Origin of the sequence: Streptomyces sp. ADI95-16 (assembly GCF_003721495.1) — a bacterium.
Classification (GTDB): domain Bacteria; phylum Actinomycetota; class Actinomycetes; order Streptomycetales; family Streptomycetaceae; genus Streptomyces; species Streptomyces goshikiensis.
On record NZ_CP033581.1, the window covers coordinates 6,665,217 to 6,780,559 of the forward strand.

90 protein-coding genes (2 of these 90 cut by a window edge) are annotated in these 115,343 nt (G+C 73.0%); 45 read left to right on the top strand and 45 right to left on the bottom strand.

Features of this window, described 5'->3' with window-relative positions:
• Together EES41_RS29780 and EES41_RS29785 are read right to left on the bottom strand one after the other, a co-directional pair.
• Positions 1-779 carry the 5' portion of an alkaline phosphatase gene (locus EES41_RS29780; protein WP_123082775.1) on the bottom strand. Its footprint begins 808 nt before the window's first position, so only the first 779 of its 1,587 coding nucleotides appear in the window; it begins with the start codon at positions 777-779; its stop codon lies off the left edge, out of view.
• 115 nt (positions 780-894) lie between these two features.
• Positions 895-1,746 (bottom strand): alpha/beta fold hydrolase, encoded by an 852-nt coding sequence (locus EES41_RS29785; protein ID WP_123081087.1) that lies wholly within the window; start codon positions 1,744-1,746, stop codon positions 895-897.
• Between the two features lie 286 nt (positions 1,747-2,032).
• Here EES41_RS29785 and EES41_RS29790 point away from each other — a divergent pair, with 286 nt between their 5' ends.
• Positions 2,033-2,827 carry a GntR family transcriptional regulator gene (locus EES41_RS29790; RefSeq protein ID WP_123081088.1) on the top strand — a complete coding sequence of 265 codons (795 nt, stop codon included), beginning with the start codon at positions 2,033-2,035 and terminating at the stop codon, positions 2,825-2,827.
• A 291-nt stretch (positions 2,828-3,118) separates the two neighbouring features.
• Here the strand turns inward: EES41_RS29790 and EES41_RS29795 are convergent, their stop codons facing one another.
• The 3 genes from EES41_RS29795 to EES41_RS29805 all read right to left on the bottom strand — a co-directional run bounded on the left by EES41_RS29795 (position 3,119) and on the right by EES41_RS29805 (position 6,202).
• On the bottom strand, positions 3,119-4,273 hold the full coding sequence (locus EES41_RS29795; protein WP_008741146.1) for an ROK family transcriptional regulator: 1,155 nt from the start codon (positions 4,271-4,273) through the stop codon (positions 3,119-3,121).
• Between the two features lie 98 nt (positions 4,274-4,371).
• On the bottom strand, positions 4,372-5,022 hold the full coding sequence (locus tag EES41_RS29800; RefSeq protein ID WP_008741147.1) for a response regulator transcription factor: 651 nt from the start codon (positions 5,020-5,022) through the stop codon (positions 4,372-4,374).
• A gap of 4 nt (positions 5,023-5,026) precedes the next feature.
• Positions 5,027-6,202 (bottom strand): sensor histidine kinase, encoded by a 1,176-nt coding sequence (locus EES41_RS29805; RefSeq protein ID WP_123081089.1) that lies wholly within the window; start codon positions 6,200-6,202, stop codon positions 5,027-5,029.
• A gap of 107 nt (positions 6,203-6,309) precedes the next feature.
• Here EES41_RS29805 and EES41_RS29810 point away from each other — a divergent pair, with 107 nt between their 5' ends.
• From EES41_RS29810 to EES41_RS29820, 3 genes are read left to right on the top strand one after another with little or no spacing between them, the layout of a single operon-like run.
• On the top strand, positions 6,310-7,221 hold the full coding sequence (locus tag EES41_RS29810) for an ABC transporter ATP-binding protein (protein WP_123081090.1): 912 nt from the start codon (positions 6,310-6,312) through the stop codon (positions 7,219-7,221).
• Between the two features lie 37 nt (positions 7,222-7,258).
• Complete coding sequence (locus EES41_RS29815) at positions 7,259-8,008, top strand: ABC transporter permease subunit (RefSeq protein WP_123081091.1); 750 nt, start codon at positions 7,259-7,261, stop codon at positions 8,006-8,008.
• A gap of 40 nt (positions 8,009-8,048) precedes the next feature.
• A complete protein-coding gene (locus EES41_RS29820) occupies positions 8,049-8,483 on the top strand; it encodes a hypothetical protein (RefSeq protein ID WP_123081092.1) in 435 nt (144 codons plus the stop codon).
• A 25-nt stretch (positions 8,484-8,508) separates the two neighbouring features.
• Here EES41_RS29820 and mug read toward each other — a convergent pair whose 3' ends face one another.
• The 9 genes from mug to bioB all read right to left on the bottom strand — a co-directional run bounded on the left by mug (position 8,509) and on the right by bioB (position 18,090).
• The gene (mug, locus tag EES41_RS29825; protein ID WP_123082776.1) at positions 8,509-9,057 is read right to left on the bottom strand and encodes a G/U mismatch-specific DNA glycosylase; all 549 of its coding nucleotides are present in this window, start codon (positions 9,055-9,057) and stop codon (positions 8,509-8,511) included.
• A complete protein-coding gene (gene purB / locus EES41_RS29830) occupies positions 9,054-10,487 on the bottom strand; it encodes an adenylosuccinate lyase (protein WP_123081093.1) in 1,434 nt (477 codons plus the stop codon). The genes mug and purB overlap by 4 nt, the downstream gene beginning before the upstream one ends.
• Before the next feature lie 71 nt (positions 10,488-10,558).
• Positions 10,559-11,350: an SGNH/GDSL hydrolase family protein gene (locus EES41_RS29835; protein ID WP_123081094.1), complete on the bottom strand. Its 792-nt coding sequence runs from the start codon at positions 11,348-11,350 to the stop codon at positions 10,559-10,561.
• 112 nt (positions 11,351-11,462) lie between these two features.
• Positions 11,463-12,488 (bottom strand): hemolysin family protein, encoded by a 1,026-nt coding sequence (locus EES41_RS29840; RefSeq protein WP_123081095.1) that lies wholly within the window; start codon positions 12,486-12,488, stop codon positions 11,463-11,465.
• Positions 12,485-13,825, bottom strand: a complete 1,341-nt coding sequence (locus EES41_RS29845) for a hemolysin family protein (RefSeq protein ID WP_123081096.1) — start codon at positions 13,823-13,825, stop codon at positions 12,485-12,487. The genes EES41_RS29840 and EES41_RS29845 overlap by 4 nt, the downstream gene beginning before the upstream one ends.
• A 194-nt stretch (positions 13,826-14,019) precedes the next feature.
• Positions 14,020-14,694 (bottom strand): class I SAM-dependent methyltransferase, encoded by a 675-nt coding sequence (locus EES41_RS29850; protein ID WP_123081097.1) that lies wholly within the window; start codon positions 14,692-14,694, stop codon positions 14,020-14,022.
• Positions 14,695-14,830: 136 nt separating this feature from the next.
• The gene (bioD, locus tag EES41_RS29855; protein WP_123081098.1) at positions 14,831-15,550 is read right to left on the bottom strand and encodes a dethiobiotin synthase; all 720 of its coding nucleotides are present in this window, start codon (positions 15,548-15,550) and stop codon (positions 14,831-14,833) included.
• Position 15,551: 1 nt separating this feature from the next.
• Entirely contained in the window at positions 15,552-16,874 is a 1,323-nt protein-coding gene (locus tag EES41_RS29860; RefSeq protein WP_123081099.1) for an adenosylmethionine--8-amino-7-oxononanoate transaminase, read from the bottom strand.
• Positions 16,867-18,090, bottom strand: coding sequence for a biotin synthase BioB (gene bioB, locus EES41_RS29865; RefSeq protein WP_123081100.1), 1,224 nt, complete (start codon positions 18,088-18,090; stop codon positions 16,867-16,869). Before bioB ends, EES41_RS29860 begins: the two co-directional genes overlap by 8 nt.
• A gap of 159 nt (positions 18,091-18,249) precedes the next feature.
• On the opposite strand from bioB, the gene EES41_RS29870 reads away from it, so the two are divergent.
• Positions 18,250-19,446, top strand: a complete 1,197-nt coding sequence (locus tag EES41_RS29870) for an 8-amino-7-oxononanoate synthase (RefSeq protein ID WP_123081101.1) — start codon at positions 18,250-18,252, stop codon at positions 19,444-19,446.
• A gap of 9 nt (positions 19,447-19,455) precedes the next feature.
• Here the strand turns inward: EES41_RS29870 and EES41_RS29875 are convergent, their stop codons facing one another.
• Complete coding sequence (locus EES41_RS29875; RefSeq protein WP_123081102.1) at positions 19,456-19,677, bottom strand: DUF397 domain-containing protein; 222 nt, start codon at positions 19,675-19,677, stop codon at positions 19,456-19,458.
• Between the two features lie 12 nt (positions 19,678-19,689).
• Positions 19,690-20,574 carry a helix-turn-helix transcriptional regulator gene (locus tag EES41_RS29880; protein ID WP_123081103.1) on the bottom strand — a complete coding sequence of 295 codons (885 nt, stop codon included), beginning with the start codon at positions 20,572-20,574 and terminating at the stop codon, positions 19,690-19,692.
• A gap of 197 nt (positions 20,575-20,771) precedes the next feature.
• Between EES41_RS29880 and EES41_RS29885 the strand changes: the two genes are divergently transcribed.
• The 8 genes from EES41_RS29885 (at position 20,772) to EES41_RS29920 (ending at position 27,947) form a co-directional block, all read left to right on the top strand.
• On the top strand, positions 20,772-21,224 hold the full coding sequence (locus tag EES41_RS29885; protein ID WP_123081104.1) for an ATP-binding protein: 453 nt from the start codon (positions 20,772-20,774) through the stop codon (positions 21,222-21,224).
• A gap of 342 nt (positions 21,225-21,566) precedes the next feature.
• Entirely contained in the window at positions 21,567-21,869 is a 303-nt protein-coding gene (locus EES41_RS29890; protein ID WP_073772635.1) for an urease subunit gamma, read from the top strand.
• Between the two features lie 14 nt (positions 21,870-21,883).
• Positions 21,884-22,195 (top strand): urease subunit beta, encoded by a 312-nt coding sequence (locus EES41_RS29895; protein WP_008741166.1) that lies wholly within the window; start codon positions 21,884-21,886, stop codon positions 22,193-22,195.
• Positions 22,188-23,909: an urease subunit alpha gene (locus tag EES41_RS29900; protein ID WP_123081105.1), complete on the top strand. Its 1,722-nt coding sequence runs from the start codon at positions 22,188-22,190 to the stop codon at positions 23,907-23,909. Before EES41_RS29895 ends, EES41_RS29900 begins: the two co-directional genes overlap by 8 nt.
• Positions 23,909-24,589, top strand: a complete 681-nt coding sequence (locus tag EES41_RS29905; protein WP_123081106.1) for an urease accessory protein UreF — start codon at positions 23,909-23,911, stop codon at positions 24,587-24,589. The genes EES41_RS29900 and EES41_RS29905 overlap by 1 nt, the downstream gene beginning before the upstream one ends.
• Positions 24,590-24,611: 22 nt before the next feature.
• A complete protein-coding gene (gene ureG / locus EES41_RS29910; protein ID WP_008741169.1) occupies positions 24,612-25,307 on the top strand; it encodes an urease accessory protein UreG in 696 nt (231 codons plus the stop codon).
• Positions 25,304-26,089, top strand: a complete 786-nt coding sequence (locus EES41_RS29915) for an urease accessory protein UreD (RefSeq protein ID WP_123081107.1) — start codon at positions 25,304-25,306, stop codon at positions 26,087-26,089. Before ureG ends, EES41_RS29915 begins: the two co-directional genes overlap by 4 nt.
• A gap of 193 nt (positions 26,090-26,282) precedes the next feature.
• Positions 26,283-27,947, top strand: coding sequence for an alpha/beta hydrolase (locus EES41_RS29920; RefSeq protein WP_254211606.1), 1,665 nt, complete (start codon positions 26,283-26,285; stop codon positions 27,945-27,947).
• Between the two features lie 33 nt (positions 27,948-27,980).
• On the opposite strand, the gene EES41_RS29925 is transcribed toward EES41_RS29920, so the two are convergent.
• From EES41_RS29925 to EES41_RS29945, 6 genes are all read right to left on the bottom strand, one after another.
• Positions 27,981-28,691, bottom strand: coding sequence for a 1-acyl-sn-glycerol-3-phosphate acyltransferase (locus EES41_RS29925; RefSeq protein WP_123081109.1), 711 nt, complete (start codon positions 28,689-28,691; stop codon positions 27,981-27,983).
• Between the two features lie 169 nt (positions 28,692-28,860).
• Positions 28,861-29,019 carry a hypothetical protein gene (locus EES41_RS41625; RefSeq protein WP_164495970.1) on the bottom strand — a complete coding sequence of 53 codons (159 nt, stop codon included), beginning with the start codon at positions 29,017-29,019 and terminating at the stop codon, positions 28,861-28,863.
• Positions 29,020-29,051: 32 nt separating this feature from the next.
• Entirely contained in the window at positions 29,052-30,008 is a 957-nt protein-coding gene (locus EES41_RS29930) for a cytochrome c oxidase assembly protein (RefSeq protein ID WP_123081110.1), read from the bottom strand.
• 92 nt (positions 30,009-30,100) lie between these two features.
• A complete protein-coding gene (locus tag EES41_RS29935; protein WP_123081111.1) occupies positions 30,101-31,129 on the bottom strand; it encodes a 6-phosphofructokinase in 1,029 nt (342 codons plus the stop codon).
• Between the two features lie 200 nt (positions 31,130-31,329).
• Positions 31,330-32,058, bottom strand: coding sequence for a type 1 glutamine amidotransferase (locus tag EES41_RS29940; RefSeq protein ID WP_123081112.1), 729 nt, complete (start codon positions 32,056-32,058; stop codon positions 31,330-31,332).
• A 19-nt stretch (positions 32,059-32,077) separates the two neighbouring features.
• A complete protein-coding gene (locus EES41_RS29945; protein ID WP_008741177.1) occupies positions 32,078-33,316 on the bottom strand; it encodes a MurT ligase domain-containing protein in 1,239 nt (412 codons plus the stop codon).
• Between the two features lie 123 nt (positions 33,317-33,439).
• Between EES41_RS29945 and def the strand changes: the two genes are divergently transcribed.
• On the top strand, positions 33,440-33,997 hold the full coding sequence (def, locus tag EES41_RS29950; RefSeq protein WP_123081113.1) for a peptide deformylase: 558 nt from the start codon (positions 33,440-33,442) through the stop codon (positions 33,995-33,997).
• 78 nt (positions 33,998-34,075) lie between these two features.
• Here the strand turns inward: def and EES41_RS29955 are convergent, their stop codons facing one another.
• The gene (locus tag EES41_RS29955; protein WP_008741179.1) at positions 34,076-34,720 is read right to left on the bottom strand and encodes a TetR family transcriptional regulator; all 645 of its coding nucleotides are present in this window, start codon (positions 34,718-34,720) and stop codon (positions 34,076-34,078) included.
• Between the two features lie 222 nt (positions 34,721-34,942).
• On the opposite strand from EES41_RS29955, the gene EES41_RS29960 reads away from it, so the two are divergent.
• Entirely contained in the window at positions 34,943-36,172 is a 1,230-nt protein-coding gene (locus tag EES41_RS29960) for an acyl-CoA dehydrogenase family protein (protein ID WP_073772645.1), read from the top strand.
• A 62-nt stretch (positions 36,173-36,234) separates the two neighbouring features.
• Here EES41_RS29960 and EES41_RS29965 read toward each other — a convergent pair whose 3' ends face one another.
• On the bottom strand, positions 36,235-37,044 hold the full coding sequence (locus EES41_RS29965; protein ID WP_254211607.1) for a DUF2076 domain-containing protein: 810 nt from the start codon (positions 37,042-37,044) through the stop codon (positions 36,235-36,237).
• An 89-nt stretch (positions 37,045-37,133) separates the two neighbouring features.
• Entirely contained in the window at positions 37,134-37,583 is a 450-nt protein-coding gene (locus tag EES41_RS29970; protein WP_123081114.1) for an SRPBCC family protein, read from the bottom strand.
• Positions 37,584-37,738: 155 nt separating this feature from the next.
• Between EES41_RS29970 and EES41_RS29975 the strand changes: the two genes are divergently transcribed.
• A complete protein-coding gene (locus EES41_RS29975) occupies positions 37,739-37,924 on the top strand; it encodes a DUF5999 family protein (RefSeq protein WP_008741183.1) in 186 nt (61 codons plus the stop codon).
• 143 nt (positions 37,925-38,067) lie between these two features.
• On the opposite strand, the gene EES41_RS29980 is transcribed toward EES41_RS29975, so the two are convergent.
• Both EES41_RS29980 and EES41_RS29985 read right to left on the bottom strand, forming a co-directional pair.
• A complete protein-coding gene (locus tag EES41_RS29980; RefSeq protein WP_123082778.1) occupies positions 38,068-40,092 on the bottom strand; it encodes an NB-ARC domain-containing protein in 2,025 nt (674 codons plus the stop codon).
• A gap of 161 nt (positions 40,093-40,253) precedes the next feature.
• Positions 40,254-41,282, bottom strand: coding sequence for a fibronectin type III domain-containing protein (locus tag EES41_RS29985; RefSeq protein ID WP_302186173.1), 1,029 nt, complete (start codon positions 41,280-41,282; stop codon positions 40,254-40,256).
• 215 nt (positions 41,283-41,497) lie between these two features.
• Between EES41_RS29985 and EES41_RS29990 the strand changes: the two genes are divergently transcribed.
• Both EES41_RS29990 and EES41_RS29995 read left to right on the top strand, forming a co-directional pair.
• Positions 41,498-41,692 carry a hypothetical protein gene (locus tag EES41_RS29990; RefSeq protein WP_123081116.1) on the top strand — a complete coding sequence of 65 codons (195 nt, stop codon included), beginning with the start codon at positions 41,498-41,500 and terminating at the stop codon, positions 41,690-41,692.
• A gap of 195 nt (positions 41,693-41,887) precedes the next feature.
• A complete protein-coding gene (locus tag EES41_RS29995) occupies positions 41,888-43,399 on the top strand; it encodes a hypothetical protein (protein WP_254211803.1) in 1,512 nt (503 codons plus the stop codon).
• Here the strand turns inward: EES41_RS29995 and EES41_RS30000 are convergent.
• Together EES41_RS30000 and EES41_RS30005 are read right to left on the bottom strand one after the other, a co-directional pair.
• The gene (locus EES41_RS30000) at positions 43,351-45,333 is read right to left on the bottom strand and encodes a trypsin-like peptidase domain-containing protein (RefSeq protein WP_123081117.1); all 1,983 of its coding nucleotides are present in this window, start codon (positions 45,331-45,333) and stop codon (positions 43,351-43,353) included. The genes EES41_RS29995 and EES41_RS30000 overlap by 49 nt on opposite strands.
• A gap of 195 nt (positions 45,334-45,528) precedes the next feature.
• On the bottom strand, positions 45,529-46,695 hold the full coding sequence (locus tag EES41_RS30005; protein WP_123081118.1) for a PP2C family protein-serine/threonine phosphatase: 1,167 nt from the start codon (positions 46,693-46,695) through the stop codon (positions 45,529-45,531).
• Positions 46,696-46,891: 196 nt separating this feature from the next.
• Here EES41_RS30005 and EES41_RS30010 point away from each other — a divergent pair, with 196 nt between their 5' ends.
• Positions 46,892-47,962, top strand: a complete 1,071-nt coding sequence (locus tag EES41_RS30010) for a nitrous oxide reductase family maturation protein NosD (RefSeq protein ID WP_123082780.1) — start codon at positions 46,892-46,894, stop codon at positions 47,960-47,962.
• A 38-nt stretch (positions 47,963-48,000) separates the two neighbouring features.
• On the top strand, positions 48,001-49,104 hold the full coding sequence (locus EES41_RS30015) for a methyltransferase (protein WP_123081119.1): 1,104 nt from the start codon (positions 48,001-48,003) through the stop codon (positions 49,102-49,104).
• Positions 49,105-49,229: 125 nt separating this feature from the next.
• Here the strand turns inward: EES41_RS30015 and EES41_RS30020 are convergent, their stop codons facing one another.
• On the bottom strand, positions 49,230-50,366 hold the full coding sequence (locus EES41_RS30020) for a SchA/CurD-like domain-containing protein (RefSeq protein ID WP_123081120.1): 1,137 nt from the start codon (positions 50,364-50,366) through the stop codon (positions 49,230-49,232).
• 257 nt (positions 50,367-50,623) lie between these two features.
• On the opposite strand from EES41_RS30020, the gene EES41_RS30025 reads away from it, so the two are divergent.
• On the top strand, positions 50,624-52,264 hold the full coding sequence (locus EES41_RS30025; RefSeq protein ID WP_123081121.1) for an FAD-dependent monooxygenase: 1,641 nt from the start codon (positions 50,624-50,626) through the stop codon (positions 52,262-52,264).
• A gap of 77 nt (positions 52,265-52,341) precedes the next feature.
• Here the strand turns inward: EES41_RS30025 and EES41_RS30030 are convergent, their stop codons facing one another.
• Positions 52,342-52,947, bottom strand: coding sequence for a TetR/AcrR family transcriptional regulator (locus tag EES41_RS30030; RefSeq protein WP_123081122.1), 606 nt, complete (start codon positions 52,945-52,947; stop codon positions 52,342-52,344).
• 110 nt (positions 52,948-53,057) lie between these two features.
• Positions 53,058-56,555: a M28 family peptidase gene (locus EES41_RS30035; protein WP_254211804.1), complete on the bottom strand. Its 3,498-nt coding sequence runs from the start codon at positions 56,553-56,555 to the stop codon at positions 53,058-53,060.
• Positions 56,556-56,726: 171 nt separating this feature from the next.
• Here EES41_RS30035 and EES41_RS30040 point away from each other — a divergent pair, with 171 nt between their 5' ends.
• Positions 56,727-57,689, top strand: coding sequence for a LysR family transcriptional regulator (locus EES41_RS30040; protein ID WP_123081123.1), 963 nt, complete (start codon positions 56,727-56,729; stop codon positions 57,687-57,689).
• 44 nt (positions 57,690-57,733) lie between these two features.
• Here the strand turns inward: EES41_RS30040 and EES41_RS30045 are convergent, their stop codons facing one another.
• Entirely contained in the window at positions 57,734-58,351 is a 618-nt protein-coding gene (locus EES41_RS30045; protein ID WP_073772656.1) for a TetR/AcrR family transcriptional regulator, read from the bottom strand.
• 63 nt (positions 58,352-58,414) lie between these two features.
• Positions 58,415-60,475: a discoidin domain-containing protein gene (locus tag EES41_RS30050; RefSeq protein WP_123081124.1), complete on the bottom strand. Its 2,061-nt coding sequence runs from the start codon at positions 60,473-60,475 to the stop codon at positions 58,415-58,417.
• A 154-nt stretch (positions 60,476-60,629) separates the two neighbouring features.
• On the opposite strand from EES41_RS30050, the gene EES41_RS30055 reads away from it, so the two are divergent.
• A complete protein-coding gene (locus EES41_RS30055; RefSeq protein WP_123081125.1) occupies positions 60,630-64,832 on the top strand; it encodes a bifunctional nitrate reductase/sulfite reductase flavoprotein subunit alpha in 4,203 nt (1,400 codons plus the stop codon).
• A gap of 12 nt (positions 64,833-64,844) precedes the next feature.
• Here the strand turns inward: EES41_RS30055 and EES41_RS30060 are convergent, their stop codons facing one another.
• On the bottom strand, positions 64,845-66,035 hold the full coding sequence (locus EES41_RS30060; RefSeq protein ID WP_123081126.1) for an aromatic amino acid transaminase: 1,191 nt from the start codon (positions 66,033-66,035) through the stop codon (positions 64,845-64,847).
• On the bottom strand, positions 66,028-67,014 hold the full coding sequence (locus EES41_RS30065; protein WP_123081127.1) for a DMT family transporter: 987 nt from the start codon (positions 67,012-67,014) through the stop codon (positions 66,028-66,030). Before EES41_RS30065 ends, EES41_RS30060 begins: the two co-directional genes overlap by 8 nt.
• A 128-nt stretch (positions 67,015-67,142) precedes the next feature.
• On the opposite strand from EES41_RS30065, the gene EES41_RS30070 reads away from it, so the two are divergent.
• From EES41_RS30070 to EES41_RS30110, 9 genes are all read left to right on the top strand, one after another.
• Positions 67,143-67,601, top strand: coding sequence for an Lrp/AsnC family transcriptional regulator (locus EES41_RS30070; protein ID WP_123081128.1), 459 nt, complete (start codon positions 67,143-67,145; stop codon positions 67,599-67,601).
• A gap of 82 nt (positions 67,602-67,683) precedes the next feature.
• On the top strand, positions 67,684-68,250 hold the full coding sequence (locus EES41_RS30075; protein WP_008741204.1) for a PadR family transcriptional regulator: 567 nt from the start codon (positions 67,684-67,686) through the stop codon (positions 68,248-68,250).
• A 64-nt stretch (positions 68,251-68,314) separates the two neighbouring features.
• A complete protein-coding gene (locus EES41_RS30080) occupies positions 68,315-70,042 on the top strand; it encodes an acyl-CoA dehydrogenase family protein (protein ID WP_123081129.1) in 1,728 nt (575 codons plus the stop codon).
• Positions 70,043-70,177: 135 nt separating this feature from the next.
• Positions 70,178-72,199, top strand: a complete 2,022-nt coding sequence (gene recQ / locus EES41_RS30085) for a DNA helicase RecQ (protein ID WP_123081130.1) — start codon at positions 70,178-70,180, stop codon at positions 72,197-72,199.
• 297 nt (positions 72,200-72,496) lie between these two features.
• Positions 72,497-74,005 carry an aldehyde dehydrogenase family protein gene (locus EES41_RS30090; protein ID WP_008741207.1) on the top strand — a complete coding sequence of 503 codons (1,509 nt, stop codon included), beginning with the start codon at positions 72,497-72,499 and terminating at the stop codon, positions 74,003-74,005.
• Positions 74,002-75,528 (top strand): GMC family oxidoreductase, encoded by a 1,527-nt coding sequence (locus tag EES41_RS30095; RefSeq protein ID WP_123081131.1) that lies wholly within the window; start codon positions 74,002-74,004, stop codon positions 75,526-75,528. Before EES41_RS30090 ends, EES41_RS30095 begins: the two co-directional genes overlap by 4 nt.
• Positions 75,525-76,613: a glycine betaine/L-proline ABC transporter ATP-binding protein gene (locus EES41_RS30100; protein WP_123081132.1), complete on the top strand. Its 1,089-nt coding sequence runs from the start codon at positions 75,525-75,527 to the stop codon at positions 76,611-76,613. The genes EES41_RS30095 and EES41_RS30100 overlap by 4 nt, the downstream gene beginning before the upstream one ends.
• A gap of 82 nt (positions 76,614-76,695) precedes the next feature.
• Positions 76,696-78,669, top strand: a complete 1,974-nt coding sequence (locus EES41_RS30105) for an ABC transporter permease subunit (RefSeq protein ID WP_123081133.1) — start codon at positions 76,696-76,698, stop codon at positions 78,667-78,669.
• Position 78,670: 1 nt separating this feature from the next.
• On the top strand, positions 78,671-79,636 hold the full coding sequence (locus tag EES41_RS30110; protein WP_123081134.1) for an ABC transporter substrate-binding protein: 966 nt from the start codon (positions 78,671-78,673) through the stop codon (positions 79,634-79,636).
• A gap of 622 nt (positions 79,637-80,258) precedes the next feature.
• Here EES41_RS30110 and lanKC read toward each other — a convergent pair.
• Complete coding sequence (lanKC, locus tag EES41_RS30115; protein ID WP_164495971.1) at positions 80,259-82,856, bottom strand: class III lanthionine synthetase LanKC; 2,598 nt, start codon at positions 82,854-82,856, stop codon at positions 80,259-80,261.
• A gap of 321 nt (positions 82,857-83,177) precedes the next feature.
• Between lanKC and EES41_RS30120 the strand changes: the two genes are divergently transcribed.
• The 4 genes from EES41_RS30120 (at position 83,178) to EES41_RS30135 (ending at position 91,836) form a co-directional block, all read left to right on the top strand.
• Positions 83,178-86,201, top strand: coding sequence for a type 2 lanthipeptide synthetase LanM family protein (locus tag EES41_RS30120; protein WP_254211609.1), 3,024 nt, complete (start codon positions 83,178-83,180; stop codon positions 86,199-86,201).
• Between the two features lie 174 nt (positions 86,202-86,375).
• On the top strand, positions 86,376-86,582 hold the full coding sequence (locus EES41_RS30125) for a hypothetical protein (RefSeq protein ID WP_123081136.1): 207 nt from the start codon (positions 86,376-86,378) through the stop codon (positions 86,580-86,582).
• Between the two features lie 121 nt (positions 86,583-86,703).
• The gene (locus tag EES41_RS30130) at positions 86,704-89,667 is read left to right on the top strand and encodes a helix-turn-helix transcriptional regulator (RefSeq protein ID WP_123081137.1); all 2,964 of its coding nucleotides are present in this window, start codon (positions 86,704-86,706) and stop codon (positions 89,665-89,667) included.
• 366 nt (positions 89,668-90,033) lie between these two features.
• Complete coding sequence (locus tag EES41_RS30135; RefSeq protein ID WP_123081138.1) at positions 90,034-91,836, top strand: BTAD domain-containing putative transcriptional regulator; 1,803 nt, start codon at positions 90,034-90,036, stop codon at positions 91,834-91,836.
• A 119-nt stretch (positions 91,837-91,955) separates the two neighbouring features.
• On the opposite strand, the gene EES41_RS30140 is transcribed toward EES41_RS30135, so the two are convergent.
• From EES41_RS30140 to EES41_RS30165, 6 genes are read right to left on the bottom strand one after another with little or no spacing between them, the layout of a single operon-like run.
• Positions 91,956-94,094 carry a prolyl oligopeptidase family protein gene (locus EES41_RS30140; RefSeq protein WP_254211610.1) on the bottom strand — a complete coding sequence of 713 codons (2,139 nt, stop codon included), beginning with the start codon at positions 94,092-94,094 and terminating at the stop codon, positions 91,956-91,958.
• A gap of 11 nt (positions 94,095-94,105) precedes the next feature.
• The gene (locus EES41_RS30145) at positions 94,106-95,575 is read right to left on the bottom strand and encodes an MFS transporter (protein ID WP_123081140.1); all 1,470 of its coding nucleotides are present in this window, start codon (positions 95,573-95,575) and stop codon (positions 94,106-94,108) included.
• Entirely contained in the window at positions 95,572-96,501 is a 930-nt protein-coding gene (locus EES41_RS30150) for a hypothetical protein (protein ID WP_123081141.1), read from the bottom strand. Before EES41_RS30150 ends, EES41_RS30145 begins: the two co-directional genes overlap by 4 nt.
• Positions 96,502-96,503: 2 nt before the next feature.
• Entirely contained in the window at positions 96,504-97,730 is a 1,227-nt protein-coding gene (locus tag EES41_RS30155) for a radical SAM protein (protein ID WP_123082783.1), read from the bottom strand.
• Between the two features lie 38 nt (positions 97,731-97,768).
• Positions 97,769-98,731, bottom strand: coding sequence for a hypothetical protein (locus EES41_RS30160; RefSeq protein WP_123081142.1), 963 nt, complete (start codon positions 98,729-98,731; stop codon positions 97,769-97,771).
• Positions 98,703-99,986, bottom strand: coding sequence for a glycosyltransferase (locus EES41_RS30165; protein ID WP_254211612.1), 1,284 nt, complete (start codon positions 99,984-99,986; stop codon positions 98,703-98,705). The genes EES41_RS30160 and EES41_RS30165 overlap by 29 nt, the downstream gene beginning before the upstream one ends.
• 528 nt (positions 99,987-100,514) lie before the next feature.
• On the opposite strand from EES41_RS30165, the gene EES41_RS30170 reads away from it, so the two are divergent.
• The 6 genes from EES41_RS30170 to EES41_RS30195 are packed head-to-tail and all read left to right on the top strand — an operon-like array spanning position 100,515 to position 107,129.
• A complete protein-coding gene (locus EES41_RS30170; RefSeq protein ID WP_123081144.1) occupies positions 100,515-101,600 on the top strand; it encodes a radical SAM protein in 1,086 nt (361 codons plus the stop codon).
• Entirely contained in the window at positions 101,597-102,259 is a 663-nt protein-coding gene (locus EES41_RS30175; RefSeq protein ID WP_123081145.1) for an iron-containing redox enzyme family protein, read from the top strand. The genes EES41_RS30170 and EES41_RS30175 overlap by 4 nt, the downstream gene beginning before the upstream one ends.
• The gene (locus EES41_RS30180; RefSeq protein WP_254211613.1) at positions 102,256-102,498 is read left to right on the top strand and encodes an aroma-sacti cluster domain-containing protein; all 243 of its coding nucleotides are present in this window, start codon (positions 102,256-102,258) and stop codon (positions 102,496-102,498) included. Before EES41_RS30175 ends, EES41_RS30180 begins: the two co-directional genes overlap by 4 nt.
• A gap of 41 nt (positions 102,499-102,539) precedes the next feature.
• Positions 102,540-105,683 carry an adenylate/guanylate cyclase domain-containing protein gene (locus EES41_RS30185; RefSeq protein WP_123081146.1) on the top strand — a complete coding sequence of 1,048 codons (3,144 nt, stop codon included), beginning with the start codon at positions 102,540-102,542 and terminating at the stop codon, positions 105,681-105,683.
• On the top strand, positions 105,680-106,513 hold the full coding sequence (locus EES41_RS30190) for a S8 family serine peptidase (RefSeq protein WP_123081147.1): 834 nt from the start codon (positions 105,680-105,682) through the stop codon (positions 106,511-106,513). Before EES41_RS30185 ends, EES41_RS30190 begins: the two co-directional genes overlap by 4 nt.
• A gap of 25 nt (positions 106,514-106,538) precedes the next feature.
• Positions 106,539-107,129 carry a GAF domain-containing protein gene (locus tag EES41_RS30195; RefSeq protein ID WP_123081148.1) on the top strand — a complete coding sequence of 197 codons (591 nt, stop codon included), beginning with the start codon at positions 106,539-106,541 and terminating at the stop codon, positions 107,127-107,129.
• Between the two features lie 126 nt (positions 107,130-107,255).
• Here EES41_RS30195 and EES41_RS30200 read toward each other — a convergent pair whose 3' ends face one another.
• Positions 107,256-107,783 (bottom strand): hypothetical protein, encoded by a 528-nt coding sequence (locus EES41_RS30200; protein WP_123081149.1) that lies wholly within the window; start codon positions 107,781-107,783, stop codon positions 107,256-107,258.
• 77 nt (positions 107,784-107,860) lie between these two features.
• On the bottom strand, positions 107,861-111,220 hold the full coding sequence (locus EES41_RS30205; RefSeq protein ID WP_123081150.1) for an ALF repeat-containing protein: 3,360 nt from the start codon (positions 111,218-111,220) through the stop codon (positions 107,861-107,863).
• A 594-nt stretch (positions 111,221-111,814) separates the two neighbouring features.
• Here EES41_RS30205 and EES41_RS30210 point away from each other — a divergent pair.
• From EES41_RS30210 to EES41_RS30220, 3 genes are all read left to right on the top strand, one after another.
• Positions 111,815-112,330, top strand: coding sequence for a hypothetical protein (locus EES41_RS30210; protein WP_073779365.1), 516 nt, complete (start codon positions 111,815-111,817; stop codon positions 112,328-112,330).
• A gap of 391 nt (positions 112,331-112,721) precedes the next feature.
• Complete coding sequence (locus tag EES41_RS30215) at positions 112,722-114,269, top strand: trypsin-like serine protease (RefSeq protein ID WP_302186174.1); 1,548 nt, start codon at positions 112,722-112,724, stop codon at positions 114,267-114,269.
• Positions 114,270-114,352: 83 nt separating this feature from the next.
• A protein-coding gene (locus EES41_RS30220; protein WP_123081152.1) for a trypsin-like serine protease crosses the window boundary here: on the top strand, positions 114,353-115,343 show its 5' portion. The gene runs 812 nt beyond the window's last position; the window shows 991 of its 1,803 coding nt (coding positions 1-991); it begins with the start codon at positions 114,353-114,355; its stop codon lies off the right edge, out of view.

Sequence of the window (115,343 nt, forward strand, 5' to 3'; positions counted from 1 at the left end):
ACCTCGTGGTCGTCCCACTGGGCGAGGACCGGCACCTGGGCGTTGAAGTCCCGGAGGTTGCGATCGAGCAGGTTGTAGCGGAAGTTCCCGCGGAACTCGGTGAGGGTCTCGGCCACCTTCGCCTTCTCCTCGGTGGTGATGTTGTGCCAGACGGTGCCGTCGCGCAGCGGCACGGCGGCCTGGATCGGCCCGTCGGCGTAGATCGTGTCGCCGCTGAAGAGGAAGAAGTCGGGGTCGCGCAGCCGCATCTCCTCGAAGACGCGGTAGCCGCCGATCTCGGGATTGATGCCCCACCCCTGGCCGGCCAGGTCCCCGGACCACAGGAAGCGCACGTCGTGGCGGCGGGAGACCGGAGTGGTGCGGAAGGTGCCCCGGACCGGCTCGCCGGTGCGGCGCGGGTCGTCCGGGTCGGCGAGGATCACCCGGTAGTGGATCTGGCGGCCGGGCGGCAGGTCGCGCAGGGTGGTGGTGCCCGTGTAGTCGGTGGCGGGGCCGAGGAAGGGGCCGCCGTGCCGCCGCACGCCGTAGCGGAACGACTCGCTCGGGGAGGTGTCCACGTACATCCGCGCGGGCCGGTCGGAGCGGGTCCAGATGGTGGCGGAGTGCGCGGTGATCTCGCCGGACTGGGTCCCCCAGAGCGCGCTCGGGCGGCCGGAGCGGTTGAACGCGGGCGCCGCTCCGGTGGCGGCGGACACGGGCGCGGCGAGCGCGCCGGACAGGGTCAGGCCCACCGGGACGGCGAGGGAGCCGCCGAGCAGGGAGCGTCGGGTGTGCCGCATCGGTGCCATCGGTGCGCCTCCAGGGGCCGGCGGGAACGGGTCGGACCAGTGTGCCGCCGCACACCGGCCCGGCCGCGTCGCCCACGCGAACCCCGGATGAACAGCCGTCAGCTGCTCAGATCACCGGGGGAGTTGCGCTGCGCACCGTGTCCAGGACCACCCGCGAGACCAGCGCCGGGTCGTCGTGCATGGGGACGTGGCCACAGCCCGGCAGCCGGACCAGCCGGGCGCCCGGGACGGTGTGCTTGGCGCGCACCCCCTGGCGGCGCCACAGCAGCCGGTCGTGGACTCCCCAGGCGATCGTGACCGGCAGCCCGGGCACGTCCTCGGTGAACCGCACGGACCCGCCCGCCGCCAGGGTCTGCTCGAAACCGGTCGCGTCGCGCAGGGCCACGGTCTCGGCGACCACGGCCTCGGGCGCACGGCGGCCCGGGGCGGCGTAGATGCTGCTGGTCAGGGCGGCCCGCCCGGCGGCGCTGCGCGAGAGCCGCTCCAGGGCGGGCCGGGGCAGCGCCCGCGCGCCGGCCCGCATCGCCCGGAGGGCGGCGAAGGCGTACCGGCGCTCCCCTTGCGTCCAGAACCCGGCGGGGGACAGGGCCGTCACCGAGCGGGCCAGTCCGGTCCGGCCCATTTCGAGCGCGAGCAGCCCGCCGAGGGAGTTCCCCGCGACGTGCGGGCGGTCGACGCCCAGCGCCGCGCAGAGCGCCCCGAGGGCCGGGGCGACGGTCTCCAGGTCGTACGGGACCCCCTCCGGCAGCGGCGCGGAGGCACCGAAACCGGGCAGGTCGACGGCGATGACGTCGTACTGCCCGGCCAGGATGTCGGTCACGGGGTGCCAGGCCTGGAGGTGGTGGCCGATGCCGTGCAGCAGGAGAAGCGGTTCGCCGGCGCCCTTGCGTTCGTAGGCGACGGTGGCGGTGCGGGGACCCAGCGGCGATTCGATCGTGAAGGAGACCGTGGCGGTCATGCTGCTCCTCGTCGGGTGGACGCGTATGAGACGGACCGTCAGCAACGGTCTACGCCATGATTACCGCCCGGTAGGCCTTGACTACAAGCCTTCAAGGACAGCGAGAACATCCTGTGAACGGCTTGATACGTATGCCCGATCTGCCCGGCAAAGGGATGAGGATTGGTCTTGACCAAGGGATTGTGCCGTCCTATCGTCGCAGGGATAGTGCAGGAACCTTTAATAAACAAGGGCGCGGAACTGCCGCTGGAACACGGCGATTGCAGCGATGGCAGGAGGAGTCAGGGTGGGGACCACGCAGCTCGAATCGGTACCGGAGCCGAAGTACTGGCACCTCAAGACCGTGCTCAGCGAGGCGCTGGACCATGATTTCGCCGTGGGTGAGATCCTGCCGAACGAGCGCGAGCTCGCCGCGCGCTTCGGAGTGGCCCGGGCGACCCTGCGCCAGGCCCTGGAGCAGCTGGAGCTCGAAGGGCGCCTGCAGCGTCGGCGCGGCGTCGGGACCACGGTGGCCCCGCCGCGCGTGGGCGTCGCCGTCGGCAGCGCCCGGCACAGCTGGCCCGGCGAGAGCGCTGACGGCTGGGAGGCCGTGGACACCGCCGAGGCCCTGCCCACCGCCGCCGTCCTGAAGCTCCTCGCGGGCGGCAGCGGGTCCGCCGCCTCTGGCTCCGCCTCCGCCGTCTTCGCCGCCGACCAGCCCGTGCACACCGTGCGCCGGACCCGGGTCACCGAGGGCCAGGTCGTCGCCGCCGAGCTGCTGTACGTGCCGGCCGCCTCCGTGCCCGGCCTCTCCGCCATCGACGCCCCGGCCGGCCCGGCGCGCGCCCGCGCCGTCCTGCGGGAGCTCCAGCGACTCGCCCTCGACGGGCAGGACCGCTCGGTGGAGCTCGGCTCGGCCCGCGCGGACGATGCCAAGGAGCTCGACCGGCTGCCCGGCGCACCGGTGCTGCTCGTCACCACCCGCTACTTCACCGCCGGGGGCACGGCCGCCGTCTCGGTCGCCACGTACCGCGCCGACACCTGCCGGCTCACCTTCGGTGACGAGGGCGTCGAGATCACGGAGACCCGCGTCGCCTCCTGACGCCGTCGCCGCCGTCGCTGACACCGCGCCGCACCGGCCGCCCGCAGACCGCGGGCCCGGTGCGGCGCCGTTCTGCGCCGAGCGAGGACGCGAGCACGCCGCCGACCGGGACGTCGACAACCCCGGCGTCGACAACGGGGACATCGACAACCGGGGCCAGTGAGCCGGGTTCCCGGGAGCGGAGCGGCGGCGGACTCGTACGGGCCGTCAGCGGTGGCCGATGACGCCTACGGGGAGCTGGAAGCCCGGATCGTCCCCCCGAAGCCATGGGCTGGCCGGTCGGCCGGAAGGTCACCGTCGGGCGGTGACCGTCTTCTCCACCGCGAACAGCTCTTCCTCCACGTGGTCCAGCGCCAGCCGCAACGCCCCCGTCGCCACCGCGGCCTCGCCGAGCAGGGACTGTGCCACCCGCGGCGGGCGCAGGCAGTACCGCTCCAGCTCCCGGCGCAGCGGGTCCAGCACTCCGTCCAGCCCGGCCGCCCAGCCTCCGACCACCACCAGCTCAGGGTCCATGGCCAGGACCAGCGCCGCGACGTCGTGCACCAGGCGCTGGATGAACCGCTCAACGGCGGCCACCGCGCGCTCGTCACCGCGCCTGGCCATGGCGAAGACCTCGGCGACGGCCGGCTCGTCCAGCGGGTGCAGCGGTTCGCCGGTCGTGGACAGCAGCCGCTCGGGCGTGACTTCGCGGCCCAGCAGGTGCAGCGCGCCGATCTCGCCGGCCGCCCCGCCGAAGCCCCGGTGCAGCCGGCCGCCGATCAGCGAGCCGGCCCCCGGGCTGAGGCCCGCCATCACGAAGACCATGTCGCCGGTGTCGCGCGCCGCGCCCTTCCAGTGCTCGGCGACGGCCGCGGCGTTCGCGTCGTTCTCCACCTGCACCGGGCAGCGGAACGAACGCCGCAGCCGCTCCCCGAGCGGCAGGCCCGTCCAGCCGGGCAGCGCGGTGCACAGGCGGACGGTGCCGTCCGCCTCCACGATCCCGGGGCTGCCGACCCCCACCGCGCGCAGGGAGTCCCGGGGGATCCCGGCCCGGCGCAGCAGATCGGCCACCGCCGCCCGCACCCGCTCCAGCCGCTCATCGGCCGACGCGTCCTCGGCGACGTCCTTGGTACCGGCGCCGATCACCCGCCCGTCCAGCCCGGACAGCAGCACCGCGATCCGGTGCGAACCGATCTCGATGCCGAGCAGATGGCCCGCCTCCGTCCGGAAGCGGAACCTCCTGGCCGGTCGTCCCTGCCGGCGCGCGCCTTCCTCCGCGTCGGCCGGGGCGACGAGCCCGGTCCCGATCAGCCCCTCCACCACGCCCTCGACGGTCGGCCGGGAGAGCCCGGTCAGCCGGGTCAGGTCGGTGAGGGTCGGCGATCCGGCCGCGCGCAGCGCCCGCAGCACGACGGCGGAATTGATCCGCCGGAGCAGAGAGGGATCCCCGCCGGTCAGCTGCCCCAACGTGTGTCCTCCCAGCTAGCGAGCTTGTCAGCCGGATCGTACTGCGCTCGAGGTGCCGCGGCGAGAAGCGGCCCCCGCATCCGCCCCACCGGCCCCTGTCAGGCGGGAGAGACGAACCCCGACTCGTACGCCATGATGACCGCCTGCGTCCGGTCCCGTGCCCCCAGTTTCGCCAGGATCGCGCTGACATGGGACTTCACCGTCTCCGTGCCGACGATCAGCTCGGAGGCGATCTCCACGTTGGTCAAACCCCGCGCCATCAGCCGCAGCACTGCCTCCTCCCGCTCGGTCAGCGCGGCCCGCTCCAGCACCGCCCGCGCGCCGCGGTTCCCGTACTCCGCGGCCAGGGCCCGCACCGCGGCGGGGAACAGCAGCGTCTCGCCCTCCGCCACCAGCCGTACCGCGTGCACGATCTCCGAGGGCCGCGAGCGCTTCAGCAGGAAGCCGTCCGCCCCCGCCCGCAGTGCCTCGTAGACGTACTCGTCGTTCTCGAAGGTCGTCACGACGAGGATCTTCGGCGGGGAGTCCACGGTCCGCAGTACCGCCCGGGTCGCCTGGATCCCGTCGAGCAGCGGCATCCGCACGTCCATCGCCACCACGTCCGGCCTCAGCTGCCGGACCAGCGGGACCACGGAGGCCCCGTCCGCGGCCTCACCCACCACCTCGATGTCGGGCTGGGCGTCCAGGACGGCGCGCAGACCCGCGCGCACGAGGGGTTCGTCATCGACAAGCAGTACGGTAACCGGCATCCGGTCAGCGTATTCGGTCCAGCGGAAGCCGGACGCGCACCCTCCAACTGCCCTCGAACGGACCGGTCTCGGCCTCCCCGCCCAGCAGCGAGGCCCGCTCCCGCATCCCGCGCAGCCCGCTGCCGCTGCCCGACATCAGCGTGGGCCCCTGCGGCAGCGGATTCGACACCTCCATCTCCAGACGGCGCTTGGTCATCTCGATCCTCACCCGGACGGACACGGAGCCGCAGTGCCGCAGCACATTGGTGAGCGCTTCCTGAAGGATCCGGTACCCCTCCCGGGTGACGGGGCCCGGCAACTTCTCCAGCGGGCCGGTCAGTTGCGCGTCCACCGTCGCCCCGGAGGCCCGGGCCGACTCGAACAGCCGGTCCGCCTCCACCAGCGTCGGCCGCTGCGAAGGCGGCCGCGAGGACTCCCGCAGTACCAGCAGCACCCGCTCCAGATCCTCCAGCGCGGCCCGGCCGGTCTCCTCGATCGCGCTCAGCGCCCGGTCGGTGAACTCCGGGTCGCCGGCGGCGCGGGCGGCGCCCGCCTGCAACACCGCGACCGTCAGCGCGTGCCCGATGGAGTCGTGCAGCTCGCGCGCGATCCTGGTCCGCTCCAGCAGCTGCTCGGTGCGGGCCTCCAGCGCGCTCAGCCGCTCGGCCGCGGAGGGCCCCAGCAGCCGCTGGGCGACCGCGGTGATCAGTTGGCCCAGCAGGGTCACCGAGATGATGAGCAGGATCAGGGGGACCGGGACGAGCAGCGCGGCGGCCCAGCGCGGCGGGGTGAACGGAAGCATGTGGTCCGCCTCGAAGGGGCTCCCGAGCGCGATCGCCACCAGCTCCACGGTCATGAACGGGAGCCACACCGTGGGGAACATGGCGCCTAGGGAGACGACGAGCCGTATCTCCAGCCAGAGCAAGGTCCGCCACCGGTCGCTCCAGCGCGCGGACGCGGCGGTGCTGATGGTGTTCTCGGCGCCGTCCCAGTCGTGCGGGGTGAGCAGGAACCGCGCCTGCAGTCCCTCGGCCAGCCGCACCCACGGCACCAGCCCCAGCGGGATGACGATGAGCAGGGGTACCCACGGCGCCTCGGGCTCTATGAACATCCAGACGGCCAGCATCAGGATCGGCACGCAGAGGTGCAACCAGCGTGAATAGGTCACCGGTTGGAACGGAGCGCGGAGCAGTCGGTACATGCACACATCGTGACAGCACGCAGGTCACGGCCGTCTCCCCCACGTGGGGGATACGGCACCCTCGCATGGGGGAGGAACGGGGGTGGGGCGACGGCGAGTCTTGAGCCATGAACAGCATCGAGATCCGAGAACTGACCAAGGAATACGGCCGTACCCGGGCCGTGGACCACCTCACCTTCGAGGTTCTGCCCGGGCGGGTCACCGGCTTCCTGGGCCCCAACGGCGCCGGCAAGTCCACCACGATGCGCCTGCTGCTGGGCCTGGACCGGGTCACGTCCGGTACGGCCACCATCGGCGGGCAGCGGTTCACCGACTTCCCGGACCCGCTGCACAGGGTCGGCGCGCTCCTGGACGCCCAGGCGGCCCACGGGGGTCGGACCGCCCGGGCCCATCTGGGCTTCCTCGCCGCCGCCAACCGGATCCCCGCGCGCCGGGTGGAGGAGGTGCTGGAGCAGTCCGGGATCGCCTCGGCTGCCAAGCGGCGGATCAAGACCTTCTCACTCGGGATGCGCCAGCGCTTGGGCATAGCGGCCGCCCTCCTGGGCGATCCGGGAGTGCTGCTGCTGGACGAGCCGACGAACGGGCTCGACCCCGAGGGCATCATCTGGGTCCGCGAGCTGATGCGCACGCTGGCCGCCGAGGGGCGCACGATCCTGGTGTCCAGTCATCTGATGTCGGAGACCGCCGCGTTCGCCGACCATCTGGTGGTGCTCGGCCGGGGGAAGCTGCTGGCCGACACCTCGATGGAGGAGTTCATCGACGCCCGCAGTACCCCGAGGGTACGGCTGCGGACCTCCGACCCGGTCCGGCTCCGGGCCGCCCTGGCCCGGGACGGCTTTGAGATGGTCGGCGCCGATGACGGGCGCTGGACCGTCGAGGGCATACAGGCCGAGCGGCTCGGCCCGCTGGCCGCCCGCGAGGGCATTCCGATGCTGGAACTCTCCGACGAGCGGGCCTCACTGGAGCAGGCCTACCTCGACCTCACCGCCGATCACGCCCAGTTCGCCGCCACCCGCTGACCTTCCCCCGTCCCCTCTTCACCCAGGAGGCTTCGCCATGAGCACCGCCCTGCCCACCCGGCCCGTCCTGCTCTCGGAATGGATCAAGATACGGTCCCTGCGCGGCACGTTCGGGTCCCTGATCGCCATCTTGTTCCTCACCACCGGGATCCAGGCGCTCACGGCCGCGGCCATAGGCCAGGCCGAGGAAGGCGCCATGGGGGAGGATCCGCTCCTCGCGGCTTTCTACGGGATCACCTTCGGGCAGATAGCCGCCATGGCCTTCGGCGCGACCGCCCTGTCCTCGGAGTTCCACGACGGAGGCCTGCGCACCTCACTGGTCGCGGTCCCGAACCGGGCGCGCTTCTACCTGTCGAAGATCGCCGTCGTGGCCGGACTCGCCTTCGTGGCGGGCCAGATCACCGGGTTGGCGACGTTCCTGGCCGGCCAGTCGTTCATGGGCGCCCACAGCATCGGGCTGGGGGACCCGGGAACCCTCCGGGCGGTGTTCGGCTGTGGGATGTACCTGACGCTGATGGCCCTGTTCGCGGCGGGCCTGACGGCCGTGCTGCGGAGCGCAACGGCCGTGCTGAGCCTCCTCATACCGTTCGTGCTGATGCTGTCCTTCGTCATCGGCGCGGGTGCCGAGGGCATGGCCGAGTTCCTGCCGGACCGGGCCGGCCAGATGATGATGAGGGCGGAGGCCGGCAGCGTCGTGGGCCACTGGCAGGGCCTCGGTGTGCTGACCCTGTGGGCGGGGGCCGCGGTCATCGGTGGCTGGCTGGCGGTGCGCCGGCGGGACGTGTGACGCCGGGCCAGTTGTCAGTGGTCCCACAGATACTGACGGCATGACCACGGCAGAGCATCTCGACACGATCGACCGGCTCCTGACGCGCGATTTCCCCGAGGTCCAGGGCCGGTCCGAGGTGGGCACCAGCGGCCCCGGCTACCACCTGGCCGAGCTGGGCGCGAGCCGCTGGCACGGGGACGAGGACGCGGCCGACCGGATGGCGGGGGAGGAGCAGGTCTCGGCCGAGTTCGATGCGCTGAGCCTGCGGATGGAGGAGCGCTGGGGGAGGGCCGACCGGTTCAGCCTCAGGAGCCTGAGACTGCGGGCGGAGGGCGAGGAGGCGCCACAGCCCTGGCGGGAGATGGGCGACACCTCCGAGGAACTGCACCTGTGGCGGGCCGGCGACCGCTGGGTCGTGCTCTACGAGGCCCGGTGGGGAGCCGACCACTCGCCCCGGCTGATGGCGGCGGTGACGGTGATCGACCCGCCCTGAACGTCGTCGGTCCGTTGCTCGCCGCTCAGTCCTGCGCGGTCGCTTCGGCGGCCGTGCGGAGGCGGGCGTACTCCTGGGCCATCGACTCCGCGGTCCAGTGGGCGTTGAGGCCGCTGGGGTTGGGGAGGGCCCAGACACGGGTGGAGCCGATCATCCGCTCCTGGGGGCCGATCTGCGCCTTCCTCTCGCCGAAGGCGGTGCGGTAGGCGGTGACGCCGACGACCGCCAGCCACTGGGGGCGCAGGAGCTCCACCTTCGCCGTGAGGATGCGGCCGCCCTCGCGGAACTCCTCGGCGCTCAGTTCGTCGGCCCGGGCGGTGGCGCGGGCCACCACGTTGGTGATGCCGAGCCGGTAGGTCAGCAGCTCTTCCTGCTCGGCGGGGGCCAGCCGGCGCGGGGTGAAGCCGGACAGGTGCAGCACCGGCCAGAAACGGTTGCCGGGGCGGGCGAAGTGGTGGCCCGTCGCGGCGGAGATGAGACCCGGATTGATGCCGCAGAAGAGCACGCGCAGACCGCCCGCGACCACGTCCGGGAGGACGCGGTCGCGGGCGGCGTCGAGCTCGTCGGGGGTCAGAGGATCGACCCCGGCGCGTACCCGGCGGCCTCCGGGTGCTGCTTGGCGATCGCCTCGATACGGGAGATCACCGCCGCGACCTGGTCGCCGGCCGCGCCCGTGAAGGACAGCTTGTCGGCCATCAGCGCGTCGAGCTGAGCCCGGTCCAGCGGCATCCGCTCGTCGGCGGCCAGCTTGTCCAGCAGCTCGTTGCGCTCGGCGCCCTGCTCGCGCATGGCGAGCGCGGAGGCCACCGCGTGCTCCTTGATGACCTCGTGGGCGGCCTCGCGGCCGACACCCGCGCGCACCGCGCCCATCAGCACCTTGGTGGTGGCGAGGAACGGCAGGTAGCGGTCCAGCTCGCGGGCCACGACGGCCGGGAAGGCGCCGAACTCGTCGAGGACCGTCAGGAAGGTCTCCAGCAGGCCGTCGAAGGCGAAGAAGGCGTCCGGCAGGGCCACGCGGCGGACCACGGAGCAGGAGACGTCGCCCTCGTTCCACTGGTCGCCGGCCAGCTCGCCGGTCATCGAGGCGTAGCCGCGCAGGATGACCATCAGGCCGTTCACGCGCTCGCAGGAGCGGGTGTTCATCTTGTGCGGCATCGCCGAGGAGCCGACCTGGCCGGGCTTGAAGCCCTCGGTGACCAGCTCGTGGCCGGCCATCAGGCGGATGGTCTTGGCGATCGAGGACGGCGCGGCGGCCAGCTGCACCAGGGCGGTGACCACGTCGTAGTCGAGCGAGCGGGGGTAGACCTGGCCGACGGAGGTGAAGGCCTCCGCGAAACCGAGGTGGGCGGCGATCCGCTGCTCCAGGTCGGCCAGCTTGGCGGCGTCGCCGCCCAGCAGGTCCAGCATGTCCTGGGCGGTGCCGACCGGGCCCTTGATCCCGCGCAGCGGGTAGCGGCCGAGCAGGTCCTCCAGGCGGGCGTAGGCGACCAGCAGCTCGTCGGCGGCGGTGGCGAAGCGCTTGCCCAGGGTGGTGGCCTGCGCGGCCACGTTGTGGGAGCGGCCGGCCATGACCAGCTCGGCGTGCTCGCCGGCCAGCTTGCCGAGGCGGGCGAGGACGGCGACCGTACGGTCACGGGCCAGTTCCAGGGAGAGCCGGATCTGGAGCTGCTCGACGTTCTCGGTGAGGTCGCGCGAGGTCATGCCCTTGTGGACGTGCTCGTGGCCGGCGAGGGCGTTGAACTCCTCGATCCGGGCCTTCACGTCGTGGCGGGTGACCTTCTCGCGCTCGGCGATGGAGGCGAGGTCGACCGTTTCCAGGACGCGCTCGTAGTCGGCGAGGGCGGCGTCCGGTACCTCGATACCGAGGTCCTTCTGGGCGCGCAGGACGGCGAGCCACAGCCGCCGCTCCAGCGTCACCTTGTACTCGGGGGACCACAGGACGGCGAGCTCCGCGGAGGCGTAGCGGCCGGCCAGGACATTGGGGATGCGGGGCTTGGCTGTCACGTGGAGTGATTCTACTTGGGCCGCCGCTGTGTCTTTACGCAGGTAGGGAGCCCGTCTCGGATTGTGGATTGCTACGAGAGCCGGTCGGCGGCGGAAGCGTCGTGCGGCAGCAGTTCCGGCCGCTTGGGCGGGCGGCCGTCACCGCTGGAGCGGCCGGTGAGCCGGCGGCCTATCCAGGGGAGCAGGTGCCGGCGGGCGAAGCTCAGGTCCTGGGAGCGGCGGACCGCCCAGCCCGGCGCCGCGGTGGGCGCCAGCGCGGTGCGCCAGTCCTCTTCGGGCGGCAGTCCGAGGGTCTGCCAGACGGCCTCGGCCACCCGGCGGTGGCCCTCGGCGGTCAGGTGCAGCCGGTCCACGTCCCACATGCGGGGGTCCGCGAGCGCGGGAGCCCCGTACAGGTCCACGACGAGCGCGCCGTGCCGGTCGGCGAGTTCCTCGATGATGCCGAAGAGCTCCTCCATGCGCGGCCGGAACCGGTCCATCACCGGACCGTTGCGGCCGGGGGAGCGCATCAGGACCAGCTGTCGGCAGGAGGGCGCGAGGAGGGCCACGGACTCCTCCAGGTGCGCGCGCACCCTGCCCATGTCGACCTTGGGGCGCAGGGCGTCGTTGAGCCCGCCGACCAGGGTCACGAGGTCGGCGCCCATGGTCGCCGCCACCGGCGCCTGTTCCCCGGCTATCTGGCCGATCAGCTTCCCGCGGACCGCGAGGTTCGCGTACCGGAAGCCGGGCTCGCGGGCGGCCAGCCGGGCGGCGAGCAGATCGGCCCAGCCCCGGTAGGAGCCGTCGGGCAGGCCGTCCGACATGCCCTCGGTGAAGGAGTCGCCGACCGCGACGAAACTGGTGTAAGACGCATTCATCTCCATGGCGGAAGAGATGTTACCGCGCGGTACCGCCGCCCCGCCCGGGGCGGCGGTACCTGATGTGCCGAGCTGCGCCGATGCGATCAGGCCCGGCCCGGCGAGGCCCGGCCCCGGCTCACGCGGAGGCGGGCCGGTCGAACAGCTCGCGCAGTACGTCCTCCATCGTCACCAGCCCCGTCATGGCGCCGTCCGCACCGAGCACCGCCGCCAGATGCGTACGGCTGCGCCGCATCGCGGTCAGCACGTCGTCCAGCGGGGTCTCCGCCCGTACCTGCGCGATCGGCCGCAGCGCGGGCACCGGGAACGGCTCCTCCCGCTCCGTCGCGTCCGCGTCCAGGGCGTCCTTGACGTGCAGGTAGCCGAGGATCCGCTGCTCCGCGTCGAGCACCGGGAAGCGGGAGTACCCCGACTCGGCGGACAGCCGCTCCAGCCCCGCCGGCGTGATGCCGGCCCGGGCCGAGACCACCCGGCCCGAGGGCAGCACCACGTCGGTGACCGGCCGCCGCCCCAGCTCCAGCGCGTCGTACAGGCGCTCGCTCGCCCGGTCGTCGATCAGCCCCGCCGCGGAGGAGTCCTTCACGATCCGGGCCAGCTCGTCGTCCGAGAAGGTCGCTCCGACCTCGTCCTTCACCTCCACCCGCAACAGCCGCAGCAAGGTGTTGGCGAACGCGTTGATCGCGAAGATCACCGGCCGCAGCGCCCGCGCCAGGGTCACCAGCGGCGGCCCCAGCGCCAGCGCGGTGCGCACCGGCTCCGCCAGCGCCACGTTCTTCGGCACCATCTCGCCGAAGAGCATGTGCAGGTACGTGGCCAGCGCCAGCGCCACCACGAAGGAGATCGCGTGCGTCACGCCGGACGGCACCCCGACCGCGTCGAGCAGCGGGCTCAGCAGGTGCGCGATGGCCGGCTCGGCCACCACACCCAGCACGAGGGTGCACAGCGTGATGCCCAGCTGCGCCGCCGCCATCAGCGCCGACACGTGCTCCAGGCCCCACAGCACGGCGCGGGCCCGCCGGTCGCCCTGTTCGGCGTACGGCTCGATCTGGCTGCGCCGCACCGAGATCAGCGCGAACTCCGCCCCGACGAAGAAGGCGTTGACGGCCAGGGTCGCCAGGCCGATGAGCAGTTGGATCGCGGTCATCGGGTCCCCTCCGCGTCTTCGTCGTCAGCGGACTCGACCGGCACGTGCAGCAGCACCCGCGCGGCCCGGCGCCCGCTCGCGTCCACCACGTCCAGGTGCCAGCCGTCCAGCTCCAGGCTGTCGCCGACGGCCGGGATCCGGCCGAGCTCGGTCGCTATCAGACCGGCCAGCGTCTCGTACGGGCCCTCGGGCACCCGCAGTCCGATCCGCCGCAGCTGGTCGGTGCGCGCGGCGCCGTCGGCGGAGTAGAGCGCGCGCCCCGAGGCGTCCGTACCGGCCGGGGCCAGGTCCGGGGTCTCGTGCGGGTCGTGCTCGTCGCGGACCTCGCCCACGACCTCCTCGACGATGTCCTCCAGCGTGACCACGCCGGCGGTGCCGCCGTACTCGTCGATCACCACGGCCATCGTCTGCCGGCCCGACAGCCGGTCCAGCAGCCGGTCCACGGTCAGCGACTCCGGTACGAGGAGGGGCTCGCGCAGCAGCTGCGAGACGGCGGTGCGGTGCCGCTCCTCGGCGGGCAGGGCCAGGACGTCCTTGATGTGGACGGTGCCCACGACGGAGTCGAGGCCGCCCCGGTAGACCGGGAAGCGCGACAGGCCGGTGGCCAGCGTCGCGTTCGCCACGTCCTCGGCGGTGGCCTGAAGGTCGAGGGCGGTGACCTGGACGCGCGGGGTCATCACGTTCTCCGCGGTCAGGTCGGCCAGGTTCAGGGTCCGCACGAACAGCTCGGCGGTGTCCTTCTCCAGCGCGCCCGCCTTGGCGGAGTGCCGCGCCAGCGCGACCAGCTCCTGCGGGCTGCGCGCCGAAGCCAGCTCCTCGGCCGGCTCCAGGCCGAGCCGGCGCACCATGTGGTTCGCGGTGGTGTTCAGGTGCCCGATGAGCGGCCCGAACGCGCGGCTGAAGAGCCGCTGCATGGTGGCCACGCGCTTGGCGACGGCCAGCGGGGAGGAGATCGCCCAGTTCTTCGGCACCAGCTCGCCGACGACCATCAGGACGACGGTCGTCAGCGCGGTGCCGAGGACCAGGGCGGTGGAGGAGGCGGCGCCGGGCGACAGCCCCATCGCCTGGAACGGGCCCTTCAGCAGGGCGGCGATCGAGGGCTTGGAGATCATGCCGATGACCAGGCCGGTCACGGTGATGCCGAGCTGTGCGCCGGAGAGCTGGAACGTCAGGCTGCGGACGGCGACGAGGGCGCTCTCCGCGCCGCGCTCACCGCGCTCGACGGCCTGTTCGAGCTCGCTGCGCTCGACGGTCGTCAGCGAGAACTCCGCCGCGACGAAGACTCCACAGGCGAGGCAGAGCAGCAGCGCCACGATGAGCAGGAGCACTTCGGTCATCGGTCGGTCACCTCCGTCCCATGATCGGTCAGGCGGAGGGGGAGCGCGCGATGTCGGCTGCGGCGGTGTCGGGTACTGGGAGGCTCGCCCATGGGCGGACGCTCACACCTTTCGATCGGAGGACGGTTCGAACAGCTGCACACATGGTAAAGGACGGGCAAAGGAGATGACTCGTCCTTCGTACCGGCCACGGGCTAGTCGGCGCCGTAACCCCGGCGGGCCGTGCCGAGCACGCAGTACGAGGACGGCAGCGCGGGTCCGCCCTCCGGGATCCGGACGCCGCGCACGGCCGTGACCGTGAACCCGGCCGCCTCGATGGCGGCCAGCGGATCGCGCGCGGTGTGACAGCCGCCGCACAGCCGAGGCCACACGGTCCGGTCCAGGACGCGCTGGAAGGCGGCCATGCCCCGGCCGGGGGCGCGGCCGTGCTCGAAGAAGCGCAGCTCCCCGCCCGGGCGCAGGACGCGGTGGAGCTCGGAAAGGGAGCGCGGCAGGTCCCGTACCGAACACAGCACGAGCGAGGCCACCGCCGCGTCGAAGGACTCGCTCTTGACCGGCAGGGCCTCGGCGGCGCCCGGCACCACGTCGACGGGGACCTCGACGCGCAGCCCCGCCTCCACGGCGTGCCGGCGCAGGACCCGCTCCGGCTCGACCGCGACGACCTCGGACACGGCGCGGGGGTAGTGCGCGAAGTTGAGGCCGTTGCCCGCGCCGATCTCGATGACCCGGCCGCTCAGCCCGGCCAGGAGTTCCTCGCGGATCCTCCCGACCCCGGCGCGGGAGTCGGCTTCGACGCTCATCCGGGCGTAGAAGCGGGCGAACAGCGGATGGTGGACCGGATCCTGCGTAGGGCGGCTGCGACGGAGCACGGAACCTCCTCATGCGGACGGGGCGCGTACTGCCATTTTTCCCCGCCGGTGTCGGCTCATCCCGGCAGCGCCGCACGGCCGCGCGGCGCTGCCGCCGGGTCCTGCGGGCCCGGCCGCGCGCGCCGCGAGCGCCGGGTCAGGCCGGCCAGGCGGAGCGGAAGGCCTCCGGGGACCAGGTGCCGTGCAGGCGCGGGGCCAGCCAGCCGGCGGCCGAGGCGCGGAACGCCTCGGGGGACAGCGCGCCCGAGCCCTCGGGGACGGCGCCCAGCAGCGGCAGCCCCGAGGAGCCGGGCAGGTCGGCCAGGTTGCAGCGGCAGGCCAGGTCCGGGGCGGCCGGCCAGCTGCCGATCACCACGCCCAGCCCCGTCAGCTCCCGCGCCCGCAGGGCCTCGGCCGTCAGGGTCGTGGAGTTGAGGGTGCCGAGGGCCGCCGGGGCGACGACCAGCACCGGCGCCGCGAGCAGCCGCGCCGCGTCGGCCAGCGTGTGGCCCGCCTCGTCGAAGCGGACGAGGAGCCCGCCGGCGCCCTCCACCAGGACCAGGTCGTGGTCCAGGGAGAGCCGCCGCGCCGCCTCCGCGATCCGCGCGGGGGAGAGCGTGGGCAGCCCGGCGCGCCGGGCCGCCGTGTCCGGGGCCAACGGTTCCGGGTAGCGGGCCAGTTCCAGCGCCGTCACCGCCGGCCCCGCCAGCCGGACCACTTCCGCCGCGTCCCCGGGTTCCGCCGGCCCCACGCCCGTCTGGGCGGGCTTGAGGACCGCGACCGAACGGCCGGCGGCCACGGCGGACGCCGCGATCGCCGACGTGACGACCGTCTTGCCGATCTCCGTGCCCGTTCCGGATATGAAGACGACCGGCATGTCAGCCCTCCTTCGCCGCGGCGCACACCGCGCGGCAGATGCGGGCCACGTCGGCGTCGCCCGTGACGAACGGCGGCATCGTGTAGATCAGGTCGCGGAACGGGCGCACCCAGACGCCCTCCCGGACCGCCGCCCGGGTGGCGGCCGCCATGTCGACGGCGTGGTCCAGTTGCACCACGCCGATCGCGCCCAGCACCCGGACCTCCCGCACGCCGGGCAGGTCCGCGGCCGGGGCCAGCCCTTCCAGGAGGCCCGCCTCGATGCGCTTGACCTCGCGCTGCCAGTCCTGGCCGAGGAGGAGGTCGATCGAGGCCGAGGCCACCGCCGTGGCCAGCGGGTTGCCCATGAAGGTCGGTCCGTGGGCCAGTACCGGGACCTCGCCCTCGGAGATCCCGTCGGCCACCCGCGGCGTGCACAGGGTCGCCGACAGGGTGAGGTAGCCGCCGGTCAGGGCCTTGCCGAGGCACATCACATCGGGGGTGATCCCCGCGTGGTCGGCCGCGAACAGGGCGCCGGTGCGGCCGAAACCGGTCGCGATCTCGTCCAGGACGAGCAGGATCCCGTACTCGTCGCACAGCTCGCGCAGCACCCGAAGGTAACCGGGGTTGTGGAAGCGCATGCCGCCCGCGCCCTGCACCACCGGCTCCACGATCACGGCCGCCAGCTCGTCCGCGTGCGCGGCGATCAGGGAGCGCAGGTGGTCGGCGTACGCCGGGTCCACCGGGGCGTCGAAGCCGCCGGGCGGGGCGTCCGCGAAGACCTGGCGGGGCAGGGCCCCCGACCAGAGCTCGTGCATGCCGCCCTCGGGGTCGCAGACGGCCATCGGCTGCCAGGTGTCCCCGTGGTAGCCGCCCCGCCAGGTCAGCAGCCGGGTCTTGCCGGGCCGGCCGATGGAGCGCCAGTACTGGAGGCACATCTTGACCGCGACCTCGACCGCGACCGAGCCCGAGTCGGCGAGGAAGACGTGCTCCAGGCCAACCGGGGTGATCTCGACCAGCTTCGCGGCGAGCCGGACGGCGGGCTCATGGGTGAGCCCGCCGAACATCACGTGTGACATCCGGCCGAGTTGAGCGGTCGTCGCCTCGTTCAGCGCCGGGTGGTTGTAGCCGTGGATCGCCGACCACCACGAGGACATGCCGTCGACCAGCTCTTCGTGGCCCTCTACGGGCTCGGCCATCCGCAGCCGGACCCCCGAGGCGGAGGAGACGATCAGCGGCTCCTGCCGCCCGGGCATCGGGCCGTACGGGTGCCAGACGTGCTGCCGGTCCAGCGCGAGCAGTTCGGCGGCCGGCAGCGCCTCGTACGGATGGGACCGCTCAGGCATTCGGGGCGAGATCCGTCCCCGCGCCGCGACGGCGTACCGCCACCAGGTCCGAGCGCACCTCGCCCGCGTCGGCCTGGGCGGGCGCCGCGTCGTGGCCCGAGCAGCCGCCGCACGCCGACCCGCAGCCCGCCGCGGCCGGAACCGCCCCGGAGCCGGAAGCGGAGCCGCATGCCCCGCCCGCGGGCGCCGCCGCCACTGCGGCCGTCGCCTCGGAGCGGTGCGCGGGAAGGGTCGTCGTACCGGCGCCCTCCACCTCGAAACCGGCGTCCGCGATCATGTCGAGGTCGGCCTGACCGGCCTGGCCCTCACTGGTGAGGTAGTCGCCGAGGAAGATCGAGTTGGCCAGGTGGAGCGCCAGCGGCTGCATCGTGCGCAGGTGCACCTCGCGGCCGCCCGCGATCCGGACCTCCACGTCGGGGCAGACGAAGCGGACCATCGCGAGGATGCGCAGCGCGCGCTGCGGGGTGAGGTTCCACTCCTTGGCGAGCGGGGTGCCCTCGAAGGGGATCAGGAAGTTGACCGGCACCGAATCGGCGTCGAGCTCGCGCAGCGCGTAGACGACGTCGATCAGGTCCTCGTCGCTCTCGCCCATGCCCGCGATCAGGCCCGAGCAGGCCGACAGGCCGGCGGCGTGCGCCTTCTGCACGGTGTCGACGCGGTCGGCGTACGTGTGGGTCTTGGTGATCTCCCCGTACGTCGCCTCGGAGGTGTTGAGGTTGTGGTTGTACGCGTCCGCGCCCGCGTCGCGCAGCCGCTCCGCCTGGCCGTCCGAGAGCAGGCCGAGGCACGCGCAGACCTCGACGCCCTCGTTGCCCTCCTTGATGGCCTCGATGGTCTTGCCGACCCGGTCCACGTCCCGGTCCGTCGGACCGCGCCCGCTCGCCACCAGACAGACCCGCTTGGCACCGCCCGCGACCCCGGCCGCGGCGGCCTGGGTGGCCTCCTCCGGCTTCAGCCAGGTGTACTTGAGGATCTCCGCCTTCGATCCCAGACGCTGGGAACAGTAGGAGCAGTCCTCGGGGCAGAGCCCGGATTTCAGGTTGACGAGGTAGTTCAGCTTGACCCGACGTCCGAACCACTGGCGGCGCACCTTGCCGGCCGCGGCCACAACATCGAGCAGTTCGTCGTCCGAGGTCGCCAGCACGGCGAGCGCCTCTTCGCGGGTCGGCAGCTCACGCCGCAGTCCCTTGTCCACCAGGGTGTTCAGCAGGTCCATGGTCCGAATCCTGGACCACACGACCACTCCCGGCCAAGGAGAGATCGGACAACATGGCCTGTTTGGAGTGTGTGTATCACCACACATGACACAGAGGTCACGCCCACTAGGGTCGTTCGCAGGTCTGTGGACAGCCGACAAAACGCGAGGACGCCGCCGATGCCCCAGCACACCCCCGACGCCGCGGCCGCCGAGCCCGGCCCGGCCCCGGACGTCTTCGCCTGGATCGACGACGCCGAGCGGGCGCGCGAGCGGGCGGGGCTGGTCCGCACGCTGCGCCCGCGCCCGGCCTCCTCACCGCTGCTGGACCTCGCGAGCAACGACTACCTCGGTCTGTCCCGGCACCCGGAGACGGTCCGGGGCGCGCGGGAGGCCGCCGAGCGCTGGGGCGCCGGGGCCACCGGATCGCGGCTCGTCACCGGTACGACCGAGCTCCACGCCGAGCTGGAGCGGGAGCTCGCCGACTTCTGCGGCTTCGAGGCCGCGCTGGTGCTGTCCTCCGGTTACGCCGCCAACCTGGCCGCCGTGACCGCGCTCAGCGACCGGGGCACCCTGGTCGTATCCGATGCCGGGAACCACGCCTCGATCGTCGACGGCTGCCGCCTCTCGCGCGCCGAGACCGCCGTCGTCCCGCACGCCGACGTGGCCGGCGCGCGCAAGACGCTGGCCGCGCACACGGGCCGGGCCCTGCTGGTCAGCGACTCCGTGTTCTCCGTCGACGGGGACGCCGCCCCGCTCGCCGGGTACGCGGCCGCCTGCCGGGAGCAGGGCGCGGCCCTGATCGTGGACGACGCGCACGGGCTGGGCGTCCTGGGCGAGGGCGGGCGCGGCGCGCTGCACGCGGCCGGGCTCGCCGGCGCGCCCGGGGTGGTCGCCACGCTGACCCTGTCGAAGTCGCTGGGCAGCCAGGGCGGCGCGGTGCTCGGGCCGGCCAAGGTGATCCGGCACCTGATCAACACCGCCCGTACCTTCATCTTCGACACCGGGCTCGCCCCGGCCGCCGCCGGAGCGGCGCTGGCGAGCCTGCGCCTGCTGCGGCGGGAACCGGAACGGGCCGGCCTGGCCCGCGAGGTGGCCGCCGCGCTGTACGGACGGCTCACCGCGTCCGGCCTGACCGCGGCCCGGCCGGACGCGGCCGTGGTGTCGGTACGGGCCCCGTCGGCTCCGGCGGCACTGCGCTGGGCCGCCGACTGCCGCGAGGCGGGTCTGTCCGTGGGGTGCTTCCGGCCGCCGTCGGTGCCGGACGGGGTGTCCCGGCTGCGGCTGACCGCTCGGGCCGATCTCACGGGGGACGAGATCGACCGGGCCGTCGAGACGATCCTGCGGACCGCTCCGGCCGGAGCCACGGACCGGTAGGCGGGGCTCTTACGCGAGCACGTCCGCCCGGACACAGGCGAGGAAGCCGTCCCAGGCCGGCCCGGTGAAGAGCACGGCCGGGCCGTCCGCTTGTTTGGAGTCGCGGACGGCCAGCAGGCCGCCGCGGAGGGCGGCCGTTTCCACACAGTTGTTCATTCCGGTGCTGCGACTGCTCCGCAGCCACCGCGCACTGCTCAGAAGTCCGCTGGTGGATAACGGGGTTGCGGACACGGGAGTGCCTCCTTACGCGTCGTCAGCGAGTGAGCTGATCAGATCCGACGAGTCACGGGGCGGGAGGGCGTGGGCCTGGATCGCGCGGAACGCGGCGCTGTAGGCCTCGATGTCTTCCTTCCGCTCCAGATAGAGGCTACTCGTCAAATGGTCGAGTACCACCACATCCAGATCGGCGATGTCCGGAAATGAAAAGATGACGAAGGGTCCGGTCAGACCGAGATGGCCCCCCACACTGAACGGCAGCACCTGTAGACATACTTGGGGCAGCTCCGTCACCTCGCTCAGGTGCCGCAGCTGCTCGGCCATCACCCCCGGCCCGCCGATCTGCCGCCGCAGCACCGCCTCGTCCAGCACCGCGCTCAGCTCCAGCGGCGGATCCGCCCGCAGCACCGACTGCCGGGCCAGCCGTACGTCGACCAGCGCGTCCACCTTCGGCTCCGGCAGCCCGCCCAGCGCCGCCCGGGTCACGGCCCTGGCGTAGTCCGGGGTCTGCAACAGACCGGGCACCACGGACAGTTCCACGGTCCGGGCCGAGCGGGCGCCGGCCTCCAGGCTGATGAAGTCCCGGTACTCCTGCGGCAGCAGCCCCCGGTAGTCGTGCCACCACTCGCGGCCCCGCCCGGCGCCCGCCCCCGGCCCGGGCCCGGCCGCCGAGGCCGACAGGGCCTCCAGCAGCGCGCGCTGCTGGGCGCTGACCACGTCCCCGTAGACGTCGAGGAGCGACCGGATGTCCTCCGGTTTGACCCCGCTGCGCCCCGTCTCGATGCGGCTGACTTTCGACTGGTGCCACCCGACCATCCGGGCCGCCTCACCACTGGTGAGTCCGGACCGGTCGCGCAGGGCGCGCAACTCCTCGCCGAGCTTGCGCCGACGCACCGCGGGACCGTGCTGCATACCCGCTCTCCTTCCACCGGCACGGCTCGCACCGGTCTTCCGTCCAAATACGCTCTTCCGTAGCAGAGTTCACCGCATTGAGCGACAGATATATGCAGGTCTTGGGAGAACGGCAACAACAGCGGGACGATGGGTGGCACTCTGGCGCTCAGCACAGATCCGGGACGGCTCCGCCCCGGTGGGAAAGGGACGTCGTCATGGCAGATCAGCAGGAAGCCTCCATCACTCTGCCGAGCGACCCAGCCTCGGTCGCCGCCGCCCGCCGCTACGTCGCGGAGGTGCTGGGCGAGTGGGGACTGCCCGAGGACGCCCAGATCGCCGACTCCGTCCGGCTGATCGTCTCGGAGCTCGCGACCAATTCCGTCCAGCACACCTTCGGGCAGTCGCCCACCTTCACCGTCGAGGTGCGGCTGGAGCGCGGGGAATGGCTCCGCGTCGGGGTGACCGACAGTCATCCGCGCTGGCCGAGGCGCCTCCCGGCCGCAGTGCAGCAGGACAACGGCCGCGGGATGGTCATCATCCGCTGGCTCGCGGCCGAGGCGGGCGGGCGGCTCTCCGTCTGTCCCACCGAGGACGGCGGCAAGACGGTGTGGATCGCGCTCCCCTGGACCGTGGACGCCCCGGCCGAGAGCTCCGTCACCGGCTGCTGAAATGCTGCGGGACCCCGGCGGGACCCCGGCGGGACCCCGGTGGGACCCCGGTGGGACCCCCGGCGGGCGCCGGGCCCGGGCGGGCGTGCGCCGGACTCAGGGAACCTCCCCGAAACCTGGGTTAACCCAGCCGAAAAACGGGCGCCTTAGCGTGGCCGCCACGGCTCTTCACCAATGATCACCCATGAGTGTGCAAAGCGGCGGTGGTGGGGACGGAAAGCCTTTCCCCGCGTTGGGCAAGACACGCTTGGCTCGGATATGCGCAGGTCAACAAAGTGTTGACGGCCCATAGGGTCGGCTCGGCGCGACGTTGATCATGTCCCGGAAGCTTGGTGAATTCGAGTGCAATTGACACCGCACGAGCAGGAGAGACTGCTCATCCACGTGGCCGCCGACGTTGCGGAGAAGCGAAAGGCGCGCGGGGTCCGCCTCAACCATCCCGAGGCGATCGCCCTCATCACCTCCCACATCCTCGAAGGGGCCCGCGACGGCCGCACGGTGGCCGAGCTGATGGCCTCCGGCCGTACGGTGCTCGGCCGCGAGGAGGTCATGGAGGGGATTCCCGAGATGATCCACGACGTCCAGGTCGAGGCGACCTTCCCGGACGGCACCAAGCTCGTCACCGTCCACGACCCGATCGTCTGAAGAGGAGCACCCGCATGATCCCCGGCGAAATCCGCTACGGGGACGGCCCGGTGCGCCTCAACGAAGGCCGCCCCGTCACCCGCGTCACCGTGCTCAACGCCGCCGACCGGCCCGTCCAGGTCGGCTCCCACTACCACTTCGCCGAGGCCAACCCGGGCCTCGACTTCGACCGCCGGGCCGCGCACGGCCTGCGGCTCAACATCGCCGCCGGGACCGCCGTCCGCTTCGAGCCGGGCATCCCGGTCTCCGTGGAACTCGTACCCCTGGGCGGGCTGCGCACCGTCCCGGGGCTGCGCGGCGAGACCGGGGGGCCGCTCGATGGCTGAGCTCTCCCGTCCCGTGTACGCCGACCTCTTCGGGCCGACGGCCGGCGACCGGATCCGGCTCGCCGACACCGACCTCTTCGTCGAGATCGAGCGGGACCTCAGCGGCGGACCCGGACGCTCCGGCGACGAGGCCGTGTTCGGCGGCGGCAAGGTCATCCGCGAGTCCATGGGCCAGGCCCGCACGACCCGCGCCGAGGGCGCCCCCGACACCGTGATCACCGGGGTCGTCGTCCTCGACCACTGGGGCATCGTGAAGGCCGACCTCGGCATCCGCGACGGCCGGATCTGCGGCATCGGCAAGGCCGGCAACCCCGACACCATGGACGGGGTGGACCCGGCCCTGGTGATCGGCCCCGAGACCGAGATCATCGCGGGCAACGGGAAGATCGTCACCGCCGGGGCCATCGACGCCCACGTGCACTTCATCTCCCCGACCGTCATCGAGGAGGCCCTCGCCTCCGGCATCACCACCCTCGTCGGCGGCGGCACCGGCCCCGCCGAGGGCACCAAGGCCACCACCGTCACGCCCGGACCCTGGCACCTGGCCCGGATGTTCGCCGCGCTGGAGGCCTACCCCGTCAACATCGGGCTGCTCGGCAAGGGCAACACCATGTCCCGCGAGGCCATGCACTCCCAGCTGCGCGGCGGCGCCCTCGGATTCAAGATCCACGAGGACTGGGGTGCGACCCCCGCCGTCATCGACGCCTGCCTGAGCGTGTGCGAGGAGACCGGAGCCCAGGTCGCCATCCACACCGACACGCTCAACGAGGCCGGCTTCGTCTCCGACACCGTCGCCGCCATCGCCGGCCGGACCATCCACTCGTACCACACCGAGGGGGCGGGCGGCGGGCACGCGCCCGACATCATCACCGTGGTCTCGGAGCCCAACATACTGCCCAGCTCCACCAACCCGACCCGGCCGCACACCGTCAACACCGTCGAGGAACACCTCGACATGCTGATGGTCTGCCACCACCTCAACCCGGCCGTCCCCGAGGACCTCGCCTTCGCAGAGTCCCGGATCCGGCCCTCGACCATCGCCGCCGAGGACGTCCTGCACGACCTCGGCGCCATCTCCATCATCTCCTCCGACTCCCAGGCCATGGGCCGGGTCGGCGAGGTCGTGCTGCGCACCTGGCAGACCGCCCACGTGATGAAGAAGCGGCGCGGCTTCCTGCCCGGGGACGGACCCGCCGACAACCAGCGGGCCCGCCGCTACGTCGCCAAGTACACGATCAACCCCGCCGTGGCCCAGGGACTCGCCCGCGAGATCGGCTCCGTCGAGACCGGCAAACTCGCCGACCTGGTGCTGTGGAACCCCGCCTTCTTCGGGGTCAAGCCCGAGCTGGTGATCAAGGGCGGCCAGATCGCCTACGCGCAGATGGGCGACGCCAACGCCTCCATCCCGACCCCGCAGCCCGTACTGCCGCGGCCGATGTTCGGCAGTCACGGGCGGGCGCCCGGGCTGAACTCCGTCAACTTCACGGCACAGGCCGCGCTCGACGACGCGCTGCCCGAACGGCTCGGACTGGGCAAGGAGTTCGTGGCCATCGAGAGCACCCGCAAGGTGAGCAAGGCGGACATGCGCAACAACGACGCCATGCCCCGGGTCGAGGTCGACGCCGACACCTTCACCGTCAGCATCGACGGCGAGGTCGTGGAGCCGGCGCCCGCGGCCGAACTGCCCATGGCACAGAGATACTTCCTCTTCTGATGCCCTCCAGCCTCGCCGCCCTGCTCGTCCTCGCGGACGGCCGCTTCCCCGCCGGAGGGCACGCCCACTCCGGCGGGGCGGAGGCCGCCTGCGCGGCGGGCCGCATCCACGACGCCGCCACCCTGGCCGAGTTCTGCCGCGGCCGCCTGCACACCGCGGGCCTGGTCGCCGCCGGGCTCGCCGCGGCCGCCGCCCTCGGACTCGACCCGGCGGAGCTCGACGCCGCCGCCGACGCCCGCACCCCGTCACCCGCCCTGCGCACCGCCGGGCGCCGGCTCGGCCGGCAGCTGATGCGGGCCGCCCGGGCCACCTGGCCCGCGCCCGAACTCGACGCGCTGGCCGCCGCGTTCCCGCGAGGGGCCCACCAGCCCGTGGTGCTCGGCCTCACGGCCCGGGCCGCCGGGCTCGGGCCGCTCGACGCCGCGCACGTGGCCGCGTACGAGAGCGTCGGCGGGCCCGCCACCGCGACCGTACGGCTGCTGGGCCTCGACCCCTTCGAAGCCAGCGGGGTCCTCGCCCGGCTCGCCCCCGAACTCGACGCCGTCGCCGCCGAGGCGGCGGCGGCCGCCCGGCGCGCCCGGACGGAGGGCACGGAGGCGCTGCCCGACGCCTCCTCGCCCCTGCTGGAGATCGCGGCGGAAATCCATGCCGACTGGCCGGTACGCCTGTTCGCGTCCTGAGCCACCCCCCAAGGAGACCCCCATGCACCTCGACCACGGCGTGACCTTCCCGCACCGCCACACCCACAGCGCCGAGCCCCTCCGGGCCGACGGCACCCGCCGCGCCCTGCGCATCGGCCTCGGTGGCCCCGTCGGCTCCGGCAAGACCGCGACCGTCGCCGCGCTCTGCCGGGCCCTGCGCGCCGAACTGTCCATGGCCGTCGTCACCAACGACATCTACACCCGCGAGGACGCCGAGTTCCTGCTCCGCGAGGCCGTCCTGCCGCCCGAGCGGATCACCGCCGTCGAGACCGGGGCCTGCCCGCACACCGCCATCCGCGACGACATCTCCGCCAATCTGGAGGCCGTCGAGGAACTGGAGGAGGCCTTCCGGGAGCACGCACCGCTCGACCTGATCCTCGTCGAATCCGGCGGGGACAACCTCACCGCCACCTTCTCCCGGGGCCTCGTCGACGCCCAGATCTTCGTCATCGACGTGGCCGGCGGCGACGACATCCCGCGCAAGGGCGGCCCCGGCGTCACCACCGCCGACCTGCTCATCGTCAACAAGACCGACCTCGCCCCGCACGTCGGCTCCGACCTCGGCCGGATGGCCCGCGACGCCGCCGAGAAGCGCGGCGAACTGCCCGTCGCCTTCCAGTCCCTGCGCGGCCCCGAGGGCGTTGCCCCGGTGGCCTCGTGGATCCGCGAGCGGTTCGCCGCCTGGGCCGTACGGTGACCAGCGCGCCCCCCGCCACCCCCGTCCCGGCGGGGGTGCGGGCCACCGCCCGGATCCGCGCCACCGCCGACGGCCGGGGCGGCACCGCCCTGCCGCTCCTCACCGGGGAAGGGCCGCTCGCGCTGCGCCGCACCCGGGGGGAGGGCGCCGAGGCCGGGGTCATGCTGGTCGGCGCGATGAGCGCCCCGCTCGGCGGGGACCACCTCGCCGTCGAGGCGGACGTCGGCGCGGGGGCCCGGCTGGCACTGGCGACGGCGGCGGCCACCCTGGCACTGCCCGGCCGTGGCGGTGAGCCCGCGCGGTACGACGTACGTCTGACGCTCGAAGGGGACGCGGCCCTGCGGTGGCTGCCGGAGCCGCTGGTCTCCGTACGCGGCAGCGACCTGCGGGTCCGCACCCGGGCCGAGCTCGCCCCCGGGGCCCGGCTGCTGCTGCGCGAGGAGCAGGTGCTGGGCCGCGCGGGGGAGCCGGGGGGCCTGCTGCGCAGCCGGCTCACCGTCACCCGCGCGGGCCGCCCGCTGCTGGACCAGGAGCTGGCCTGCGGACCCGGCGCGCCCGCCGGCTGGGACGGCCCGGCGGGTCTGGCGGGGCACCGTTCGCTCGGCCAACTCCTCGTCGTGGACCCGGCCTTCGAGAAGGCCCCGGCCGCCGCCGCGGTGCTGGGGGAGTTCGCCGCGGTCACCCCGCTGGCCGGGCCCGCTGTCCTGGTGACCGCGCTGGCCCCGGACGCCCTCCGGTTGCGGGAGCTGCTGGACGCGGCCCGCCGGACGTACGGCTGGTGACGGGCGTCCGATTTCAGGACCCATCGGACACCGCTGAGCGGTACACGTCTTTCCGGTTATCGGTTGGGCAAAGAACCTTGCGCTCCTCTGTTGTCGGGTATCGGTCAGGCGCAAGGATCCCCCTGCACGCCCGACGACCGAACCCACCGAACCCGGCTGCCCACGGCGGCACATGAGCAGGGGGAACAACCACGTGATACGCAACGCGGCGCTGGGGAGCGCCGCCACACTGATCACCGGCACGCTGGCGGCGAGTCTGCTGCTGGCCCCGTCCGCCTCGGCGGCATCGGCCGACCGTGACAACGGAGCGGCGGAGGCGATCGGCGTTCAGATCGCCGCCGCCCGCGCCGCCCGCACGGGGATCGACTGGAAGGACTGTCCTGCCGACTGGGGCTTCGAGAAGCCGATCCAGTGCGGCTGGGTCAAGGTCCCGCTGGACTACCGCAAGCCGTTCGGCAAGACCATCGAGCTCGCGGTCGACCGCGCGGTCAGCACCGGCACCAAGGAGGAGCGCCAGGGCTCCCTCGTCTACAACCCGGGCGGCCCCGGCGGCTCCGGCATGCGCTTCCCGCGCCGGACCACCACCAAGAGCCCGCTGTGGGTCAACACCGCCAAGGCCTACGACTTCGTGGGCTTCGACCCGCGCGGTGTCGGCCACTCGGCGCCGATCTCCTGCATCGACCCGCAGGAGTTCGTCAAGGCCCCCAAGGCCGACCCGGTCCCCTCCAACGAGGCCGACAAGCGCGCCCAGCGCAAGCTCGCCGCCGAGTACGCGGACGGCTGCAAGGAGCGCAGCGGCGAGATGCTGCCGCACATGACCACGCCGAACACCGCGCGCGACCTGGACGTCATCCGCGCCGCGCTCGGTGACCGGAAGCTGAACTACCTCGGCGTCTCCTACGGCACCTACCTCGGCGGGGTCTACGCGACCCTGTTCCCGACCCACGTGCGCCGCATGATCGTCGACAGCGTGGTCAACCCGGACCAGGACAACATCTGGTACGAGGCCAACCTCGGCCAGGACGTCGCCTTCCAGATGCGCTGGAACGACTGGCAGGACTGGGTCGCCAAGAACGACGCGGTCTTCCACATCGGCGACACCCGCGCCAAGGTCGAGGCCAAGTACCAGGAGCTGCGCGCCAAGGCCAAGGCCAATCCGATCGGCGGGGTCGTCGGCCCGGCCGAGCTGATCGGCTTCTTCCAGGGCGCTCCGTACTACGACTCCTCCTGGGTGCCCGTCGCCCAGACCTGGAGCAAGTACCTCGCCGGTGACGAGCAGGCCCTGGTCGGGGCGATCGCCCCGGACATGAGCGACACCGCGGGCAACGCCGCCTCGGAGAACAGCAACGCCGTCTACACCGCGGTCGAGTGCGCCGACGCCAAGTGGCCGACCAGCTGGGCCAAGTGGGACCGGGACAACACCAAGCTGCACCAGAAGTACCCGTTCCTGACCTGGTCCAACGCGTGGATGAACCTGCCCTGCGCGACCTGGAAGTCCAAGCAGAGCACCCCGATCGAGGTCGGCGCCAAGCGCGGTCTGCCGCCGGTGCTGATCGTCCAGTCCGAGCGGGACGCGGCCACGCCGTACGACGGTGCGGTCTCGCTGCACAAGCGCCTCGCCGGCTCGCGCCTGATCACCGAGCTGAACGCCGGCTCGCACGGTGTGACCAGCCTGGTGAACCCCTGCATCAACCCGCGGGTGGAGACCTACCTGCTGACCGGCAAGGTCGACGCCAAGGACGTGAAGTGCGAACCGCACGCCACCCCGGTGGCGCCGGCTCCGGCCGCCGCGAAGTCGCTCGCCACGGCCCAGGGCGCCGAGCTCGCGCCGCGTGAGGAGCTCCCGGCCATCCGCTAGGACGGCCGGTGGTGACACCGCACGGGAGGAGGCTCAGCGCGTTCTGCGCCGGGCCTTCTTCCGTGCTTCCTCTTCCTCGGCCTTGACCTCGGCGGCGTACCGGTCGACGTACTCCTGCCCCGACAGCCCGAGGATCGCGTACATGATCTCGTCGGTGACGGCCCGCAGGACCGCCCGCTCGCCCTCCAGCCCGGCGTACCGGGAGAAGTCCAGCGGCTCGCCGAAGCGGATCGTCACCCGGCGGATCTTCGGGATCCTCTGCCCGGGCGGCTGGATCTCGAACGTACCGACCATCGCGCAGGGGATCACCGGCGCCCCGGCGCCCAGCGCCATCGCGGCCACGCCCACCTTCCCCTTGTACAGCCGCCCGTCGTGCGAGCGGGTGCCCTCCGGGTAGATGCCCAGCAGCTCGTCCTTGGCCAGCACGCCCAGCCCCTCCCGGAGCGCGGCCTGCCCGGCGTCCTTCCCGGAGCGGTCCACCGGGATCTGCCCGGCGCTGCGGAAGAACGCGGCGGTGAGCCGCCCCTTGACCCCGGGGCCGGTGAAGTACTCGGCCTTCGCGAGGAAGGTGATGCGCCGCTTCAGGATCGCGGGCATCAGGAAGTGGTCGGAGAACGAGAGGTGATTGCCCGCGACGATCGCGGCGCCCTCCGCCGGAATGTTCTCCAGGCCCTCGATCCGGGGCCGGAACAGCAACCGCAACAGCGGACCGAGCAGTACGTGCTTGAGCAAGTGGTAGAACACCAGGCCGCTCCCGTCGATGCCCCGTTGTCACCGACATCCTACGGACAGTCAGCCGCGTGTCAGGAGGGGATGGCGATACCGGAGCGACGAGGGGCACGTACCGGCCGCGCGCGGACACGGCCCCGGGCGGCCGGGGCGGGTGCCCGGCCGGGACACGGACCGGCCGGATTCAGACGTTGCCGGACGCGGCCATGCCGATGGTGATCAGCCCCAGGACCACCCAGCCGAACCACAGCCAGCCGTTGCTGCCCAGGGCCACCGAGTACGTGGCCACGGCCACCAGGGCGGCGAAGGTGGTGACGGCCATCGCCTTAACGGATCCGGTCATGCCCCATGGTGCAGCGCGAAGGCGCGAATCCGCTACTGGCCACGCGCTTGGAGGGAGGCCAGATACGCGTTGTACGCCTCCAGCTCCTGGTCACCGTCGCGGTCCGCGGCCCGGTCGGAGCGCTTCGCCGTCCGCTGCTCGGAGTGGTACCACTGGTAGACCAGCGCGATCAGCACCAGCACCGAGGGGATCTCGCTGAAGGCCCAGGCGATCCCGCCGCCCCACTGCTGGTCCAGCAGCGGATCGATGCCGAGCGAGGGCGAGGGGTTCGCGTACGTCTTGATCATCGGTTCGCTCGCCATCATCAGCGCGATGCCGAAGAAGGCGTGGAACGGCATGCCCGCGAACAGCTCCAGCATCCGCATCACGTAGCCGGGGCGCTGCGGGCCCGGGTCCACGCCCATGATCGGCCAGAAGAAGATCACGCCGACGGCGAGGAAGTGCACCATCATCGCGATGTGCCCGGTGCGGCTCTCCATGAGGAAGTCGAAGAGCGGGGTGAAGTACAGCGCGTAGAGGCTCGCGATGAACATCGGGATCGTGAAGGCCGGGTGGGTGATCACCTTCATGTACCGGCTGTGCAGCAGCATCAGGAGCAGCTCGCGCGGACCCTTGTGGCCGCGGGCGGCCGGCGGCAGCGCGCGCAGCGCCAGCGTCATCGGGGCGCCGAGCAGCAGCAGGATCGGGGTGACCATGCTGATCACCATGTGCTGCACCATGTGCACGCTGAACATGACCATGCCGTAGTCGTTCAGCTTGGTGCACATCACCAGGACCACGGTCAGCACGCCGGCGGTGAAGGCGAGGGTCCGGCCCAGCGGCCAGGAGTCCCCGCGCCCGCGCAGCCGCAGCACGCCCCAGCCGTACAGGGCCAGCCCCAGCAGCGAGCCGAACAGGAAGAACGCGTCGAAGGAGAACTCCAGACCCCTCCCGAGAGTGAACGGCGGCAGGTCCATGTTCATGTCCATGCCGTGCCCGCTGTGATCCATCTGTCCACTCCCTTGACCTGTGGTGCCCCACCACAGTAGTGCCGCCCCCGGGCGCTATCGCGGCCGGGGGCGGTGACGGAAGGGGGGAAAGCTCACAGAACGGTCTCGGCCTCGGCGTAGCGCTCCGCCGGGACCGTCTTCAGGGTCTGTACGGCGTCGGCCAGCGGCACCATCACGATGTCGGTGCCGCGCAGCGCGGTCAGCATCCCGAACTCGCCGCGGTGCGCGGCCTCCACCGCGTGCCAGCCGAAGCGGGTGGCGAGCACCCGGTCGTACGCGGTGGGCGTACCGCCGCGCTGGACGTGGCCCAGGATCACGGGGCGGGCCTCCTTGCCGAGCCGGTCCTCCAGCTCGACGGCGAGCCGGGTGCCGATGCCGGCGAACCGCTCGTGGCCGTACATGTCCGTGCCGCCCGCCTCGACCGCCATCGAGCTGCCCAGGGCGGGCTTGGCACCCTCGGCGACCACGACGATCGCGAACCGCTTGCCCGCGGAGAAGCGCTCGCCGACGATCTCCGTGAGCCGCTCGATGTCGAAGGGGCGCTCCGGGACGACGATCGCGTGCGCGCCCGCCGCCATGCCCGAGTGCAGGGCGATCCAGCCGGTGTGGCGGCCCATGACCTCGACGACCATCACGCGCTGGTGGGACTCGGCGGTGGTCTTCAGCCGGTCCAGGGCCTCGGTGGCGACCCCGACGGCCGTGTCGAAGCCGAAGGTGACGTCGGTGGAGGCGATGTCGTTGTCGATGGTCTTCGGGACGCCGACGATCGGCAGACCGCCCTGCGAGAGCAGGTTCGCGGCCTTCAGGGTGCCCTCGCCGCCGATCGGGATGATCGCGTCCAGACCGAGGTCGGCGACGTGCCCGCGGGCCCGCTCCACACCGTCGCGCAGGTGCGCGGGCTGGACGCGGGAGGAGCCCAGGATCGTGCCGCCGCGGGCCAGGATGCCGTTCACGGCGTCCAGGTCGAGCTTGCGGTAGTCGCACTCCAGGAGGCCGCGCCACCCGTCGTGGAAGCCGATGACCTCGTCGCCGTGGTCGACGACGGCACGGTGGACGACGGAACGGATGACGGCATTGAGGCCGGGGCAGTCGCCGCCGGAAGTGAGCACACCAATGCGCATGGCAGGGAAAACCTTTGCAACGTGGGCCGACGACCGGACCACGTCGTCCGGTTGGAACTACCCGTCACCCTACAAGCGGATCCGCACTGGACTGAACCATCCTCCACATGCTGGTCAGATCCGCCGTACGTACGCACGTCGGCCCGGATCCCCCAGGGAATCCGGGCCGAACACCACGTGACGCGGGCGTTACGCGGGCGTTACGCGGGCTGCGTGGCCGTCGCGATGCGCTCGGCGCGCAGCGCCTCGTACCAGCGGTCGTCGACCGGCGGCAGCGCGTTCACGTCGAGGGCCAGCTTCAGCAGCAGGTCCGCGATCAGCGGGTTGCGGGCCATGACCGGGCCGTGCATGTACGTGCCGAACACCGTGTCGTTGTACGCGCCCTCGGTGCCGTCGCCGGTGCCGTTGCCGCGGCCCATCACGGTACGGGCGAACGGCCGCGCCGTCGGACCGAGGTGGGTGATGCCCTGGTGGTTCTCGAAGCCCGTCAGCTGGGGCAGGCCGAGCCGCGGGTCGATGTCGGCGAGCACGTCGCCGACGCACCGCTCGCCGTCGCCGCGCACGGTCTCGACGTCCAGCAGGCCGAGGCCCTCCTGGCGCTGGCCGACGTCGTTGACGAAGGCCTTGCCGAGGATCTGGTACCCGGCGCAGACGGAGAAGACGATCGCCCCGTTCGAGACGGCCCGCTCCAGACCGCCGTCGCGCAGCAGGCGCTCCGCGGCCAGCCGCTGCGGCCGGTCCTCACCGCCGCCGATCAGGTAGATGTCGCCCGAGGTGGGGATGGGCTGGTCGCTGCGCACGTCCACGCGGTGGACGTCCAGGCCGCGCTGGCGCGCCCGGCGCTCCACCACGAGGGCGTTGCCCTGGTCTCCGTACGTGCTCAGCAGGTCCGGGTAGACCCACACCAGACGCAGGCTGTTGTCGCTCATGCTGTTGTCCTTGGGGGTTCTAGTTGCCGACGCGGCGGCGCACGTCCTGGAAGGCGGTGTAGTTGGCGATCAGCTCGATCTGCCCGGGCGGTGCCAGCTGCACGGCCTCGTCGAGGGTCTCGCACACCCGGAAGTCCAGGCCCGCGACCTCCAGGCGGACGGCCAGGTCCAGCTTGCGGTCACCGATCACGAAGATCGGGTGGCCGGCGAGGCGCGGGTAGTCCACGTCCCACAGCCAGGAGGTGTCCGTGCCGTCGGCGCCGCGCGCGTTCACCGAAAGGATCACCGGGGTCGGCGGCGGGTCGATCAGCGAGAACGTCTCAAGCCAGCCCGCCGGGTTCTTCGCGAGCAGCAGCCGCAGGTCACGGCCCTGGAAGTTCACCACGTCGTAGCGTCCGGCGACGGCCTGCACCTGGTACATCCGCTCCAGCGCGACCTGCGGCGGCACCCCGAACACGGCGGCCACGGCGGCCGAGGTCGCGGCGTTCGCCTTGTTGGCGCGGCCGGGCAGCTGGAGGTGGATCGGCCAGGCCGAGCCGTGCGGGTCCAGGACGTGGTCGCCGGAGAGCACCCAGCTGGGGGCGGGGCGGCGGAAACCGCACTCGCCGCAGAACCAGTCGTCGCCCGGACGCTGCATGACGCCACCGCAGGAGGGGCACGACCAGGCGTCGTCCTTCCACTCCTGGCCGGCCGCGACCCACACCACGTTCTGCGAGGAGGAGGCCGACCACACGATCAGCGGGTCGTCGCAGTTCGCGACGATGACCGCCTTGGAGCCCTGGAGCCCCTCGCGCCACTTCTCCGCGAGCATGCGGGTCTCGGCGGCGCGGTCCAGCTGGTCGCGGGAGAGGTTCAGCAGGGCGATCACCTTGGGGGTGACGTCCCGGGCCACGCCCGCCAGGTACTTCTCGTCGACCTCGATGACCCCGTACTTGGCGTCCGAACCGCCCGCCAGCGCCGAGGTGATGCCGGCCGGCATGTTCGCGCCGAGCGCGTTGGACACCACCGGACCGCTGGCCCGCAGGGCCTCCGCGATCAGCCGGGTCGTCGTGGTCTTGCCGTTCGTCGCGGAGACGAGGACGACATCGAGATGCTGCGCCAGCGCTCCGAGAAGATCGGGGTCGAGCCTGAGTGCGACCTTGCCACCGATCACCGATCCGCTTCCGCGTCCCGCGGCCCGCGACACCGCCGCCGCGGCCTTGCCCGCCGTCACGGCCAGCTTGGCCCGCGGCGAAAGCGGCTCTGTGTTGCCTGCCATCGTCCCTTGTCCTCCTTGCGTCGGTCGGCACCAGCCTATCCAGTACCGGCCCGAGCCCTGACCGCGGCGCCCCAGTGCCGCCGCGGATCTCCTCATATATTCGCCCGTCGTAGGCTTACCGCCATGCGACAGCGCCCCATTCCCGGTACCACCGGACTCGTCCGCACCATGAGCCTCTTGGGCGATCCGGTGCTCCACTCGGCCTGCGCGGAGGTCACCGAATTCGGCCCGGTCCTCGACCGGCTCATCGAGGACATGTTCGCCACGATGTACGCCGCCGAGGGCGTCGGCCTCGCCGCGAACCAGATCGGCGTGGGGCAGCGGGTCTTCGTGTACGACTGCCCCGACGACGATGATGTCCGTCATGTCGGGCACATCGTCAACCCCCGTCTGGTGACGGCCGACGGGGACGAGATCCGCGGTCCCGAGGGCTGCCTCTCGCTGCCCGGCCTGGAGGCGGGCACCGACCGCTTCGACCGCGCGGTCGTCGAAGGGGTCACCTCCGAAGGCGTGCCCGTGCGGATCGAGGGCACCGGGTTCTTCGCGCGCTGCCTCCAGCACGAGTGCGACCACCTCGACGGCACGGTGTACGCGGACCGGGTGACGGGGCTGCGGGCACGCCGGCTGCGGCGGGCGATCCGCAAGACGGCGTGGGGCGCGCGGGCCCTCGTACAGCCCTAGTCCGGTGCCCGGCGCGGTGCCCGGTGCGGTGCCCTGTCCTGTGCCCGGCGCGGTGCCCGGTGTGCGGGGCGACTCCCGTCAGAAGCCCGGCCCGTCCACGCGGTTGCCGGCCGTCGCCAGGCGGCCCCAGAGCAGGTCGGTCAGGCCGGTGACCAGCTCCGCGCGCTCGCAGGGGCGCTCGCCGAGCCACCAGTCCCCGGCGGCGTGCATCATCCCGACGATGCCGTGCCCCCAGACGCGGGCGAGGCGTTCGCCGCCGGGACCGAGGTCCACGCGCTCGCCGATGACCTGCGCCAGCTCCTCGCCGAGCCGGCGCAGCAGCGGCGCCGAGTGCAGCCCGACGTCGAACCCGCGCTCGGCGGTCTGCGAGTCCTCCGCCGGGTGCATCAGGAACCGGTAGACCTGCGGCCGGGCCTCGATGGCGGCGAGGTAGGTGTCGAGGGTGGCCTCCACCCGGCGCCGGCGCTCGGCCGGGGCGTCCAGCGCCGCCCGCAGCGAGTCGAGCAGCGCGTCGGTGTGCCGGACGGCGAGCGCCTGGTAGAGGCCCGCCTTGTCGCCGAAGTGGCGGTAGAGGATCGGCTTGGTGATGCCGGCCTCCGCCGCGATGGCGTTCATGGACGCCTTGGGGCCGTCCCTGAGGACGACCCGGTCGGCGGCTTCGAGCAGTTCCCGCCTGCGGCGGTCGGCCGCTCCCGGGTCGCCGGCCTGATGAGTGGTCTCCATGACGTGTTTGTCTCCCCGCCCTTGCGATGTGCGTGACGCCCACGCAACGTAACACCCCGCACACCCTGGCGATTGAACCGGCGTACTCCGCCCCGGGGCTCCGACCACGCTTGACAGGGCTTACTCGCCGGTAACAGACTGTGGCCACCGTTCGGGTTACCGGTAGTAACAACGCCTTGCGACTACGCGCCGACGACCCATTGTGAGACAGCTGGAGGGGACATGGCGGAGTTCACCATGGAGCTGAGTGACGACCAGAAGCAGGTGCGGGACTGGATCCACGGCTTCGCCGCCGAGGTCATCCGGCCCGCGGCCGCGGAATGGGACGAGCGCGAAGAGACTCCGTGGCCCGTCATCCAGGAAGCCGCCAAGGTCGGCATCTACTCGCTCGACTTCTACGCGCAGCAGTTCTTCGACCCGACCGGCCTCGGCATCCCGATGGCGATGGAGGAGCTCTTCTGGGGCGACGCGGGCATCGCCCTGTCGATCGTCGGCACCGGGCTCGCCGCGATCGGCGTCGTCGCCAACGGCACCGAGGAGCAGATCGGCACCTGGATCCCGCAGATGTACGGGGACCAGAACGACGTGAAGGTCGCCGCGTTCTGCTCCTCCGAGCCCGACGCCGGCTCCGACGTCGGCGCCATGCGCACCCGCGCCGTCTACGACGAGGCCAAGGACGAATGGGTGCTGAACGGCACCAAGACCTGGGCGACCAACGGCGGCATCGCCAACGTCCACATCGTCGTCGCCGTGGTGGACCCGGAGCTGGGCACCAAGGGACACGCCTCCTTCATCGTGCCGCCGAACACCCCGGGCCTGTCCCAGGGGCAGAAGTTCAAAAAGCACGGCATCCGCGCCTCGCACACGGCCGAGGTGGTGCTGGAGGACTGCCGGATCCCCGGCTCCTGCCTGCTCGGCGGCAAGGAGAAGCTGGACGAGCGCCTCGCGCGGGCCCGCGAGCGGGCCCGGGCGGGCGGCGGCGAGCGGGTGAAGAACGCCGCCATGGCCACCTTCGAGGCCTCCCGCCCGGCCGTCGGCGCGATGGCCGTCGGCACCGCGCGCGCCGCGTACGAGGTCGCCCTCGACTACGCCAAGACCCGGACCCAGTTCGGCCGTCCGATCATCGACAACCAGGGCGTGGCCTTCCAGCTCGCCGACATGCGCACCCAGATCGACGCGGCCCGGCTGCTGGTGTGGCGGGCTTCCTGGATGGCGGTCGCGGGCAAGCCCTTCACCTCGGCGGAGGGCTCGATGTCGAAGCTGTTCGCGAGCGAGGTCGCCAAGAAGGTCACCGCGCAGGCGGTGCAGATCCTCGGCGGCAACGGCTACACCCGCGAGTACCCGGTGGAGCGGATGCACCGAGACAGCGCGATCTACACGATCTTCGAGGGGACCAGCGAGATCCAGCGGCTGGTGATCGCCCGGACGATCTCCGACATGCCGATCCGCTAGCCGCGGGACGGTTGTCGCGCCCCCGGACACCCACGGTGTCCGGGGGCGCTCCCGTGTGCGTCTCAGCCCTTGCCCAGCGGCGTCAGGCAGTTCTGGGTCCAGCCGTCGGCGCTGTACTTGGTGTCCGCCAGCCGGTCGAGCGGAGCGCAACTCTCGCCCACGCCCAGCTCCTTGGTGACCCGGAACCGGGCCCCCGCCGCGCCGCAGTCCACGATCCGCAGGTCCTGCTGCTGCCAGCTGCCCGCGTTGCGCACGCACTGCCCGACCGACAGCGTCGGCGGCTCGTCCTCCCCGAACAGCAGGCCGATCACGATCAGCGTCGGTATCGAGAGGAAGAGGAGCAGCGCCGGTACGAGGAAGAGCACGGCCGCGGGGCGCCGCCACAGTGGCTTGCCCGGGTCGAGGGCGGGCCGGAAGCCGCCCGTCTGGGGCGCGAGGGCGCGGAAGGTGGCGCGCGGGCCCAGGTTCGTCAGCAGGGTGACGGGCGTGATGAAGAACGACAGCGGCCCCCACCAGCCCTGCCACAGGGTGTCCGAGGACATCCGGCGGTAGGTGGAGAGCCCGCAGTCGCGGCAGAACGGCCCGGGCATGCTCAGGAACCGCATGATCACGAGGAAGCCCTGGTGGCCGCGTACGGTCGCGTGCGCGGCCGGGTACGCCCCGCAGAGCCGGCAGCCGTACATGCCCTGCGGCGGCGGGTAGGCGGGCCAGTACGGGGCCGGGGCCTGCTGGGGGTACGCGGGGCCGTACGGGCCCGCCTGCTGCGGCGGTGCCTGGTACGGACCGGCCTGCTGCGGCGCCTGGTACGGGCCCTGCTGCGGGGCGTACGGGGAAGGGGGGCCGGCGCCGTACTGCGGTGGCGGAGTGGCCACGGACGTCTCCTCGGGGCTCGCGGGACCACCGGACGGGGTGAACCCGCCCGTGATCACGGAAGGTGATCACGGCACCCTAGCCGGAGCCCTCACGGCCGCAGCAGCCGGGCGAGCGCACGCCCGAAGAGGAACCGGCCCGCCGCCGCGACCAGCGGGTCGAAGGGGCGGCCGAGGCCGCGCAGCCGCAGTTCCTCCCGCCAGTGGACCTCCGTGCCGCCCGCCGCGCGGGGGCGGACCTCGATCTCCGCCCAGCCCCGGACCACGCGGCCGCGCTTGACCAGCCGGACCAGCCCCGCCGAGCCGCCCCCGGAAGCCGCCGAGGGGGGTCGCCAGACCACGACTTCCATCGGATCGTCGAACGTGATCCTTCCCACTCCGGTGCGCGCCGTGAACACCGTTCCGACGTGCGTGGGAGGCGCCGTGTCGATGATCGTCCGGGTGAGCGGAACCTGTGCGCCGTGGCGTTCCCAGTCCGTGAGCCTGCGCCACGCCTCCGCCGGGTCGAGCGGTGAACGGTGAACGATCCGAATAGCGGGCATGAGCGCATGGTAAGCGGGCATACACATCCTGAACTGGATCTCGAATATGGGTTCCGTCCGGGGGCGGCGATCGGTAATACTCACCGCCACCGTGGATCGCGGATTCGACCGGGTGACCACCGGCCCTCCCGCCCCACACTGCGAGGAGGTGCACCATGTGCTCCCACCAGCCCCCCTGCCCGGCCGCCGATGACGCCGATCACGACGCCGCCCGCACCGTGGCCTTCCACCCCGAACAGGGCTGGAGCCTGCTCTGCAACGGCCTGGTGATCTTCGACGACACCGGCGAGCTGCTCCCCGACGGCCGTGCGGTGGACCCCCGCCGCCCGGCCCTGGTCTGAACGAGGAGTCGGCATGCGCCAGCAGCTGATCCGCAAGCCCGTTCCCAAGCCCGCCCCCCGAGACCTGGACCTGCGCACACCGTCGGGCAGACCCCTCCCGTACTGACGGGAGCCCAGGAATTACGTCGCCCACCGGCTGGAGTTCAGCCGGTGGAGGCCGCCGCGCCGCCCCGGAAGGCGGTCTCGTACGCCGCGTCGCCGATGGCCGCGCGGGCCTGCCGTTCGCCCTGGTCACGCAGGGCGGTCAGGGAGGGCGAGCCGCCCATGTGCGGGCTTCCGACCGTGCGCCACCAGGCGTGCCCGGTGCCCAACAGGCGTGCGGCCAGTTCACCGTCGCCCAGCCCCGCCACGGCCGCCGCGAGTACGTCCAGGCCGAGCGCGATGCCGAAGCGGTCGCCGAGCAGCCGCTTGCCGGACAGCATCGCCCGCACGTGCCGGGCCGCTTCGTGGTGCTCGCCGAGCCCCAGCGCGGACACCGCCAGGATGTAGTCCGCGTACGCCCGCAGCCAGCGCTCGCCCAGCTCGGCGCACGCCTCGCGCAGGCCCTGCGCCTCCTGCGCGGCCTCCTCGAAGCGCCCGAGGTCGCACAGCGCGTACCCGGTGGCCAGCCGGCAGAGCAGCCAGCCCGGGCCACTGGTCCGGCCGCCGTGGCCGGCCCGCGCCCGGGGGCCCGCGAGCGCGAGCGCCCGGGGGGCGTCGCCCGGCATCATCAGCGCCACCGCGTGCAGATAGGCCGCGCGCAGCTCCCGCTCCGGGTCCGCCAGCCGGTCCGCCTCGTGAGTGCACTCCTCGCCGAGCCGCCGGGCGGCTTCCATGTCTCCCTGGAGCAGCGCGGTCAGGCCGAGCGCCCAGAGCGCCTGGGTGTACGCGGCGCCCGTGCGCGGGGCCGCCACCATCGCGCGTTCCAGGAAGGCCCGGCCCTCGTGGACGTGCCCGCACGAGAACCAGAGGAACCACAGGGCCCCGGCCATCTCCAGCGCCGCCGTCGGATCCGCGCCGAGCAGGTGCTCCAGGGCGGTGCGCAGCTGGGCGTGCTCGGCGGTCATCCTGCGGTACCAGTCCACCTGGGCGGGGCCCAGCCAGCTCCGGTCGGCGGCCTGGGAGAGCGCGGCGTACCAGTGGGCGTGCCGGTCGGCGACGGTCCGTACCTCGCCGAGCTCCGTCAGCCAGTCGTGGCCGAACTCGCGGATGGTGTCGAGCATCGCGTAACGGGCTCCCGCGCCCCGCTCCTCGCTGCGCCGGACCACCGATTTCGCGACGAGGCCCGCCAGCACCCGCTCCACCCGGGACGCGGGCAGCGGCCCGCCGGAGCACACCGCGCGGGCGGCGGCCACGTCGAAGTCCCCGGCGAACACCGACAGCCGGGCCCACAGCAGCCGTTCCAGCGGCTCGCACAGCTCGTGGCTCCAGCCGACGGCCGTCCGCATCGTCTGGTGCCGGGGCAGCAGCGGGGTGCGCAGGTCGGTGAGCACGTCGAAGCGGGCGCCCAGCCGCTGGGCCGTCTGTTCCAGGGTCCACAGCCGCAGCCGGGCCCCCGCCAGCTCCAGGGCGAGCGGGATGCCGTCCAGCCGGCGGCACACGTCGCTGGCGACGGCGGCGCGCCCGGGGTCGCCGAAGACGGCCGCGAGCTGCGGGGTGGCGGCGACGGCCCGCTCGCGGAAGAGGGCGAGGGCATCGCTGTCGGGGCCGTCGCAGGGCAGTGGCCGGACCTCGACCACCTGCTCGCGGGGGGAGTCGAGCGGCTCCCGCGAGGTGATCAGGACGGTCAGCCCGGGCGCGGACTGCAGGAGTTCGCCGACCAGGTGGCGGCAGGCGGAGATCAGGTGCTCACAGGTGTCGAGGACGAGGAGGAGTTCCTTGTCGGCCATCCACGCGCACAGTTCCTCGTCCAGGGACCGCGCGGAGTGGTCCGCGAGACCCACGGCGTGGGCGACGGTCGCCACGAGCAGGCCGGGGTCGCGCAGCGGCGAGAGCTCCACCCACCAGACGCCGTCCCGCCGGACCTGTCGGCCGGAGGTGACGGCGCGCAGGGCGAGCCGTGTCTTGCCGACACCGCCCACCCCGGTCAGGGTGATCAGTCTTCGGTCGCGCAACAGATCGTCAAGGTGGGCGAGTTCGCCTTCCCGGCCCACGAAGCTCGCCGATTCCGGCGGCAGGTTCCCCAGCACGGAGTCAGAGTCTGGCCGAGGATCGCCCGCCGTGGAATCCGACTGATTGTTGTTGACCGAGTACGCACCGAACACGGTTGTATTGTGCGTGATCTTCTTTACCGGCAGGGCCGTTCCGGCCATTACCTCGTCAGGTCTTCCGGACAGCCCGCCCGGCACGGCTACCCGCCGAGGGTGATCCGCCGCTCCGCGGAGAACGCCCCCCAGTTGCCGTCGGGCAGGCGGGCCCGCACTTTCACGGCCCAGACGGTGCCGGCCGGCTCGGTCACCGTGAGCCGGTGTTCCACCCGGCCGCCCGGGGGCGGAACCGAGGCGCCGGCACCGAATTGGATGACGGTGGTGGGCTGTTCGTTGACGTAGAGCTGGTATTCGGCCGTCGGGCGGCCGGTGTCCGGGGCGGTCCAGGACAGGGTGACCTCGCCGGGGGCGGCGGCCGCGGCGAACTCCGCGGGCGCGGTGCCCGGTCCGTCGCCGTCGGCGGGCGGGGTCGTCACGTCCACGGCGGGGCCGTCGGGGGAGGAGTTGTCGGCGCCGTCCCGGGCCCGGACGGTGAAGGTGTACACGGTGTCCGGCCGGAGTCCGGTGACGGTGGTGGCGCTCTCGCCGGGGCCGGCGGTGTGGATCCGGACGCCGCCCTGGTAGACGTCGTAGGCGGTCACGCCCGTGTCATCGGTGGCCGCGCCCCAGGTCAGACGGGCTGTGCGGGGTCCCTCCGGGCGGCCGGTGGTGGCCGGCGGCGCGGTGGGGGCCTGCCGGTCGTCGGCCTTGGCGGCCGGGGTGGTGACCTCGGCCGCCGCGCTGGGCCGGGAGAGGTTTCCGGCGGCGTCCTTGGCCCGGACGGTGAAGGCGTAGGCCGTCCGCGGGGTCAGGTCCGTGACGTCCGTCATCGTCTTCTCCGCCGGGAGTTCGCGCACGAGCCGGTCCGCCTGGAACACCTGGTAGCCGGTCACGCCGTCGGCCGCGGCGGCCGCGCGCCACATGACGTGTACGGAGCCGGCGCTGCCGGCCTGGGCGGTGAGGCCGGAGGGGGGCGGCGGGGCCTGGGTGTCGGCCGGGGTGCAGGCGGCCAGGGAGATCAGGGCGGCCGCGGCCAGGGCGGCGGCGGCCGAGGCCGAGGCGGCCGGGGCGGCGCCGGTCCGGGCGAGGAGCGCCGTCAGGGCCGGGGCGGGCGTGGGGGCGGTGCGTCGCACGGGGAGCCTTCCTCGGCTTCCTGGTAAAGGTCTAGACATTTATGGCACGGGCGGCGGCGGCCGGGCAAGACCCCTGCGGCCGTGCGACCCGCTGGAACGAGATCGTCAAGGACTGAACGACCGTCACGGACGGTCAACACCCGTTCGGCGGACACGACTTTCGCCCGAAAGCGCCCCTTCCTGCGCCACCATGGCGCCGCGTAAGGAGGTTTTCGATGGTGATTTCCCTCTCCGTGATCGTCCTGCTCTTCGTTCTCGCGTGGATCTTCCTGCGCGGCGGCGGCCTGAAGTTCTCGCACGCCCTCGTCTGCGTCCTGCTCGGCTTCTACCTCGCGAACAGCAGCATGGCCGCGAGCATCCACGACGGCGTCGCGGCCACCGCGACCGCGGTCTCCAGCCTCAGGCCCTAGGTGTATTGATCGACTGTTGCGCCTTCGTGAATCATCCGGCTCCTCCATGGACTCCTCGGGCAGTGCGACTTAGCGTCTGGCGGCGGCGCGATGTCAGACCAGATGTCAACAACACCGAAGAGATGGGAGGAAGTCCGGATGTTCCGAAGAACGCTGAACTGCGCTGTGGTCCCGGCCCTCGTCGCCTTCACGGCGATGTACGGGATCAGTCCCGCCCAGGCCGAGGAGATACCCAAGGCCCCCGGGCACCGCCTGGTCAGCCACTACGACGGCAGTCCCGCGACCGCCGTCCCGCTGCCCGGCGAGCAGCCGCCGCAGCACCCGTACCTCGCGCCCAACGGCCGCAGCGGCATGCACTCGGACGCGGCCGGCAGCGCCACGTCCCCCTGGTCCGGACCGCTCGGCCGGAACCCGCAGGTCACCAGCGAGAAGATCGCCGCGCTCGGCGGCGAATGCGCCACCGCCACCTTCGACTCGGGCGGCCGCCTGGTCACGGTGTGCGGCACCTTCTCCGGCTTCAAGGTCAAGCTCCTCGACCCCCGTACGCTCGCCACGCTCGCGGAACACCAGCTCCGGCAGCGCTCTTCGACGGTCGAGGCGATCACCTCGCTCGACTTCGCGAAGATCTTCAAGGACACCTCCGGCGGGGCCTACTTCTACCTGGACAACCAGGACCGCGCCGTACTGGCCGACTCCCGCCAGCACGTCCTGCGCCTCTCCCACTCCCAGAACCCGGACGGGAGCTGGAAGTTCACGGTCGACGACGACTGGGACCTCACCGGCCAGGTCCCGCACGACTGCGTCAGCTGGACCAACCTGTGGCCCAGCGGCACCTGCGACCCCGTCACCTCCGTGATGCCCGACTGGGACGGCCTGATCTGGTGGGTCACCCGCCAGGGCCGCGTCGGCACCGTGGACCCGCGAACCGCCCGGATCCGCTCCGTCCGGCTCGCCGGCGAGGAGATCCAGAACTCCTTCTCGGTCGCCGAGGACGGCGTCTCCATCGTCACCGACCACGCCCTCTACAGCTTCCGCGCCTCCGCCGACGGCACCCCCGAGGCCCAGTGGCGCCAGACGTACGACCGCGGTACGGGAACCAAACCCGGCTCCGTGAACCAGGGTTCGGGCACGACCCCGGACCTCTTCGGCGACGGCTACGTCGCCATCACCGACAACGCCGACGACCGGATGAACGTCCTGGTGTACAAGCGGGGCGTGGACGTCCCCGCCGGCGAGCGGCTCGTCTGCGAGGTCCCGGTCTTCGGATCCGGCGCCTCCACCACCGACAACTCCCTGATCACCTGGGGCAACAGCATCGTCGTCGAGAACAACTACGGCTACGAGAACCCCACCACGCTGGTCCTCGGCAAGTCGGTCGTCGGCGGCGTCAGCCGCATCGACGTCCGCGCCGACGGCAGCGGCTGCGACACGGTGTGGCAGAGCGGGATCCGCTCACCCTCCACCGTTCCGAAGCTCTCCACCGCGAACGGGCTGCTCTACTTCTACGAGAAGGAGCCCAACGCCTGGGGCATCGACGCCTGGTACCTCACCGCGGTGGACTTCCGCACCGGCGAGCGCCGCTGGCGCCGCCTCACCGGGACGGGCCCCCTCTACGACAACAACTGGGCCCCCGTCACCCTGGGCCCCGACGGCACCGCCTACGTCGGCGTCTTCAACGGCATCGTCGCCGTCCGCGACACCGGCTGACCCACAGCGGACCGGCCGGCGCCCCGGAGTTCGCGGGCGGGGTCGGTGGTGGCGAGGTACAGGAGTGAGGAGGCCACGGCGGCGATCACCAGCAGGGCTCCCAGGACGGCGAGGGCGCGCTGGCGCAGCCGGCGCTCCCGCGCCGGGTCATCGCCGCGGCGCGGCGGGCTCGCGCCGGGTGACTCCCGGACGGCGGCCTGCCGGGCGAGCGCGGGCCAGGCGTCGATCAGGGCCTCGTGCGCGAGCTCCACCGTCGGGCCGCGCTGCGGACCGCCGCCGAGGACCAGGATCCGCCGCTCGGCGAGGGCCCGGGCGATCCGCCACCGGGTCTCCCCGGCCTCGGCCCTGGTCAAGGTGGTGCGCAGCGGTGCCTGGCCGCCCGGCGGCAGCCGGAGGAGCCCGGTGAGCAGGCGCAGCGCCTCCTCCCGGTCGGCGGGGCCCGCGCACGCCCGCCACGCCGCCTCCGCGTGGCGGCCGAGCGCGCCGCTGACGCCGCCGAGTTCCTCGTACGAGGTGAACCGGAGCCGCCCGGCGGCCCGTTCGTCCCAGAGCCGCTCCAGTACGAAGCCCAGCCGCGGCAGCGCGCCCGGTTCGGCCCCGGCGTCGTCCAGCACGCGGTGGACGAGACCGGGGTCGTAGGACACGGCCGGGGTGCGGTCGAGCGGGCGGAGGATCACCTCGGACAGCTGCGCGCGGGTCATCGGGAGCAGCGGCCGCACGGTGGCCCGGCCCAGTGCCGGGCCGAGCAGCGGATGGGAGGGCGCCGCCTCCAGGAAGTCGGCGCGGAGCGTGAGCAGTACCCGCAGGGCCTCGGGGTGCGGGTCGGGGAAGAGCAGTCCCGCCGCCTCCGGCACGGCCGGCAGCTGCTCCGCCTGGTCGAGTACGAGGAGGTAGCGTCCGGCCGGGTCGCCGAGTGCGCGGCGGGCGGCGCCGACCAGGCCGTGCCGGTCCAGCTCCTCCTCCAGGCCGCGCAGGGCGGCGCCGCGGTCCGCCCCGTGCGGTCCCGGGCCGGCCAGCCGGAGGAGTTCGGCGGCCAGCGCCGTGCGCGGCGGGGTGTCGCCGTCGGCCCGCAGCACCAGCACCTCGTACCCCTCGGCGCGCAGCCTGGGCGCCACCCCGGCGAGCGCCAGCGAGGACTTGCCGCAGCCCGAGGGGCCGGTCAGCGCGACGCCGGGGAGGTCGCCCCGCCCGAGCAGGCCGGCGATGTCCTCGGCCTCGGCGTCCCGCCCGAAGTACCCGTCGGCGTCCGGTTCCCGGAAGGTGTCCAGGCCGCGGAAGGGGGAGGCGGGGCGGAGCACACCGGCCAGCGCCGGGATCTCCGAGACCAGGCTCTCGGTGGGGATCGCGAAGCTCTGCGGGGCCCCGGAGAACTCGGCGACGACCACCATGCCCACGACCGCGCCGGCCTGCTCGTCCCAGACGGGGCCGCCGCTGAAGCCGTGCTCCAAGGGCCCGCCCCGGCGGTCGGCGGCCGAGAGCCGCACCCGGTTCTCGGCGCTCTCGCCGCGCAGCCGTCCCGCGTGCCAGACGCCGTCCGGGAACGCGCGGGTGAGGCCGAGGACCCGTACGGGGTGGCCCCACAGGCTCCCCGCGTCGGCCATCGCGAGGGGTACGGCGCCGGGGAGGGGCTCCCGGAGCCTGAGGGCGGCGATGTCCCCGGTGCGGTCCGGGCGCGGCGGCGCCCAGTGCGCCACCTCGGCCGCGGCCCGGCCGGGGCCGGCCAGCGGGCGGTCCAGGGTGAGCTCCCCGGCCGGGGCCCCGGTGTGCTCGCGGGGCGGCCCGAGCGCGTCGCGGACGACGTGGGCGCAGGTGATCACCAGGTCGGGGGCGATGAGGAAGCCGACGCCGCCGACCGTGCCGTCCGTACCGGCGACGCGGACGACGGCCGAGGCCAAGGCGGCGTCGGGGGAGCCCTCGTCGGCGGAGGGCGTCATGGCGCCGCCCGCTCGTCGGCGGCCGGGACGGAGTCCCAGGTCGGGGTCACGGCGAAGTCGACGCCGGCTCCGTCGCCGTCCGGCGGTACCCCGACCGTGTGCGCACCGGTGCTCATGGCTGCCCCACCCTCCCCGCCCTCCCCATCCGCCCGTAGGTCAACTGTCCCTTATCCGGGGAGAGTTCGTGGGATGTTACTACTCCCGTGCCGGGCGGGGCGGCGGTGTCGGCGACGATCGGGTACTCCCGCGCACCCGTTCGATCGCCACCATCGCGGCGTCGTCCCCCAGCCGGCCGCCCGGCGAGTGGCCGAGGAGATCCGCGCACAGGTGGCGCAGCAGCGCGTCCGGGCCGTCGCCCGGCCAGTCCCCGGCCCGCTCCGGCAGCGGGTAGAAGGCGCCGTCCTCGTCACGGGCCTCGATGACCCCGTCGGTGTAGAGCAGGACGACGTCCCCCGGCTCGAAGGCGAAGGTCTGCGCGGCGAAGCCGCTCTCCACGAACTGCGTGAGACCGAGCGGCGGCGCCGGGTGGTCCACCTCCAGCGCGATGACCCGCCCGCCCCGCAGCAGCAGCGGCGGCGGGTGCCCGCAGCTGACGACCTGCAAGGTCGACGCGCCGTCGGGGACATCGATGACGGCGGCGGTGGTGAACCCCTCGCCCGGCGGCGCGGAGCCCTCGCCGGCGCCCTCCCCGCCGTCGGTGTCCGCGGCGACGGCCGCCTCCAGGTGGGCGACCAGACCCGGCAGGTCGTCCTCCTGGTGCGCGGCGGCCCGGAAGGCGCCGAGGACGATGGCCGCCTCCCCGACCGCCTCCAGCCCCTTCCCGCGCACGTCCCCGATGATCAGCCGGGTGCCGTGCGGGGTCCGGGCGGCGGCGTAGAGGTCGCCGCCGATCTGCGCCTCGGCCTCGGCCGCCAGGTACACGGCGGCCACCCGGAGCGGTCCCATCCGGTCGGGCAGCGGTCGTAGCACCACCCGCTGAGCGGCCTCGGCCACCGAGCGGAGCTGGGTGAGCTGCTCCTCGTGGACCTCGCGCAGATGCGCGAAGAAGGTCACGAACGCCGAGATCAGCACCAGCGCGATGATCTGGAAGGTGTGGTTGAGGTCGGTGAGGGTGGTCCGCCAGATCGCGACCGTCGACTGCGCCAGTACCGCCACCGCGCCGACGAATCCCGTCATCCTGGGCCCCGCGAACGAGGCCGTGAGGGCCGGGGCGGCGACCAGGAAGGGACCCAGGTGCACATCGGGCGGCGCCAGGATGTCGACCACCGTGACGATCGCGATCAGCGCGAAGGGAACCGCCAGCAGCGCCATACGCGGCTGCGACGGCCGGCGGGATCGGGGGTGCGGCGGCCGGTGGTCCATGACTCCTGCATACACCGGGCGTCCCGCGCGGATGCGTCCGCCGCCCCGGGACGCGCGCGGTCCACGGCGGCGGACGCACCGTCAGGGGCCGCGCGCCTCACCCTCCCGCCACGGAATGACGCCATTTGCGCGCCGGATGTATCCATCCGCTTACCCTGTGTGGCGAACCGCGAAGATCGCCCATAACTTCGGGTTCATGACGAATCGGCAGCTCAAGTGCCTCGCAATCATCTCGGTCGTCATGGCCACCGGTATCGGCGCCGCGGCGCCCTCCTCCGGGGCGGCCATCCACAGGGTGAGCGCGGGCCAATCGATCCAGGCAGCGGTGGACGCCGCCCGCCCGGGAGACACGATCCTCGTACGCCCCGGCACCTATCACGAGAGCGTGCTCATCACGAAGCGGCTGACCCTGCGGGGGGCGGGTCCGCGCCGCACCGTGATCATGCCGCCCACGACGGTCCCCGCCGCCGGCGCCGGCAACGCCTGCCTCCAGGCGGGCAACGGCATCTGCGTCATAGGAGCCGCGGAGAAGAGCGTCGACCGGGTGACCATCAAGGGGCTCGCCGTGTCCGGGTTCGGCAAGTCGGGGATCTGGGCCAGCGGAACCGACCGGCTGCGGGTCGAGCACGTGACCGCCGAGAACAACAAGGTCTGGGGCATCGCCCAGCAGATGTCCACCCGCGGGGTGTTCCGCGACAACACCGCCCGTGACAACGGGGAGTCCGGCTTCTTCATCGCCAACACCGTCGAACACGAGGGCGGGGCCACCGACACCCTCGGCGCCGTGATCCGCGACAACACGGCGAGCGGCAACCGGATCGGCATCACCGTGCGCAGGGTCAGGAACCTCACCGTCAGCGGCAACACCGTGACCGCCAACTGCGGCGGCGTGTTCGTCGTCGGGGACGAGGGCACGCCGCGCGCCGGCGCCATGACCGTCCGCGGCAACCGGGTCACCGCGAACAACAAGCTGTGCCCCGCCACCTCCCGCCTCCCGGCCATCCAGGGCAGCGGCATCGTCCTCACGGGCGCCGAGGCCACCGTCGTGCGCTCGAACACCATCACCGACAACGTCGGCGCCTCGCCGCTGTCGGGCGGAATCGTGCTGTTCCAGAGCTTCGTGGGCGCCGCGAACACCAACAACGTCATCAGGGACAACGCGGTGACGGGCAACAAGCCGGCGGACGTGGCCGACCGGGGCACCGGGACCGGCAACACGTTCACCGACAACAACTGCGCTCTCTCCGAGCCCGCCGGAATGTGCTGACCGGTGTCCCCCGTCACCCTCAGGAGAATCGAGGCCGCATGACCACGGTAAGTTCCAACCCCACCACCCTCGCCACCCCCACCATCGCCCCGACCGTCACCCCCCTCACCACGGACGCCCCCACCTCCCCGCAGCCCGGCATGCGCCTGCGCGAGCTCGTCTTCGGGGCGGCCTGCGCCGCGGCCGTACGGGCGGCCGCCCGCCTCGGCGTCGCCGACGCGCTCGGCCAGTCGCCCGCCACGGCGGCGGAACTGGCCACGGCCCTGAACTGCGAGCCGCAGCCCCTGCGGCGCCTGCTCCGCGCGCTGACCTGCTACGGGATCTTCGCGGAGACGGAGGACGGGAGGTTCGCCCACACCGAGATGTCCCGGCTGCTGCGCGAGGACGACCCGAACAGCCTGCGCTACATCTCCCTGTGGTGCACCGAGCCCTGGACCTGGCAGGCCTGGCCGCGCCTCGACGACGCGGTGCGCTCCGGCGGCAGCGTCTTCCACGAGCTGTTCGGCAAGGGGTTCTTCGACTACCTGCACGAGGACGCGCACGAGTCGGCCCACGTCTTCAACCGGGCCATGACCACCTCCAGCGCCCAGTCCGCCCTCGACGTCGCCGAGCTCCTCGACCTCACCGGGATCTCGGTGGTGGCGGACATCGGCGGCGGCCAGGGCCACGTACTGGCGAGCCTGCTGGAGAAGCACCCCGAGGTGCGGGGAACCCTGCTCGACCTGCCCGGCGTGGTGGAGCGGGCGGATCCGCGGCTCCGCGAGGGCGGCGCCCTGGCCGCGCGCGCCAGCATCGTCGCCGGGGACTGCCGCGAGGGCATCCCGGTCGAGGCCGACCTGTACATCATCAAGAACATCCTGGAGTGGGACGACGACAGCACCCGCAGGACCCTGCGCAACGTCATCGAGGCCGCCCGCCCGGGAGCCCGGGTCGTGATCATCGAGAACCTCGTCGACGACACCCCGTCGATGAAGTTCACCACGGCCATGGACCTGATGCTGCTGCTCAACGTGGGCGGCGCCAAGCACACCAAGGAAAGCCTGGTCAACCGCATGACCGCCGCCGGCCTGGTGCTCGGTGACATCCGGCCGGTCAACCCGTACCTGCACGCGTTCGAATGCACCGTGCCGTTGTCCGGCTGACACCGGCGGGGATCTCCCCGGCACACGACATCGCCCCGAGTCCGGCCTGGCGGCCGGGCTCGGGGCGATCGTCTCGGGGTTGTCCGTCTCAGGACCGGCCGGGGTACACCGGCCGGTCGGTTGGGTCAGGAGGGGTCCGGCGTCCGCCGGTCGGTGATCAGCCGCATGGCGGAGCGGCCGAGGCAGCGCGCGACCTCCTCGTCGGAGGCGAGCACACCGTCCTTGGCCTCGTCCAGCAGCCGGGCCAGCACCGCCGCCTTGTGGCCGCCCTCGATCCCGAGCGCGAGCGCGGGCCGGGCGTCGATCGGGCCGCGCATGTCCAGGAGCCGGACGACGATGTCGTCGCGCTGGAAGATGGTGCTGCCCGCGATGGGGTTCGCGGGGTCGTCGGCGGCCGCCTCGTCCTGGCCCGCGAGGAGCCTGGCGAGCGCGGTCCCGCACCCCTTCTTCGCGGGATAGAACAGCGCGTGCCGTCCCAGCCCCTCCGGCTCGTCGCCGCCCGCCGCCACCCGGTGCACCACCGGCAGGGCCGCCCGGGTGAAGAACACCCGCGCCGAATCGGGGTCGGCGAGGTCCCGGTCCTGCTCCAGGTACGGGTTGATGGCCTCTTCGAGGGCCCTGACCTCCGGCTGCAGCGCCACATGGCGCAGCGCCGCCACCAGGTCGCCCTCCACCTCCATCGCCCGGACCACACGGTTCCCGTGCATGAAGACGGAGCTGCGCCGCAAGAGGGTGTTCTCGTCGACCCGCGCCCGCGGGGAGGTGTACCCGGCCAGCAGCTCCGCGACGGCGGCCTCGCTGCCCGGTTTGACGGTGAAGGTGAGGGCGTGGCGGACCACGCCGTCCCCGCGCCGGGGCGCGGCCCGCAGACCGCCCCCGATCGTGTCCGGAACACCGGTGGCCGGGCTCTTGGAGCCCTGGCCGGCGGTCTCCTGGAGCACGCTGAACCGGAGCGAGCGGGTGTCCCGTACGCAGCCGTGCAGCGGCTGCACCGTCTTCACGTGCTCCTCGCTGCTGACCCAGGCCAGGAAGGGGGACGCGCTCTCCCATTCGCTGGTGATGAGCCACTGGGAGGGGTTCTCGATCGACTGGCACAGCTCGTCGCTGATGTGCCCGGGGACGGACGACACCTGGCTGCGCAGGCGTTCGTAGACCTCCAGGAACTCCTTCTGGGCACCGTCGTACAGGTCAAGCAGCAGCACGACCCGAAGTCTTGAGCCGTCGAAGGCGGACTGGGATATCCGTTCCGACACGGTTGTCATCTTTCACACTCCTTCGAGACCCGGTCACCACGTCCCGTGGCATGTCACCGGTCGCTCGTGGAATCCGCGTGGGTGACCACCTGCGGATGCGGTCTGTCAGCACCCGGTTACGGGTGGCACTGCCGAAACCGATCGTCGTCCGGTACGGCCAGCGGCGCGAGACGGGAGAACCATGCGGGTGAAGGGGCGGGGCGAATGTCCCGGAAAAGGGCATGAAAAGAGCATTCCCCCTCGGGCGGCAGGAGCTGGAGCAACTGATGGAAGAAGACGTCGACCACCGCGTGCCGGTCCTCATCGTGGGCGGCTCGCTCGTGGGCCTGTGCACCTCGCTGTTCCTGGGCCGTCACGGCATCAGGCACATGCTGGTCGAGAAACACTCGGGCACTTCGAAGCACCCGCGCGGACGCGGCATCAACGTACGGACGATGGAGGTGTTCCGGGTCGCCGGCGTGGAGGAGGCGATCCGGCAGGCCGCCTCGGTCCTGGCGGACAACCACGGGATCCTCCAGGGCGGGTCCCTGACCGGCGACGACCAGGAGTGGCTGTTCAAGGAGATCGACGCGGGCGGCGCGATCGCGCGCTTCAGCCCGTCGACGTGGTGCCTGTGCAGCCAGAACGACATCGAGCCGGTCCTGATGGCCGTCACCCCCACCCTCGGCGCCGACCTGCGCTTCTCCACCGAACTCCTGTCGTTCGAGCAGGACGACACCGGAGTGACCGCGCTCGTGAAGAACCGCGAGACCGGCGAGCACAGCAGGGTGCGGGCGGACTACCTCGTCGCGGCCGACGGGCCGCGCAGTCCCGTCCGGGAACAGCTCCGCATCGGTCAGAGCGGACCCGGAGACCTGTTCCACAACGTGAGCATCACCTTCCGCTCGCGCGGGCTCGCGGAGGTCGTGGGCGACCGCCGCTTCATCGTCTGCTACCTGACCAAGCCGGGTGCCGACGGGGCGCTGCTGCCCGTGGACAACGAGGAGAAGTGGGTCTTCCACGCGCCCTGGCACCCCGACCAGGGCGAGACCCTGGAGGAGTTCACCGACCAGCGCTGCGCGGACCACATCCGGCGGGCGATCGGCGCCCCCGACCTGGACGTCGAGATCACCGGGAAGGCCCAGTGGCACGCCGCCGAACGGGTGGCGCGGCACTACGCCGCCGGCCGGGTCTTCCTCGTCGGGGACTCCGCGCACGAGATGTCCCCCACCGGGGCGTTCGGCTCCAACACCGGCATCCAGGACGCGCACAACCTCGCCTGGAAGCTGGCCGCCGTCCTGGAGGGCGCGGCGCACCCGCGGCTGCTCCTGACGTACGAGGCCGAGCGCCTGCCGGTGGCCCGGGCGACGAGCGAGCGCGCCTCGGCCCGCTCGGCGGAGCACAGCCACCCCGGGTACGCCCCGGCCCCCGGCGCGGCCGGCGGCCGGCCGGGCGGGGTCCTCTCCGTGGCCATGGGGTACCGCTACACGGCGGGCGCCGTCGTGGGCGGCGACGCGGAGCAGCCCGTCGTCCCCGAGCAGATGCGGCTGACGGGCGATCCGGGTTCCCGGGCCCCCCACATGTGGCTGCGCCGGGCCGGCGAGCGGATCTCCACCCTGGACCTCTACGAGCGCTCGTTCGTCCTGCTCAGCGCCGAGGGCACCCGGTGGGGCCGCGCCGCGCGGCGGGCCGCCGCGCGCCTGGACATGCGGCTGGAGGCGTACGAGGTCGGCACCGGCCCGGACGCGGGTCTGCTCCCCGAGGAGGACGGGGGCGACTGGGCCGAGGTCCACGGCGTGACCCCGGAGGGCGCGATCCTGGTCCGCCCCGACGGGTTCGTCGCCTGGCGCTCCCCGAAGGGCGAGGCCGATCCGGAGCCGGTCCTGTACGAGGTCCTCAGCGCCCTCCTGGGCCGGACCGGGGAGTAGCCCCGCACGTCTCCCGCACGTCCCCGGGCCGCACGCAGCGGCCCGGGGACGTGCGTGCGTCGGGCCGCGGCGGCCGCCTAGGCGTCCGGGCCGGGCCGCAGGGTGCGCCAGACGGCGTCGGGGAGCAGCCGTTCCGCCTCGTCGAGGTCGAACGCGTAGGTGCTGGAGAGCCAGCGGCGGGCGGCCTCGCTGACCGGGCCCATGACCAGGACCTCGACCAGCGGCCCGGGGAGGGGGACGATCTCCCCCTTCAGCACCTGCCGCCGCGTCCAGGCGCCGATGGCCGCCAGCTTGGCCTCCTTGGCTGCGCTGATCTCCTCGGCGTGCGCCGCCAGGTAGCCGGAGTAGGCGGAGGCGTGGAGGAACAGCGCGGCGTCCCGGTGCTCGCGGGTGAACCCCAGGTAGGACCGTACGAGTGCGTGGACGCCGGTCCGGGCGGTCCGGGTCCGGGTCACGGCGGCGGTCATCGCGTCGAACAGCTCGCCCATGCACCGGGTGTACAGGGCGGCGGCGAGGCCGTCGAAGCTGCCGAAGTGGTGGTACAGACTGCCGAGGCTGACTCCGCTGGCCGCGGTGACGCTGCCCACCGTGAACCCCTGCTGGCCGTGCGCGGCGTACACGCGCAGGGCGGTCGTCAGGAGCAGGTCTACCGTGGCCTCGCCCCGTTGCTGCTTTGGAGACATGCCCGTCAGGGTAGATCAGTCCCGGCCGGGCGGGACCTGCCGCGACGGCCGGGCGGCACGCCCCCGGCCGCGGGGCCGGGGACGTGCCGCTGGGTGCGAAACGGGGGGCGTCAGCTCACCTGGAGGGTGACGTCGTCCACCACGAAGGACGTCTGGAGGGACTGGTCCTCCACGCCCTTGAACTGAAGGGTGACGGTCTGGCCCGCGAAGCGGGAGACGTCGTAGGTCTTCAGCGCGTAGCCGGAGCCCGCGTCCACGTTGGACAGGGTCTCCAGGGTCTGGCCGCCGACGGAGACGGTGAACCGGTCGTAGACCACGTCCTCGTCCTCGTCGGTGTCGATGTGCAGGTAGAAGGCGAGCTGGTACGAGGAGCACCCGGACGGGACCGCCAGCGACTGCGAGGCGCTGTCCGTACGGGAGGAGCCCCAGCCGTTCAGCCACGCCATGTACGAGCCGGCGTGCGGGGCCTCGCCGGACTGGTTGGTGATGACCCCGGAGGTGGCGGTCCAGGGGGCGCTGCCGTTCTCGAAGCTGCCGTTGACGACGAGCTGGCGCGGGGTGCAGGTACCGCCGCCGCCCCCGACGGTCAGCGTGTAGGTGGTGGTGTGGCTCGTGGTGCCGCTGCCGGTGACGGTCAGGGTGTACGTGCCCTGCGCGGCGCCCGCGCCGACCTGGACGGTGAGCGTCGAGGAGCTGCCGGACTGCACGGAGGACGGGCTGAGCGTCGCGGTGACGCCGGCGGGCGCGCCGGAGACCGACAGGGCGACGGTCTGGGCGGCGCCGCTCACGGTGGCGGTGTTCACCGTGGAGGTGACGCTGCCGCCCGGGCCCGCGGAGCCGGCGGCCGGGGAAGCGCTGATCGAGAAGTCCTGCGCCGGGGTGTCGCCGCCGACGGCCTGCTTCCAGATCGCGTAGGCGACGCCGTCGGCGCTGCGGTCGAGGACGGTCGCGCTGATGTTGGCGGTCGTGTCGCAGGAGCTGTGGTAGCAGGCGTCGTACGCCGCGTTCGCGGTGCCGCCCCACTTGGCGGCCTGCGCCGAGGTCTTGCGGGCGCTGGCCCCGGCCGCGTAGCCGGAGGTGGGGATGCCGCCCTGCTGGAAGGAGTAGTCGTCACTGCGGCCCTGGCCCTCGGTGTTCTCCTCGGGGGCGAGGTTCAGCGAGGTCCAGTAGGCCTTCAGCGGCGCGGCGGTGGCGGAGTTGACGTTGTTGATGAAGTAGCCGCCGTTGGTCGAGCCGACCATGTCGAAGTTGTAGTAGCCCTTGATGGTGGCCTTCTCGGCGCTGCTGAGCCGGCCCACGTAGAACTTGGATCCGTTGAGGCCCTGCTCCTCGTCGGTCCACCAGGCGAAGCGCACGTGCTTGGTCATGGTGGGGTTCTTCTGGGCGAGGACGAGCGCGTTCTCCAGCAGGGTCGCGGAGCCCGAGCCGTTGTCGTTGATGCCGGGGCCGGCCGAGACGCTGTCGAGGTGGGCGCCGAACATGACGACCTGGTCGGCCGGGCCGCCGGGCCAGTCGGCGATCAGGTTGTTCGACGGGTAGGTGCAGGAGGTGCAGTTCTGCTCGGTCACTGTGTAACCGGCGGCCTGCAGCTTGCCCTTCACGTACGCCAGCGACTGGGTGTAACCGGCGCTGCCCGCCCGGCGGTTGCCGCCGTTCTGGGAGGCGATCGTGCCCAGCTGGGTCAGGTGCGCCTGGACGTTGGCGACGCCGATGTCCGGCGGGTCGGTGGGCGTCGTGGTGCCGCCGACGCTGAGTGCGTAGTCGACGGTGTGCGCGAGGCTCGGACCCTGGCCCTTGACGGTGACGGTGGACGGCCCGGGCGCCGCGCTGGAGCTCGCGGACAGCGTCAGCGTCGAGGACTGGCCGGACTGGACCGTGGCCGGGCTGAAGGAGGCGGTCACCCCGGCCGGCAGGCCGGTGGCGGTGAGCGTCACCTGCTGGGCCGAGCCGGTGGTGGTGCTGGTCGCCACGGTGGTGGTGACGGAGGCACCCTGCTGGACGGTGCCCGAGGCCGGGTTCAGCGCCATCGAGAAGTCGTCGTTCTGCCCGCTCGGGGTGCAGGTGGGGTCACCGGATTGGGCGGGCACGCTGATGGCGTCCCAGGCGGCCTTGGTCTTGTTGAACAGGTTGCAGGTGGTGGGGTCGAGCGACTTCGCGGAGCTGAGGGTCGCCGTCCGGTACTTCTTGTAGGACATGCCGCTGGTCTTGAGCAGCATGCCGCCGTAGAAGATCTTGCCGGCGCTCTGGACGCCCACGCCGGTCAGGGTGCTGGAGTTGCAGGTGGGGCTGCTCGGCTTGCCGCCGCCCGGGCTGGTGCCCTCGGCCAGCAGGTAGAACCAGTGGTTCAGGGGTCCGGCGGCCGCGTGCACCTCGGTGCCGGGTATCGCGGAGCTGTAGCAGGCCGGGTCGTTGTTGACGGCCGGCGGGTTGTACATGTTCCGGATCGGTCCGCGGCCCTGGAGGTTGATCATCTCGCCGACGGTGTAGTCCGGGACGTCGTACGGGGCCGGCTCGTTGGCGTACGCCTCCGTCAGCGCGCCGAAGATGTCACCGGTGCCCTCGCCCAGCCCGGACTCCTGGCCGCTGGTGCCGCCGGGGGTGTTGGAGTCGATGGCGTGCCCGTACTCGTGGCCCACCACGTCGATGCCGGCGATCCACTCGTTCGCGCTGTTGTGGCCGATGGTGACCGAGCTGCCGTCCCAGTACGCGTTGAGGTCGCTGAGGCCGACCTTGCCGGGGAAGCTGCGGCCGTTGCCGTCGACGCCGTTGCGGCCGAGCCACTGGCTCAGCATGTTCCACTGCTTCTGCGCCGCGAACATCAGGTCCGTACAGCCGGTCTCCTTGGAGGTGGCGTTGCCCGTGCCCCAGGAGTCCGACGACTTGGAGAAGACGCTGCCGGTGCCGTAGTCGGCGCAGCTGAGGCCCGGCCGGTTCGGGTCGCGCAGCGAGTACGTACCGCTCGCGGCGGTGGTGTCGATGGTCAGCGGGTTCGGGCCGTTCCACTTGCTGGTGCCGCTGCCCGCGACCACCTCGTCGTGACGGTCGACGACCTTGCCGGTGCGGGCGTCCACGAAGACGTGCAACTTGCTGGGCGCCGTCTTCGTGCGGCCGGACAGCACGGTCTCCCAGGCCAGGACCTGCTTGTCGTCCTTGAGCCGGACGACGAGGCGGCTGTCGAGGACCTTGTCGACCTTCGCCAGCTCGCCCCGCGACGTGGCCTCCGCCGCCTTCGCGGACACGGTCGGCGTGGTCGCCACGTCGATCACCCGGGCGGAGGCCGACTGCACGGCGCGGACCTTGCCCTCGCCGTCCGCGAGCACCACCGCGTCGCCGCCGACGACGGGCAGGCCGCGGTAGCTGCGCTCGTAGGCGACGGAGTAGAGGTCCCGCACCCAGGGGGTGACCAGGCGCCGCTCGTACTGCTGCCGGGGGGAGTTGACGAGGGTGTCCAGGCCGCTGCGGACCGCCGCGTCCGCGGCGGCGACCGCGCGCTCGGCGGAGGTGGGGGCGGGCTGTGACCGCTCCCGGGCCGGCTGCGCGGCCGACGCGGTTGCGGCCAGCGCTCCGGCGAGGCTCGCGGTCAGCGCCATGGCTGCCACGGAGGCCATCCATCTGGTGGGCTGCAAGAGTCCACTCCGATCGTGTGTGGGGGGTGGTGACGGGGATGGTCTGGCTGTTCGCCGCCGAGTATGGGCGTGTGCATGGCGAGATTGGGACATCCCTGTGCACATAAGGTCCGCGTTATGGTGTGCTCGGGTCACGCTGCGTAAGCTGCCCGGATGCAGCTGGAGTTGAGGCATCTGCAAGCCGTCTGCCAGATAGCGGAAGTCGGCAGTCTGGGCGGCGCGGCACGGCGCCTGGGGGTCTCCCAGCCCGCGCTCTCCGCCCAGCTGCGCCGGATCGAACGGGTCACGGGAGGCGAGCTGTTCGTCCGCGGCCGGCACGGGGTGGAGCCCACCCCGCTGGGCCAGTTCGTCCTCGCCAAGGCGCGCCGGGTGCTGAGCGAGATGGACGCCCTCGGGGCGGAGACCCGCGCCATGGCGACCGACGCCGCCCCGCTGAGGCTCGGCTGCATCCTGCTCGTGCTGATCGACGACCTGGTCGCGCGGACCGACCTCACCCTCTCCGGGCGGGAGATCACCGTGGACGTCGAGCATTCGGTGACCTCGCTGGTACGGATGCTCGGCGCGGGCCGGTACGACGTCGTCGTGTACGGGGAGGTCAACGACCACGAGGTCGCGGTGCCCCGGGGAGCCCAGGCCCGGACCCTGGTCCCCAAGGAGCCGTTCTGCATCCGGATGTCCACCCGCCACCCCCTCGCGGGCCGGGAGGTCCTCGACCTCGCCGATCTGGCCGACGAGCAGTGGATGACCCTGGTCGAGGACGACGACGGCGGCCCCGAGGCCCTGGTCGAGGCCTGCGCGAAGGCCGGGTTCGTGCCCTCGCTGCGCTACCGGATCACCGACCGCAAGATGCGCCACGACCTGGTCGCGGCGGGGCGCGCGATCTCGCTCACCCAGCCCACCGCCCCGGGGGTGGAGGGCACCGTGATGCGCCCGCTGCTGGGCACCCCCATCACGGGCCGCATCCGCCTCGCCTGGAACCGCTCGGCGGTCTCCGCGCCGCAGGCGGAGCTCCTGTACCGGGCGGCCGCCGGGGCGTACCTCGCCAACGTCGACAACAACCCGTTCCACCGCGCCTGGTGGGACGCCCACCCGGAGGCGCACCCGCCGCTGGACTGACCGCCCCTGGAGGGAACGGCCGGGCGGGCGCCACCGGCCGGGCGCTACGGAGCGAGCGCGACCGGCGTGTCGTCGAGGATCAGGCCGGCCACGTGGTCGGTGACCACGTCGAGGACGGCCGCCGCGGCCGTCCCGTCCCCGAGGACGAGGAAGTTCAGGGTCAGCCCGTCCGTCATCGCGGCCAGATAGCGGGCCAGCACCGGAACGGGCACGCGGAGCTCGAAGTTCCCGCCGCGCCGCAGCTGCTCGATGAGCTCGGCGTAGGTCGTGGAGTACAGCTCGTACTGCCGGCGAGCCAGGTGCTCGAACCCCGGCTGGCGCAGCGCGTACTGGGTGAGCTCGTACGTGAGCATGTGCTCTTCGGGGTGGGCCACCACATGGTCCCAGTACGCCTGGAAACCGGCCCGGACCGTCTCCCGCAGGGTCGCCCGAGGCCGGATCGCCTCCTTGGCCAGTGACACGGAGTGGTCGGCGATCGTGGTGATGACCGACTCCAGCAGGGCCTGCTTGGAGTCGAAGCAGTAGTGGAAGACGCTCAGCGACACGCCCGCCTCGGCGGCGATCGACCGGGTGGTCGTCCTGGCGACGCCGTCGCGGGTCATCGCCCGGATCGCCGCCTCGGTCAACTGCCGGCGCCGCTCGGCCGACGGCATCCGTGCCATACGTGTTCCCTTCGGTCCGCGTGCGGGGCGGGCGGCCGTCCCCGGCCGCCCGCCCCGCCGCCGTCAGCTGCTGTAGACGCCGACCTCGTGCAGGGAGTAGCCCCACTTGGTGCCGCGCTGCACCCCGTGGATCCGTACGTGACGGGCCGTGACACCGGCGAACCGCGCCGTGTCCAGGCCGCCGTCACCCGTGGTCGTGGACCACGCGGTCTGCCAGTTCGTGCCGTCGGTCGAGACCTCGATACGGTACGCCTTCCCGTACGCGGCCTCCCAGTCCAGGGTGACGCGCGAGACCAGGTTCGCGGACCCGAGGTCGATCTGGAGCCACTGGTCGTCGCTCCAGTTGCTGGCCCAGCGGGAGCCCGTGCTGCCGTCCACCGCCCTGCCCGGGGCGTAACTCGTGAACGGGTTCCACTCCGAGGAGCTGGCGGAGGCGGCCGCGCCCGCGGCCAGGTTCACCCCGGCCTTGTGCTTCTCCGAGGCCCCCCAGGTGCGGAGGTAGGACTCCGCGCCCCGGAACAGGTCGTCCACGACGCCCTGCCCGCCGACGAGGCGGATGTCCTCGATCCAGTCCGGCACCATGCCGTAGTGCGAGGCGCCGTCGGTGTTGAAGTCCCAGGTGCGCTGGCCGGTGGTCTGCTTGTCGATGACGGAACCGCCGTCGACGCTGCGGAAGGGGTACTGCACCGCGTTCGGGGCGGTCGCCCCGCGCGGGCCCGGCCAGCCGCCGACCCCGTTCATGTCGGTGCCGTAGCCGTACCCGACGCCGTACTTGTCGCGCAGCGCGTCCGTGCGCTTCGCCTCCGCGCTGAACGCCTCGGAACCGTTCATGTACTGGGCGGCGAACCCGCCGAGCTTGTACAGCCGCTCCAGCCAGTCCATGTCCATCCAGCTGTGCGAGGAGATCACACCCGGGTACGACTCGGACTCCAGGATGTCGAAGGCCCGGCCAGCGGCCTTGACGCTCATGTGGTCGACTTCCAGCATCATCTTGCGTTTCATCATGCCGCGCACCGCGTACTCACCGAGGTCGGTCAGACCGCGGGTGTTGCACTGGGCGCCCGAAGCGTACTGGGGCACCGCGACCCCCGCCGGCAGCTCCTTCTGCGCCGCGGGCGCCGCCGCGAGGCCGATGGGGTTGTCGTGCTGCGGGCCCTTGCACTGCTCCGTCTGCCAGAAGGTGCCGGTCGACAGGAACTGGCCCACGTTGATCGCCGTGCCGAGGGCGCCGCCGTCGAAACGGACCCCGCACAGGGCGTTGTCGAACTTGTGGCACAGGAACATGCTGCGGACGCCGAGCCGGTGCAGCTCGTCGAGCCCCCGGTCGATGTCGGCCTTGGAGCACTGCGAGACGTCCAGGATCATCTTGCAGCCGAACGGCTCGGAGGTCTCGACGCCCAGGATCACCGCCAGCTTGCCCTGCGCGATGACCTCGCGGGCCTGCGCGGAGTCGGTGACGATCCGGAACCAGCCCTTGCCCGTGCCGCCGTACATCTTGTCGACGTACGCCTGCATGTCGTACGTCTTCTGCGCCTGGAGCCGGATGGAGGTCATCTCGTCGCAGGAGCGGTCCTTGAAGAAGTAGACCGAGCAGATCACCCCGTTGGTGACGAGATCGTTGACGAGCACCCGCTGACCGCCGCGCCAGGCCCGCTCGATCCAGGCGTAGTAGTTCTGCTGGTGGGTCAGGGAGTCATGGGCGGGCCAGTCCTTGAAGGTCGGCCAGCCGTCGGGGTCGTGCTTGCCGTCCCCGCCCTTGGTGATGAAGTCGAAGACCGCGAGGGAGCCGTCGGGGTAGTGCTCCGGACAGTCCTTGAGGGCGTCCGCCACCCCGAGCTCGGAGAAGGCCTTGCCGCAGATGAGCCGGCCGCCGAAGCCCTCGTTGGACATGATGTGGTCGTGGGCGTCGACGAAGCCGCGTACCTGTCCCTGGGCGTCGGTGCCCTTGAAGGGCTCGCCCGTCACATTGATCTGGGAGTCGGGGGCGGGCCGGGCGGCCGGGTTCCACCAGCCGGGATCGGCCGCCGAGGCACCGGGCGCGGGGCCGAGCGCCATCGCCACCATGCCGAGGAGTAAGACCAGGAGCGCGAGTGGTCGGCGCCTGCCGTGCGGGTGAGGGGTCATGGTCGAGGAGAATCTCGATTGTCGCGTGCAGAGTCAATAGTCCGGGACAGATGACCTGAAGACTCCTGGACAACACCGCCCGGACACCCGGCGTGAGCGCGATGTGACATGGGCGTAAGGAACCGTTGCTACGGTCGGCGAGCGCGATCCGATCATGAGAGGAACCCGCCCCGTGGCCCTACCGGACTCCTTGGCCGGCACCGCACAGGTGCGGACGGTCTGCTCGTACTGCGGCGTCGGATGCGGCATGCTCCTGGACGTCGCGAGGGGCGTCGACGGCAGGCGCACGGTCCTGCGGGCGACCGGGGACAAGGCCCACCCCGCCAACCACGGCCGACTGTGCACCAAGGGCGCCACCACCGCCGACATGCTCGCGGCGCCCGGACGCCTGACCACCGCACTGCTGCGCGCCGAGCGGGACGAGGAACCCCGCCCGGTCTCCGCGGACGACGCGATCGCCGAGACGGCCCGGCGCCTGCGGGCCGTCGTGGACGAGCACGGGCCCGACGCGATCGCCTTCTACGTGTCCGGGCAGATGAGCCTGGAGGCGCAGTACCTCGCCAACAAACTGGCCAAGGGGTTCGTCCGCACCAACCAGATCGAGTCAAACTCGCGGCTGTGCATGGCCAGCGCCGGCACCGGCTACAAGCTGTCGCTCGGCGCCGACGGGCCGCCCGGCTCGTACGAGGACCTCGACCGGGCGGACGTCTTCCTGGTCATCGGCTCCAACATGGCCGACTGCCACCCCGTCCTCTTCCTGCGCATGATGGAACGGGTCAGGGCGGGCGCGAAACTGATCGTCGTCGACCCGCGCCGCAGCGCCACCGCCGACAAGGCCGACCTCTTCCTGCCGGTCCGCCCCGGAACCGACCTCGCGCTGCTCAACGGACTGCTCCACCTGCTCGTCGAGAACGGGCACACCGACCCCGCCTTCATCGCCGCGCACACCGAGGGCTGGGAGGAGATGCCCGCCTTCCTCGCCGACTACCCGCCCGCCGCCGTCGCCGAGACCACCGGGATACCCGAGGCCGACCTGCGCACGGCGGCCGAGTGGATCGGGCGGGCGGGGGAGTGGACGAGCTGCTGGACGATGGGGCTCAACCAGTCCACCCACGGCACCTGGAACACCAACGCGCTGATCAACCTCCACCTGGCCACGGGCGCGATCTGCCGGCCCGGCAGCGGGCCCTTCTCCCTCACCGGACAGCCCAACGCCATGGGCGGCCGCGAGATGGGCTACATGGGGCCCGGCCTGCCGGGGCAGCGTTCGGTACTGGTCGACGGGGACCGCGCGTTCACCGAGGAGCTGTGGGGACTGGAGCCGGGGGCCCTGCGCGCCGACGGCTCCGGGCGGGGCACCGTCGAGATGTTCCGGCGGCTCGCGGACGGCGAGATCAAGGCGTGCTGGATCATCTGCACCAACCCCGTCGCCTCGGTCGCCAACCGCAAGACCGTGATCGAGGGCCTGGAGGCCGCCGAGTTCGTCATCACCCAGGACGCCTTCGCCGAGACCGAGACCAATGCCTACGCCGATGTCGTCCTGCCGGCCGCCCTGTGGACCGAGACCGAGGGCGTCATGGTCAACAGCGAGCGGAACCTCACCCTCGCCCGGGCCGCCGCGGACCCGCCCGGCGAGGCCCTGGCCGACTGGCGGATCATCGCCCGCGTCGCCTGCGCGATGGGCTACGCCGACGCCTTCACCTACGGCAGCGCGGAGCAGGTCTTCGAGGAACTCAAGGGCGCCGCCAACCCCAAGACCGGCTACGACCTGCGCGGAGTCTCCTACGAGCGGCTGCGCGCCACCCCCGTCCAGTGGCCGGCCGCCACCGGCGACGGCCCGGACCGCAATCCGATCCGCTACGTGGACGACGAAGCCGCCGGACCGGTGTTCCCGACGGCGAGCGGCCGCGCCGTCTTCTTCGCCCGCCCGCACATCCCGCCCGCCGAGATGCCGGACGACGAGTTCCCGTACGTCCTGAACACCGGGCGGCTCCCGCACCAGTGGCACACCCTGACCAAGACGGGGAAGGTCGCCAAGCTCAACAAGCTCAACCCCGACCCGTTCGTGGAGCTCCACCCGCAGGACGCGCGGGTTCTGGGCGTCCGGGACGGCGACGCCGTGGAGGTGGCCTCCCGGCGCGGCCGGGCCGTGCTGCCCGCGCTGGTCACCGACCGGGTGCGGCCGGGGTGCTGCTTCGCGCCGTTCCACTGGAACGACCTCTTCGGCGAGTACCTGAGCATCAACGCCGTGACCAGCGACGCCGTCGATCCGCTGTCCTTCCAGCCCGAGTTCAAGGTCTGCGCGGTGACGCTGACGAAGGTCGCCACCGGGGTCACGGCGGACCGCGCGCCGGTCGCGGGGATCGCGGCGGCGGGCGTGGTGGGCGTGGCGGCCGTCGCGGGCGCCGGTGCGGCCGCGGCCCTGCCGTCCGGCGCCGCCGCCGCGGCGGCCGCCGCGCTCGGCATCGAGACCGGGCCGCCGCCGGTCCTCGCCGCGCACGAACGCCAGTACCTGACCGGCTTCCTCGCCGGACTGGAATCGGGCCTGCCGGGCGTTCCCGTCCTGCCGTCCGGCGCGCCGCTGCGCGAGGAGCACGCCCGCTGGGTCAACGGCGTGCTCGCCGGGCTGTACTCGCGGGCCGGGCAGGCCGCCGCGGGGGAGCGCGCCGCCGCCGGGACCGGTACCGGGCGCGAGGTGGCGGTGCTGTGGGCCTCGCAGACCGGCAACGCCGAGGAGTTCGCCGCCGCCGCCGTCCGGGAGCTCACCGCCGCCGGCCACCGGGCCGCGCTCCTCGACATGGACGCCACCCATCCCGGCGCCCTCCCCGACCGCGCCGACCTCCTCGTCATCACCAGCACCTTCGGCGACGGTGATGCCCCCGACAACGGCGCCGCCTTCTGGGACGCGCTGGCCGCCGCCGACTCACCCCGCCTGGACGGCCGTCACTACGCCGTGCTCGCCTTCGGGGACTCCTCGTACAGCGACTTCTGCGGACACGGCCGGCGCCTGGACGAACGCCTCGGCGAGCTGGGCGGCGTCCGCCTGGCCCCCCGTACGGACTGCGAACCCGACTACGAGGCCTCGGCGGCCGCGTGGCTGGAACAGGTGCTGGCCTCCCTGCGGGGCGTGGCCGAGGCGGCGCCGGGCCGGGCCGGGACACCGGCTCCCCGGGCTGCCGGGACCGCCGCCGGGGCCGGGCCGCGCGGGCCGGCGCCCGTCACCGCCCGCCTCGTCGGCAACCGGCTGCTCAGCCTGCCCGGCTCCGCCAAGGAGGTCCGCCGGTTCACCTTCGACACCCGTGACGCCGAGAGCCCGCTCCGCTACGAGGCGGGGGACGCGCTCGGCATCCACCCCGTCAACGCGCCCGGCCTCGTCTCCGAATGGCTCGCGGTCACCGGAACCGATCCGGCCGCCGAGGTGCACCCCGGCGGCCGGATCGGCGCCGGCGGAACCGGCGGGACCGGTCCCGGCGCGGTCACCTGGGCCGAGGCGCTGCGCCACCACCTCGACATCACGAAGATCACCCCCGGTCTGATCCGCTTCCTCGCCGAACGCGGCGGCGACCACGGACTGCGCCGGCTGCTGCGCACGGACAACAAGGACCGCCTCGCCCAGTGGTGCTGGGGCCGCCAGGCCGTGGACGCGGTGGCCGAGTTCCCCGTACGCGCCGAGGCGCACGAGTGGGCCGAGGTGCTCGGGCGCCTCCAGCCGCGCCTGTACTCCATCTCGTCCAGCCCGCTCACCGACCCGCACCAGGTCTCCCTGACCGTCTCCGTCGTGCGGTACGAGAACCTCTCCGGCCGCCCCCGCCAGGGCGTCTGCTCGCCCTTCCTCGCCGACGCCGAGGAGGGCGCCCCCGTCCCCGTCTTCGTCCGGCGCTCCCCGGCCTTCCGGCCGCCGGCCGACCCGGCCACCCCCATGATCATGGTCGGGCCCGGTACCGGGGTGGCCCCGTTCCTGGGCTTCCTCGACGAACGCCGCGCGCGCGGCCACCGCGCCCCGAACTGGCTGTTCTTCGGGGAGCAGCACCGCGCGACCGAGTTCTACTACGAGGAGGAGCTGACCGCCCTGCGCGCGGACGGCACCCTCACCCGCCTCGACACCGCCTTCTCCCGTGACCAGCGCGTCAAGGTCTACGTCCAGGACCGGATGCGCGAGCACGGACCGCTGCTGTGGTCCTGGCTCCGCGACGGGGCCCACTTCTACGTCTGCGGGGACGCCTCCCGGATGGCCAAGGACGTCGACGGGGCGCTGCGCGAGATCGCGCGCGTCCACGGTGGCCTGACCGAGGCCGAGGCCGCCGTGTACGTCAAACAGCTCGCCGCCGACAAGCGGTACGTCCGCGACGTGTACTGACGGCGGCCGCCGTCAGCCGGTCCGTTCCAGGACCCCCGCGATGCCCCGCGCCAGGCACGTGATCCGGTCCGCCGGCAGGCCCGCGATGTTGATCCGGCCCGCGGTCGTGCCGTAGATGGCGAACTCGCCGCGCAGCCGGACCATCTGCTCCGCGGAGAGCGGCAGCATCGAGAACATGCCCTTCTGGCGTGCCAGCGCCGCCGCCTGGGTGTCCCAGCCGAGCGCGCCCAGGCGCGCCGCAAGGCCGGTCCGGTTGGCCTCGATCCGGCCCCGCATGGCGTCGAGTTCGGTCCGCCAGGCGGTCCGCAGCCCGTCGTCCTCCAGGATGGCCGTCACCACGGCGGCGCCGTGCTCCGGAGGCATCGAGTACAGCGTCCGGGCGGCGTTCTGCAGCGCCGTCTCGACGTGCCGCAGCGACTGGCGGGACGCGCCGAGCACGACCGCGCACCCGGTGCGGTCGCTGTAGAGGCCGAAGTTCTTCGAGCAGCTGATGGCGATGAACATCTCCGGCACCCGCTCCGCGAGCATCCGGGTGGCCGCCAAGTCCGCTTCGAGGCCGTCGCCGAGCCCGTGGTAGGCGAGGTCGACGAACGGAACCCAGCCCTCCAGGGCGGCGAGAGAGGCCAGCGCCTCCCAGGTCCGCGCGTCCGGGTCCACCCCGCTGGGGTTGTGGCAGCAGCCCTGGAGCAGGACGACGTCGTCGCGGCGGGCGCCCGCGAGATCGCGGAGCATGCCCTCCGTGTCGGAGCGGCCCTCGGAGTCGAGCCAGCCGTACGTACGCACCTTCAGCCCGGCGGCTTCCAGGATCGGCCGGTGGTTGACGTAGGCGGGGTCGCTGATCCACACGGTCGTGCCCGGGCGGGTCCGGCAGATCAGGTCGGCCAGCAGCCGCAGCGCGCCGCTGCCCGCGACGGTCTGGACGGCCACGGCCCGCTCGGACGCCCCGCCGCCGCCCAGGACCATCGACAGCATCGCCCGGTTGAAGGCGGTGTTGCCGGAGAGCCCGCGGTACTCCTTGGAGACGGAACGCTGCGCCAGCCGTATCTCGGCCTCGCGCACGGCCGCCATGACCGGCGTGCCGCCCGTGTGGTCGCGGTACACGCCGAGCACCAGGTTCAGCCGCTCGGGCCGCGCGTCGGCGCCGAACGCCTCGGTCAGGTCCCACAGCGGATCGACGGGCGGCGGAAGGAGGAGCTCAAGCATCTGCGGGAACCTCGGCTCGGGGGTGGGAGAGGGACCGGGGCCGGGGGCGCCGGTTGGCGAGGAAGACCCCCGCGGTGATCAGGGGGACGCCGATGAGCACGGCGAGCGTCGGCGACTCGTGCAGCAGCGGGACGGCGAGCAGTACGACGGCGACCGGGCTGAGGCTGCCCACGACCGAGCTGCGCTCCGCGCCGAGCCGGCGGATGGCGAACGCGTACAGCAGACCGGCGCACAGACCGACGCCGAGCCCCTGCACCACCAGGAACAGCAGGATGTCGCCGGGCGCGGCGGAGGCGATGCCGGTGGGGAGCACGCCCGTGGCGACCAGGAGGACCATCACGGTGAACGAGGGCAGGCACAGCAGCCCGATCGAGCCCACCGGATCGAGGTCCACCTCCTTCAGCCCGACGGTGTACAGCGCCCACAGCCCGCTGGCGACGAGCAGCACCCCGGCGCCGGCCAGCACCCCGGTGTCCGGCGGGGCGACGTAGCGCCAGACGAGGGCGACCACACCGGCGGCGATCAGCGCGAGCCCGGCCACCTGGGTGCCCCGGGGCGCGGCGCGGCCGCCGGCGACCATCAGCGCGGAGACGAACAGCGGCACCATGCCGGGGACGATCGAGCCGACGAACGCGGCGGAGGTCAGCGAGCCGCCGTACATCGCGGCCAGGAAGAACGGCACCCCGGCCCCGCAGATGATCTTCGCGGCGGCGGCCGGACGCACCGCCGCGATCCGCCGGCGCCGCCGCCACAGCGCGGGTGCCAGGACCAGGACCGGCACGCCGAAGCGGAGCAGGGCGGCGTCGGCGGGCAGCAGGGAGGAGCTGCTCAGGGCGCGGGCGCTGAGCGCGAACGCGGCCCAGATGGTCACGGTCACCAGCAGCGCCAGCATGCCGCGCGCGTGCGGGGACAGCCACGCGCGGCCCGTTTCCCGGGCGTCCGGGAGGGCAGTAGCGGGCAGGGTGTCGGGTATGGCCAAGACGGCTCCTCCAGCCTCAGGGGGCCGCTTTCGGCCATGGGGCAACGCTAGAACTTTGCCCGGGGCAGCCGATTGCCAGTTCTGCCTCCTACGCATAGCTTTGGGGCAGAATCTGCCAAGGAGTGGTGATGGACGCAGTCGATCTGCAGATCGTCCGTGAGTTGCAGGCCGATGGCCGGCTGTCCAACCAGGACCTCGCCGACCGGGTCCGGCTGTCCCCGTCGCCCTGTCTGCGCCGGGTCCGCAGGCTGGAGGAGGTGGGCCTGATCCGCGGCTACACGGCGATGGTCGACCAGGTCGCCTTCGGGCTCCCGATCACCGTGTTCGTCCGGATACGGCTGGAACGCCACACCGGCGAGGCGGTCCGGGTCTTCGAGGCGCACGTCGCCGTCATCGAGCACATCCAGGACTGCTACCTGATGGCCGGAAGCAGTGACTACCTGCTCCGGGTCGTCATCGAGAGCCTGGAGGCGTACGAGGCGCTGGTGCGCCACCGGATCCACGCCATTCCGGGCATCGCCTCGATCGAGTCCAGCTTCGCGTTCGGCAGTGTGAAGCAGTCCCGCGTCTACCCGCGCCCCGCCTGACACGGCCGACGCCGGGGTGAGCCGCGTCTCACCCGGGCGCAGCGGCTTGTCTATGCAACCAGTTGCATAGAAGGATCGCGGTATGGCGCTCGAACACGCGATCCTCGTCTCGCTGCTGGAGAAGCCGGGCTCAGGCTATGAGCTCGCCCGGCGGTTCGACCGGTCCATCGGCTACTTCTGGACCGCCACCCACCAGCAGATCTACCGCGTGCTCGCGCGCATGGAGAGCGCCGGGCTGCTCGCCGTCCGCGTGGTCGCCCAGCAGGGCCGGCCGGACAAGAAGGAATACTCCGTCGCCGCCCCCGGCCGCGCCGCCCTCTCCCAGTGGCTGCACGAGCCGATCGAGCCCGAGAGCCTGCGGCACGACCTCGCCGTGAAGATCCGCGGCGCGGCCTTCGACGACCCGGCCGCGCTGGTCCGCGAGGTCGAACGGCACCGCCGGGTCCACGGCGACCGGCTCGCGCACTACCTCGCCGGCGAACTGCGCGACTTCACCGGGCCCGAGGCCCCCGCGCCCCCCGACGCCGGCCAGGAACTCCAGCACGTCGTCCTGCGCGGGGGCATCGCCTACGAGCGCATGACGATCGCCTGGCTCGACGACGTGCTCGCCACCGTCCGCCGGCTCGGCGCGCCCCGCCCGCCCGCCTGAGCCGCCCCGCCCCCCCACGTCTTCGTCCACCCTTCACCCCGCAACCCCCGGAAGGCGAACCTCCATGGCCGACTCCCTGCTGTTCAACCCGCGCACCTACGACCCGCAGCACTTCGACCCCGAGACCCGCAGGCTGCTGCGCGCCACCGTCGACTGGTTCGAGGAGCGCGGCAAGCGGAAGCTGATCGAGGACTACCGCACCCGCGCCTGGCTCGGGGACTTCATCGCCTTCTCGGCCAAGGAAGGCCTGTTCGCCACCTTCCTCACCCCCGCCTCCGCCGCAGACGGCCGGCCGGAGCGGCGCTGGGACACCGCCCGGATCGCCGCCCTCAACGAGATCTTCGGGTTCTACGGCCTCGACTACTGGTACGCCTGGCAGGTGACCATCCTCGGCCTCGGCCCCGTCTGGCAGAGCGACAACGCCGCCGCCCGCGCCCGCGCCGCCGAACTCCTCTCCCAGGGCGAGGTGTTCGCCTTCGGCCTGTCCGAGAAGACCCACGGCGCCGACATCTACTCCACCGACATGCTGCTGGAGCCGGCTGCCGACGGTGCCGGCGGATTCCGCGCCACCGGCTCCAAGTACTACATCGGCAACGGCAACGCCGCCGGTCTCGTCTCCGTCTTCGGCCGCCGCACCGACATCGAGGGCCCGGACGGGTACGTCTTCTTCGCCGCCGACAGCCGCCACCCGGCGTACCGCCTGGTGAAGAACGTCGTCGACTCCTCCAAGTACGTCAGCGAGTTCCGCCTGGAGGACTACCCGGTCTCCGCGGACGACGTCCTGCACACCGGCCGCGCCGCCTTCGACGCCGCCCTCAACACCGTCAACGTCGGCAAGTTCAACCTCTGCACCGCCTCCATCGGCATCTGCGAGCACGCGATGTACGAGGCCGTCACCCACGCGCAGAACCGCGTCCTGTACGGCCGTCCCGTCACCGCCTTCCCGCACGTGCGCCGCGAGCTGGCCGACGCGTACGTCCGCCTCGTCGGGATGAAGCTCTTCAGCGACCGCGCCGTCGACTACTTCCGCACCGCCGGCCCCGACGACCGCCGGTACCTGCTCTTCAACCCGATGACGAAGATGAAGGTGACCACGGAGGGCGAGAAGGTCATCGACCTGCTGTGGGACGTCATCGCCGCCAAGGGCTTCGAGAAGGACACGTACTTCGCCCAGGCGGCCGTCGAGATCCGTGGCCTGCCCAAGCTGGAGGGCACGGTCCACGTCAACCTCGCGCTGATCCTCAAGTTCATGCGCAACCACCTGCTGGACCCCGCCGAGTACGCGCCCGTCCCGACCCGCCTGGATGCGGCCGACGACGCGTTCCTCTTCCGGCAGGGCCCGGCCCGGGGCCTGGGCTCCGTACGCTTCCACGACTGGCGCCCCGCCTTCGACGCGTACGCCGCCGTGCCGAACGTCGCCCGCTTCCGCGAGCAGGCCGACGCCCTGTGCGAGTTCGTCACCACCGCCGCCCCCGACGAGCGGCAGAGCCGCGACCTCGACCTCCTCCTCGCCGTCGGCCAGCTCTTCGCGCTGGTGGTCCACGGCCAGCTGATCCTGGAGCAGGCCCGCCTGACCGGCCTCGACGAGGACGTGCTGGACGAGCTGTTCTCCGTCCTCGTGCGCGACTTCTCGGCGCACGCCGTCGAGCTGCACGGCAAGGACTCCGCGACCGAGCCGCAGCAGACCTGGGCCCTCGGCGCGGTCCGCCGCCCGGTCGTCGACGAGGCCCGCGCGGCCCGCGTCTGGGCCCGCGTCGAGGCCCTGTCCGGCTCCTACGAGATGGCCCCGTAACCCACGCGGGGATGCCGGCCGGTCCCGGGCACCCGCCCCGGGCCGGCCCGCTCGCCCACCTGCGGCCCCCGCGCTCCGTCCACGGGTTCCGGTGGACGGAGCCGGGGTGTCGGCGGGTGCGGCTAGGCTTCGAGGATGGCCCTTCCGGACGCTTCCCCCGAGACCTCCGACGCTCTGCAGGTACTGCACCGAGTCTTCGGTTACAGCTCCTTCCGCGGCGAGCAGCAGGAGGTCATCGAGCAGCTCGTCGGCGGCGGTGACGCCCTCGTGCTGATGCCGACCGGCGGCGGCAAATCGCTCTGCTACCAGATCCCGGCCCTGGTCAGAGAGGGCACGGGCATCGTGATCTCCCCCCTCATCGCGCTGATGCAGGACCAGGTGAACGCGCTCACCGCCCTCGGTGTCCGGGCCGGCTTCCTGAACTCGACGCAGCTGTCCCACGAGCGGCAGGCCGTCGAGCGGGCCTTCCTCGCCGACGAGCTGGACCTGCTCTACCTGGCTCCCGAGCGACTGCGCTCCGAGAGCACCCAGCGGCTGCTCGACCAGGGCAAGGTCTCGCTGTTCGCGATCGACGAGGCGCACTGCGTCGCCCAGTGGGGCCACGACTTCCGGCCGGACTACCTCGCGCTGTCCATGCTGCACGAGCGCTGGCCCAAGGTGCCGCGCATCGCGCTGACCGCGACGGCCACCGAGGCCACCCACGCCGAGATCGTGGCGCGGCTCGGCCTGGAGGACGCCCGGCACTTCGTCGCCAGCTTCGACCGGCCGAACATCCAGTACCGCATCGCGGGGAAGAACAACCCGCTCAAGCAGCTCCTGGAACTGATCCGGACCGAGCACGACGGGGACGCCGGCGTCGTCTACTGCCTCTCGCGGTCCTCGGTGGAGAAGACCGCGGCCTTCCTGGCCGAGCAGGGCATCGACGCCGTGGCCTATCACGCCGGCATGGACGCCCGTACGCGCGCGGCGAACCAGGCGCGCTTCCTGCGGGACGAGGGGGTCGTGGTGGTGGCCACGATCGCCTTCGGCATGGGCATCGACAAGCCGGACGTCCGCTTCGTGGCGCACCTCGACCTCCCGAAGTCCGTCGAGGGCTACTACCAGGAGACCGGCCGCGCCGGCCGCGACGGCGAGCCGGCCACGGCATGGCTGGCGTACGGCCTCCAGGACGTGGTCCAGCAGCGCAAGCTCATCGAGGGCTCCGAGGGCGACGAGGCGCACCGCCGGTCCCTGGGCATGCACCTGGACGCCATGCTCGCCCTGTGCGAGACGGTCGACTGCCGCCGCGTCCGGCTGCTGGAGTACTTCGGGCAGTCGGGGGAGCCCTGCGGCAACTGCGACACCTGCCTGACGCCGGCCGAGTCCTGGGACGGGACGGTCGCGGCGCAGAAACTGCTGTCCACGGTCTGGAGGCTGGCCAAGGAACGCCGCCAGAAGTTCGGCGCCGGCCAGATCATCGACATCCTCCAGGGCAAGAAGACGGCGAAGGTCATCCAGTTCGACCACGACGGGCTCTCGGTGTTCGGCATCGGGTCGGACCTGAGCACCGCGGAGTGGCGCGGGGTCGTCCGCCAGCTGCTGGCGCTGCGGCTGCTGGCGGTGGAGGGCGACTACGGGACGCTCGTCCTGACGGACGCCAGCGGCGAGGTGCTGGGAGGCCGCCGGACCGTCCAGATGCGGAAGGAGAAGGCGGTCGCCGCTTCGCCCCGCAAGGAATCCGGGTCGCGCTCCGGGAAGGGCGCCCGGGTGCCGGTGGACCTGCCGGCCGCGGCCGAACCGGTCTTCCTGGCCCTGCGCGCCTGGCGGGCCGCGACGGCGCGGGAGCAGGGCGTACCGGCGTACGTCGTCTTCCACGACGCGACGCTGCGGGAGATCGCGACGCGGCTCCCCGCCACCGCGGAGGAACTGGGCACGATCGGCGGTGTCGGCGAGGCCAAGCTCACCAAGTACGCCGAGGGCGTCCTCGACACCCTGGCGCAGTGCGACTCCGGCGCGTCCGGGTCCGCCCCGCCCGCGTCCGCCCCGCCCGCAGCCGCGGCCCCCGCGGTCCGGGCGGCCGCTGCCCCGGTGGCACGTCACGCGGAGCCGGAGCCGGAAGAGCCGCCCTTCGACCTGGACGAGGAGAACCCGCCGCCCTGGGAGGAGGACTGGCAGTAGCCAGTCCCCTGATCGCGCCCCGGGATTCCGCCCCCGGGGCGTAGCCGGATCCGGCGGCCGGATCCGGCGGCGATGACCACCCTCACTCTGTGTGACGGCCTGTGACAGCCGTATGTTCCGTGTATTTCCGCAGTGGCCTCGGCCGAGCGGTATGTCCGTGTTTCAGCCCTCTTCGTACGTGAAGCAGAACACTCTCCGCGAACCATTGCGCATGGATCTCGGAAGTCGGGGCACATGGCCGGACCGTGTCGGTGCAAACCGACAGGGGGACGCACGGAACGAAAGGCCATACGCAACGTGACGGCAGCACAACAGAGCATCCATGTGGGCGGAGAGTGGCGCGCAGCCCTGTCCGGAGCCACGCGCGAGATCATCGACCCCGTCGACGCGACCGCCTTCGCGGTCGTGGCCGAAGGCGGCGTCCAGGACACCGACGACGCCGTGGCCGTGGCACGCGCCGCGTTCGACGACGGCGCCTGGCCGCGCACACCGGTCGCCGAGCGGGCTGCCCTGCTGCGGCGGGTCGCCGCCCTCCTGGAGCGCGACCGCGAGCGGATCGGCGCCCTGGAGAGCCAGGACGCGGGCAAGACGCTGGAAGAGGGCCGCGTCGACGTCGACTGCGTCCGCGACGCCTTCCTCTACTTCGCCGACCTCGTCGCGAACGAGGACGGCGGCCGCGTCGTCGACGCCGGTTCGGACGAGATCCGCAGTGTCGTCGTGCACGAGCCGGTCGGCGTCTGCGCCCTGATCACCCCGTGGAACTACCCGCTGCTCCAGGCCAGCTGGAAGATCGCCCCCGCGCTCGCCGCCGGCAACACGTTCGTGATCAAGCCCAGCGAGATCACCCCGCTGACCACCGTCGTGCTGATCGAACTGCTCCTGGAGGCCGGACTCCCGCTCGGCGCCGCCAATATCGTCACCGGTCCCGGTGACACGGTCGGCGCCCGGCTCGCCGAGCACCCCGACGTCGACCTCGTCTCGTTCACGGGCGGTCTCGTCAGCGGCACGAAAGTCGCCCGGGCGGCCGTCGACAGCGTGAAGAAGGTCGCCCTCGAACTGGGCGGCAAGAACCCCAACGTGGTCTTCGCCGACTCCTGCTCGACGGCCGAGGGGTTCGACACCGCCGTCGACCAGGCGCTCAACGCCGCCTTCATCCACAGCGGCCAGGTCTGCTCCGCCGGCTCCCGCCTCATCATCGAGGAGTCGCTGCGCGACCGGTTCGTCGCCGAACTCGCCCGCCGGGCCGAACTGATCCGGCTCGGACGCGGCACCGACGAGGGCGTCGAGTGCGGTCCGCTGGTCTCCGCGGCCCAGCTGGCGAGGACCGAGTCGTACGTGGCCTCCGCCCTCGCCGAGGGCGCGGTCCTGCGCGCGGGCGGCGAGAAGCCGGCCGGCCCCGGCTACTTCTTCCGGCCCACGGTCCTCGACCGGTGCCACCGCGGCATGCGCGTCATCCGTGAAGAGGTCTTCGGCCCCGTCCTCACCGTGGAGACCTTCCGCACCGAGGAAGAGGCCGTCGCCCTCGCCAACGACACCGAGTACGGCCTCGCCGGAGCGGTCTGGACCTCCAACGCGGACCGCGCCCGGCGCGTCGCCGGCCTGCTGCGCCACGGCACCGTCTGGATCAACGACTTCCACCCCTACCTGCCGCAGGCGGAGTGGGGCGGCTTCGGAAAGTCCGGCATCGGCCGCGAACTGGGCCCTGGTGGCCTCGGCGAATACCGCGAGGCCAAGCACATCTACCAGAACCTCGCCCCGCGCCCCGTGCGCTGGTTCGCGGGCACGACGGCGAAGGACCAGGCATGAGCGACCAGCACGTGTACGACTACGTCGTCGTCGGCGGCGGCACCGCGGGTTCCGTGATCGCCTCCCGGCTGACCGAGGACCCCGACGTCAGCGTCGCCGTCATCGAGGGCGGCCCCAGTGACGTCGGCCGTGACGACGTCCTGACCCTGCGCCGCTGGATGGGCCTGCTCGGCGGGGAGCTGGACTACGACTACCCCACCACCGAGCAGCCCCGCGGCAACTCGCACATCCGTCACAGCCGCGCGCGGGTGCTGGGCGGCTGTTCCTCGCACAACACCCTCATCGCGTTCAAGCCGCTCCCCTCCGACTGGGACGAGTGGGCCGAGGCCGGCGCCGACGGGTGGGACGCGGCGGCCATGGACCCCTACTTCGCCCGGCTGCGCAACAACATCGTCCCCGTCGACGAGGCCGACCGGAACGCGATCGCCCGGGACTTCGTCGACGCCGCGCAGAGCGCGCTCGGCGTGCCGCGCGTCGAGGGCTTCAACCGGGGCCCCTTCGACGAGGGCGTCGGCTTCTTCGACCTCGCCTACCACCCCGAGAACAACAAGCGGTCGTCCGCCTCCGTCGCGTACCTGCACCCGTTCCTGGACCGCCCGAACCTGCACATCGCCCTGGAGACCTGGGCGTACCGGCTGGAACTGGAGGGCACCCGCGCCACCGGCGTGCACATCCGTACCAAGGAGGGCGCGGAGCACGTCGTACGCGCCCGGCGCGAGGTCCTGGTGTGCGCGGGAGCCGTGGACACCCCGCGCCTGCTGCTGCACTCCGGGATCGGGCCGCGCGCCGACCTGGAGAAGCTCGGCATCCCCGTCGCGCTCGACCTGCCGGGCGTCGGGGAGAACCTGCTCGACCACCCCGAGTCGGTCATCGTGTGGGAGACGCACGGCCCGATCCCGGAGAACTCCGCGATGGACTCCGACGCCGGACTGTTCGTCCGCCGGGACCCCGAGGCCGAGGGCCCGGACCTGATGTTCCACTTCTACCAGATCCCCTTCACCGACAACCCGGAGCGCCTGGGCTACGAACGGCCCGCGCACGGCGTGTCGCTGACCCCGAACATCCCCAAGCCGCGCAGCCGCGGCCGGCTCTACCTGACGAGCGCCGACCCCGAGGTCAAGCCCGCCCTCGACTTCCGGTACTTCACCGACGAGGACGACTACGACGGCCGGACCCTCGTCGACGGGATCCGCATCGCCCGGCAGATCGCGGCGAGCGAACCGCTGGCCGGCTGGCTCAAGCGCGAGGTGTGCCCGGGGCCCGAGGTGACCTCCGACGAGGAACTCAGCGCGTACGCGCGCCAGGTCGCCCACACCGTCTACCACCCCGCCGGCACCTGCCGGATGGGGGCCGCCGACGACGAACTCGCCGTCGTCGCACCAGATTTGAGGATCCGGGGCCTCGACGGCATCCGGATCGCCGACGCGTCCGTCTTTCCCACCATGACCGCCGTCAATCCGATGATCGGCGTCCTCATGGTCGGCGAGAAATGTGCCGACCTGCTGGGAGGAACCACTCGATGAACACTCCGCCGCACACCGCGACCGCGCCGCCGACCCCCGCGGAATCCGTCTTCTCCGTACGCGACCTGTGGAAGGTCTTCGGTCCGAAGGCCGACCGGGTGCCCGCCGACCGGGAGCTCCGTGAGCTCGACCCCGCCGAACTGCGCGAGCGCACCGGCTGCACCGCCGCCGTCCGCGACGTCTCCTTCGACGTCCGCAAGGGCGAGGTCTTCGTCGTCATGGGCCTCTCGGGCTCGGGCAAGTCGACGCTCGTACGCTGCCTGACCCGGCTCATCGAGCCGACCTCGGGCACCGTCTCCATCGACGGCGAGGACGTGCTGTCCATGGACACCGGCCGGCTCCGCGAGCTGCGCCGGCACCGGGCCGCCATGGTCTTCCAGCACTTCGGGCTGCTGCCGCACCGGACGGTGCTCGACAACGTCGCCTACGGACTGGAGATCCAGGGCGTGGGACGCGGCGAACGGCGCGAGCGTGCGGCGGAGTTCGTCACCAAGGTCGGCCTCGACGGCATGGAAGACCGCCGGCCGAGCCAGCTGTCCGGCGGCCAGCAGCAGCGCGTCGGCCTGGCCCGCGCGCTCGCCGTGGACCCCGAAGTCCTGCTGTTCGACGAGCCGTTCAGCGCGCTGGACCCGCTGATCCGCCGGGACATGCAGGAGGAGGTCGTACGCCTGCACCAGGACGAGGGGCGCACGATGGTCTTCATCACGCACGACCTGAGCGAGGCGCTGAAGCTCGGCGACCGCATCGCGCTGATGCGCGACGGCCGGATCGTCCAGCTCGGCACCCCGGAGGAGATCGTGGGCGCCCCCGCCGACGACTACGTCAGGGACTTCGTCCGGGACGTCCCGCGCGAGCAGGTGCTGACCGTCCGCTCGGCGATGCGCCCCGCCCTCGGCGACGAGCGCGAGTCCGGCCCCGCGCTCGCCCCCAGCGCCACCGTCCACGAGGCCATCGAGGCCGTCGCCCGTACCGGCGAGAACGCCCGCGTCGTCGAAGGCGGCAGGTGCCTCGGCGTGGTCGACCACGCGGGACTCCTCGGTGTCGTCGCCGGGGTACCGGCAGCGTCGGACAAGGCGGTGGCCTGATGTACTCCCATACGACCTGGCCGCCGCCGTGCGGCACGACCGGCGCCGACGCCCTGACGGGCGCCACCGGGCGGTGGGGCCGATGACCGCCACCGTCACCCCCGCCACCACGGGCTCCGCGGCCGCCACGGACACCGGGTCCGGCGTGCTGCGCGCGCTCACGCGCCACCGGGGCCGGCTCATCGTCGCCGGCGCGGCCGTGGCGCTCGTCCTCGGCGCCGTGTTCCTGGGCGCCGGGAACTGGCCGGCGTCGCTCTCCGTCGACCTGTCCGGACCGCTGAAGAGCACCAGCGACTGGATCATCGACAACCGCGACGGCCATCCGCTGTTCCTCTACTTCCTCGGACACGTCAGCAACGCCGTGGTCGTCTCCGTCCGCGCCGTGTACCTGGTGCTGCTCGCCCTCGGCTGGGCCGGCGTCACCGCCGCCGCCGCACTGGTGGCCTGGCGCGTCGCCGGGGTCCGGCTCGCGCTGACCTCCCTCGCCGCCTTCGCCGTCTGCGGAGTGCTCGGCATGTGGGTCCCCACCATGCAGACGCTCGCCCTGATGGTCGTCGCCGTCGCCGCCTCCGTGCTGCTCGGCGGCCTCCTCGGGCTGGCCGCCGGCCTGTCGGACCGCATGCACCGCGTCCTGCGGCCCGTACTGGACACCATGCAGGTGCTGCCGGCCTTCGCGTACCTGCTGCCCGTCGTCCTCGTCTTCGGCATCGGCGTGCCCGCGGCCGTCCTCGCCACCGTCATCTACGCCGCCCCGCCCATGGCCCGCCTCACCGCGCTCGGGCTGCGCGACGCCGACGCCGGCGTCGTGGAGGCCGCCACCTCCCTCGGCGCCACCGGCAGGCAGCGGCTGCTGACGGCCAGGCTGCCGCTGGCCCGCAAGGAACTGCTGCTCGGCGTCAACCAGTCGATCATGATGGCGCTGGGCATGGCCGTGATCGCGTCCGTCATCGGCGCGGGCGGCCTCGGCGACCGCGTCTACCAGGCGCTGGCCTCCGTCGACGTCGGAGCGGCCCTCGCCGCCGGCGTGCCGATCGTGCTGCTCGCCATCGTCCTGGACCGGGTCACCGCCGCGGCCGGAGAGCGGATCGGCGCGGCCCCGGCCCACCGGTCCCGGCTCGGCTGGGCCATCGCCGCCGCGGCCACCGCCGCCGTCGCCCTCGGGACCCGGCTGGCCGACGCTCTCACCTGGCCCGACGGGTGGACGCTGGACATCGCCGAGCCCGTCAACCGGGCGGTCGACTGGATGACCGCCCACCTCTACTCCGGCGTGCCCGTCGTCGGAGGCACCGCCGACTGGGCGGGGCACTTCACCACGTGGGCCCTCAACCCCCTGCGCGCCGGCCTGCAGTGGCTGCCCTGGTGGGCGGTCCTGCTGACCATCGGCGTACTCGCCCTGCTCATCGGCACCTGGCGCACCGCCGTGACCGCCGTCCTGGCGATGGCCGCGATCGGTGTCCTCGGAGTCTGGGACCCGGCGCTCGACACGCTCTCCCAGGTGCTGGCCGCCGTCGCCGTGACGCTGCTGCTCGGCGTCGCCCTCGGCGTCGCCTCGGCGCGCAGCAACCGCCTGGGACGCGCGCTGCGCCCGGTCCTCGACGTCTTCCAGACCATGCCGCAGTTCGTGTACCTGATCCCCGTCGTCGCCCTGTTCGGTGTCGGCCGCGCCCCGGCGGTCGCGGCCGCCGTGGTCTACGCGCTGCCCGCAGTGGTGCGGATCACGGCCCAGGGCGTCCGCGCGGTGAACCCGGCCGCTCTGGAGTCCTCGCGCTCGCTGGGCGCGACCGGGCGCCAGCAACTGCTCCAAGTGCAGCTGCCGCTGGCCCGGCCCGCGCTGCTGCTGGCCGTCAACCAGGGCGTCGTCCTGGTCCTCGCCGTGGTCGTCATCGGCGGCCTGGTGGGCGGCGGAGCGCTCGGCTACGACGCGGTCTTCGGCCTCGCCCAGGGCGACCTGGCGACCGGTCTGGTCGCCGGCGCGGCGATCGTCTGCCTCGGCCTGATGCTCGACCGCGTCACCCAGCCGACACAGCGCCGCGACCTCGCCGGAAAGGGGGCCTGACATGGCTCGCACACGCATCGCCGCCCTCGCGGCCGCGGCCGCCGTCACCGTGACGGCCCTCACCGGCTGCGGCGCCGCCGACATGACCCGCCAGTCCTCCCCGTACGCCGACGCCAAGGGCTCCCGCACGGTGACGCTGTCCGTGCAGTCGTGGGTGGGCGCCCAGGCCAACGTGGCCGTCGCCCAGTACCTGCTGGAGCACGAGCTCGGCTACCGGGTGGACACCGTCCAGATCGACGAGGTGCCCGCCTGGGACGCCCTCAGCCAGGGCCGGGTGGACGCCATCCTGGAGGACTGGGGCCACCCGGAGCAGGAGAAGCGGTACATCGACGACAAGGGAACCATCGCCCGGGGCGGCGAACTCGGGGTGACCGGCCACATCGGCTGGTTCGTGCCGACGTACTTCGCCGAGGAACACCCGGACGTCACGGACTGGAAGAACCTGAACAAGTACGCCGACCAGTTCCGCACCGCGGAGAGCGGCGGCAAGGGCCAGTTGCTGGACGGCTCCCCGTCCTACGTGACGAACGACAAGGCGCTCGTGAACAACCTGGACCTCGACTACCAGGTCGTGTTCGCGGGCTCCGAGGCGGCCCAGATCACCCAGATCAGGCAGTTCGCCAAGGAGAAGAAGCCGTTCCTGAGCTACTGGTACAAGCCCCAGTGGCTGTTCGAGAAGGTTCCGATGACGGAGGTGAAGCTGCCCGCGTACAAGGAGGGCTGTGACGCCGACGCCGAGAAGGTCGCCTGCGCGTACCCGCACACGCCGCTGCAGAAGTTCCTCAACTCCCGCTTCGCGGACGGCGGGGGCGACGCCGCCGCCTTCCTGAAGAAGTTCCGGTGGACGACCGACATGCAGAACGACGTCTCCCTGATGATCGCGGACCAGAAACTGTCGCCCCAGGAAGCGGCGGCCCGCTGGGTGAAGCAGAACGAGTCCACCTGGCGCACCTGGCTCCCGTCCTGACCCCCACGGGAAACGGTGTCCGGGGAACGGCGAAGAGCACGCCCCCGGTGTACGGCGTGGACCCTCCGGGTCCTCGACCGTCTGGGGGCCCCGCCCGAAGAGCAGGTCGCGTACATCAGACGAGTCGACGTCGGCACGGACGAACTCCTCCTGGAGTTCGATGACGTGGTCTTCGGGGCGAAGGCGGGTCGGCACTGCGCAGCGTGGCCGGCACCGTGAAGTCGGAGCTGGCAGAGGCGTGGGAGCTCTGGGAGTACCTGGAGTAGCGGAGAGCGCGGGGAAGGCGCCTGCCCCGGTTCACAACCGGGGGCAGGCGCCTTCGTCGTGCGCGGCCACCCGTTTCTGAGTCGCCTGCGCGTCGCGACCGGTGACCTACCGGGCGAACGCACCCCTCCCGGTACCGCTTACATCGGCTCCGGGAAGATGTCGCTGATGCTCCAGGCGACGCTGAAGCAGGGGAAATAGGCCTCCGGCTCGGTGTCCAGTGCCTGGAGCGCGAGGATCTGGCTCATGGCTGCCCTCCACTTTCTTCTCGGGGTTGTGTCGGTCGGTCACTGCATACCTCGGCACGGAGCTGTTCGCCGCCGTGCCCAGGGGTTCATGGGACGCCCGCCCGGTGTCGTCAGGCGGTTGCCGGGATCCGGGGACGCGCGTGGTGGGGCTCCGTCAGGAGCGGGCCGGCCAGCAGGCGGTGCAGGGCCAGCAGGACACCGGCCCCGCCACTGGACAGGTCGGCGGTGAAGCGCTGCGAACCCGCTCCGAGGAAGCGGACGCCGCGCCGGTACGGGACGGCGTACTTCAGCAGGCCGGTCGCGGCGCGCACGGCGTCCCCGCGCGCGGCGTCCGTGCCGGTGAGCTCGGCGTGCTCGGTCAGGAACCAGCTCAGTCCGGCCAGCCCCCGGTACAGGCCCGCCTCCTTCGTGGCGCAGGAGACCCGGATGCCGGCGACCAGCCTCGGCAGCGCCGCGGCGCAGCGCTCGTCCGGCGCGGTGGCCACGTAGCGGGTGAGCACCGCCGCGACCCCGGCCGCGCCCGTGGCGAGGTACGGCATGGCGCGGGTGAACCGCGCGTCGTCGGAGATGGACAGGGCGCCGTCGTCCAGCGGGAAGGTCCGGTCCAGCTCCTGGTGGAGCAGCAGCCGGCCCCCCTCCAGGCAGCGGACCTCGCCGGTCTCGCGGGCCAGGCGGTGGAGGAAGAGGGCGACCCCCGAGCGGCCGTGCAGCAGGCCGCGGGCGTCGTGCTCGCCGAGGGCGGCCGGCAGGTCGGGGGCGTGCAGCAGGCTCTCCCCGGCCGCGGCGGCCCGCTCCAGGTGGCCGCTCTCCCCGGTCAGCCGGTGCAGGGCCAGCCAGGCCAGGCCGACCCCGGCCCGGCCGCCGGCCAGCGTGCCGCAGGAGGCGGTGAGCGGGTGGTCGTCGGCGTCCCGGAGCAGGTCGACGGCCTCGTCCAGCCGGCCGAGGCCGGCCAGCACCCGGGCGATGCCGGCCGAGCCGACGAGCAGTCCGGGGGGCAGCGCCTCGCGCAGCGCCAGCGTGTCGCGGCGCAGCCGTTCGAGGATCTCCTCCGGTACCTGGGCCCCGGCGCGGTGCAGGGCGTGCACCACCCCGGCCGTGCCGTAGGCCAGGCACACGTTGTTGGTCCGGAACGCCTCGGGCGACGGCGGGAAGGCCCATTCCGGCCGGTCGGCGTCAGCCGTCTCCAGCAGCCCCCCGGCCACCTCCTCGGCCAGCCGGGTGAGGCAGCCGCGCGGATCGGCGTCCAGCTCGGCGGGGGAGGGCAGCCGGCCGGGACCGTCCTGGTCCCCCGCCTGGTCCTCCGTCAGGTGGAAGGCGGTCGCCCGCTGCCACAGGTCCTGCGGCGGAGCCACGTCCGCCAGGTCGCGGCGCAGCAGTACGAGGTTGGCGGGCGCGTGTTCGGCGATCTCGTTGAACGGCGCCAGGAAGGCGAGCGCGACCGCCGACATGCCGTACCGGTCCCGCAGCAGCGGATCGGTGTCGGTCCGGAGCAGGCCGGGCGGCGGCGTGAACCCCGGGGTGCCCATCCCGGAGGGGGCCGCAGACAGCGCCGAGGCCGCCTCGAAGTCCACCAGCCGGACCCCGCCCGACGGCGTGACCACGACATTGCCCAGGCTGAGGTCACCGAACCGGTAACCGGCGGCGTGCAGCCGCTCGAGCGAGGCGTCCAGCGCGGCCAGCAGGCGCCGGCACGCCTCGTAGTACGCGTCGACGGACTCGGCCGTGCGGTCGGCGCGGGCCAGCGGGGAGGACCGGCTCAGCCAGCCCACCAAAGGCTGCCCCGCGACGTATTCGGTGACGAGGAAGTCGTGCTCCCACTCCGTGAAGTGGTCCAGCGGCTCCGGGCCGACCCCGGGGGCGGCCGCGTGCAGTTCGCGCAGCACGCGGTGCTCGTGCCGCAGCCGCTGCTGCGCGTCGGTCCCGTCGAAGACCAGGCCGTTGTGGGCGCGGGCCTCCTTGATGAAGACGGGGCGGCCGGTCCGCCGGTCCCGGGCCTGGTAGGCGCCGCCGGCGTTGCTCAGGCGCACCGCGCGGGTCACCTCGTAGTCGCGGATCAGGATCGGGCCCGCGTGCGGCCCCTCCTCCTGCTCGACGAAGGGGTCCGCGATCCCCGCGGGCAGGTGGAAGGCGGGCAGCCGCAGGTCCACGACCTCGTGGCCGGAGCCGTCGCGGACCAGCCCCTCCCGGGTGCCGTCGGCCCGCAGCCGGCCGCGGGCACCGAAGGAGCCGTAGCGGTAGTGGACCGTCCGCGAGTCGCGAAAGCGCCGGTCGGAGAGGACGTACGGCCCCTCCTCCCCGTCGAGCGCGTCGCGCAGGCGTTCCAGCAGCCGGCGGGCGGTCTCCGCGTCCGGCGGGTAGACGGCGCAGAACTTGCCCGCCTGGGCCCGCCCGGCGTGCTTGTGATGGAGGAACAGGAAGAAGAGCCGGGCGCTCAGGTGCTTGAACGGCACGCCCTCGGAGAAGCAGATCCCGGCGACCGTGTCGAGCACGTGCTGCGCGCGGTCCAGCCGCGCCGACACGTGGATCTTCCAGCCCTGCTCGGCGAACCCGGTCCGAGGAGCGCCCCACAGCGTCCAGATGCCCTGGGCGGCGCCGCGCAGGCCCGGCGGCACCTCGCCGGGAGCGAAGCGCGGCCCGGGGTCGGCCACGCCGGGCAGCGGCAGGTAGTACTCCCGGTCCGCGAGCGCTTCGCCGAAGCCTTCGAGCACGGGATCTCCTCGCGGGGTGGTGGTGGGCGGCCACAACGGTCGTGCCAGACGCTAGGAGCGGCAGGTATGGAAACGGTTCGGCGGCGGCATGCGACCGGTATCAGGCGGGATCGCCCTCCGCTGGGGCACCCGCGGTGCCCTCGTGGGCCGTCGCGCTCGCCTGCCCGCCATGGGGGCGGCGGCCCTGTCCGCCGGTGACGGCCCGGTCGGGCGTCCTGGCGGGGTGGAAAACATGGGGGACTCTTCCCCATGCGGGGGAGGCACCTCCCGTACCAGGATCGGGCGTGGCGCGGAGCGGTGGGCCGGGGGCGAGGAGCGGTGATGGTGGCTGGGCAAGGGCGGGCCGGGGGTTCGCTGTCGGCGGTCGAGCGGTGGTGGGCGGCCGGGCTCGTCGGTGGCGATGGGGGTGAAGGGCGGCCGGACTGGGCCGCGTTCGCCGAAGAGGCGTCGGCCGCCGCGCCCGAGGAGGCCGTGGCGCCCGAGGGGGACCATCCGGGGCTGAGCGGTTTCGAGTGGGTGCTGCGGCCGTTCACCGCCTGCGCGGGGGAGCGGCTGGAGCGGGGCCTGTCGGAGCGGGCGCGCGAGCTCGTGGACATGACCGCAGTGCGGGACGACCTGGAGAGGTACCTCGGCGGCAGGCTGGCGCGGACAGCGGCGCGGACGCTGGTGCTGGAGCTGTACGAGGCGCGGAGCGCCGGGCGGCTCGACGGGGACGACACGCGGGCCCGGTTCCGGGACTTCCTGGGACGCATCGCGTCCCGGCCCGGCCTGACGGCCCTGCTGGCCGGCCGGCCGGTGCTGGCGCGGATCCTGGGGCGGGCGGCGCTCGACGCGGCGGACGCCGTCGCGCAGGCACTGGAGCGGCTGGCGGACGACCACGCCCGTTTGACCGCCGGTCTCCTCGCGGAGTCCGGCGGGGACCCGGGGCTGCTCGTGGCCGTCGAGCCGGGAGCCGGCGACGGGCACCGGGGCGGACGGAGCGTGATGCTGCTGCGCTTCGCCGACGGCACCCGGCTGGTGTACAAGCCGCGGCCCCTCGCCGTGCACCGTCACTTCAACGACCTCGTCGCCTGGTTCAACGAGCTGCCCGACTCCGTGGACCTCCGTACGCTGCGGCTGCTCGACCGGGGCGACTACGGGTGGGTGGAGTTCGTCGGCGCGGGCCCCTGCGCCAGCGCCGCGGAGGTCGAGACGTTCTACCGCCGCCAGGGCGCGCTGCTGGCGCTGCTGCACCTCATCGACGGGACCGACCTGCACCACGAGAACCTGATCGCCGTCGGCGCCGACCCGGTGCTGGTCGACGTGGAGACCCTGTTCCACCCGCCGCTGGCGGGCACGGCAGCGGAGGACCCCGCCGCCGGGGCACTCCACGACTCGGTGTATCGCGTCGGGTTGCTGCCCCAACTGCTGGTGGGCGACCACAGTGCCCTGGACGTGTCCGCGGTCGGCGGCGGCCGCGAAGCGGTGTCGCCCGTCGTCCGGGCGGACTGGGCCGACGCCGGCACCGACCGGATGCGCCTGGTGCGCAGGGCCGGGAGGTTCGGCGAGTCCGCCAACCGGCCACGTCTCGCGGATGGCGGGCCCATCGAGCCGGCGGCCCACATCGAGGCGCTCTGCGCCGGATTCCGCGCCGGGTACAAGGCGATCGGTGCGGCCAGAGAGGAACTGTTGCACGAGACGGCCCTGTTGAAGGAGTTCGCCGAGGACGAGGTGCGGGTACTGGTACGTCCCACCTGGGTGTACAGCACGCTGCTCGACGAGTCGACGCACCCCGATCTGCTGAAGGACGCGGGTGAGCGGCAGCGGGTCCTGGAGACCCTGCGGACCGACGTGCTCGGGACGGTCCTCGCGCCCGACCTGGTGGACGAGGAGATCGCCCAGCTCTGGGCGGGGGACGTACCGCTGTTCACCGCCCGCCCGGGCCGGGACCGCCTGTGGGGCGCGGCGGAGCGGCCATTGGCCGGCCGCACGGACCTGTCCGGGATCGCCCGGGTCGCCGCGAGGCTCGCCGCCCTGGACGCGGTCGACCGCCAGGACCAGGAGTGGATCGTGCGGGCCGCGATGGCGACGGCCTCCCGCGCGCCCGCGCACCGGCCCGTCGGGGACCGGCGCACCCGTACGGCGGAGCGCGCCCCGGAGCCGGAACGGCTGCTGTCGGCGGCCCGGTCGGTCGGGGACCGGCTGGTCTCCCTCGCGTACCGCGAAGGACCGCGCAGCAACTGGATCGGCCTGGAGCTCCTGGACGACCGCTACTGGCGGATCGGCCCGATGCCGGCCGACCTGGCCGGCGGGTACACCGGGCCGGCCCTGTTCCTGGCCCAATTGGCGGCGCTCACCGGGGCCGGACACTACGCGGAGGTGGCCCGTACGGCCCTGGCGCCGGTGCCCGGGCTGCTCGACGCGCTGCGCGCCCGGCCCGCGGACCTCGGTGCGGTGGGCTCGGGGGCCTTCTCCGGCCTCGGTGGCATCGCGTACGCGCTGGCCGAGACGGCACGGCTGCTGGACGATCCGGAGGTCGGCTCCTGGGCCACCGCCGTGCAGCGGCTGGCGGCCGCGGCGGCCCTGTCCGAGGGGGAGTACGGGGTGGGCGCGGGCGTCGCGGGCGGGCTCGTCGCACTGCTGGCCGCCCACCGGGCCGGCGGCGGGGGCGAGGGTCAGGAGACCTGGCGGGACGCGCGGGCCTGCGCGGACCGGTTGACCGCGGTGGATCCCACGGCCGGCGGCCGGGGCTTCACGACGGGGGCCGCCGGGCTCGGATGGGCCCTGCTGCGGTTCGCCGAGGCCGAGGCCACCGCGGGGCCCTGGGGCGGGGCGGCCGAGGGCGGTGAGCGGTATCGGCTCGCGGGCCTGTCCGCGCTGCGGGCGGCCGTGGGCGGTGAGCCGGACGGCGGCCGGAGTCCGGGGGGCCACGGGGGAGCTCCATCGGACGACGGGCCCGCTTGCGAGGCCAGGGCCTCGGCCTGGTGCCGGGGGCGCGCCGGCATCGCGCTCGCGGTGCTGGACGCGCCGGGCGCCCTGGAGGACCCGCACCTCGCGGCGTGGTCCCGCAGGACCGTCGAAGCGCTGGGCCGGGACAGGCCCGCCGCCGACGACAGCCTCTGCCACGGCGAGGCCGGACTGTGCGAACTCCTGGGCCACACCGCGGTCCCGGAGGCACGCCCGCACTGGATCCGCCGGGCCGGAGCACTCCTCGCGTCCGTCGAGGAGACCGGTGCCCGGAGCGGCGCTCCGGACGGGGTCCCGCATCCCGGCCTGCTGACCGGGCTCGCGGGGATCGGGCACGGACTCCTCCGGGCGGGGTTCCCGGAGCGCGTGCCGTCCCTGCTCCTCTTGCAGACGCCCTAGGGGCCGGTCCGGCATCACGTACGGCCGCCGTCCGAGGCGCTCCCCCACGGAGCCCCCGACCGCACGACCGCACGACCGCACGACCCGGCACACCGACACACCGAACCACCGAACCACCGGCACCACCGCACAGCTCAGCACGACCTCCACTCCTGCCCATACGAAGGACGGACCATGACCACGCAGATCAACGACTCGGTGAGATACGTCGACAGCAGCGCCGGCGCGGAGACCGCGGCCCACGACCACCCGGTGGGCGAGGTGACGTTCGGTGCGAGCGGAATGCTGGGACTGCGCAGCCGACTGCTCCGGACGGCTGACTCCGACGCCGCCGCCACCGTGGACATGCCGTGGACCACCGGATCCCTCACGCTGTTCTGAGGGGGAGGACGGGCACGTCGCCCCGCGACGTGGCAGGGACGCGCCCCGGACGGATCGAGCGGAGGCCGGGGGGTTCCCCGGCCCTCTGCCGCGCGCGAAAAAGATCAAGTAATCTGCGCGCATGCGAGCGACGTCGTCGGTCATCGTGGGGCGGGACGCCGAGATCCGGCTGCTGGATGAGGCACTGGAGAGCGTCACGAGGGGTGCGGGACGGGCGGTGTTCCTCGTCGGCGAGGCGGGGATCGGCAAGTCCCGGCTGGCCGGCGAGTCCACCCTGCGCGCGTACGACCGGGACATGCCGGTGCTGCGCGGCCGAGCCACGTCCACCGGACTCGTCGTGCCCTTCCGGCCACTGGTCGAGGCGCTGTCCTCGCGGTTCCGGGCGGCGGGTGCTCCGGACGACCCGGAACTCCAGCCCTACCGGCCCGCGTTGGCCGGCCTCGTGCCGGAATGGCGGGCCGGGGCGGTGGCGCCCGGATACGCGATCTCGCTGGTCGAACTGGCCGAGGCGCTCCTGCGGCTGCTGGCGGTGCTCGGCCGCGAGCGGGGCTGCGTGATCCTGCTGGAGGACCTGCACGACTCCGACACCGAGACGATCGCGGTCGTCGAGTACGTCGTCGACAACGTGGCGGAGCTGCCGGTCCTCCTGGTCGGTACGCTCCGGCCCGACCCCGGCCCGGCGCTGGACCTCGCGCTCGCCGCCGAGCTGCGCAACACCGCCTCGTTGCGGGAGTTGGGGCCGCTGGACGAGGCCGCCGTACGGGACATGGCGGCCGCCTGTCTGGACGTCGGACCGGGTGAGGTGCCGCCGGACGCGCAACGGCACCTCTCGCAGTGGGCGGGCGGGAACCCGTACCTGGTGGAGGTGCTCCTGGCCGACCTGCTGGACACGGGACGGCTGAGCCGGGCCGAGGGCGGGTGGCAGCTCGCGGAGCACGACGAGGCGACGGTACCGACGGGCGCGGTCCGCAGCTGGGCGCGCCGGCTGGCCCGGCTTGACGAACCGGTGCGGGAATTGCTGCTCGTCGCGGCGACGCTCGGCGGCCGGTTCTCCGTCGGGGCCCTCAGGGCGGTGACCGGACTCGACGACCGGGCGCTGTTCGCCCATCTCCGGTCGGCCTCCGAGGTGGGGATCATCGCCCCGGACGGGGCCGCCCATGACCACTACACCTTCCGTCACGTCCTGACGGCGGACGCGCTCAGGGCCTCGCTGCCGCCCGCCGAGCAGGCCGCGCTGGCCCGGCGCGCGGCCTCGGCCATCGAGGATTCCGCCGTCGAACTCTGCGGTGACCAGAAGCAGTTGGTGGCCGCCCTGCGACTGGCGGCGGGCGACAAGGTGGCGGCGTCGCGACAGTTCGCCGAAGTCGGCCGGCAGATGCTGGACGCCGGTGCGTCGGGCTCGGCCGCCATGCTGCTGGAGCGCGCCCGGGGGCTCGCGGCCGACGAGGAGCGGGACGAGGTCACGGTGCAGCTGGCGATCGCCCAGGCCGAGTCCGGGCGGCTGGACGAGGCGGCGGCGCTGCTCGACGACCTTCCGCCGGCGCCCGCCGGGTCGCGTGCCGCCGAGGAACGGGCCCAGGCGCACACGCAGGTCGCGTGGGTCGCGACCATGGCGGAGCAGCCGGCGCAGGCGCGCCGCCGGATCCGGGCGGCCCGCGCCCTGCTCGGGGCCGACCCGCGCCCGGAACAGGAGGCGGCGCTCGCGGTGGTCGAGGGCCATCTCGCGCTGCTGCCGGAGCAGGACGGCCGGGGCGAGGGGCGCGGCCCGGTGGGCTGGGGCGGCGAGGACGGCCGCGAGCGACTGGAAGAGGCGGAACGTTCCGCCCGGCGCGCCGCGCTCACCGCGGAGCAACGCGGCCGGCCCGTGGTGGCCTGCCAGGCGTGGCAGCTGCTGGCCATACTGTCCCGGGAGCGCGGGTTCGACGAGGCCGACGCCTGCCTGGAACGGATGCTGGCGGTCGCCGAGGAGCACCGGCTCGCGGTGTACCGGGCCGAGGCACTGGTGCGGCTCGGCACCAACGCGTTCATGCGGACCGGTGAGGCGACCCGACTGGAGACCGCCCGTACGGCGGCTCACGAACTCGGTTCGCTGGCCCTGCTCCAGTCCGTCGACGGGTTGCTCGCCATGCAGAGCGTGCTGGGCGGGCGATGGGAGCGGGCCCGGGGGATCGTCGAGCGGTTGGTGGAGGCCAGCGCCCGCCTCCAGAACCTGTCGACGCACCGCTATCTGCTCCTCGTCGACGCCACGCTCGCCGCCCACCAGGGGCGGCCCCGCGAGCAGGAACGCGCCCTGCTCCGGTTCCGCCGGGCGGGCGGCCAGGAGTCCATGCTCGTGCCCCTGCAGCGCGGACTGTGCCAGGCCGTGGGCGCGCTGATGGGAGAGGACCGGGTACGGGCGAAGGCCGAGCTCGACGCGGCGCTGGCGTGGGAGCGGGAGCACCCGAGCTTCTTCTACCTCAGCGGCCGCTACGGGCTCGGCCCCCTGTTGCGGATCCTCGACGGCGAGGACGGCGGCCGGGAGGCGCATCGGGAGGCGCTGGCCTCGCCGGGCGGGCAACTGGCCTGGAACCGGATGTTCCTCGGCATGGCGGACGCGGTGCTGCGCGGCCGGGACGGCGACCCGGATGGCGCGCGGCGCGCCGTGGAGCGGGCCGGCCGTGCGGCGGCGGTGTTCCCGCAGGCGTGGCACCTCGCCCTGCGGCTGACCGCCGAAGCGGCGCTCGCCGACTCCTGGGGCGAGCCGGTCGCCTGGCTGCGTACCGCCGAGGAGTACTTCCACGAGGCGGGCGTATCGCCGGTGGCCGGGGCCTGCCGGGCCGTCCTGCGGCAGGCGGGGGTCAGTGTCCCGCAGCGCCGGGGCGGCCGGGAGCGGATCCCCGCGGGCCTGCGGACAGCGGGCGTCACGCCGCGAGAGTACGAGGTGTTCGTGCTGCTCGCGGAGCGGCCCGGCAACCAGCAGATCGCCCAGAGCCTGTGCATCTCGCCCCGAACGGTGGAGAAGCACATGGCGAGTCTGATGATCAAGACCGGCGCCGCGGACCGCTCGGCACTGTGCGCCCTGTCCGCGGAGTGCGCGGACTCCTAGGCCCTGTCGTCAAAGTGGCGCCGGCCAGGCCCGCGGCGTCCGGCGCCGTGCATCGCAAGGCGGAGGGACGCCCGTGTACTGGACGTACTCGGGCGCCTGGACAACGCGGCGAGGCGCGGCGCCGGGCGTCGCGGGCCAGGCGCCACTTTGACGACAGGGCCTAGCGCGGTGACCGGCGGGCCTCCGCTCGCCGGGCCGGCGGGAGCCGGGATGGGGGACGCTCCCGTCTTTATGGGGGTGCGGTCCCCCATGACACCGTCACGGACGGCGCGACTCTGCGGGCCCGGCACCGATGTGTGACGGGTACGGGCCGGCGGACCATCGGGGGGAACGACCAACTCCCGTCACCCTACGGAGGTTCGCTCGATGCCGCGTCCGTTCGCGAAGCCCGCAGCGTCACCCAGCCCGCTCAGGTACCGCGTCCTCGGCCCGCTCGCGGTCCACCGGGACGACCGGGCCCTGCCCCTCGGCCCGTTGAAGCAGCGGGTCGTGCTGGCAACACTGCTCGGCTCCGCCAACAGCCCGGTCTCCGTCGACGCGTTGACCGACGCGCTCTGGCAGGAGGAGCCCCCGCGCACCGCCCGCAAGAACCTCCAGGTGTACGTGAGTGCCCTGCGCGCGCTCCTCGCGGATGACGAGCTGGACCGGCCGCGGCTCATCCACACGGGTGGCGGATACGTGCTGCGCGTGGCGGAGGACGAGCTCGACCTCCTGAGGTTCCGCTCACTGGTGCGGGCCGCCGAGGGGCAGGGGCCCCGCCCGGCCGCCCGACTGCTGCGTCAGGCCCTCGACTTGTGGCAGGGGCCGCCGCTGGGCGACGACCTTCGGCTGTCGCCCCGGCTGGCCGAGGAGGCCGAGCGGCTGGAGCTGCGCCATCTCACGGCCTACGAGGGCTGGGCGGAGGCGGAGCTGGAGCTGGGCGGCGCGCCGGCCGTGGTCGAGGGGCTGCGGGACCTGGTGGAGCGGCACCCGCTCCGGGAGCGGCTCCGGTCCGCCTGGATGCGCGCGCTGAGCGGTTCCGGCCGACAGGCCGAGGCGCTCGCGGCGTACGACGACTACCGGCAGCTCCTCGCCCGGGAACTGGGCCTGGAGCCCGGTGGCGCCATGGCGGCCCGCTACCGGATGATCCTCGCGGGTGACGACCGGGCCGGGGCGGGCGCCGCCGCCCGGCCGCCGGCCGCTCCGCCGCCCGACCTCGTCGACTTCACCGGGCACGGCGAGGAACTGCGGTACCTCACGGACCGCCTGGAGGACGAGAGCGCCGGCCGCATCGTGCTGCTGTCGGGCCCCGCCGGGGCCGGGAAGACCACGCTGGCGGTGCGGGCCGCCCACCTGCTCGGGGACCGGTTCGCCGACGGACGGCTCTGCGTCTGCCTGCGGGACGCGGACGGCCGTACCCGCTCGCTGTCGGCGGTGCTCGCGGAGCTCGGTGAACGGACCGGCCAGGTCGGGCTGTCCGGGCCCGAGGCGTGGCGGGAGTGGCTGGCGGAGCACCGCGTACTGGTGATCCTGGACGACGTGCCCGACGAACGCGCCGTACGACCGCTGCTCCCGTGCGGCGGGCGGGGCAGGGTGCTGCTCACCGCCCGCGGCCAGCTGGGCGGTCTGGCGCCCGTGGACCGGGTCTGCGTCCCGCCGCTCGGCACCGCCGAGTCGGTGCAACTGCTCGCGGGGCTCGTCGGCGAGGGACGGGTGCGGGCCGATCGGGAGGCCGCACTGCGCATCGTGCGCGCCTGCGGCGGGTCGCCGCTGGCGGTCCGGGTGAGCGGGATGCGGCTCGCGGTGCTCCGCCACGTCCCGCTGCGGGAGTTCGCGGACCGGCTCACCGACCCCGCGGGGGCGCTGGACGAACTGACCTCCGGGGACGTGTCCGTCCGGCGGTGGCTGGCCCACGGCTGGGAGGCGCTGCCCGAGGAGTGGGGCCGGGACGCGGGACGGCTGGCCGCGGGCACCGGGGAGGGTCCCTTCGGCCTGACCGAGGCGGCCGAGGCCCTCGGCTGCGACGAGCGGCACGCCGTGAGGGTGGTGGAGGCGCTCATCGACGCCGGAATGGTGACTTCGCCCTGCGGCGAGGTCACCGCGCACGCGGCGCAGTACGAACTGCCGCACCTGATACGGATGTACGCGCGCGGCTCGGGGCTCGGTACCCCCGTGCTGACCTCGGGCTGACCTCGGGCTGAGCGCTGCCCCGGGCCGATCGGCCGCCGCCGTCTCGCACCGTACGGCCGGGGACCGCTGTTCCGGCGCCGGTTCCGGCCGCCCCCCAGTCGGCGGCCGGAACCGGCGGGTCACGGGGTCGCCGGAGCGGGACGTCCCGGGGGCGGGAGCCCCACCTGCCCCGCCAGGAAGGCGAGGCACTCGGCTTGCAGGGCCACCGCGCGGGACGCGGAACGGTCACCGTGGCCGACACCGCGCTCCAGCCGCAGCAGCACCGGACCGGTACCGGAAGAGGCGTGCTGGAGCGCGGCGCACATCTTGCGGGCGTGCAGCGGATCGGTCCGGGTGTCGCCGTCCGCGGCGACCAGCAGCACCGCCGGGTAGGCGGTCCCGGGGGTGACCCGGTGATAAGGGGAGTAGCCGAGCAGCGTCGGCAGCAGGGCGGGGTCCCGCGCGCTGCCGTACTCGGGCGTCCAGCTGGGCCCGAGGCCGGACAGTTCGTAGCGGACCATGTCCAGCAGGGGAGCCACGCACACCACGGCGGCGTACTTCCCCGGCTGCTGGGTGAGGGCGGCGCCCACCAGCAGCCCGCCGTTGGAGCCGCCCATGATCGCGAGGCGGCCCGGCTCGGTCCAGCCCTCCGCGATCAGGCGGTCGCCGGCCGCGGCGAAGTCGTCGAAGGTGTGCTGCTTGTTCCTCCCGCTGCCCGCCCGATGCCAGGCCTCGCCCTCCTCGCCGCCGCCGCGCAGGCCCGCCCAGGCGAACACCCCGCCGGCCCTGACCCAGGCGAGGACCTGGGCGCGGTACCGGGGCGACATCGTCCGGCCGAAGCCGCCGTAGCCGGTGAGCAGCGCGGGGCGCGCCACGTCCGGACGGCCGGTGGGGGAGATCACGAACATGCGCACCGTCGTACCGTCCCGCGAGGGGAAGGCGACCTGGCGGGTGACCGCGCCGCCGACGCCCTGGGCATCCGGGGCGTCGCGCTCCCAACGCGACGCGCGGCCCGTCCGGGCGTCGAAGCGGAGCACCCGGGGCGGTGTGACGAAGTCGGTGTAGGCGAAGTAGGCCTCGTGACCACCGGGCGGCCCGGCCGAGAAGTCGCCGACCGCGCCGGTGCCGGGCAGCGGGACCGTGGCGATCCGCCGGCCCTCGACCAGGTCGTGCACGGTCACCTCGGCCACCGTGTCACGGGTCCAGGCGGCCAGGCCGAGCGGGTGCTTGAGCTCCGGCCCGGACAGCACGACGAGGTGGGTCAGCACCGCGTCGGGCCGTTCGGGGATCACCTCGCGCCAGGCAGCGGGGCCCAGACGCAGTTCGGCCGGCCGGCACGCGACGACGCGTCCGCGAGCGGCGTCGCGGTCGGTGCGCAGCCACACCAGGTCCCGCGGACCGGTGCCGGGCACCGCGTACAGGCGGGTGGCGGCGTCCATGCCCTCCTGGACGGGCCGCAGCTCCGGGCGCTCCAGCGGCCCCGCCCACAGGTCGGCCAGGTAGAGATCGGTGCCGCGGCCGGTGCCGAGCGTGGCCGTGACGCCGAGCCAGCGGCCGTCCGCGGTCACGGAGACGCTGTAGAACTGGGTCTTGTCCCGCCCCTCACCGAAGACCAGGGCGTCCGTCCCGGGGTCCGTGCCGACCCGGTGCAGGCACACCCGGCGGTGGTAGCGCCCCTCGCCGGGGTGCAGCAGAGGGTCGAGGTTCCTGACGTAGTAGAACGCCTCACCGCCGGGCAGCCAGCCGATCGACGACCTCCGCACCCGGTCCACCGGCCCGTCCACGATCCTCCCGGTGGCCACGTCGAGCACCCGGAGCAGTGAGTCCTCCGTGCCGTTGCGGGACACCTGGAAGGCCAGCAGATCGCCCTCCACGGAGGGCTCCCAGGCGTCGAGGACGGTGCGTCCGGACGGGTCGAGGGCACTGGGGTCCAGCAGCACCCGCTCGGTCGAATCCGCCCCCGCCTCCGCCACCATGAGCACGGGATGCTCCTGACCGGCGTCCTGCCGTAGCCAGAAGACCCTGCCGCCGCGGACCTCGGGAGACCGGGCGCGGTCCACGGCGTCGATCGCCGCCACCTCCGCCTTCCAGCGCTCCAGGTCCGCCCAGGACGCCCGTTCCGCCTCGTAGAGCGTTTGCTGCTCCGCGCTCCAGCGGAGCGTCGCGGGGGACTCGGCGTCCTCCAGCCGGCGGTACGGGTCGGGGACGCGCAGACCGTGCGCCTCCTCGACGACGTCCTGCCGCTCCGCGTGCGGATAGCGGCGGGTTTGCGGGATCACTCTTTGCTCCCTCATCCATCGGTGGGTCGGGGGTCGTTGGACCGGTCGACGACGCGGGCGGAGAGTTCCTCGTCGTCGTGGTGGGCCACGACCTCGACGCCCTCCCTCTCGTTCGCCGCCGGGTCCGCCGGCGCGGCCGTGTCATCGCCGGCTTTCGCGGCGGCCTTCTCGGCGCCCGTGTCGGGCAGGGCGGCCATCGCGAAGACGCCGGCCAAGAGGACGATCAGCCCCGACGCGGCGATGATCGTGTCGACGGGGCCGAACCGGAGCCCGCCGAGCGAGCCCCCGACGTCCCGCAGCACGGATCCGGCGAGCCAGCCGGACAGGGCCGCGGAGAGCATCGCCGCCAGTCTCGTCACCGGGTAGAACACGGCCATCACCCGGCCCCGGTAGTCCGGGGGCGCCGCCGCGAGCAGCAGCGGTGACATCGCGGTGTTCAGCATGGTGAGCGGAACGGCGAACGCGAAGAGGAGGGCGACACCGCCCAGGAAGCCGGTCTGCCGGGAGTAGGCCACCAGCAGCACACCGCTCACCAGCAGGCCGATCCAGGTGGTCCTTCGCGCCCCGAGCCACTGCACCATCCGGCCCCCGCACAGCGCTCCCGTGATGCCACCCGCACCCATGGCCATGCCGAGATACCCGTAGAGGTGGGCGTCCGCGTGGAGGTTGTCGGTGGCGAAGAAGACGTTGAGGGTGCCCAGTGCCCCGGCCCCGAACTGGCCTATGACGGCGAGCAGGAGCAGCGCCACCAGGAACCGGCTGCCCGCGAAGAAGCGCAGTCCGTCCATGAACTCCTTGCGCAGCGCGCCCCGTTGCCGCTCGACGGGCCTGCGCGCACCGGCCGGCCCGGCGGAGCCCGTGCCGAGCTCGCGTACGCCGATGGAACGGATCGCGATGTACGACACCGCGTACGACAGGCCGTTGAAGAGCAGGGCCCACTGCAGCCCGACGGTGAACAGCAGCGGCGCGGCGAGGGGCGGCCCGATGATCCAGGCCGTCTCACCGGTCGCCTGCGCGATGCCCGCCGCCCTGGCGCGGTCCGCATCCCCGGTCACCAGGTCCGCGAGGACCGCGAAGCGCGCCGGGGAGAAGAACTGGCCGGCCGCGTGGAGCAGGAGCACGGTCGCGTAGATCAGGGCGAGCCAGACACCGGTCGGGAGGGCGCCGGCCGGCAGGAAGGTGACGGTCGTCAGCACGGCCACCAGGACGCCGCGGAGCACCTCGCTGCGCAGCATCGTGGCGCGCTTGTCCCAGCGGTCGACGAACACGCCCGCGAGCGGACCGATGACCAGCACGGCGACGCCCGACGCCATCACGATGCCGCTGACCGCCAACGGCGCCCACGACTCGCCCTTCGCCAGTACGGTGGCCACCCACAGCACCAGCGTCGTGCTGAAGACGGCGTCCCCGATGGACGAGACGGCCTGGCCGAACCAGAGCCGGGTGTAGTCGCGGTTGATCAGGGTCAGCCGCGGTGTCATGACGGCCTCGGCGACGCGACGATCAGCGCCATGAGGGCGGTGACGAGGGTCGTGTGGTACGCCGTCCGGAAGAACTCCCCGCCCGAGGCCGACGGGTTCGCCCCGCTCGCCGCCGACCGCCCCGGGATCGCCCCGTCGGGCCGCTGGGCCCGCACCAGGCACTCCACGGCCGCGGTTCCCGAGGGCGTGTCCAGCGGCTCGCTCCCCAGGATGAACTGGGTGAGGACCAGCTCCGCGGCCAGGTCCCACAGGTCGTGCTCGACGCTGTGGCGCAGCAAGCGGTCGACCAGGTCCCGGGCGTGCGCCAGGGACTCCCCGCCCAGCCCGGGGGCGGTCCGGCCGAAGTCGCCGAGATAGAAGGCGGTGTGCGTCACGGCGTACGCCTGCGGGAGGGTGAGCGGCGCGCCGTCCCCCGAGGTCGCGTCCCCCGGCTCGGCGGCGCGGAACGCGACGAGCGGGCTGTGCGGCAGGAGCTCGGCGTACGGCTCGATGGTGTGGCGGACACCGGCCTTGTCCGCGTAGTGGCGGATCTCGACGCGCTGGTAGGGGGACTTCCCCCGCGGCGAGAGGAACGCGGGGTCGAGCCCCGCGAGCGCCCTGCGGACCTGGGCGTCGTCGATCGCGTCGGGGGCCAGTGCGGCGTAGATCAACCCGTAGCCGGACGTGTACTTCGGGACCTCGGCGAACAGCCGCGGGAGGTCCGGGTCCTGCCAGAGCCCCCGGACCAGGGCCCCGGCCTCGCCCAGCGCCTGCGGGGGCTCGGCCAGGCGGTCCGCGCAGTGGCAGAGCAGCGCCAGTTCCAGCGCCGCCTTCGCCCTTCCGAGGGGCGCCGAACGGACGTTCGCCGAGAACGGGTCGAAGAAGTCCAGGTTCCCGCCCAGCCAGCCGAGCGCGCCGGCGGAGAGCTGCTCCAGGGGTGAGGACATGACTACAGGCGCCCCGTCTCGTGCAGGTAGTCGAGCAGGGCCGTGTCGACGGAGTCGCGGAATCGCGCGAGGGTCCGGGCGTCCTCGTCGTAGCGGTAGAGGTCCTGGCAGGCGATCCAGCGGTCGCGGGTCTGCGCGCCCGGCCGGTAGCCGTCGGCGGCCGTGCCGACCTCCCAGTCGGGTTTGCCCGCGGTCTCCCAGCAGCTGGCCAGGGTGCCGTCCGCGCTGACCACCGCGCCGTAGCGGCCGTCGGTGTGACCGCAGGTGACACAGGTCTTGCGGGCACCGGGGCGGGCCACGGTGAAACCGAGGTCCAGCGCCCGGCGCTGCCAGCGGGTGAAGGCGGCGGGGAGTTCGCCCGTGTGCAGCAGACTGTTGGCGTAGCCGACCCCCACGTCGCCGATCCGGGCGAAGTACAGCGTGCACCGGGCGGGGTCGAGCGCGCCGGCGAGCCGGTCGATCAGGGCGTCCACGCCGTGGAAGGTCTCCTGGGAGACGTTCACCCGCAGCGTCCACTGGAGCGGAGTGTCCTCGGAGGCCTTGGCCATGTTGCCGACGATCTTGTCGAAGGTGGCGCCGCCGTCCGCCCGGCCGACCCGGATCCGGTCGTGGTCGGCGCGGTCGCCGTCGAAGGTGACCTGGACGGAGGTCAGTCCCAGGTCGGCGAGCCGGCGGGCGAGGGACGGGGTGAGCAGCGTGGCGTTGGAGATCATCCAGGCGGAGGTCGGCGCGATCCCCGCGGCCCGCTCCAGCAGTTCGAGACATCCGCGCGGGTTGAGCAGGGGCTCCCCGCCGAAGAGCAGGATCCGGAGCTTGTCCAGGCCGGCTTCGGCCATCTGCCGCTCGGTGAAGCCGAGTATCTCGGTGATGGTCTTCGAGGTGAGGCGGGTCTGGGCGATCCGGGGCGGCCGGCTGCCGCCCGCCTGGTCCTGGGCGGTGTTCTGGAAGCAGTACCCGCAGCCCAGGTTGCAGTGGGTGCTGGTGAGGACGGTCAGCGAGTAGGAGCTGATCCGGCCGGGGGTGAACATGCCGCTCTCGTGCAGCCGCTGCTCCGCGTCGGGGCGCAGGCCCCCGTCGGCCGTGACGTGCCGGTCGCGCAGCCGAGCCACCCCGCCCGGGCCCAGGAACCACCAGTTCCGCTCACCCTTCAGGAGGCGGGCGCCAAAGGGGAGGGGCTCGCGGGTCTCAGCGGCCGTCACCGCCGGGCCCGGGCCCGGGGGCGGGCTGATGTTCACGGGCAGGCCGATACTCACCACTTGGTCGATGCTCACAGGGCCTCCCTTTTGGCCGTTGCCGCTGTCAGGGCAAGCTCGTCGGTCCGGCCGCCGGTGACGACGAGCGTCATCAGCGCCACGGCGAGGGTCACTTTGTAGGACTTCCGGAAGTACGCCACGGGCGTGGCGTCCGCCGGGACCCGCTCGGTGGCGGAGCGCCCGGGGATCGCCCCGTCAGAGGCCTGGGCCGCGCAGAGCATCCGCAGGCCGGCCGCCCCGGAGGGGGTGCGCAGCGGATCCGCGCCCAGGCAGTACTGGGCGAGCAGCAGCTTGGCCACGACGTCCCAGTCGCCGAGGGCCACGCAGTGGTCCGTCAGCCGTTCCACCACGCGCAGCGCCCGCGCCCGTTCCTCTTCGGGAAGGCCGGGATCGCGCAGGCCGAAGTCACTGAGGTAGAGGAGGGTGTGCGCCACCTGGCAGCCGTCCAGGTCGGCCACGGGCAGCGTGGCGGCGCGGGGGAGCGGACTCGCCTCGTACAGCTCCTCGTACGGGGCGAAGCGGTGCGGGGCGCCCGCGAGGTCGGCGTAGAACCTGGCCTCCAGATGCAGGAACGGCGGCTTCCGGCCCGGCGTCAGGTAGCTGCCGGCGGCCAGCCTGGCCAGCACGGCACGGGGCGCGTCGGTGACGGCCCCGGCCGGTGCCAGCGCCGCGTACATGAGCTCGAACTGCCGCGCGTGCCGGACTTCGAGGGTGAGGAGCTGAGGGAAGTCGGGACGCTGCCAGACGTGTTCGACCACTCCGGTCACGCCGGCCACGGAGGGGTCCGCGGGCGCGCACCTCTCCCAGTAGCGGCGGAGCATCGCGAGCTGCAGGAGGGCCTTCACCCGCGGGGTCACCGGCAGTTCGGCGTGCGCCGCCGGGGAGTCGAGGTAGGCGGCGTGCAGCCCTATCCACCGCCGCGTGCCCACCGACAGGCCGGTCACGGCCTCATCGAGGTCTACTGATCGCGTACTCATGGTTCTCCTTTGAGGAAACGGACGCCGTGGCCGAGGGGGCGCCGGCCGGGGCAGCGCCGGCCGGGGCAGCGCCGGCCGGGGCAGCGCCGGCCGGGGGAGCGGTGGACGCCCCGGCCACCCGCTCGACGACGTCGGCCGCGCGTACCGCGCTGTCCATCGCGGCCAGCCTGCTGCCGAGCACGTGAGCGCGAGAGCGCAGACCGTCGTCCCGCCACGCGGACTCCAGCAGCGGCGAAGCCTCCACGGAAGGGTTGTTCGGGAAGTGCACGGCCACGCCGGCCCGCATACAGGCACCGGCGAGCAGGGGCTGCTCCGAGCCGTTGGGCGAAAGTGCGAGGGGCCGGCCGCGCAGGAGCGCGGCCAGCACGGGTGCGGAGGTGCCGCTGCTCAGCACGAGCCCGGCGCGGTCGACGAGCGGTCCCATCCACCGTTTGCGGACCAGCAGGATGTCGGCGTCCGGGGCGGGCCGCGGGTCGGTCGAGCGGCCCTGCTCGACCACCGCCTGGAACCTGCCGCCGGTGAAGGCCTCGTTGAGCCGCGGCCACAGGCTCCTGCCCTCGAAGAAGCGGCCGAGATGGACGTAGACGACGGGTTTGCCGGACCGCGACAGGTGATCCCCTATCGCCTCGACCTCCGCCGGGTCGGGTGCCGGTTCCCAGGACAGCGGACCCACGTGATGGACCCGCTCGGGCAGCCGCGCACCCGGATACTCCAGCTCCGGATCCCCGCGCAGGAGCAACGCGTCGCCCAGCAGCGGTTCGTCCCCCCACCGGGAGGCGCGCCCCGCCAGACCGGCCTGCTCCCGGAGGTCGGCGTGGAGCCGCAGGCAGTCATGGGTCCTGCTCCGCCGGGTACGGCCCAGGTGCGGCTCGTCGTCGCCGCCGGCCCGGTAGTCCCACAGGTGCACCGAGAGCCCGATCACCGCCACCGGGATGTCCAGCGTCTCGGCGGCGAGCAGGGCGCCGTTGCAGAGCACGGAGGTGACCAGCAGGTCGGCCCCCGTCTCCCGGGCCGCGCGTACGGTCGCCCGGTACTGTGCCGCTCCGGTCGGCCCCCACCACGTCGCGGAGAACGCCCGGTGGCCTCCGAAGTCCTCGGCCGCCGCGAACGGCAGTCCGGCATCGGCGGCGACGGGCGCTGCGGTGGACCGGCCCAGCACACTGACGTCATGGCCCCGGCGCCGTAGTTCCCGGCCGGCCGCGATCGACGGGTAGAGATAGCCGCCGTCACTGAGCGGGCAGAGAAGGATCTTCATGACGTGCCGCTCCATCGGTGTGGCGGTTCCGGTGCCGGGGTGGCCGCGGGCCCCCGGCTCAGGGCAGGATCTGCCGAGAGCCGGGGGCCCGCGCGGTGCTCAGACTCGATGACGAGATGTCACATCTCGTGGGAGTTGTTGACGATGCAGCCGGCCTCGGCCTCCTCGTCCTCGCGGTGGGCGACGACCTCGATGTCCTCGTTCTCGGTCTCGGGGTTCGTGTTCTCGGGCATGTCGTTCTCCTTCGGTTGACGGCGTCGTTCCGCCGGCTGAGAAGAAAGTTACGGAGACCCGGTACGGGACCGCCTGGCCACCGGTTCGGCGCCGGTATACGCCGACTTCACGGACGCGGTACGCCCCCGGGATCCCGCCGTACGCCCCGCCGCGCCCCGGCGTCCGCCCGCGCCGACCTGCGGATCAACCGACAACCAGGCGTTGGTGAACCGGAAGCCTGCCACGCGCGGGCACGATCCGAGCCATGATCCGCGCGCGGCACGGGCGTGCGGCACGAGCAACAGAGGAGGAGACGTGGAGCTGGCTGAGCTCATAGGCCTGCGGCCGGTGCCCTGTGGTGGCCTGCTGGTGGCGCTCACCCGCCGCTGCCCCCTGAGCTGCGCACACTGCTCCACCAACTCCTCCATGGCGGTCTCCGACGAGCCCGACCCGGAACACCTGCTGCGCTTCATCGGTTCGTTCGGCGCGGGGGACCGCCCCGAGGTGGTCATGCTGACCGGCGGTGAACCGCTGCTGCTGCCCGAACTGGCGGCTCGCCTGGCCGGTCTCGCCCGCGCCGCGGGCTCCCGCGTGGCGCTGCTCAGCGGAATGTTCTTCGCCCGTGACGGACGCGTCCCGGACCGGATCATGCGAGCGATCACGGCCCTCGACCACTTCTCGGCGAGCCTGGACGTCCACCACGAGCGCGAGGTCCCGCGCGCGGATGTGTTGCGCGCCCTCCGGGCCGTCCTCGACGCCGGGATCCCCGCCAGCGTCCACCTCACCGGTACCGGACCCGACGACCCGTATCTGGCGGACGCCGTCGCGGACATCCGCCGCGTCTTCGCCGGCCGGGTGCCCATGCTCGTCAACGAGGTCCGGCCGCTCGGCCGCGCCGCGGGCCTCGTCCCGGCGACACCGGCCGGACCGGACGGCTCCCGGGCGACGCCCTGCACCCTCGCGGCCTGGCCGGTGGTCGCCTTCGACGGGACCGTGGCCGCCTGCTGCAACCAGTGGACGGTGGACCGCCGCCCCGTTCCCCCGCACCTGCGGCTCGGACACATCGCCGAGGACGACTGGCCGGCCGTCCGCGAGCGCTCCCTCGGCTCCCCGGTGCTGCGGATGCTGCGCTCCGTCGGCCCCCAGCGGCTGCACGCCCGCTACGGGACCTCGCCCGCCCCGGCCGGCTACTGCCGCGGCTGTCACGCACTCGCCGACCGCCCCGAGGTCCTCGCGGGCGCGGCCCGCGACGCCGGCGGCCGGGTCGGCGAACTCCTCGACCGGCTCAGCGCGGAGCAGCAGCTCGCCGCCGGACCCGCCGCCCTGGTGAGCCGCCTGGGCTGCGCCCGCTACGCGCACCTGGTCGAGTCGGTTCCCGCGGCCGGGAAGAGCGGCCGATGACCGCCACCGCCTCCCTCGCCCTCAGGACCAAGCTCACGCCCACCACCACCGTCTTGAGGGCCGCGACCGCGGCCCTCTGGCGACCGGACGGACTACGGCAGCGGTACCTCCGCTACCTGGCGGCCATGCACCCGCTCGTACGGGCCTCGGTGCCGTTGCTGGAGCGGGCCGCCGAGCGGTGCGCCGAGCTGGACGACCCGGGCGCGCGGAGGCTCGCGGCGTACTACACCCGCCACGCCGGGGAAGAGCGCGACCACGACACCTGGCTGCTCGAAGACCTCGCCGCCGCCGGTGCCGGGCCGGCCGCCGTGCCGCACCCCGTCGTCGTCGAACTCGCCGGGGCGCAGTACTACCGGATCGAGCACGAGCACCCCGTCACACTGCTCGGGTACATGGCGGTCCTGGAGGGCAACGCCCCCGGGCCCCGCCTCGCCGACCGCCTCACCGAGGCCACCGGGCTCCCCGACGGCGCGTTCCGCACCCTCAGGGAACACGCCGAGCTCGACGGCGGCCACCTCGAAGACCTTCACCGGGTGCTCGACGAACTCGCTCCGACCCCGGCCCGGCAGACCGCCGTCTCCGTCAGCGCACTGCACACGGCGAACCTGCTCACCCGGCTCTTCCTCTCCCTCGCCGCCGACCCCGGAGGACACCCGTGACCGAGGACACCATGCCGTACGAAGACGCCTCGTCGGGTGATTCCCCCTCCGAGCCCACCCTGGAGGAGCTGGCCGCCGCGGGGTTCGAACTCGACGCCCTCAGCGAAGAGCAGTACGAGGTCCTGCGCGCGCTGTCCCCGGAGGAACTGGCCCTGCTCGTCGACATCAGGGGGCGGCTCGACGCGGCGGCTCCCGAGGTGCAGGCCCATGCCGACGTGGCGGGCGGCGCTCTCTTCTGACCCCCGGCCGCCCCGCCGTCCCGCGTCCACCGGAGGAACCCATGCCGTGCACCTCGTGCCGGAGCGCACTGCCGCCCGCCGCCCGGTTCTGCCCCTTCTGCGGCAGCCCGTGCGCCCCCGGGCCGGTCACGGCCAAGCCGACCGGCCGCAAGGTGGTGACCGTCCTCTTCTGCGACCTGGTGGGTTCCACGGCGCTCTCCGGAGCGCTGGACGCGGAGACCCTGCGCTCGGTGACGCTTCGCTGGTTCGACCTGATGAGACTGCGGATCGAGGAGCAGGGCGGCACCGTGGAGAAGTTCATCGGGGACGCCGTGATGGCCGTCTTCGGCGTGCCGACCGTGCGGGAGGACGACGCCCGCCGGGCGGTCGCCGCCGCCCTGGCCATGCGGGAGGCGCTCACCGGGCTCAACGTCCGGCTGGAGCAGGGCGTCGGCGTACGGCTGGAGATGCGCATCGGTCTCAACACCGGTCAGGCGGTCACCGGTTCGGCTCTCCTGCGGCAGGCGATGGTCTCCGGCGAGGTGGTCAACGTCGCCGCGCGCCTGGAACAGAACGCCGCCGCAGGGGAGATCCTCATCGGACCGGACACCTTGGCGGCCGCCGGGCCGGGCGTCCGTACGACGGAGACCGGCCCGCTGCTGCTCAAGGGCAAGAGCGACCGGGTCGCCGCCCACCGCCTGCTCGGCCTGGACGAGGAGGAGGGCCCGGAGGCACTGCGCCGCTTCGACCTCGCGTTCATCGGCCGGACCGGCGAACTCGCCCTGATCGACGAGACGCTGGACCGTGTGGTGCGGACCCGCCGGGCCGAACGCATGGTGATCGGGGGAGAGGCGGGCCAGGGCAAGACCCGGCTCGTGCGAGAGTGGCTCCACCGGGCCACGGCCACGGCCGGCGGCCCACGTCACGGCGTCGGGCGCTGCCGGGCCCGTGGCGAACAGCCCAGCCTCGGACCGCTCGCCGACGCCGTGGCCGACCTGCTGAGGAGCGGCGCCGCGGCCGTACCCTCGCCCGAACTGGACCTGCTCCACCAGGGCCTGCTCCTGGGCGGGACGCCCCACCCGTCGCCGGCGGACACCTGCGCCGCGCTCGCCAAGGTCCTCGCCGGGCTCTGCGAAGCGGAGCCCGTGGTGCTGGTGATCGACGACTGCCACTGGGCCGCGCAGCCGCTCTTCGACTTCCTCGACCGGCTGCTGCGGGCACTCGCCGACGCGGCCGTCCTGATCGTTCTCCTCACCCGCCCCCAACTGTTCGACGTACGGCCCGAGCTGGCCTTGGGCACCGTGCCGCTCGGCGGGCTCTCCGACGCCGAGGCGCAGCTCCTCGCGGCCGAGCTCACCGGGGGCGCGGCGCACGGCGAGCCGCTCGGCCCCCGGGTCCTGGCACGGGTGGGCGGAAACCCGCTGCACCTGGAGCAGTTGCTGGTCGCGGGCGTCCCTGTCGACGCGGACAGCGTCCCGCTCCCGCTCCAGGCCCTGATCGGCGCCCGGATCGACGCGCTCGACCCGTCCGAGCACCAGGCCCTGGGCCTCGCGTCCGTCCTGGGCGGCGACTTCACCGCCGACGAACTGACGGCGCTCGCCGCACCTCCCGCCCCGGCGTGGACCGGGTCCGAGCTCCGGCCCGTGCTGCACCGGCTGGTCCGGCACCGCCTGATCAGCCCGGACGGCGGGGCGTTCCGCTTCGCCGGAGGGCTGATCCAGGAGGTCGTCTACGCCAGCCAGTCCAAGCAGGACCGGGCCGACCAGCACGAACGGGCGGCCCGGCTGGACTCGGTCCGCCAGCGGGGCAGCGCGGCGGTCGGGGGCCATCTGGAACAGGCGTACCGCTATCGGGTCGAGCTGGGCGCCCAGGACGCGCACACCGACGGGCTGCGCCGGCGCGCCGCCGACGCCCTCGCCGAGGCCGGACGGCTGGCGCTGGCCCACGCCGACCCCGTGTGGGCGGCCGACGTGCTGTCCAGGGCCACGGCCCGGTACGCGACGGGCGAGCCGGGAAGTACGGCGACGCGTCGGCGGCTCGGCCAGACGCTGCTGGACCTGGGGCGCGGCGCGGAAGGCAGAGCGCTGCTCGAACAGGTGCTGGCCGAGGCCCTGGCCGGCGGCGGGGAGGCGGTGGAGACCGCGCACGCCCGCCTTGCCCTGGCCTCGGTCGGCCGGTCCGCGGGAGCGGACGAGTCACCGGCAGAGGCCGCCGGCGCCACCCTGGCGCTCTTCGCGGCGGCCGGCGACGACCTCGGCCAGGCCAGGGCCTGCCTGCGGCTCGCCCAGCGCGCCCAGGAACAAGGCCGGCACCGGTCGGCGGAGCGTCTGCTCGCCCGCGCGCTGGACCACGCGGTACGCGCCGACGCCGAGCCGGAGCGGGCCGCGGCCCTCGGAGCGACGGGGGTCTCGCTCTGGCGCGGCCCGCAACCGGTCGCGTACGCGGTGGCCCGTTGCCGCGCGCTCCTTGCCGACCAGGGGGCCGGCCGCCGGGCCGTCCGGCTGACGCTCAACTGCCCGCTGGCGGTGGTGCTGGCCCTCCACGACGACCACGACGGGGCCCTGGCCTGCCTCGCGGAGGCGGAGCACCTCGCCAAGAGGCTCGGCTACGCCGAGGCCGACGCCTTCCTGCCGATCTTCACCGCGACCGTGGCCGACCTGACCGGCCGCCGGGAGGAGGCGCTCCTGAGCCTGGAGCGGGCCGCAGCGGCCGCGCGGGACCTGGGCGCCACGGCGTTGCTGCGCAGCGCCTTGCTGGACGCCGCCCGCATCCGGCTGGACCTCGGCGACTGGCGCACCGCCCGCGACACCCTCGCCGAACTGGAGGGGGAGGGGGCGCAGCCGGCCCGGCCCCGAGCCGAGTCGGCGGACCTCGACGGCCTGCGCGCCCGGATCGCCGCCGCGCGAGGGCAGGCGGCGACCGCCACCCGGCTGGCCGCCAGGGCGCTCGCCACCGCCGGCCGCACCGACTCGCCCGTCGTCCAGGGCATCGCCGCCCTCGACCTCGCCCGTACCGCCCTCGCGCTGGGGCACCCGGCCGAGGCGGCCGCGGCGGCGACGCGCGCCCGGGGGCGCTTCGAGGTGAAGGGCCATCTCCCCGCCGTACGGCAGGCCGAGGCCGTGGCCGCTCGCTGCCGCAGCCGCTCGCCCGGGCACGGCCCCGCCGTCGGAGGAGTCACCGGAGCCGGAAAGGAAGCACCACGATGACCACCGCACAGCAACCGGCGCCCGCACTCACCTGGGGCCTGCGGGGGCGGGGCCCCGCGGACGTACCCGTGGAGGCCGACGGCCCCCCGGACCTGCCCGAGAAGGGTCTCCTCGGAGGCACCGGGCGCGGCGTACGCGTCTGCGTGGTCGATTCGGGCATCGAACGGGACCACCCCATGGTCGGCCCGGTCGCCCAGTCGTGGCGGGTCTTCAAGGACGACGACGGGGTCCACGTCGAGGAGACGGAGGAGGGGGACGCCTGCGGGCACGGCACCGCGTGCGCCGGGATCATCCGGCGCACCGCGCCGGACTGCGAGCTGTCCAGCATCCGGGTGCTCGGCGACCGGTTCTCCGGCAGCGGGGACGTCCTGCTCGAAGGAATCCGGTGGGCCGTGCGCCAGCGGTTCGACGTGGTGAACCTGAGCCTGTCCACCACCCACGACCGCTTCGAGGACGAGTTGCGCCGACTGGCCGACGAGGCGTACTTCCAGCAGACCGTGATCGTCGCCTCCGCGCACAACACGCGCGTGGAGAGCTTTCCCTGGCGCTTCTCCTCGGTGATCTCGGTCGGCAGCCACCAGGAGGACGACCCGGATCTCCACCTCTACAACCCCGAGCCCCCGGTGGAGTTCTTCGCCCCCGGCCAGAGGGTCCAGGTGGCCTGGCTCGGTGGCACGTCGATCCGCAGCTCCGGCAACAGCTTCGCCACCCCGTTCATCGCGGGGCTCTGCGCGCGGATCCTGTCGAGCGGCCCCCGGCTGACGCCGTTCCAGCTGAAGAACGCCCTGTACCTGTCCGCAGCCAACGTCCGTGTCCACGAAAGCCGGTAGCGACCGGCGCCGGAAGGGAAGCCCCATGGCTCAGACGATCGCCCCTGTCGTGCCCGCAGCACCCCGGCCGGATCCGGCCGTGGCGGAGCTCCTGCAGACGGTGGTTGACACCGCGCGCGCCATCTTCGGCGCGCAGGCGAGCTCCATCATGCTCCTGGACGCCACGGCGGACGAGCTCATCTTCGAGGCCGTCTCCGGGCAGGGACAAGAGTTCCTGGTGGGGCGGCGATTCCCGGCGGGCCGGGGGATCGCCGGGTGGGTCGCCGCCTCGGGGGAGCCGATGGTGGTCGACGACCTGCACGACAGCACTTCCTTCGACAGGGACATCGCCGAGTCCACCGGCTACGTCCCGAACGCGCTGATGGCCGCCCCGCTCATCCGCAGGGACCGGGTCCTCGGCGTCCTGGAGGTGCTCGACCCGTCCCCACAGGCCCGGTCCGGCCTGCCGGAGCTCGACCTGCTGGGTCTCTTCGCCCGTCAGGCCGCCGTCGCCCTGCACGTCCTGACCACCCACGAGCCCCGGCCGGCCCCGGACGCCCCGGACACCCCGGACGACCCTTCGCGCACCGAACTCCGCCGCCTGCTCTCGGAAGCCCGCCGCCTCCTGGGAGAGTGAGCGGCGCACCTCCCGCGAGAGACGGGCCGATGGAAGCCACCCGTCGACGACGAACGCGAGTACGGGGCTCCACGGTCAGAGGGGAACGGCAGGGGGCACGCCCCCTGCCGGCCGGTGCTGCGTGCTTCAGCCCCGCCAGGCTTCCTCCACCGCTGCGCTGAGCCGGCGGCGCGTCATCCGGGGGCTCGGCTGCCCCAGGCGGCCGACCGCCCGGGTCAGCCAGTCGGGGTCGCCGAGCCGGGGTGTCTCGTCCGCGGCGACGACCTGCGACAGCAGTTCCTCCAGGAGGAAGGTGTCGAGGAGCGGGTAGGCGCGCGCGTGCCGGTCGAAGGTCAGCTTGCGGTCCTCGTAGGGGTGGCGGAGCGTCATGTCGAGGTGACCACCACCACGGCCCCGGAAGGGACCGGGCAGGTTGCCGAGCATCCCCGCCAGCGTGTACTGACCCGTACGCGGGTGCCCGCGCCCGACGTAGACGCCGATCCCGAGCATGATCCGGGACCACGGGATCAACTCGCCGTCCCCGTCGGACGCCTGCCGGTACAACCCCTCCGCACGGAATTCGAGCCACGATCCGCCGGAACGGCCGGAGTCTCCGACCACCCAGACGTCTCCGGCCCGTTCGAGCGGCCCCAGGGCCGTGCGCGTATCCACCATGGGCTCATCCGATCACATGGCCAGGGCCGGCGGCGCGGCGGCCGCCGGCCCTGGACGCGGTGTCTGCCCCTACTCCTTTAGAAGAGGCTCAGGAGGCTGGTGACCGGCGAGATGAGGTCGTGGCCGAACTGCGTGATCTTCGTGGCCACGGGAGCCACCACCTTGCCGCCGACCTTGCCGAGCGCGCCGATCCACTGGGACTGGCCGAAGGTGATGAGGCCCAGGGCGGTGCCCGCGAGGGACGCCTGGAACTCGCTGCTCTTCCATCCGTAGGCGAATCCGTTGAGTACGGTGCTGATGGCGGACATTCCCACCGAGGCGATGCCGAACCCGAGGGCGACAGCCTCCAGGGGCGGGAAGAAGATGCCCGCGATGCCCAAGCCGGCGGAGATGAATCCGTAGCCGATGCTGACGTAGTTGGTGGCGTTAGCCCACCACTTGATGTCCTTGTACCAGGGAACGTCGGTCTTGACGGTGTCGTGGTCGGTCGTGTCGGCCGGGTTCTTCCCGAGCCCCTTGGCCGTGCGCGCCTCCTCGGCCGCCTGCTTTGCCGCCGCCGTGATCTCAGCCGTCCGCTTGTCCTGGGCGATCTGGTGCGCCTGGCTCGCAGCGGCCGACGCCTCCCTCGCGTCCTTGCCGGCCTGAAGGGCGGAGGCATGGGCGGAAGCGGCCGACGACTGGGCGGAGTTGGCGGAGGCGACCGCGCTGCGCGCGGAATCCAGGGCACGGCTGGCGGAGTAGTTCGCCGAGCGTGCGGCGGTGCGCGCGGTGGCGGCCGCCTGCTTGGCCCGGTCGGCCGAGGTCTGCGCGGACGCCGCCGACTTTTCGGCGTCGTTCGCGAACGTGTTCGCCTGCTGGCGGGAGTTCTCGGCCTGCCTCGCCGACTCGATCGCCTTGTCCGCCCACTGCCGCGCTTCGTTGGCGGCGTCACGGGCGTTCGCAGCCGCCTGCTGGGCGCGGTGGGCGTTCTCCTCCGCCTGGTACGCGATCTTCGCGGCGGCCGCGATCGCGCCCTGCATGGCGGCGATGTGGGTGGCGGAGTCGAAGTCGAGCAGAGCGGTCTTGTACTGGACCGAGGCGATGAAGTTGCGGCGAATCCACGCCGGGCCCTCCATCGCGGCCTGGGCGTGAGCCTTGGTGTACCGGCCACCCGTGGCGATGAGGGCCGCGGTGGCGACCGAGTCGTCCTCCCGCTGCGCCGCCTCGTGCTTGATGTTGATGAACTCGTACAGGGCCTGCGGGGTTCCGGCGTTCAGTGCCTCGGTCGCCGCCAGCTTCACCGCCTTGCCGGGGTTGCCGGCCAGGACGCGGCCGACCTGGACGCGGTTGTCCGTGGCGGCTGCCTGGATCGCGCCGGTGACGAGGAACTTCGTGGCGGCTTCCGGGTCGGTGCTGGCCACTGCCTTGGCCGCGGCATCGGCGATGTCCGGGGCGCAGGTCCGGGCGAGGTAGAGGCTGGTCTCCCGGTCGTCCTGCCGCTGGGCGATCTGCCGGTCGGTGTCGATCCAGACGTGGATGTCGGAGTCCGTGCCGGCCAGGGCGAAGCGTGCGGCTTCGAGGGACCAGGTGCCCTTGGAGCGCATCGAGGTGACGGCCGCCTTGCGCCCGAGTGCGGCGGCGAGGTTCGTGTCACCTGCCTTGAGCGCCGACTCGGCCCGGGCTATGAGGTCCTTGTGGGCCTGCTCGTCCTGCGCGGCCTGGGTGCGCTTCTCGGCGAGCTCCGCCCGCTCCCGGTCCTCGATCTGCTTGAGCAGGCGGGTCTCCGCGACCGACTGCTGGGCGTCCTGGTCGAGGCGCTGCCACTCGGCCTCGCGCGCGGCCTTCTCCACTTCGACCGCCTTGCCGACGGCTTCGGTGGCGGTCTTCGCGGCCTTGCTGGCCTCGTTGGCGAACTCGGTCGACTTGTTCGCGTATTCCAGCGCCTGGCCCGCGTACTGGACGGCCCAGTCGGCGGCGGCCGCGGCCCTGTCGGCGTGGTCGGCCGCGTCGTTCGCCGCGTCGCGTGCGGTGCGGGCGGCGGTCGCCGCCGTGTTCGCGAGGGTCTGTGCCATTCCGGCGGCGTTGGTGGCGATCGTGGCGTTGGTGCTGGCGATCTGCGCCTCGCGCCGGGCCTCCGCGGCTTCCGCCTGGGCGGCGCCCGCGGCTTCGGCCGCCACGGCCGAGGAGTTCGCGGCGCTGGCGGCGTTGCGTGCGGCCGACGCGGCGGAGGCTCCGGCGCCCGCGGCGTGCGACGCGGCATCGGCGGCGAAGTTGGCGGCGGTCGCCGCATTGCGGGCTTTGGACGCGGCGTTGCGGGCGGCGACGGCGGCTTCCTTGGCGGCGGCCGACTGGGAGGCGTCCTTGGACGCCGCGATGGCCGCGCCGTACGCCCGGGCCGCGGCGGAGCCGGCGGTGGCCGCCGCCTGGCTCGCGCCGGCGGCGGCGTACGCGGCGCGGCGGGAAGCTTGAACGGCGGCGTGGGAAGCGTTGGTCGCGACACGCGCGGCGTCGGCCGCACCCCTCGCGGCCTCGGCGGCGCTGCGGGCCGCCTTGCCGGACCTGGCCACGTCGTTCTGGGCCTGCTGGGCCTCGTACGCGGCCTTCTCCGCTGCGTCCTTCGCCTTCTGCGCGGCGTCGATGGCGCGGGCGGAGGCCTCCTCGGCCTGCTTCGTCATCGAGTCGGCCTTCTTGCCCTCGCGCTCGACGACCGCGACGAGTTCCTCGATCTTCGTGGCCTCCTGGTCGCGGGCGCGCGCGATGTGCTGGCCCGTCTCCAGGAACCACTCGATGTCCGAGGCGGTACCGGACATGGCACGGGAGGCGTACTTCTTCACCTCCGGACCGGCCTGGAAGGAGAGCTTGCCGACCTCGACGCGCATGTCCTCCAGGCGGGCGGTGTACTGCCCGTCGGTGAGGAACGTCTCCAGCGCGGCCTGGGTGCCGGCGTTGAGGGCCTCGTTCCCGGCGCGGTTCACGCCCTTTCCGCCGTTGGCCATCACGATGCCGGTGGCCACCCGCAGGTCCTCCGTGATGGCGGTCTTGAAGCCGCCCGCGAGGTAGGCGGTGATGGCGGCGTCGCCGCCGTTCATCGCGGCGCTGGCCTCACGCCGGATGCCCTTGCCGCCCCGCGTCATGGAGGTGGCGACGGCGACGCGGTTGTCCACCGCGGTCTCCGCGGGGAGCGTGACGGTCAGGAAGGTCTGGATGTCGGCGTCGGAGCCGGTCAGCGCGGCTTCCGCGGCGGCGCGGACACCCTTGCCGCCCAGCAGCCACGCCTTGACGACCTTGGCTCGGGGGGTGTCGGGCAGCCCGAACGGGTCGCTGCCGTCGCCTTCCGGCGGCGGAGTGTCGGCCCATGCGGCGGCGGGGTTGAGAACGAGGCTGGAGGTGGTGACGACAGCCGTGGTGGCAGCGACGGCGGCGAGAACACGCCGCCGGCTCCAATAGGTGGTGTCCAAAACGGTCCTTCGGGATAGCGCCTGGCAGTCGACGCGCAGACGGTGGCGTTTCGCCAGACAGAGAATTGTTTTGGCCGCGCCCATGTCCCCCGGCCCGTAAGGAAATCGGGCGGGGACACGACAGATGTTCATCGTGACCTTATGCGGAGATCAGCGTATTGAACACCCGCGACTCGCCCGAGAGCAAAGGGTCTGAGGCGTGGTCAGATCTGGAATCCGGCCTTCCGGTCGGGGGATTCGGAATTGAAACTTCCGCTTCTTGACATAAAGCATTCGGCGTGGCGCAAATCACCCATGGTCTGGGTGGTTTGTCCATATTTGCACCCAGAATATCGTTGGACGGGTGCCGAGGGTGAGTGTTTCCATGCGGGAGCCGCGGGGGTGGGGTACTCATGTGGCCGTTCCGTCACAACCCTGTCTCCGGGCCGGGTTTACGGAACTCTGGCGGAGCGGTTACGATCCGGCTGGGAGTGGGGGGCTTCCAGTGGGGGACGGACTCGTGGACGAGTCGTTTCCCGTTGGTCAAATGACGTCCTTCAATCCAGCGTTGACGCATGTTTCGGGACTTCCTCGAAACCGACGACTAGGACAGCGATGAAGGCACGTAAGGCAATTGTGCGAACTGTTGGCGCGGCCATGGGCGCGGGCGCCTTGGCGTGGTTCGCGATTGCGGGCGGCGTGACGGGCGCACCCGTCGCGGACACCGCCTCCATGAAGGCGATCGCCGACGAAGGCCCTGGCTACGCCGTCGAGGACTTCGCCTACCCGAACGCCGACAAGATCCTGGCGGAGCAGCACATCACGCTCAAGCGCGGCGATGGCCACATCCTCCTCGCCGACTGCGCGAGCGCGACCGACCTGCTTGAGGTCTATGGCCGCAAGAACGAAAAGACCTGCTTCAAGGTCACCGGCAACAGCGGCTACCTGGCCCTGGAGATTCCGGCGGTCTACTTCATCAAGGGGAACAGCTACGCCGCCAAGGTGGACATGTCGGCTGGTTCCCTGCAGAAGTCGTTCGACATCACGAAGAACGACTGGACTCCGGTCGGTGAGACCGCGGACGAGCAGGGCCGTGATTTCATGCTCATGGAAATCAGGACCGCCAAGTAGCATCCATTACGGCCAGCGCTGCTTTCCCTGTGTGGAGTCATCGGCCCTGAATCCCCGATGCCCTGCATGCGGATTCGCTGAGCCGAATCCGATCTGCTCGCCTCCCCTGAGGCACCGGATCGCCCCGGGAGATTCTTCGGCCTATCGCCGTCCGATGTCTGGCAGCGATCCCTCAAGGCGAAGAGTTGTCGACGAGACCCATTTTTCGCACGACGTACCACGTGCGGCAGCGGGAGATGACATCGCGGCAGCGCCCTCGATCGCTTTTCTGCGCACCTGTTCAACCGAAGGAAGAAGCATGCTTGCACACCGTCCGCGTTCGGCGCGGATGACGGGTCTCCTGGTTTCGGCTACCGCGGTTTCGGCGGGTTTGATCCTGCCTGCTCCCGCCATGGCGGTGACTGGTCCGGAGGCTGCTGCGGGTCAGTTCGCGTCGGTGGTGAAGCTGAGTGTGGGTGACGAGGCCAACTCGCGTGGCTGTACCGCGATTCTGGTTGACGAGTCGTGGGTCGCGACGGCGGCGAGCTGTTTCGCCGCTACGCCCGGTCAGCAGGTTCCGGCCGGGAAGCCGGCTCTGAAGAGCACCGTCGCTTTCGGGGACGGGAAGGTCGTCGAGGTGGTGGAGGTGGCTCCCCGCGCCGACCGCGACCTGGTTCTCGCGCGTCTCGCCGAGCCCGTCAAGGGTGTCGCGGGTGTCAAGCGTGCGGCCGCTGCTCCTGCTGCGGGTGCGGTTCTCACGGCGGTCGGGTTCGGTCGTACGAAGACGGAGTGGGTTCCGGACAAGGTTCACACCGGCTCGTTCACGGTCGATTCCTCGGCGGCCACCTCGCTGGCCATTACCGGCAAGGGCGCCGACGCGATCTGCAAGGGCGACACGGGTGGTCCGCTCCTGAACGCGGCCGGTGAGCTGGTGGGCGTCAACAGCCGCTCGTGGCAGGGAGGATGCCTCGGCATCCCCGCGACCGAGACCCGTACCGGCGCCGTCTCCTCACGGACCGACGACCTCGGCGACTGGATCCAGCAGGTCCGGTCCACGACGCCCGGCTGGAAGGCCGAGGCCCTCGTGCAGGCGGGCACCAACCTCTACCAGGGCATCCGCCTGGCCGACGGAACCTGGACCGGCTTCACCGACGTCCAGACCAAGGCCGGGACCGTCCCCGGCGGCGTGCGTACGGCCGCCGTCGCCGGGATGGGCAGCGACACCCACGTGGTGGCGCTCGGTGGCGACGGACGCCTGCGGCACACCATCCGCAAGGCGGACGGCAGCTGGGGCGCCTTCGGCGACCTCAGCGCCGAGGCCGGCGTCCTGAACAACATCACCCAGGTCTCCACCGTGTCCATCGGCAACGACCTCCACGTCGTGGTGGTCGCGGGCGGCAAGGTGTTCCACACCGTGCGCAACGCCAAGGGCAACTGGAGCGGCTTCGGTGACATCGCCGCCGCCACCGGCCCGATCGGCACCGTCACCTCCGTCGCCACGGCCAGCGCCGGGGGAGAGCTCCACGTCGCGGCCGTCACCGGCGGCAAGGCCTTCCACACCATCCGGCGTACCACCGGCCACTGGGCCGCGTGGGGCGACGTGTCCCAGGCCGCCGGCGCCACCGGTCCCGTCACCTCCGTGGCGATGGCCGGCGCGGGCAACGACACCCACATCGTCGTCGCCACGGACAACGGCACCCACCAGTACCACTCGATGCGCTACGGCAACGGCACCTGGGCGCCCTTCGGTGACCTGAAGGACTACGTCGGCAACGTGACGGCCAAGTCCATCGGTGCGGGCACCGTCGACGGTGAGCTCCAGCTCGCGGTGACCACCAGCGACAACCGGATCCTGCACGCGATCCGTCACACCGACCGCACCTGGGTCGGGGCCGCGCCGGTCACCGCCCCGAGCGTCACCGGAACCCTCGGCTCCATCTCCCTCGCCGGCACCCTCTGACACACCCGGATCCAGTCCCTGCGGCGCCGTAAGGCGCCGCAGGGGCCGGTCTGTGGTGCGCAGCACATCCTGAAGGAAGGTTCATGTCTGGATTCCGTCCGCGTTCGGCGCGGATGACGGGTCTCCTGGTTTCGGCTACCGCGGTTTCGGCGGGTTTGATCCTGCCTGCTCCCGCCATGGCGGTGACTGGTCCGGAGGCTGCTGCGGGTCAGTTCGCGTCGGTGGTGAAGCTGAGTGTGGGTGACGAGGCCAACTCGCGTGGCTGTACCGCGATTCTGGTTGACGAGTCGTGGGTCGCGACGGCGGCGAGCTGTTTCGCCGCTACGCCCGGTCAGCAGGTTCCGGCCGGGAAGCCGGCTCTGAAGAGCACCGTCGCTTTCGGGGACGGGAAGGTCGTCGAGGTGGTGGAGGTGGCTCCCCGCGCCGACCGCGACCTGGTTCTCGCGCGTCTCGCCGAGCCCGTCAAGGGTGTCGCGGGTGTCAAGCGTGCGGCCGCTGCTCCTGCTGCCGGTGCGGTTCTCACGGCGGTCGGGTTCGGTCGTACGAAGACGGAGTGGGTTCCGGACAAGGTTCACACCGGCTCGTTCACGGTCGATTCCTCGGCGGCCACCTCGCTGGCCATCACCGGAAAGGGCGCCGACGCGATCTGCAAGGGCGACACGGGTGGTCCGCTCCTGAACGCGGCCGGTGAGCTGGTGGGCGTCAACAGCCGCTCGTGGCAGGGAGGATGCCTCGGCATCCCCGCGACCGAGACCCGTACCGGCGCCGTCTCCTCACGGACCGACGACCTCGGCGACTGGATCCAGGAGACGATCCTCCGCTCCATCGCCCAGCACGACCTCAATGGTGACGGCCGCTCCGATGCGGCGATGGTCTACCGTCATGCGGACACGTCGATCGGTTTCTACAGCTCTTTCACCACCGCGACCGGTGCGTTCGGTGAGTTCACCGAGGGGTACAAGGTTCCGGCGGCGAGCTGGGACTGGGCGTCGATGAAGTTGGTCTCCGGTGACTTCAATGGTGACCGCCGTATGGACATGGGCATGATGTACCGGTTCGGTGATGGCTCGATCA

Bases quoted from the DNA above. Each gene is read 5' to 3' on its own strand.
- EES41_RS30060 (WP_123081126.1), bottom strand. From the start codon at position 66,035: ATGCTTGAGCTCCTCCTTCCGCCGCCCGTCGATCCGCTGTGGGACCTG.
- EES41_RS41625 (WP_164495970.1), bottom strand. From the start codon at position 29,019: ATGACCGGATCCGTTAAGGCGATGGCCGTCACCACCTTCGCCGCCCTG.
- EES41_RS30175 (WP_123081145.1), top strand. From the start codon at position 101,597: ATGACCGCCACCGCCTCCCTCGCCCTCAGGACCAAGCTCACGCCCACC.
- EES41_RS30200 (WP_123081149.1), bottom strand. From the start codon at position 107,783: ATGGTGGATACGCGCACGGCCCTGGGGCCGCTCGAACGGGCCGGAGAC.
- EES41_RS30160 (WP_123081142.1), bottom strand. From the start codon at position 98,731: ATGAGTACGCGATCAGTAGACCTCGATGAGGCCGTGACCGGCCTGTCG.
- EES41_RS30190 (WP_123081147.1), top strand. From the start codon at position 105,680: ATGACCACCGCACAGCAACCGGCGCCCGCACTCACCTGGGGCCTGCGG.
- EES41_RS29960 (WP_073772645.1), top strand. From the start codon at position 34,943: ATGGCGGAGTTCACCATGGAGCTGAGTGACGACCAGAAGCAGGTGCGG.
- EES41_RS30030 (WP_123081122.1), bottom strand. From the start codon at position 52,947: ATGTCTCCAAAGCAGCAACGGGGCGAGGCCACGGTAGACCTGCTCCTG.
- EES41_RS30070 (WP_123081128.1), top strand. From the start codon at position 67,143: ATGGACGCAGTCGATCTGCAGATCGTCCGTGAGTTGCAGGCCGATGGC.
- EES41_RS30135 (WP_123081138.1), top strand. From the start codon at position 90,034: ATGCCGCGTCCGTTCGCGAAGCCCGCAGCGTCACCCAGCCCGCTCAGG.
- EES41_RS29870 (WP_123081101.1), top strand. From the start codon at position 18,250: ATGCCCCAGCACACCCCCGACGCCGCGGCCGCCGAGCCCGGCCCGGCC.
- EES41_RS30210 (WP_073779365.1), top strand. From the start codon at position 111,815: ATGAAGGCACGTAAGGCAATTGTGCGAACTGTTGGCGCGGCCATGGGC.
- EES41_RS29805 (WP_123081089.1), bottom strand. From the start codon at position 6,202: ATGTACCGACTGCTCCGCGCTCCGTTCCAACCGGTGACCTATTCACGC.
- EES41_RS30145 (WP_123081140.1), bottom strand. From the start codon at position 95,575: ATGACACCGCGGCTGACCCTGATCAACCGCGACTACACCCGGCTCTGG.
- EES41_RS29845 (WP_123081096.1), bottom strand. From the start codon at position 13,825: ATGACCGAAGTGCTCCTGCTCATCGTGGCGCTGCTGCTCTGCCTCGCC.
- bioD (WP_123081098.1), bottom strand. From the start codon at position 15,550: ATGCCGGTCGTCTTCATATCCGGAACGGGCACGGAGATCGGCAAGACG.
- EES41_RS30005 (WP_123081118.1), bottom strand. From the start codon at position 46,695: ATGGACCACCGGCCGCCGCACCCCCGATCCCGCCGGCCGTCGCAGCCG.
- EES41_RS30055 (WP_123081125.1), top strand. From the start codon at position 60,630: ATGAGAGGAACCCGCCCCGTGGCCCTACCGGACTCCTTGGCCGGCACC.
- bioB (WP_123081100.1), bottom strand. From the start codon at position 18,090: ATGGACCTGCTGAACACCCTGGTGGACAAGGGACTGCGGCGTGAGCTG.
- EES41_RS30000 (WP_123081117.1), bottom strand. From the start codon at position 45,333: ATGACGCCCTCCGCCGACGAGGGCTCCCCCGACGCCGCCTTGGCCTCG.
- ureG (WP_008741169.1), top strand. From the start codon at position 24,612: ATGCACCTCGACCACGGCGTGACCTTCCCGCACCGCCACACCCACAGC.
- EES41_RS30050 (WP_123081124.1), bottom strand. From the start codon at position 60,475: ATGACCCCTCACCCGCACGGCAGGCGCCGACCACTCGCGCTCCTGGTC.
- EES41_RS29970 (WP_123081114.1), bottom strand. From the start codon at position 37,583: ATGCCCGCTATTCGGATCGTTCACCGTTCACCGCTCGACCCGGCGGAG.
- EES41_RS29935 (WP_123081111.1), bottom strand. From the start codon at position 31,129: ATGCGCATTGGTGTGCTCACTTCCGGCGGCGACTGCCCCGGCCTCAAT.
- EES41_RS29815 (WP_123081091.1), top strand. From the start codon at position 7,259: ATGAGCACCGCCCTGCCCACCCGGCCCGTCCTGCTCTCGGAATGGATC.
- def (WP_123081113.1), top strand. From the start codon at position 33,440: ATGCGACAGCGCCCCATTCCCGGTACCACCGGACTCGTCCGCACCATG.
- EES41_RS29880 (WP_123081103.1), bottom strand. From the start codon at position 20,574: ATGCAGCACGGTCCCGCGGTGCGTCGGCGCAAGCTCGGCGAGGAGTTG.
- EES41_RS29895 (WP_008741166.1), top strand. From the start codon at position 21,884: ATGATCCCCGGCGAAATCCGCTACGGGGACGGCCCGGTGCGCCTCAAC.
- EES41_RS30045 (WP_073772656.1), bottom strand. From the start codon at position 58,351: ATGGCACGGATGCCGTCGGCCGAGCGGCGCCGGCAGTTGACCGAGGCG.
- EES41_RS30080 (WP_123081129.1), top strand. From the start codon at position 68,315: ATGGCCGACTCCCTGCTGTTCAACCCGCGCACCTACGACCCGCAGCAC.
- EES41_RS30095 (WP_123081131.1), top strand. From the start codon at position 74,002: ATGAGCGACCAGCACGTGTACGACTACGTCGTCGTCGGCGGCGGCACC.
- EES41_RS29835 (WP_123081094.1), bottom strand. From the start codon at position 11,350: ATGGAGATGAATGCGTCTTACACCAGTTTCGTCGCGGTCGGCGACTCC.
- EES41_RS30105 (WP_123081133.1), top strand. From the start codon at position 76,696: ATGACCGCCACCGTCACCCCCGCCACCACGGGCTCCGCGGCCGCCACG.
- EES41_RS29930 (WP_123081110.1), bottom strand. From the start codon at position 30,008: ATGGATCACAGCGGGCACGGCATGGACATGAACATGGACCTGCCGCCG.
- EES41_RS29940 (WP_123081112.1), bottom strand. From the start codon at position 32,058: ATGAGCGACAACAGCCTGCGTCTGGTGTGGGTCTACCCGGACCTGCTG.
- EES41_RS30100 (WP_123081132.1), top strand. From the start codon at position 75,525: ATGAACACTCCGCCGCACACCGCGACCGCGCCGCCGACCCCCGCGGAA.
- EES41_RS30120 (WP_254211609.1), top strand. From the start codon at position 83,178: ATGGTGGCTGGGCAAGGGCGGGCCGGGGGTTCGCTGTCGGCGGTCGAG.
- EES41_RS30215 (WP_302186174.1), top strand. From the start codon at position 112,722: ATGGCGGTGACTGGTCCGGAGGCTGCTGCGGGTCAGTTCGCGTCGGTG.
- EES41_RS30125 (WP_123081136.1), top strand. From the start codon at position 86,376: ATGACCACGCAGATCAACGACTCGGTGAGATACGTCGACAGCAGCGCC.
- EES41_RS29800 (WP_008741147.1), bottom strand. From the start codon at position 5,022: ATGCCGGTTACCGTACTGCTTGTCGATGACGAACCCCTCGTGCGCGCG.
- EES41_RS30010 (WP_123082780.1), top strand. From the start codon at position 46,892: ATGACGAATCGGCAGCTCAAGTGCCTCGCAATCATCTCGGTCGTCATG.
- EES41_RS30015 (WP_123081119.1), top strand. From the start codon at position 48,001: ATGACCACGGTAAGTTCCAACCCCACCACCCTCGCCACCCCCACCATC.
- EES41_RS29810 (WP_123081090.1), top strand. From the start codon at position 6,310: ATGAACAGCATCGAGATCCGAGAACTGACCAAGGAATACGGCCGTACC.
- EES41_RS29840 (WP_123081095.1), bottom strand. From the start codon at position 12,488: ATGACCGCGATCCAACTGCTCATCGGCCTGGCGACCCTGGCCGTCAAC.
- EES41_RS29955 (WP_008741179.1), bottom strand. From the start codon at position 34,720: ATGGAGACCACTCATCAGGCCGGCGACCCGGGAGCGGCCGACCGCCGC.
- EES41_RS30075 (WP_008741204.1), top strand. From the start codon at position 67,684: ATGGCGCTCGAACACGCGATCCTCGTCTCGCTGCTGGAGAAGCCGGGC.
- EES41_RS30185 (WP_123081146.1), top strand. From the start codon at position 102,540: ATGCCGTGCACCTCGTGCCGGAGCGCACTGCCGCCCGCCGCCCGGTTC.
- EES41_RS30130 (WP_123081137.1), top strand. From the start codon at position 86,704: ATGCGAGCGACGTCGTCGGTCATCGTGGGGCGGGACGCCGAGATCCGG.
- EES41_RS29900 (WP_123081105.1), top strand. From the start codon at position 22,188: ATGGCTGAGCTCTCCCGTCCCGTGTACGCCGACCTCTTCGGGCCGACG.
- recQ (WP_123081130.1), top strand. From the start codon at position 70,178: ATGGCCCTTCCGGACGCTTCCCCCGAGACCTCCGACGCTCTGCAGGTA.
- EES41_RS29820 (WP_123081092.1), top strand. From the start codon at position 8,049: ATGACCACGGCAGAGCATCTCGACACGATCGACCGGCTCCTGACGCGC.
- EES41_RS29860 (WP_123081099.1), bottom strand. From the start codon at position 16,874: ATGCCTGAGCGGTCCCATCCGTACGAGGCGCTGCCGGCCGCCGAACTG.
- EES41_RS30020 (WP_123081120.1), bottom strand. From the start codon at position 50,366: ATGACAACCGTGTCGGAACGGATATCCCAGTCCGCCTTCGACGGCTCA.
- EES41_RS29905 (WP_123081106.1), top strand. From the start codon at position 23,909: ATGCCCTCCAGCCTCGCCGCCCTGCTCGTCCTCGCGGACGGCCGCTTC.
- EES41_RS30165 (WP_254211612.1), bottom strand. From the start codon at position 99,986: ATGAAGATCCTTCTCTGCCCGCTCAGTGACGGCGGCTATCTCTACCCG.
- EES41_RS30195 (WP_123081148.1), top strand. From the start codon at position 106,539: ATGGCTCAGACGATCGCCCCTGTCGTGCCCGCAGCACCCCGGCCGGAT.
- EES41_RS29885 (WP_123081104.1), top strand. From the start codon at position 20,772: ATGGCAGATCAGCAGGAAGCCTCCATCACTCTGCCGAGCGACCCAGCC.
- EES41_RS29990 (WP_123081116.1), top strand. From the start codon at position 41,498: ATGGTGATTTCCCTCTCCGTGATCGTCCTGCTCTTCGTTCTCGCGTGG.
- EES41_RS30150 (WP_123081141.1), bottom strand. From the start codon at position 96,501: ATGTCCTCACCCCTGGAGCAGCTCTCCGCCGGCGCGCTCGGCTGGCTG.
- EES41_RS29975 (WP_008741183.1), top strand. From the start codon at position 37,739: ATGTGCTCCCACCAGCCCCCCTGCCCGGCCGCCGATGACGCCGATCAC.
- EES41_RS30110 (WP_123081134.1), top strand. From the start codon at position 78,671: ATGGCTCGCACACGCATCGCCGCCCTCGCGGCCGCGGCCGCCGTCACC.
- EES41_RS30025 (WP_123081121.1), top strand. From the start codon at position 50,624: ATGGAAGAAGACGTCGACCACCGCGTGCCGGTCCTCATCGTGGGCGGC.
- EES41_RS29995 (WP_254211803.1), top strand. From the start codon at position 41,888: ATGTACGGGATCAGTCCCGCCCAGGCCGAGGAGATACCCAAGGCCCCC.
- EES41_RS30040 (WP_123081123.1), top strand. From the start codon at position 56,727: ATGCAGCTGGAGTTGAGGCATCTGCAAGCCGTCTGCCAGATAGCGGAA.
- EES41_RS30035 (WP_254211804.1), bottom strand. From the start codon at position 56,555: ATGGCCTCCGTGGCAGCCATGGCGCTGACCGCGAGCCTCGCCGGAGCG.
- EES41_RS29785 (WP_123081087.1), bottom strand. From the start codon at position 1,746: ATGACCGCCACGGTCTCCTTCACGATCGAATCGCCGCTGGGTCCCCGC.
- EES41_RS29945 (WP_008741177.1), bottom strand. From the start codon at position 33,316: ATGGCAGGCAACACAGAGCCGCTTTCGCCGCGGGCCAAGCTGGCCGTG.